The sequence below is a fragment of the Parvularcula dongshanensis genome, assembly GCF_014199615.1.
Lineage (GTDB): Bacteria > Pseudomonadota > Alphaproteobacteria > Caulobacterales > Parvularculaceae > Parvularcula > Parvularcula dongshanensis.
Genome location: NZ_JACHOB010000004.1, coordinates 1 through 112,285, shown reverse-complemented (window position 1 = coordinate 112,285; position 112,285 = coordinate 1). Strand labels below are relative to the sequence as shown.

General features: G+C 68.8%; 102 protein-coding genes and 1 tRNA gene (1 of these 103 cut by a window edge). 61 read left to right on the top strand and 42 right to left on the bottom strand.

Translation table 11 applies throughout. The features are described 5' to 3' along the window. A protein-coding gene (locus GGQ59_RS10095; RefSeq protein ID WP_183818165.1) for a pyridoxamine 5'-phosphate oxidase family protein crosses the window boundary here: on the bottom strand, positions 1-270 show its 5' portion. Its footprint begins 165 nt before the window's first position; 270 of the gene's 435 nt are visible here — the first part of the coding sequence; the start codon lies at positions 268-270; its stop codon lies off the left edge, out of view. Positions 271-435: 165 nt separating this feature from the next. Between GGQ59_RS10095 and GGQ59_RS10090 the strand changes: the two genes are divergently transcribed. After that, positions 436-717 (top strand): hypothetical protein, encoded by a 282-nt coding sequence (locus tag GGQ59_RS10090; protein ID WP_183818163.1) that lies wholly within the window; start codon positions 436-438, stop codon positions 715-717. Here the strand turns inward: GGQ59_RS10090 and pyrG are convergent. From pyrG to lon, 4 genes are all read right to left on the bottom strand, one after another. Next, positions 714-2,360 carry a CTP synthase gene (pyrG, locus tag GGQ59_RS10085; RefSeq protein WP_183818161.1) on the bottom strand — a complete coding sequence of 549 codons (1,647 nt, stop codon included), beginning with the start codon at positions 2,358-2,360 and terminating at the stop codon, positions 714-716. The genes GGQ59_RS10090 and pyrG overlap by 4 nt on opposite strands. 118 nt (positions 2,361-2,478) lie before the next feature. Continuing rightward, positions 2,479-2,751: an HU family DNA-binding protein gene (locus tag GGQ59_RS10080; protein WP_183818159.1), complete on the bottom strand. Its 273-nt coding sequence runs from the start codon at positions 2,749-2,751 to the stop codon at positions 2,479-2,481. Positions 2,752-2,879: 128 nt separating this feature from the next. Then, a complete protein-coding gene (locus GGQ59_RS10075; protein WP_183818157.1) occupies positions 2,880-3,221 on the bottom strand; it encodes a chorismate mutase in 342 nt (113 codons plus the stop codon). Positions 3,222-3,334: 113 nt separating this feature from the next. Next, positions 3,335-5,782 (bottom strand): endopeptidase La, encoded by a 2,448-nt coding sequence (lon, locus tag GGQ59_RS10070; protein ID WP_183818155.1) that lies wholly within the window; start codon positions 5,780-5,782, stop codon positions 3,335-3,337. Between the two features lie 384 nt (positions 5,783-6,166). Between lon and GGQ59_RS10065 the strand changes: the two genes are divergently transcribed. From GGQ59_RS10065 to GGQ59_RS10055, 3 genes are all read left to right on the top strand, one after another. Continuing rightward, positions 6,167-7,216: an SGNH/GDSL hydrolase family protein gene (locus tag GGQ59_RS10065; protein ID WP_183818153.1), complete on the top strand. Its 1,050-nt coding sequence runs from the start codon at positions 6,167-6,169 to the stop codon at positions 7,214-7,216. Positions 7,217-7,345: 129 nt separating this feature from the next. After that, a complete protein-coding gene (locus GGQ59_RS10060; RefSeq protein ID WP_281373817.1) occupies positions 7,346-8,545 on the top strand; it encodes an AAA family ATPase in 1,200 nt (399 codons plus the stop codon). 229 nt (positions 8,546-8,774) lie between these two features. Continuing rightward, positions 8,775-9,671 (top strand): ParB/RepB/Spo0J family partition protein, encoded by an 897-nt coding sequence (locus GGQ59_RS10055; RefSeq protein WP_183818151.1) that lies wholly within the window; start codon positions 8,775-8,777, stop codon positions 9,669-9,671. Between the two features lie 236 nt (positions 9,672-9,907). Here the strand turns inward: GGQ59_RS10055 and GGQ59_RS10050 are convergent, their stop codons facing one another. After that, complete coding sequence (locus GGQ59_RS10050) at positions 9,908-10,966, bottom strand: acyltransferase family protein (protein WP_343074319.1); 1,059 nt, start codon at positions 10,964-10,966, stop codon at positions 9,908-9,910. Positions 10,967-11,283: 317 nt separating this feature from the next. On the opposite strand from GGQ59_RS10050, the gene GGQ59_RS10045 reads away from it, so the two are divergent. The 8 genes from GGQ59_RS10045 (at position 11,284) to GGQ59_RS10010 (ending at position 16,966) form a co-directional block, all read left to right on the top strand. Further along, positions 11,284-11,679: an NADH-quinone oxidoreductase subunit A gene (locus GGQ59_RS10045; RefSeq protein ID WP_183818147.1), complete on the top strand. Its 396-nt coding sequence runs from the start codon at positions 11,284-11,286 to the stop codon at positions 11,677-11,679. Next, the gene (locus tag GGQ59_RS10040; protein ID WP_425511357.1) at positions 11,649-12,344 is read left to right on the top strand and encodes a NuoB/complex I 20 kDa subunit family protein; all 696 of its coding nucleotides are present in this window, start codon (positions 11,649-11,651) and stop codon (positions 12,342-12,344) included. Before GGQ59_RS10045 ends, GGQ59_RS10040 begins: the two co-directional genes overlap by 31 nt. 65 nt (positions 12,345-12,409) lie before the next feature. Further along, positions 12,410-12,712: a hypothetical protein gene (locus GGQ59_RS10035; protein ID WP_183818143.1), complete on the top strand. Its 303-nt coding sequence runs from the start codon at positions 12,410-12,412 to the stop codon at positions 12,710-12,712. An 88-nt stretch (positions 12,713-12,800) separates the two neighbouring features. Continuing rightward, positions 12,801-13,442 carry an NADH-quinone oxidoreductase subunit C gene (locus GGQ59_RS10030; RefSeq protein ID WP_183818141.1) on the top strand — a complete coding sequence of 214 codons (642 nt, stop codon included), beginning with the start codon at positions 12,801-12,803 and terminating at the stop codon, positions 13,440-13,442. Between the two features lie 119 nt (positions 13,443-13,561). Beyond that, positions 13,562-13,783, top strand: coding sequence for a hypothetical protein (locus GGQ59_RS10025; RefSeq protein ID WP_183818139.1), 222 nt, complete (start codon positions 13,562-13,564; stop codon positions 13,781-13,783). Positions 13,784-13,881: 98 nt separating this feature from the next. After that, the gene (locus GGQ59_RS10020; RefSeq protein ID WP_183818137.1) at positions 13,882-15,105 is read left to right on the top strand and encodes an NADH-quinone oxidoreductase subunit D; all 1,224 of its coding nucleotides are present in this window, start codon (positions 13,882-13,884) and stop codon (positions 15,103-15,105) included. A gap of 85 nt (positions 15,106-15,190) precedes the next feature. Next, a complete protein-coding gene (locus tag GGQ59_RS10015) occupies positions 15,191-16,315 on the top strand; it encodes an endo-1,4-beta-xylanase (protein ID WP_183818135.1) in 1,125 nt (374 codons plus the stop codon). 261 nt (positions 16,316-16,576) lie between these two features. After that, positions 16,577-16,966: a DUF2141 domain-containing protein gene (locus GGQ59_RS10010; RefSeq protein WP_183818133.1), complete on the top strand. Its 390-nt coding sequence runs from the start codon at positions 16,577-16,579 to the stop codon at positions 16,964-16,966. 24 nt (positions 16,967-16,990) lie between these two features. Here the strand turns inward: GGQ59_RS10010 and GGQ59_RS10005 are convergent, their stop codons facing one another. After that, the gene (locus tag GGQ59_RS10005) at positions 16,991-18,259 is read right to left on the bottom strand and encodes a glycosyltransferase family protein (protein ID WP_183818131.1); all 1,269 of its coding nucleotides are present in this window, start codon (positions 18,257-18,259) and stop codon (positions 16,991-16,993) included. 303 nt (positions 18,260-18,562) lie between these two features. Here GGQ59_RS10005 and GGQ59_RS10000 point away from each other — a divergent pair, with 303 nt between their 5' ends. The 14 genes from GGQ59_RS10000 (at position 18,563) to GGQ59_RS09935 (ending at position 34,565) form a co-directional block, all read left to right on the top strand. Further along, complete coding sequence (locus GGQ59_RS10000) at positions 18,563-18,829, top strand: hypothetical protein (RefSeq protein WP_183818129.1); 267 nt, start codon at positions 18,563-18,565, stop codon at positions 18,827-18,829. Positions 18,830-18,983: 154 nt separating this feature from the next. Continuing rightward, entirely contained in the window at positions 18,984-20,045 is a 1,062-nt protein-coding gene (locus GGQ59_RS15220; protein WP_183818127.1) for a septal ring lytic transglycosylase RlpA family protein, read from the top strand. Continuing rightward, complete coding sequence (locus GGQ59_RS09990) at positions 20,042-21,178, top strand: serine hydrolase (protein ID WP_183818125.1); 1,137 nt, start codon at positions 20,042-20,044, stop codon at positions 21,176-21,178. Before GGQ59_RS15220 ends, GGQ59_RS09990 begins: the two co-directional genes overlap by 4 nt. After that, a complete protein-coding gene (tmk, locus tag GGQ59_RS09985; protein WP_183818123.1) occupies positions 21,175-21,801 on the top strand; it encodes a dTMP kinase in 627 nt (208 codons plus the stop codon). Before GGQ59_RS09990 ends, tmk begins: the two co-directional genes overlap by 4 nt. After that, a complete protein-coding gene (locus GGQ59_RS09980) occupies positions 21,798-22,760 on the top strand; it encodes a DNA polymerase III subunit delta' (RefSeq protein ID WP_183818121.1) in 963 nt (320 codons plus the stop codon). The genes tmk and GGQ59_RS09980 overlap by 4 nt, the downstream gene beginning before the upstream one ends. After that, positions 22,747-23,529: a TatD family hydrolase gene (locus GGQ59_RS09975; RefSeq protein WP_183818119.1), complete on the top strand. Its 783-nt coding sequence runs from the start codon at positions 22,747-22,749 to the stop codon at positions 23,527-23,529. The genes GGQ59_RS09980 and GGQ59_RS09975 overlap by 14 nt, the downstream gene beginning before the upstream one ends. Continuing rightward, complete coding sequence (locus tag GGQ59_RS09970; protein WP_183818117.1) at positions 23,526-24,368, top strand: MBL fold metallo-hydrolase; 843 nt, start codon at positions 23,526-23,528, stop codon at positions 24,366-24,368. Before GGQ59_RS09975 ends, GGQ59_RS09970 begins: the two co-directional genes overlap by 4 nt. Next, a complete protein-coding gene (locus tag GGQ59_RS09965; RefSeq protein ID WP_183818115.1) occupies positions 24,365-27,088 on the top strand; it encodes an intermembrane phospholipid transport protein YdbH family protein in 2,724 nt (907 codons plus the stop codon). Before GGQ59_RS09970 ends, GGQ59_RS09965 begins: the two co-directional genes overlap by 4 nt. Before the next feature lie 45 nt (positions 27,089-27,133). Further along, the gene (locus tag GGQ59_RS09960; RefSeq protein ID WP_183818113.1) at positions 27,134-27,313 is read left to right on the top strand and encodes a YnbE family lipoprotein; all 180 of its coding nucleotides are present in this window, start codon (positions 27,134-27,136) and stop codon (positions 27,311-27,313) included. Positions 27,314-27,326: 13 nt separating this feature from the next. Beyond that, positions 27,327-27,668, top strand: coding sequence for a YdbL family probable chaperone protein (locus tag GGQ59_RS09955; protein WP_183818111.1), 342 nt, complete (start codon positions 27,327-27,329; stop codon positions 27,666-27,668). 192 nt (positions 27,669-27,860) lie between these two features. Continuing rightward, complete coding sequence (locus tag GGQ59_RS09950) at positions 27,861-28,382, top strand: YfiR family protein (protein WP_183818109.1); 522 nt, start codon at positions 27,861-27,863, stop codon at positions 28,380-28,382. Between the two features lie 32 nt (positions 28,383-28,414). Then, complete coding sequence (locus tag GGQ59_RS09945; protein WP_183818107.1) at positions 28,415-31,693, top strand: TonB-dependent receptor; 3,279 nt, start codon at positions 28,415-28,417, stop codon at positions 31,691-31,693. An 86-nt stretch (positions 31,694-31,779) separates the two neighbouring features. Then, entirely contained in the window at positions 31,780-32,550 is a 771-nt protein-coding gene (locus GGQ59_RS09940; protein WP_183818105.1) for a hypothetical protein, read from the top strand. After that, positions 32,550-34,565, top strand: a complete 2,016-nt coding sequence (locus GGQ59_RS09935; protein WP_183818103.1) for an Hsp70 family protein — start codon at positions 32,550-32,552, stop codon at positions 34,563-34,565. Before GGQ59_RS09940 ends, GGQ59_RS09935 begins: the two co-directional genes overlap by 1 nt. Here GGQ59_RS09935 and GGQ59_RS09930 read toward each other — a convergent pair. Next, positions 34,562-35,458 carry an NmrA family NAD(P)-binding protein gene (locus GGQ59_RS09930; RefSeq protein WP_183818101.1) on the bottom strand — a complete coding sequence of 299 codons (897 nt, stop codon included), beginning with the start codon at positions 35,456-35,458 and terminating at the stop codon, positions 34,562-34,564. The genes GGQ59_RS09935 and GGQ59_RS09930 overlap by 4 nt on opposite strands. Positions 35,459-35,681: 223 nt before the next feature. Here GGQ59_RS09930 and GGQ59_RS09925 point away from each other — a divergent pair, with 223 nt between their 5' ends. After that, a complete protein-coding gene (locus GGQ59_RS09925; protein ID WP_183818099.1) occupies positions 35,682-36,830 on the top strand; it encodes a PepSY-associated TM helix domain-containing protein in 1,149 nt (382 codons plus the stop codon). Between the two features lie 66 nt (positions 36,831-36,896). After that, positions 36,897-38,240 carry an Nramp family divalent metal transporter gene (locus GGQ59_RS09920; RefSeq protein WP_183818097.1) on the top strand — a complete coding sequence of 448 codons (1,344 nt, stop codon included), beginning with the start codon at positions 36,897-36,899 and terminating at the stop codon, positions 38,238-38,240. Between the two features lie 54 nt (positions 38,241-38,294). Here the strand turns inward: GGQ59_RS09920 and GGQ59_RS09915 are convergent, their stop codons facing one another. Beyond that, positions 38,295-40,142, bottom strand: a complete 1,848-nt coding sequence (locus tag GGQ59_RS09915) for a sialate O-acetylesterase (RefSeq protein WP_183818095.1) — start codon at positions 40,140-40,142, stop codon at positions 38,295-38,297. 217 nt (positions 40,143-40,359) lie between these two features. Between GGQ59_RS09915 and GGQ59_RS09910 the strand changes: the two genes are divergently transcribed. Further along, positions 40,360-41,973, top strand: a complete 1,614-nt coding sequence (locus GGQ59_RS09910) for a GH35 family beta-galactosidase (RefSeq protein WP_183818093.1) — start codon at positions 40,360-40,362, stop codon at positions 41,971-41,973. A gap of 107 nt (positions 41,974-42,080) precedes the next feature. Here the strand turns inward: GGQ59_RS09910 and yghU are convergent, their stop codons facing one another. Beyond that, complete coding sequence (gene yghU, locus GGQ59_RS09905) at positions 42,081-42,947, bottom strand: glutathione-dependent disulfide-bond oxidoreductase (protein ID WP_183818091.1); 867 nt, start codon at positions 42,945-42,947, stop codon at positions 42,081-42,083. Between the two features lie 556 nt (positions 42,948-43,503). Here yghU and GGQ59_RS09900 point away from each other — a divergent pair. From GGQ59_RS09900 to GGQ59_RS09880, 5 genes are all read left to right on the top strand, one after another. Then, positions 43,504-46,647, top strand: a complete 3,144-nt coding sequence (locus GGQ59_RS09900) for a TonB-dependent receptor (protein WP_221400986.1) — start codon at positions 43,504-43,506, stop codon at positions 46,645-46,647. A gap of 168 nt (positions 46,648-46,815) precedes the next feature. Continuing rightward, positions 46,816-47,538, top strand: coding sequence for a SapC family protein (locus tag GGQ59_RS09895; protein ID WP_183818087.1), 723 nt, complete (start codon positions 46,816-46,818; stop codon positions 47,536-47,538). Between the two features lies 1 nt (position 47,539). Further along, the gene (locus GGQ59_RS09890) at positions 47,540-48,592 is read left to right on the top strand and encodes a cupin-like domain-containing protein (RefSeq protein ID WP_183818085.1); all 1,053 of its coding nucleotides are present in this window, start codon (positions 47,540-47,542) and stop codon (positions 48,590-48,592) included. A 10-nt stretch (positions 48,593-48,602) separates the two neighbouring features. After that, positions 48,603-50,087: a tryptophan halogenase family protein gene (locus tag GGQ59_RS09885; protein WP_183818082.1), complete on the top strand. Its 1,485-nt coding sequence runs from the start codon at positions 48,603-48,605 to the stop codon at positions 50,085-50,087. 106 nt (positions 50,088-50,193) lie between these two features. Next, positions 50,194-52,740: a glycoside hydrolase family 9 protein gene (locus GGQ59_RS09880; RefSeq protein ID WP_183818080.1), complete on the top strand. Its 2,547-nt coding sequence runs from the start codon at positions 50,194-50,196 to the stop codon at positions 52,738-52,740. Between the two features lie 6 nt (positions 52,741-52,746). On the opposite strand, the gene GGQ59_RS09875 is transcribed toward GGQ59_RS09880, so the two are convergent. The 9 genes from GGQ59_RS09875 to uxaC all read right to left on the bottom strand — a co-directional run bounded on the left by GGQ59_RS09875 (position 52,747) and on the right by uxaC (position 64,149). Further along, positions 52,747-53,793 (bottom strand): histidine kinase dimerization/phosphoacceptor domain -containing protein, encoded by a 1,047-nt coding sequence (locus GGQ59_RS09875; protein ID WP_221400985.1) that lies wholly within the window; start codon positions 53,791-53,793, stop codon positions 52,747-52,749. A 1-nt stretch (position 53,794) separates the two neighbouring features. Next, complete coding sequence (locus GGQ59_RS09870) at positions 53,795-54,229, bottom strand: response regulator (protein ID WP_221400984.1); 435 nt, start codon at positions 54,227-54,229, stop codon at positions 53,795-53,797. Positions 54,230-54,238: 9 nt separating this feature from the next. Next, complete coding sequence (locus GGQ59_RS09865; protein ID WP_183818076.1) at positions 54,239-57,082, bottom strand: CHASE domain-containing protein; 2,844 nt, start codon at positions 57,080-57,082, stop codon at positions 54,239-54,241. 108 nt (positions 57,083-57,190) lie between these two features. Then, positions 57,191-58,366, bottom strand: coding sequence for an FAD-dependent monooxygenase (locus GGQ59_RS15460; RefSeq protein ID WP_183818074.1), 1,176 nt, complete (start codon positions 58,364-58,366; stop codon positions 57,191-57,193). 4 nt (positions 58,367-58,370) lie between these two features. Then, positions 58,371-59,834, bottom strand: a complete 1,464-nt coding sequence (locus tag GGQ59_RS09855; protein ID WP_183818072.1) for a mannitol dehydrogenase family protein — start codon at positions 59,832-59,834, stop codon at positions 58,371-58,373. Then, the gene (locus tag GGQ59_RS09850) at positions 59,831-61,111 is read right to left on the bottom strand and encodes a TRAP transporter large permease (RefSeq protein ID WP_183818070.1); all 1,281 of its coding nucleotides are present in this window, start codon (positions 61,109-61,111) and stop codon (positions 59,831-59,833) included. Before GGQ59_RS09850 ends, GGQ59_RS09855 begins: the two co-directional genes overlap by 4 nt. Beyond that, positions 61,102-61,638: a TRAP transporter small permease gene (locus GGQ59_RS09845; RefSeq protein ID WP_221400983.1), complete on the bottom strand. Its 537-nt coding sequence runs from the start codon at positions 61,636-61,638 to the stop codon at positions 61,102-61,104. Before GGQ59_RS09845 ends, GGQ59_RS09850 begins: the two co-directional genes overlap by 10 nt. A 106-nt stretch (positions 61,639-61,744) precedes the next feature. Further along, positions 61,745-62,734 carry a TRAP transporter substrate-binding protein gene (locus GGQ59_RS09840; RefSeq protein ID WP_221400982.1) on the bottom strand — a complete coding sequence of 330 codons (990 nt, stop codon included), beginning with the start codon at positions 62,732-62,734 and terminating at the stop codon, positions 61,745-61,747. Next, positions 62,731-64,149, bottom strand: a complete 1,419-nt coding sequence (gene uxaC, locus GGQ59_RS09835; RefSeq protein ID WP_183818068.1) for a glucuronate isomerase — start codon at positions 64,147-64,149, stop codon at positions 62,731-62,733. Before uxaC ends, GGQ59_RS09840 begins: the two co-directional genes overlap by 4 nt. Positions 64,150-64,262: 113 nt before the next feature. On the opposite strand from uxaC, the gene manD reads away from it, so the two are divergent. Next, entirely contained in the window at positions 64,263-65,510 is a 1,248-nt protein-coding gene (gene manD / locus GGQ59_RS09830) for a D-mannonate dehydratase ManD (RefSeq protein ID WP_183818066.1), read from the top strand. Next, positions 65,498-66,424, top strand: coding sequence for a sugar kinase (locus GGQ59_RS09825; RefSeq protein ID WP_183818064.1), 927 nt, complete (start codon positions 65,498-65,500; stop codon positions 66,422-66,424). Before manD ends, GGQ59_RS09825 begins: the two co-directional genes overlap by 13 nt. 16 nt (positions 66,425-66,440) lie before the next feature. Here the strand turns inward: GGQ59_RS09825 and GGQ59_RS09820 are convergent, their stop codons facing one another. After that, positions 66,441-69,401: a TonB-dependent receptor gene (locus GGQ59_RS09820; RefSeq protein ID WP_183818062.1), complete on the bottom strand. Its 2,961-nt coding sequence runs from the start codon at positions 69,399-69,401 to the stop codon at positions 66,441-66,443. Positions 69,402-69,720: 319 nt separating this feature from the next. On the opposite strand from GGQ59_RS09820, the gene GGQ59_RS09815 reads away from it, so the two are divergent. After that, positions 69,721-70,167 carry a DNA polymerase III subunit chi gene (locus GGQ59_RS09815; protein WP_183818059.1) on the top strand — a complete coding sequence of 149 codons (447 nt, stop codon included), beginning with the start codon at positions 69,721-69,723 and terminating at the stop codon, positions 70,165-70,167. 4 nt (positions 70,168-70,171) lie between these two features. Here the strand turns inward: GGQ59_RS09815 and GGQ59_RS09810 are convergent, their stop codons facing one another. Further along, complete coding sequence (locus GGQ59_RS09810; RefSeq protein WP_183818057.1) at positions 70,172-72,340, bottom strand: lytic transglycosylase domain-containing protein; 2,169 nt, start codon at positions 72,338-72,340, stop codon at positions 70,172-70,174. A gap of 104 nt (positions 72,341-72,444) precedes the next feature. Between GGQ59_RS09810 and dapA the strand changes: the two genes are divergently transcribed. Beyond that, complete coding sequence (gene dapA / locus GGQ59_RS09805; RefSeq protein WP_183818055.1) at positions 72,445-73,329, top strand: 4-hydroxy-tetrahydrodipicolinate synthase; 885 nt, start codon at positions 72,445-72,447, stop codon at positions 73,327-73,329. Next, positions 73,329-73,814, top strand: coding sequence for an SsrA-binding protein SmpB (gene smpB, locus GGQ59_RS09800; protein WP_183818053.1), 486 nt, complete (start codon positions 73,329-73,331; stop codon positions 73,812-73,814). Before dapA ends, smpB begins: the two co-directional genes overlap by 1 nt. Positions 73,815-73,817: 3 nt before the next feature. On the opposite strand, the gene GGQ59_RS09795 is transcribed toward smpB, so the two are convergent. Then, complete coding sequence (locus tag GGQ59_RS09795; protein WP_183818051.1) at positions 73,818-74,792, bottom strand: lipid A deacylase LpxR family protein; 975 nt, start codon at positions 74,790-74,792, stop codon at positions 73,818-73,820. A 72-nt stretch (positions 74,793-74,864) separates the two neighbouring features. Continuing rightward, positions 74,865-76,241, bottom strand: coding sequence for an NAD-dependent succinate-semialdehyde dehydrogenase (locus GGQ59_RS09790; RefSeq protein WP_183818049.1), 1,377 nt, complete (start codon positions 76,239-76,241; stop codon positions 74,865-74,867). Positions 76,242-76,289: 48 nt separating this feature from the next. Between GGQ59_RS09790 and GGQ59_RS09785 the strand changes: the two genes are divergently transcribed. Beyond that, positions 76,290-76,970 carry a TerB family tellurite resistance protein gene (locus GGQ59_RS09785; RefSeq protein ID WP_183818047.1) on the top strand — a complete coding sequence of 227 codons (681 nt, stop codon included), beginning with the start codon at positions 76,290-76,292 and terminating at the stop codon, positions 76,968-76,970. Positions 76,971-77,003: 33 nt separating this feature from the next. Here the strand turns inward: GGQ59_RS09785 and GGQ59_RS09780 are convergent, their stop codons facing one another. Further along, positions 77,004-78,299 (bottom strand): glycosyltransferase, encoded by a 1,296-nt coding sequence (locus GGQ59_RS09780; protein ID WP_183818045.1) that lies wholly within the window; start codon positions 78,297-78,299, stop codon positions 77,004-77,006. A gap of 216 nt (positions 78,300-78,515) precedes the next feature. Here GGQ59_RS09780 and GGQ59_RS09775 point away from each other — a divergent pair, with 216 nt between their 5' ends. Beyond that, a complete protein-coding gene (locus GGQ59_RS09775) occupies positions 78,516-79,349 on the top strand; it encodes a PhzF family phenazine biosynthesis protein (RefSeq protein ID WP_183818043.1) in 834 nt (277 codons plus the stop codon). Here the strand turns inward: GGQ59_RS09775 and GGQ59_RS09770 are convergent. Then, complete coding sequence (locus GGQ59_RS09770; RefSeq protein WP_183818041.1) at positions 79,318-80,343, bottom strand: DMT family transporter; 1,026 nt, start codon at positions 80,341-80,343, stop codon at positions 79,318-79,320. The two genes, GGQ59_RS09775 and GGQ59_RS09770, sit on opposite strands and share 32 nt — an antisense overlap. A gap of 40 nt (positions 80,344-80,383) precedes the next feature. Then, positions 80,384-81,181: an outer membrane protein gene (locus GGQ59_RS09765; protein WP_183818039.1), complete on the bottom strand. Its 798-nt coding sequence runs from the start codon at positions 81,179-81,181 to the stop codon at positions 80,384-80,386. Between the two features lie 146 nt (positions 81,182-81,327). Between GGQ59_RS09765 and GGQ59_RS09760 the strand changes: the two genes are divergently transcribed. Then, entirely contained in the window at positions 81,328-82,620 is a 1,293-nt protein-coding gene (locus GGQ59_RS09760) for an adenylosuccinate synthase (protein WP_183818037.1), read from the top strand. 96 nt (positions 82,621-82,716) lie between these two features. Then, complete coding sequence (locus tag GGQ59_RS09755; protein WP_183818035.1) at positions 82,717-83,346, top strand: outer membrane beta-barrel protein; 630 nt, start codon at positions 82,717-82,719, stop codon at positions 83,344-83,346. Here GGQ59_RS09755 and GGQ59_RS09750 read toward each other — a convergent pair. The 7 genes from GGQ59_RS09750 to GGQ59_RS09720 form a co-directional block, all read right to left on the bottom strand. Continuing rightward, positions 83,343-84,509, bottom strand: a complete 1,167-nt coding sequence (locus GGQ59_RS09750) for a patatin-like phospholipase family protein (protein WP_183818033.1) — start codon at positions 84,507-84,509, stop codon at positions 83,343-83,345. The genes GGQ59_RS09755 and GGQ59_RS09750 overlap by 4 nt on opposite strands. Positions 84,510-84,543: 34 nt before the next feature. Beyond that, positions 84,544-85,200 (bottom strand): hypothetical protein, encoded by a 657-nt coding sequence (locus GGQ59_RS09745; protein ID WP_183818031.1) that lies wholly within the window; start codon positions 85,198-85,200, stop codon positions 84,544-84,546. A 4-nt stretch (positions 85,201-85,204) separates the two neighbouring features. Continuing rightward, the gene (locus GGQ59_RS09740) at positions 85,205-85,891 is read right to left on the bottom strand and encodes a DUF799 domain-containing protein (RefSeq protein ID WP_183818029.1); all 687 of its coding nucleotides are present in this window, start codon (positions 85,889-85,891) and stop codon (positions 85,205-85,207) included. Position 85,892: 1 nt separating this feature from the next. Continuing rightward, positions 85,893-86,249 carry a DUF4810 domain-containing protein gene (locus GGQ59_RS09735; protein ID WP_183818027.1) on the bottom strand — a complete coding sequence of 119 codons (357 nt, stop codon included), beginning with the start codon at positions 86,247-86,249 and terminating at the stop codon, positions 85,893-85,895. A 10-nt stretch (positions 86,250-86,259) separates the two neighbouring features. After that, positions 86,260-86,556: a hypothetical protein gene (locus GGQ59_RS09730; protein ID WP_183818025.1), complete on the bottom strand. Its 297-nt coding sequence runs from the start codon at positions 86,554-86,556 to the stop codon at positions 86,260-86,262. Beyond that, positions 86,553-87,455 carry a CsgG/HfaB family protein gene (locus GGQ59_RS09725; RefSeq protein WP_221400981.1) on the bottom strand — a complete coding sequence of 301 codons (903 nt, stop codon included), beginning with the start codon at positions 87,453-87,455 and terminating at the stop codon, positions 86,553-86,555. Before GGQ59_RS09725 ends, GGQ59_RS09730 begins: the two co-directional genes overlap by 4 nt. Positions 87,456-87,584: 129 nt before the next feature. After that, complete coding sequence (locus GGQ59_RS09720; protein WP_183818021.1) at positions 87,585-89,021, bottom strand: protein adenylyltransferase SelO family protein; 1,437 nt, start codon at positions 89,019-89,021, stop codon at positions 87,585-87,587. 100 nt (positions 89,022-89,121) lie between these two features. On the opposite strand from GGQ59_RS09720, the gene infA reads away from it, so the two are divergent. The 4 genes from infA to yacG are packed head-to-tail and all read left to right on the top strand — an operon-like array spanning position 89,122 to position 91,334. Further along, positions 89,122-89,340, top strand: coding sequence for a translation initiation factor IF-1 (gene infA / locus GGQ59_RS09715; RefSeq protein WP_031550659.1), 219 nt, complete (start codon positions 89,122-89,124; stop codon positions 89,338-89,340). Further along, positions 89,337-89,918 carry a Maf family nucleotide pyrophosphatase gene (locus tag GGQ59_RS09710; protein WP_183818019.1) on the top strand — a complete coding sequence of 194 codons (582 nt, stop codon included), beginning with the start codon at positions 89,337-89,339 and terminating at the stop codon, positions 89,916-89,918. Before infA ends, GGQ59_RS09710 begins: the two co-directional genes overlap by 4 nt. Further along, a complete protein-coding gene (locus tag GGQ59_RS09705) occupies positions 89,915-91,159 on the top strand; it encodes a ribonuclease E/G (RefSeq protein ID WP_183818017.1) in 1,245 nt (414 codons plus the stop codon). Before GGQ59_RS09710 ends, GGQ59_RS09705 begins: the two co-directional genes overlap by 4 nt. After that, positions 91,149-91,334 carry a DNA gyrase inhibitor YacG gene (gene yacG, locus GGQ59_RS09700; protein WP_183818015.1) on the top strand — a complete coding sequence of 62 codons (186 nt, stop codon included), beginning with the start codon at positions 91,149-91,151 and terminating at the stop codon, positions 91,332-91,334. Before GGQ59_RS09705 ends, yacG begins: the two co-directional genes overlap by 11 nt. 1 nt (position 91,335) lies before the next feature. On the opposite strand, the gene ppk2 is transcribed toward yacG, so the two are convergent. The 4 genes from ppk2 to GGQ59_RS09680 are packed head-to-tail and all read right to left on the bottom strand — an operon-like array spanning position 91,336 to position 93,723. Continuing rightward, positions 91,336-92,214, bottom strand: coding sequence for a polyphosphate kinase 2 (ppk2, locus tag GGQ59_RS09695; RefSeq protein WP_183818013.1), 879 nt, complete (start codon positions 92,212-92,214; stop codon positions 91,336-91,338). Continuing rightward, positions 92,211-92,801 (bottom strand): peptidylprolyl isomerase, encoded by a 591-nt coding sequence (locus GGQ59_RS09690; RefSeq protein ID WP_343074316.1) that lies wholly within the window; start codon positions 92,799-92,801, stop codon positions 92,211-92,213. The genes ppk2 and GGQ59_RS09690 overlap by 4 nt, the downstream gene beginning before the upstream one ends. After that, positions 92,798-93,094: a YdcH family protein gene (locus tag GGQ59_RS14790; RefSeq protein WP_221400980.1), complete on the bottom strand. Its 297-nt coding sequence runs from the start codon at positions 93,092-93,094 to the stop codon at positions 92,798-92,800. Before GGQ59_RS14790 ends, GGQ59_RS09690 begins: the two co-directional genes overlap by 4 nt. Next, positions 93,091-93,723: a TIGR02444 family protein gene (locus tag GGQ59_RS09680; RefSeq protein WP_183818011.1), complete on the bottom strand. Its 633-nt coding sequence runs from the start codon at positions 93,721-93,723 to the stop codon at positions 93,091-93,093. Before GGQ59_RS09680 ends, GGQ59_RS14790 begins: the two co-directional genes overlap by 4 nt. Before the next feature lie 113 nt (positions 93,724-93,836). On the opposite strand from GGQ59_RS09680, the gene GGQ59_RS09675 reads away from it, so the two are divergent. The 3 genes from GGQ59_RS09675 (at position 93,837) to GGQ59_RS09665 (ending at position 95,926) form a co-directional block, all read left to right on the top strand. Then, entirely contained in the window at positions 93,837-94,019 is a 183-nt protein-coding gene (locus tag GGQ59_RS09675) for a YdcH family protein (RefSeq protein ID WP_183818009.1), read from the top strand. An 83-nt stretch (positions 94,020-94,102) separates the two neighbouring features. Further along, a complete protein-coding gene (locus GGQ59_RS09670) occupies positions 94,103-94,918 on the top strand; it encodes an SDR family NAD(P)-dependent oxidoreductase (protein WP_183818007.1) in 816 nt (271 codons plus the stop codon). A 51-nt stretch (positions 94,919-94,969) separates the two neighbouring features. Further along, positions 94,970-95,926: a YihY/virulence factor BrkB family protein gene (locus GGQ59_RS09665; RefSeq protein ID WP_183818004.1), complete on the top strand. Its 957-nt coding sequence runs from the start codon at positions 94,970-94,972 to the stop codon at positions 95,924-95,926. A 5-nt stretch (positions 95,927-95,931) separates the two neighbouring features. Here GGQ59_RS09665 and GGQ59_RS09660 read toward each other — a convergent pair whose 3' ends face one another. Together GGQ59_RS09660 and GGQ59_RS09655 are read right to left on the bottom strand one after the other, a co-directional pair. After that, entirely contained in the window at positions 95,932-96,948 is a 1,017-nt protein-coding gene (locus tag GGQ59_RS09660) for a DNA topoisomerase IB (protein WP_183818002.1), read from the bottom strand. Next, entirely contained in the window at positions 96,945-98,309 is a 1,365-nt protein-coding gene (locus tag GGQ59_RS09655; protein ID WP_183818000.1) for a DUF2254 domain-containing protein, read from the bottom strand. Before GGQ59_RS09655 ends, GGQ59_RS09660 begins: the two co-directional genes overlap by 4 nt. A 170-nt stretch (positions 98,310-98,479) precedes the next feature. Between GGQ59_RS09655 and GGQ59_RS09650 the strand changes: the two genes are divergently transcribed. The 7 genes from GGQ59_RS09650 to GGQ59_RS15455 all read left to right on the top strand — a co-directional run bounded on the left by GGQ59_RS09650 (position 98,480) and on the right by GGQ59_RS15455 (position 103,849). Continuing rightward, positions 98,480-98,914: a ferritin-like domain-containing protein gene (locus GGQ59_RS09650; RefSeq protein ID WP_183817998.1), complete on the top strand. Its 435-nt coding sequence runs from the start codon at positions 98,480-98,482 to the stop codon at positions 98,912-98,914. A gap of 100 nt (positions 98,915-99,014) precedes the next feature. Continuing rightward, positions 99,015-99,935, top strand: coding sequence for a M48 family metallopeptidase (locus tag GGQ59_RS09645; RefSeq protein WP_183817996.1), 921 nt, complete (start codon positions 99,015-99,017; stop codon positions 99,933-99,935). A gap of 51 nt (positions 99,936-99,986) precedes the next feature. Next, positions 99,987-100,063: transfer RNA gene (locus GGQ59_RS09640), tRNA-His, on the top strand. 49 nt (positions 100,064-100,112) lie between these two features. After that, on the top strand, positions 100,113-101,096 hold the full coding sequence (locus GGQ59_RS09635) for an agmatine deiminase family protein (RefSeq protein WP_183817994.1): 984 nt from the start codon (positions 100,113-100,115) through the stop codon (positions 101,094-101,096). Beyond that, the gene (aguB, locus tag GGQ59_RS09630) at positions 101,086-101,940 is read left to right on the top strand and encodes an N-carbamoylputrescine amidase (RefSeq protein ID WP_183817991.1); all 855 of its coding nucleotides are present in this window, start codon (positions 101,086-101,088) and stop codon (positions 101,938-101,940) included. Before GGQ59_RS09635 ends, aguB begins: the two co-directional genes overlap by 11 nt. 53 nt (positions 101,941-101,993) lie before the next feature. Next, positions 101,994-102,992, top strand: coding sequence for an SDR family oxidoreductase (locus GGQ59_RS09625; protein ID WP_183817989.1), 999 nt, complete (start codon positions 101,994-101,996; stop codon positions 102,990-102,992). Further along, on the top strand, positions 102,989-103,849 hold the full coding sequence (locus GGQ59_RS15455; protein WP_183817987.1) for an NAD(P)-binding domain-containing protein: 861 nt from the start codon (positions 102,989-102,991) through the stop codon (positions 103,847-103,849). Before GGQ59_RS09625 ends, GGQ59_RS15455 begins: the two co-directional genes overlap by 4 nt. Positions 103,850-103,865: 16 nt before the next feature. On the opposite strand, the gene GGQ59_RS09615 is transcribed toward GGQ59_RS15455, so the two are convergent. Next, entirely contained in the window at positions 103,866-105,452 is a 1,587-nt protein-coding gene (locus GGQ59_RS09615; protein WP_343074315.1) for an ABC transporter permease, read from the bottom strand. A 150-nt stretch (positions 105,453-105,602) separates the two neighbouring features. Between GGQ59_RS09615 and GGQ59_RS09610 the strand changes: the two genes are divergently transcribed. Both GGQ59_RS09610 and GGQ59_RS09605 read left to right on the top strand, forming a co-directional pair. After that, the gene (locus GGQ59_RS09610) at positions 105,603-106,748 is read left to right on the top strand and encodes an ABC transporter ATP-binding protein (protein ID WP_183817983.1); all 1,146 of its coding nucleotides are present in this window, start codon (positions 105,603-105,605) and stop codon (positions 106,746-106,748) included. 76 nt (positions 106,749-106,824) lie between these two features. Continuing rightward, a complete protein-coding gene (locus tag GGQ59_RS09605) occupies positions 106,825-107,874 on the top strand; it encodes a Fe(3+) ABC transporter substrate-binding protein (protein ID WP_183817981.1) in 1,050 nt (349 codons plus the stop codon). A 3-nt stretch (positions 107,875-107,877) separates the two neighbouring features. Here the strand turns inward: GGQ59_RS09605 and GGQ59_RS09600 are convergent, their stop codons facing one another. Further along, positions 107,878-108,555 (bottom strand): Fe2+-dependent dioxygenase, encoded by a 678-nt coding sequence (locus tag GGQ59_RS09600; protein WP_183817979.1) that lies wholly within the window; start codon positions 108,553-108,555, stop codon positions 107,878-107,880. 78 nt (positions 108,556-108,633) lie between these two features. Here GGQ59_RS09600 and GGQ59_RS09595 point away from each other — a divergent pair, with 78 nt between their 5' ends. Beyond that, positions 108,634-109,470, top strand: coding sequence for a hypothetical protein (locus GGQ59_RS09595; RefSeq protein WP_183817977.1), 837 nt, complete (start codon positions 108,634-108,636; stop codon positions 109,468-109,470). A gap of 8 nt (positions 109,471-109,478) precedes the next feature. On the opposite strand, the gene GGQ59_RS09590 is transcribed toward GGQ59_RS09595, so the two are convergent. Next, positions 109,479-110,972: an ArnT family glycosyltransferase gene (locus GGQ59_RS09590; RefSeq protein WP_183817975.1), complete on the bottom strand. Its 1,494-nt coding sequence runs from the start codon at positions 110,970-110,972 to the stop codon at positions 109,479-109,481. 162 nt (positions 110,973-111,134) lie between these two features. Here GGQ59_RS09590 and GGQ59_RS09585 point away from each other — a divergent pair, with 162 nt between their 5' ends. Next, the gene (locus tag GGQ59_RS09585) at positions 111,135-112,220 is read left to right on the top strand and encodes a glycosyltransferase family 2 protein (RefSeq protein ID WP_183817973.1); all 1,086 of its coding nucleotides are present in this window, start codon (positions 111,135-111,137) and stop codon (positions 112,218-112,220) included. Positions 112,221-112,285 lie beyond the last annotated feature (65 nt).

Sequence of the window (112,285 nt, the reverse complement as noted above, 5' to 3'; positions counted from 1 at the left end):
CTTCCCCTCGATCGTGATGAAGATCGGCGGCTTGCCGAGCAGGCCCTCATTGCCGCGGAACGACATCGCGACGTTCTCGTCCCGCTCGATGTCGGAGACGGTTCGTGCCTCCTCGTAGGTGAAGAAGTAGCTGTCTCCTTCGTACTCGACGTCGCCATTATTGCTCATCGGACGGCCCGCGAGCGCGCCGCCCTCGGTGCGGGTGAACAGGGTGCAGAAGTCAATCTTCCGCATCGTCTCCGACAACTCGTGCAGGGTCTTCGTCGCCATGATGGGTCTCCTTCTTACGGCACGAAGGTTGCAGGCCTCGCTCGGGTTCCGTCTGCGCTGTCCCGTTAACCTTACCGCCGCAGCTAAACTTCGCGCAGGTCCTGCGACCGGGCCGTAACGTGAACGGGGTAAGCCTAACGGACAGCGGTCTAGGGAGTTCATCCGTTGCGTCGTTCGATCCCGTTCCTCGTCGGCCTCTTCGCCGGCGCCGTCCTCGCCGCGGCCTCGGCGAGAGCCGACGGCTCCGCCGTCCCCGACCTCGACTTCGCGACTGCGGCTTGGCCGATCCTCAGCGCCGACCAGCGCGAGATCGTCGACCTCGTCGCGCAGGGCGAGACCGAGGAGCGCTTCGCGGCCCTGCCCGAGGCGCGCAAGCAGGCGCTCAGGGGCGCGGCGTTGCGGCAACTAGGCTTCAACCGGAAGGCGCTCGAGCGCACCGCGATCTAGACGAGGCGGCTCCGCGTCAGCGCCGCGCCGACGAAGCTCGCGAAGAGCGGGTGCGGCGCGAAGGGGCGGGACTTGAGCTCGGGGTGGAACTGCACCGCGAGGAACCAGGGGTGCCCCTCGATCTCCAGGATCTCCGGCAGCCGCCCGTCGGGGCTTCTTCCCGAGAACCTGACGCCGTGCTCGGACAGCGCCTTCTCGAGCCCCATCTGGACCTCGTAGCGGTGGCGATGGCGTTCGAAGATGCGGTCCTGACCGTAGATCCGGTGCGCGAGGCTGCCCTCGGCGAGCACCGCCTCGTAGGCGCCCAGGCGCATGGTCCCGCCCAGATCCGCGTCCTCGCTCCGCGTCTCCGTTCCTGCTTCGGACGCCCACTCCGTCATCAGGCCCACGACGTGCTCGCCGTCCTTGCCGAACTCGGAACTCGTCGCGGTCGAGGCGCCAAGAAGGCTCCGCGCGGTCTCGACGACCGCCATCTGCATGCCGAAGCAGATGCCGAAATAGGGCACGTCGTTCTCTCGCGCGAAGCGGGCGGCGCGGATCTTTCCTTCCGACCCCCGCTCGCCGAACCCGCCGGGCACCAATATTCCGTGAACGTCGGATAGACGGCTCCTCGCCGACGCCTCGTCCTCGAAGACGCCTGCGTCGATCCACTCGATGCAGACACGGACGTTCTGGGCGATGCCGCCGTGAGCGAGCGCCTCGATCAGCGACTTGTAGGCGTCCTTGAGCACCGTGTACTTGCCCACGACCGCGATCGTGACGTCGCCGTCCGGCGCGGTGACGCGGTCGACCACGTGGCGCCAGCGCTTGAGGTCGGGCTCGGGCGCGTCCTCGATCCCGAAGGCGGCGAGGACCTCCGTGTCGAAACCTTCGGCGTGGTAGGAGAGCGGCACCTCGTAGATCGTCCGCGCGTTCATCGCCTGGACGACGGCCGTGGGACGCACATTGCAGAAGAGCGCGACCTTCCGGCGTTCGGACGGCGGAATGGGCCTGTCGGCGCGGACGAGAAGGACGTCGGGCTGGATGCCGATCGAGCGCAGTTCCTTGACCGAGTGCTGCGTCGGCTTCGTCTTCATCTCCCCGGCGACCTCGATGTAGGGCATCAAGGTCAGGTGCACGAAGACCGCGTGTCCGCGCGGCAAGTCGTTCTTCAGCTGACGGATGGCTTCGAAGAACGGCAGGCCCTCGATGTCGCCGACCGTGCCGCCGATCTCGCACAGGCAGAAGTCCACGGGCTTGCCATCGTCGTCGAGGGCGGGGTTGAGGACGAAGGCCTTGATCGCGTCGGTGACGTGCGGGATCACCTGAACGGTGGCGCCGAGGAAGTCCCCGCGCCGCTCCTTCTCGATGATGTGGGAGTAGATCTGCCCCGTCGTGACGTTGTCGCCCTTGGTCGCGGAGACGCCCGTGAAGCGCTCGTAGTGGCCGAGGTCGAGGTCGGTCTCCGCGCCGTCGTCGGTCACGAAGACCTCGCCGTGCTGATAGGGGCTCATCGTGCCCGGATCGACGTTGAGATAGGGGTCGAGCTTGCGCAGGCGGACCGTGTATCCCCGCGCTTGTAAGAGCGCGCCCAGCGCCGCCGATGCGACGCCCTTGCCGAGCGAGGAGACCACGCCGCCGGTGATGAAGATGTACCGCGTCATGGAAGTCCCGCTTAGGCCGGATGGGGCTCGAACGGCAAGCGCTCAGGCCCCTCGAAACGAAGAAGCCCCGGCAGGGCCGGGGCTTCGTCGACTGAGGAATGCGAATTGCGGTCGGCGCTTAGTTGAGCGCGTCCTTCAGGCCCTTGCCGGCCGAGAACTTCGGCTGGTTCGACGCAGCGATCTGGATCGTCTCGCCGGTGCGGGGGTTGCGGCCCTCGCGCGCGGCACGCTTGGAGGCGGAGAAGGTGCCGAAGCCGACGATGCGCACGTCGTCGCCCTTCTTGAGGGCTTCGGTGATCGCGTCGAAGACGGCGTCGACGGCCTTGCCTGCGTCGGCCTTGGTCATGCCGGCCATGTCGGCGACGCGGTCGACGAACTCGTTCTTGTTCATGGGGTTCCCTTCCTCGGGCGTGATTGTTGCGGCGTTGAGGCTAGAAGCCTGGAATCACCGCCGTCAAACGGCCTTCGCGGTGGAATGAACGAAAAAGGGGGCCTTTTCCGCCTAACCCACTGTATAGGCTATTCTTTTATGGTTTCCACGGCGCTGCGCCCGGCGAAGGCTTCCGCCTCGTGGGCGATCGACCGTTCGATCAGTTCTCGCCAAACGGGCTCCGCGATTCGAGGGCTGAGGCCGCTCTTGCGCGCTTCGCGCAGGACGTTCGTGACGACCTCCTCGATGCGCCACGGCACACGGACGTCTTCGGGCGCCTCTTTGATCCGCGCCGCCGCCTCCATGTAGGCCTGGCGCCGGGCGAGCAACGATACGAGGTGACGGTCGAGCGCATCGACCCCGGCACGGACCTCGGCCATGGTCGCGCAGTCCTCGGGGTCTCTCACATGAGGTAGTCGGTGCGTGGTCATGCCCTCCTCTAACCATAGCCGGGCTGGTTGGGGAGTGCGGCAGCCTCGCCGAACGAAGAAAGCCCGCCCCGTCTCCGGAGCGGGCCCTTCTCAGTGCTAAGAGCCGTCGACGATCAGTGCGTGACGACCGCCGCCGTGTCGTCGGGCTCGGGATCGCCCGAACCCTTGGACTTCAGGGCCTCCTCTTCGGGATCCCACTCGATCGGCGTCAGGGGCCGCGTCAGCGCGTGCTTGAGCACCTCGTCGACATGGGTCACCGGGATGATCTCCAGCGCCTCTTTGACGTTGTCCGGAATGTCCGCGAGGTCCTTCTCGTTCTCCTCGGGGATCAGCACCGTCGTCACGCCGGCCCTGAGCGCCGCGAGCAGCTTCTCCTTGAGGCCACCGATCGCGAGCACCCGGCCCCGCAGGGAGATCTCGCCGGTCATGGCGATGTCCTTGCGGATCGGGTTGCCTGTGAGCGCCGAGACGATCGCCGTCGCCATCGCCACGCCGGCGGACGGGCCGTCCTTGGGCGTCGCGCCCTCGGGCACGTGGATGTGGATGTCGGTCGTCTCGAAGATCGGCGGCTTGATACCGAACTCCACCGCGCGGCTGCGGACGTAGCTCGCCGCCGCCGACACGCTCTCCTTCATCACGTCCTTCAGGTTGCCGGTCGGGGTCATGCGGCCCTTGCCCGGCATGGTGACGGCCTCGATCTTGAGGATGTCGCCGCCGGCCTGAGTCCAGGCGAGGCCGGTGACCACACCCACGATGTCGTCGCCCTCGACCTCACCGTAGCGGAAGCGCGTGACGCCGGAGAAGTCCGACAGGTTCTCGGGCGTGACCGTCACGCTCTCCACCTTCTTGCCGTCCTCGCCCGTCCGCTCGAGGCGCGTCACCGCCTTGCGGGCGATGTTCGCGAGCTCGCGGTCTAGGTTCCGGACCCCGGCTTCCCGCGTGTAGAGCCGGATGAGGGACAGAAGGCCTTCGTCCGTGATCCTGAGCTCGCTCTCCTTCAGGCCGTGGCCCTCCAGCTGCTTGGGGATTAGGTGGCGGCGGGCGATCTCGACCTTCTCGTCCTCGGTGTAACCCGGGATGCGGATGATCTCCATCCGGTCGAGGAGCGGCCCCGGCATGTCGAGCGAGTTGGCCGTGGTGACGAACATCACGTCCGACAGGTCGTAATCGACCTCGAGGTAGTGGTCCGAGAAGGTGTCGTTCTGCGCCGGGTCCAGGACCTCGAGCAGGGCCGAGGCCGGGTCACCGCGGAAGTCCTGGCCCATCTTCTCGATCTCGTCGAGCAGGAAGAGGGGGTTGGACTTCTTCACCTTCTTCATCGACTGGATGATCTTGCCGGGCATCGAGCCGATATAGGTCCGCCGGTGGCCACGGATCTCGGATTCGTCGCGCACGCCGCCAAGCGACACGCGAACGAACTCGCGCCCCGTCGCCTCGGCGATCGACTTGCCGAGCGAGGTCTTACCGACGCCGGGGGGGCCTACGAGGCAGAGGATCGGCCCACGCAGCTTGCCGGTGCGCTTCTGCACGGCGAGGTACTCGATGATCCGCTCCTTGACCTTGTCGAGGCCGTAGTGGTCCCGGTCGAGGACTTCCTGCGCGGCGTCGAGGTCCTGCTTGACCTTGCCCTTGTTGTTCCACGGGATCGACAGCAGCCAGTCGAGGTAGTTGCGCACGACGGTGCTTTCGGCCGACATCGGGCTCATCTGGCGCAGCTTCTTCAGCTCCGCCTGCGCCTTGGTCTTGGCCTCCTTGGAGAGCTTGGTCTTCTCGATCTTCTCCTCGAGTTCTCCGAGCTCGTCCTTGCCGTCCTCGCCCTCGCCGAGTTCCTTCTGAATGGCCTTCATCTGCTCGTTCAGATAGTACTCGCGCTGGGTCTTCTCCATCTGGCGCTTGACCCGGCCGCGGATCTTCTTCTCGACCTGCAAAACGCTCATCTCGCCTTCCATGTAGCCGTAGACGGCTTCGAGGCGGGCGGGCACGGGCGCGATCTCGAGAAGCTCCTGCTTCTCGGCGACCTTCAGGTTGAGGTGCGACGCGACGGTGTCGGCGAGCTTGGAAGCGTCGTCGATCTGGCCGATCGAGACGATGACCTCGGGGCTGACGCGCTTGTTCAGCTTCACGTAGTTCTCGAACTGCGCGTTGACCGAGCGCACGAGCGCTTCGACCTCTGCCGGTTCGCCCTCTTCCTCGTCGATCAGGACGGCCTCAGCCTCGAAGTACTCTTCACGGTCAGTGAAGTTCGTGACTTCCGCCCGCTCGCCGCCCTCGACCAACACCTTCACCGTGCCGTCGGGCAGCTTGAGGAGCTGGAGCACCTTCGCGACCACGCCGAGGCGGTAGATGTCGTCGATGGTCGGATCGTCGTTGCCGGCGTCCTTCTGCGCGATCAACAGGATCTCGCGGTCGGACTGCATGACGGTCTCGAGCGCGGCGACCGACTTCTCGCGGCCGACGAAGAGCGGGACCACCATGTGGGGGAACACCACGATGTCGCGGAGGGGAAGGACCGGATAGACCTTCGTGCCTTCGACCTCGGGGCGTTGGGTGTCTTCTGACATGAAAACTCCTGTTCAGGCAGTTTGGCCGCACTCGCCCGCTTACGGCACGGAGCGCGGCTGCCAAGCGCTTGGACCGCAAGGAATGCGAGACGGCGGTCGGCGGTTCGGCAGCGAATGTCGGGTGCGAAGGCGTGACGCGCAAGAAGGGTTCTCCCGCAGCGTCGTTACGATACGGCTAGGGGGATACCCGCAGCGGTCTGCATCGCCGCGCCGATGGTGCACGGTCGATGTGCAAAACTGTTCCACGTGAAGCGCCGCTGCGCCAACGCGTTGAAAAAGCGAAGAATGTAGGAACGCTTCGACGCCCCCCGGCGCGCCTCCCCTACTTCAGCGATACTGATCGTGCCGCTCGACGCCGACGCGGAATTCCGGGCATGACGCGGCATGCCTCTCTTCTCCTCTCTCCTCGCAACCGGCCTCCTCGCCATGGTTCAACCCGGAACCCCCACCCTGCCCGAGGCGTTGACGCCGCTCGGCCGGACCGTCGGCGGTCATGACAGCCCCTTGCAGGTCGGCTGGCCCGCAAGCGGCTTCGCGTTCGAGACGAGGGCACGGCGGGTCGTCATGACCGTTCAGGACAGCGGCGCGAACATGTTCGACGTGATGGTGGACGGTACCTGGTCCGAGGTCGCCCTGCGCCCCGGTGTCCACGACTACACGCTGTTCGAGGCGAGCGAGCCGCGCGACGTGAGGATCGAGGTTCGGCGAAAGACCGAGAGCTTCGAGGGCGGCTTGACGACGATCCTCGGCGTCGAGAGCGATGGCGAGGTCCGCCCCGCCGCCCTGCCCGACCGGCGCATCCTGTTCGTCGGCGACTCCATCACGGCCGGTTATGGCACCCTCGGCGCGGATGCGAGCTGCGGCTACTCGAAGGAGACGAGCGCGCCTCAGCTCGCCTTCTCCGGGCGCACCGCGAAGGCGCTCGAAGCGGACTACCACCTCGTCGCGATCTCGGGCCGGGGCGCGGTCTTCAACTACGGGGACGATCCCCGGCCGAACATGCCAGCGCACCTGACGCTCGCCCTGCCCGATACACCCGTCTATTGGGACCCGAAGCGGTGGACCCCACAGGTCGTGGTCGTGAACCTCGGCACTAACGACCATTCCACCTGGGACCCGGAGGCGTCGTTCGTCGGCAACTATACGGGCCTGCTCGTCGATCTCAGGGCGCAGTACCCTGACGCGAAGATCGTCACCGTAACGGGCCCGTTCGCTTCCGAAGACGCGGTCGAGCGGATCGTCGCAGGCGTCGCCGAAGCCCGGGCGCGGGCCGAAGCGCTCGGCGTCAAGACGGCGACCGTCCACCTCTCCCTCGCGGACGAAGGCCGGGTCTATGGCTGCGACGGCCACCCGGGAACGGACAGTACCCGAGTGATGGCGGATGGCCTCGTCCCCGTCATCGAAGCGGAGACCGGCTGGTCCGCCGGGCCGTAAGGGCCGATGTGAGACTTTTCGCGGAAAGGTCTCGTCAGAGCTAACATCGGCGGTTAACGACCGATTAACGCCTGCCGCGTCAAGCAGGCGTTAACGAGGCCTGAACGTGCCTCGCGAGGAGAGCCGCCAATGCCCGCCAACGCCCCCTCCCCCGAAGTGCAGCGTAGCGAGGGCATCGCCCGGATCGCGCGCCTGCAGGACCGTTCCGCCCGTCTTCTCGACGCGATGCGCGACCAGATGATCGATGGTCGGTCAGCGAAGACGCTCGACCTGCGCTTTACCATTCGCCAGGCGGCCGAGATGGTCGGCCGGTCCGACATGACCATCCGCCGGGCCGAAGAGGCAGGCGACCTCCCCTCTCCGGAGAAGCGGGAGAGCGGACACCGGGTCGGCTTCACCCTCGAAGAGATCAACCGCATGCGGGACCATTTCGGCACGCGGCCGGGACGTTCGCCAGAGGATCCGCCGCTCGTCCTCGGCGTGCAGAACTTCAAGGGCGGCGTCGGCAAGTCCACGATCGCCGTTCATGCCGCGCAGTACCTCGCCTTGAAGGGCTACCGCGTCCTCCTCGTCGATGCCGACCCTCAGGCCTCTTCCACCGGTCTGTTCGGCTACAACCCGGAGGCGGAGATCGACGAGGAGGAGACCCTCCTCCCCTTCCTCGAACCCGGCGGCCGGACGGACCTCGGCTATGCGGTCCGCGGCACCTACTTCGATGGACTGGACCTGATCCCGGCCTGCCTCGGTCTCTACAATGCGGAGTACCACCTCGCCTCCACCGGCGCGGGGGCGGACCGGTTCGAACGCTTGCGCTACGGCCTCGGCGCCGTCGCGCAAGCCTACGACGTGGTCGTCCTCGACCCGCCCCCTGCCCTCGGCATGATCAGCCTGAACGCGGTACGAGCAGCGAACGCCCTTCTCATTCCCACGCCCCCCTCCTCCATCGACTACGCTTCGACGGTTTCCTTCCTGCGCATGCTGACCTCGGTCTGCGAAGCGCTCGAAGCGCATGGCGCCGAGATGGACCACGCCTTCGTTCAGCTCCTCGCGACGAAGGTGGACGAAGGGAAGTCGGCGCACCAGGAGATGCGGGACGCCATGCAGGACGTGTTTGCCGGCGACATTCTGACGACCGCCCTCCTCGACAGCTCCGAGTTCGACAATGCGTCGATCGAGATGCGCACCGTCTACGAGTATGCTGGCCCCTCCAATAAGACCTACCGCCGCTGCCGCGCGAACTTGGACCGGGTATTGGGCGATCTCGAACTGGCGATCCGTCGAACTTGGCCCAGCCATCATCAACGTTTGCGCACTGAAGGATTCGCTTGAGCTCGACGTTCAACGCGTTGAACATATCGGACTCGAAACGTTCAACGCGTTGAACACGAGGTTGCCGCGCGTTGAACGAAGCTAACGCCGCAGCTTGAGAACCGCCGAGGGAGGAGTAGAAATGGCCCGGAAACGCCTATTGCAGAACGCAGTCGCCGCTACGCGCGAAGCGCCAACCGCCTCATCATCGGAAGAGGCCCCGACCGCGCGGCCTCGGCGCCTGGACCCGATGGCGGCCCGTGAAGGGGCACTCTCCGAAGTCGCCTCGGGTCGGGTACGCGACGTCCGCCTCCGCCTCGTAGACCCCGCCACCTGCCGGATGTGGTCGAAGCACAATCGGCTCTACGACCTGCTTACGAAAGAAAGCTGCGCGGAGCTCATCGGCTCGATTCGCGCTCAGGGGAAACAGGAGGTCCCGGCAGTCGTCCGGCGCCTTCGCGACGATCCGGAAGGCTACGAGTACGAGGTCGTCGCTGGCGCAAGGCGGCACTTCGCAGTCAGCTATCTGCGCCAGGAAGAGAACCGGAAAGAGGTCTACTTCCTCATCGAGGTGCGCGACCTCGAGGATGAAGAGGCCTTCCGCTTCTCGGATCTCGAGAACCGAAACCGTAAGGACATTTCGGATTACGAAAGAGGGCGGGAGTACCTCGCGGCGTTGCATGACTACTACGGCAACAACGCGACCCGAATGGCCGAGCGTATGGAGGTCTCAAAGTCCCTCCTATCCTCCTACCTCTCCGTCGCGACGCTGCCGCAAGAGGTCATCGACGCCTACGCGGACCCACGGGACATCGCCGTCCGCCATGGCCAACAACTCCGACCGCTCCTCAACGGAGAGGGCGCGACGGCGCTTCTAGACCGTGCGAGGGAGGTCGCAGCCATGCAGCGTACCTTGCGGGAGAAGGGACAAGCCGGTGGTCTCGAGCCCGCCGAGGTCTTCCGCCGCCTGAAAGGAAGCGGACCGCGAGCGAAGGCGACCGCCCATACTGTCACGAACCCGACAGGGCGGCCGGTGCTAACCGCGAAGCGGGCAGGGGGGCGGCTCAAACTCGACATCGACGTGTCGATGCCCCGCCAACAAATCCTGGACGCCGTTCGCGCGGCACTGGATTCCAGGCAAGACTGATCGCCGGTATGGCCGGTTCGCAATGCTACGCAGTGCGTCCTCATCGGTATGGCTAAGCGCGGCAAGCTTCGGCTCAGAGGCCAAGATCTCCTCGCTAAATGAACCGGATGGTTCGAGATTTGGACTGGTAGTGCTTGCCGTGCGCTCCCTCGTTCCCGCGCGAACCAGGAGGTGAATGAGACCTCTCGTTCTCCAAGCCGCCGCCTGCATGTATCAACCGGTAGTGCCGCCTTCGCCTAAGCCGGGCGCTTACCGACCCGTCGGAACGCTCCCGTCACGCGTTTGAACGGATCTCGCCCGGCTATGTAGAGCAAACCGATATCCTGCACTTCCAACGACCCAGTCGCGAACGAGATCGCAGCACCGAACTCCGCGAGCCCCCAGAGAGCTGAGGGATGCGCTTCGATCGGCAGGATCTTCCCTACCACCGCGAAGACGACCCAGTGAGAGCAGAAGAGACGGAATGCGAGGCGCTGATCTATCAGACCTTCGGGAACGTCGACCCGTGCGACGATGGCCAGTGCCAGGATGGCGCCTGAAAGCCGCTGTAGCAGAATGATCGGCAGTCTGCCGTCGCTCAGATAAACCGTCGTGACGAAGAGCAGGGCAGAGACGCCGCCGATCAGAAACGGCCGCCCCCTCACCTCCGCGAGGCAGCGCAACAGCCACTGGCAGCGAAAGCCGAGCAGGAAACCAAGGGAGAAGAAGAGAACGAGGTCCGGCCGTGGCCACCACGTCTCGCCGCCCCTCGCGGCAGCGTCGAACGCACAGAAGACGCCCAAGATCGCGACGATGCCCATGAGCGGCAGCCGTCGGCGGAACAGATGAAAGGTGCAAACGGCGACCGAGACGCATTGGAAGAGGTCGATGAGGTAGTGAAGCGGCAGGTTGTTCGGCATCGCGTAGATGCCGAGCACTGCGCTAAGGGCGAACGGGTTCCCCGAGGAACCGAACCCAAACGCGCCCGCTGCCGCCATGAGAAGCGTCATCGCGCCGTTCCAGACGATGAACGCACCGAGGAGGGTCCTCGCTCGCCGCCACAACAGCTGCGTTGGCCGTGTTCGCTGAACGGCGAAGGCGAGGAGCAGGCCGGACGAGAAGCCCAACAGCGGCGCGGCGATGCGGCCCAACGCCTTCGTCCACGGCAAGACCTGCTCGAGCTCGAACCCGGTCAACGCACTGGCAAGCACGGGGTCCGTGAACTTCAGGTGTCCGAGCGTCATAAGGACGACGCATCCGAGGCGAAGGGCATCGCTTTGGGGCCTGCTCAACCCCTTGAGTTCATTAGGCGGCATCGAACGCACTCGCAGCTTCCGTGCCGTAATTGCTGCGCCGCACATAAAACGCAAACCCTATCGTCGAAGGGCGTTGCGAATGCATGGGAAGCCGCTGCATTTAGCGGTTTGGCGAAGGCCTAGCCCGGCCGGACGCCACAAGGGTCCGGATCCTGGAAGCCAGACCGTTCGCTGCGCCGGTTTGGCCTCCCTGCCGGGGAGGGGGTTTCCCATTGCCCACAGAAGCCCGTAGAGGGCGCATAACGCTGCGGCGCTTCGCCTCCCTTCCGGTGAGGCGCCGTCACGACTAGCTCGGAACGAACGGACGATCAGAAGCGATGGCCACGCCCGAATTCCTACTCAACTACCTGCCGATCCTCATCTTCATCGGCCTCGCGGGGGTCCTCGGGCTCGCCTTCATGATCCTGCCGATGGTGCTCGCGCCGTCGAACCCGGATCCCGAGAAGACCTCGACCTATGAATGCGGCTTCGAGGCTTTCGAGGACGCGCGGATGAAGTTCGACGTGCAGTTCTACATCGTCGCGATCCTGTTCATCATCGTGGACCTCGACGTCGCCTTCCTGTTTCCCTGGGCGGTGACGCTGTTCAACCCCGAGTTGGGGCTCGATCGCGACTTCCAGCTCTTCTCCTTCTGGTCGATGTTCGTGTTCCTGGCCGTGTTCTTCATCGGCTTCGCCTACGAATGGAAGAAAGGGGCGCTCGAATGGCGCTAGACGACGAGAAGTCCGTCCTGGCTTCGCCGAACCTCGGCAAGACCGGCGGCCCCCTCACCACCGATCCCGGCCGAGTCCAGCCTGGCCTCGCCCCTCAGGTCGTGACGGCCCGCGACGTCGGCTACGGCACGCAAGGCCGGGCAGGGGAGGTCGGTTACAACCCGACCGACGAAGATCCCTTCTTCCGCCACGTCTCGGCGGAGCTCGCGGACCAAGGCTTCATGACGGCGCCCGCCGACGCCGTCATCAACTGGGCGCGCACGGGCTCGCTCATGTGGATGACCTTCGGGCTCGCTTGTTGCGCCGTCGAGATGATGCAGGCCTCGATGCCGCGTTACGACATGGAACGCTTCGGCATGGCGCCGCGCGCTTCCCCGCGTCAGTCCGACCTCATGATCGTGGCGGGTACCCTGACCAACAAGATGGCGCCGGCTCTGCGCAAGGTCTACGACCAGATGCCCGAGCCTCGCTACGTGGTCTCGATGGGTTCCTGCGCGAACGGCGGCGGCTACTACCACTACTCCTACTCGGTGGTGCGCGGCTGCGACCGCATCGTGCCGGTCGACGTCTACGTCCCCGGCTGCCCGCCGACGGCCGAAGCGCTCGTCTACGGACTTCTGCAGCTTCAGAAGAAGATCCGTCGCGAAGGCACGATCAAACGCTGACGCGTGCGGGGAACCGCGAAGGGGGGCGTTCCGTTGGGCTAGCAACGCTCTAACGGAGGTCCCCCATGACCAAGCACGCCGCCTTCTACCACTGGAAGGTCAAGTCCGGCCGCGAGGAAGAGTTCGAGGCCGCCTGGGCCAAGGTGACCGAGGACGGCAAGTCCCGCTGCGGAAGCCTCGGCGCCACCTTGTCGCGCTGCGACGACGGCACCTACGCCGCCTACGCCCTCTGGCCCGACAAGGAGAGCCGCGAGAAGTGCTGGCTCGGCGATCAGAGCCAGACCGAAGAGGCGAAGGCGCTCGTCGACTGCACCGAGGAGAAGCTCTCCGAGGTGTTGATGGACGTGAAGACGGACATGATGGGGTAGGGGCGGCCTTAAGGCGCACGCATTTGCGGGATGACGGCAGCAGCCGTCTCCCCTACAGCCGCTCGCAGCGTACCGACGGAGTGCCCCGATGTCCCTGACCACCGCCCTCGCCAACGATCTCGCCGAGCTCAAGGACCACGTCGAAGCCACGCTCGGCGACGCGCTGGTGCATGCGCAGATCGCCTATGACGAGCTGACGGTGACGGTGGACCGCAGCAAGATCATCGAGACGCTGCGCTTCTTGCGCGACGACCCGCTGTGCCGCTTCATCCAGCTCGTGGACCTCGCCGGCGTCGACTATCCGGGCCGCGCCCAGCGCTTCGACGTCGTCTACCACCTCCTCAGCCTGCAGGACAACGCGCGCATCCGCGTGAAGTGCGCCGTCGGCGAGGAGGACACGATCCCGACCGCGACCCCCGTCTACCCTTGCGCGGACTGGTACGAACGCGAGGCCTTCGACCTTTATGGCATCGTCTTCGAGGATCACCCCGACATGCGCCGCCTCCTCACCGACTACGGCTTCGAGGGGCACCCGCTGCGAAAGGACTTCCCCCTGACGGGCTTCACCGAAGTCCGTTGGGACGACGAGCAGTCGAGGGTCGTCTACGAGCCGGTGCAGCTGACGCAGGAGTACCGGAACTTCGATTACCTGAGCCCCTGGGAAGGGCCGCTCTACGTCCTGCCGGGCGATGAGAAGGGAACGGACGACGTCGCCAAGCCGCGCAAGTAGCCAGCGTTAAGGCTTCGCTCACCACGTCCCAAAGATTCCTCGAAGCTCGCGAACATACGCCTCAAATCGTCGTCATAAGGGTCTTGTCCGAGGGGGCACCTCGAAAGGGAAGACCGACGATGACGACGCTGATGAGCCACAACAACAGCCAGTCCCGTAAGCAAGGCGGCTTCGTCCGCAACGCCCGCCTGGAAATGACCCCGAAACGCCGCTCCGAGGTGCAGCTCGAGCGCATCGTCTTCGGCATGGTGGTCTGCCTGACGGCGATGGCGTGCTGGACCACGATCGACACGCTGCCTCAGCTGATGATGGCCGGCGAGGTCCTTCACGGCGCGGGCTGATCCCGACCGACGCGCGCCGCGACACCGGAACCCCTTGCGCGCCGAGGTCCTTTGGGGGCAGACCCCCAGGGACGAACGACACGCCCCCAAGGACCCCGATGGCCGACGGCAGCACCCGCACGATCACGGTCGAGGACAGCTTCTCAGACGCGTCCTCCGACCGCCCCTTCACGATCAACTTCGGCCCGCAGCACCCGGCCGCGCACGGCGTCTTGCGCCTCGTGCTCGAACTCGACGGCGAGGTCGTGGAGCGGGTGGACCCGCATATCGGGCTCCTGCACCGCGGCACCGAGAAGCTGATCGAGCAGAAGACCTACCTTCAATCGATTCCCTACTTCGACAGGCTCGACTACGTCGCGCCGATGAACCAGGAGCACGCCTTCTGCCTCGCGGCGGAGAAGCTGCTCGGGCTCGAAGTGCCCCGGCGCGCCCAGGTCCTCCGGACCCTCTGGTGCGAGATCGGCCGGATTCTCAGCCACCTCCTCAACGTGACGACCCAGGCCATGGACGTCGGCGCGCTGACCCCGCCTCTGTGGGGTTTCGAGGAGCGCGAGAAGCTGATGACCTTCTACGAGCGCGCCTCGGGCGCGCGGCTGCACGCGGCCTACTTCCGTGTCGGCGGCGTACACCAGGACTGTCCGCAGGACCTGATCGACGACATCCGTGAGTGGTGCGGCACCTTCCCGGCCGTCCTCGACGACATCGAGGGCCTGATCACCGACAACCGCATCTTCAAGCAGCGCAACGCCGACATCGGCGTCGTCACCAAGGAAGAGGCCTTCGCCTGGGGCTTCTCGGGCGTGATGCTGCGCGGCTCGGGCGTACCTTGGGACCTTCGCAAGTCGCAGCCCTACGAGATCTACGACGAGCTCGAGTTCGACATCCCGCTCGGCAAGAACGGCGACTGCTACGATCGCTACCTTTGCCGGATCGAGGAGATGAAGGAGTCTCTGAAGATCATCCTTCAGTGCATCGACCGCCTCGAGCCCGGCCCCGTCATGGCGCGCGACGCCAAGGTCACGCCGCCGCTCAGAGCCGAGATGAAGCACTCGATGGAAGCCTTGATCCATCACTTCAAGCTCTACACCGAGGGGCCGCGCATTCCTTCGGGCGAGGTCTACACCTGCGTCGAAGCCCCCAAGGGCGAATTCGGCGTGTACCTGGTCTCGGACGGCACCAACCGGCCTTATCGCTGCAAGATCCGGGCGCCTGGCTACGCGCATCTGCAGGCCATGGACTGGATGTGCAAAGGGCACATGCTTGCGGACGTCTCGGCGATCATCGGCACGCTCGACGTCGTGTTCGGCGAGATCGACCGCTGAGGCGGCCTCGCCGGCGCGCAGGCGGCGGGGCCTGAAGACGTATTCATACTGGCCTGTCTTCATGGCACCGCTTACGGTCGGCGTCATGAAGACTGCTCTCGCCGCGCTCGGCCTCGCTCTCCTTCCTTCACCCGCCGCGGCCCAAACGCCCGATACGTTGCGGGACGCCTTCGATCAGTGCTTCCTCGTCGGCACCGCGCTCAATCGCTGGTTCATCGCGGACGAGGTGCCGGGCCTCCTGGACTTCGTCGGCGATCAGTTCAGCGCCGTGACGGCCGAGAACGCGATGAAGTGGGGACGCATCCACCCCGAAGAGGGACAGTACGCGGTCGCCATTCCGGACCGCTTGGTGAGCTTCGCGCAGGCGAACGACATGGCGGTGGTCGGGCACACGCTGGTCTGGCATTCTCAAACGCCCGACTGGGTGTTCGAAGGGGAAGGCGGGCAGCCCGCGTCCCGTGAGCTGCTCCTTGGCCGGATGAAGGACCACATCGACACGGTGGTCGGCCGTTACCGCGGCCGGGTTCATGGATGGGACGTCGTCAACGAAGCGATCCTCGACGACGGCAGCTGGCGGCCGTCGAAGTGGCGCGAGCAGATCGGGCCCGACTTCGTCGAGCAGGCCTTCCGCTTCGCCCATGAAGCCGATCCGAAAGCCGAGCTCTACTACAACGACTACAACATGACCGCACCGGGCAAGCGCGACGCGGTCGTCGCCATGGTCAAGGATCTTCAGGCGAAGGGGGTCCCCATCTCCGGCATCGGCATGCAAGGCCATTTCGGGATCGGGCGTCCGAGCATGGAGGACTTCACCGCCGCGCTCGACGCCTATGGCAGCCTGGGCCTCAAGGTGATGATCACTGAGCTCGACGTGACGGTCCTGCCCTGGCCCGAGAACCTCGCGGTCGGCGCGGACATCTCGTCGGCGGCGGAGAACCGGGAGGAGCTCGACCCCTACACGGACGGCCTGCCCGAAGAGGTCGCGAGGGCGCAAGCCGACCAGTACGCGGCCTTGTTCCGCGAGCTCGTCGCGCGGAAGGACTTCGTCAGCCGCGTGACCTTCTGGGGCGTGAGCGACGCGGACAATTGGAAGAACAACTTCCCCGTCCGCGGACGTACGGACCACCCCATGCTGTTCGACCGTGACCTGCAGCCGAAACCTGCCTTCGACGCCGTGATGGCCGAGGCGAAGGGATGTTCGGGCGGCTGAGGCCTCAACGCGCCGAGGGGCGCTCGCCCCGGGCAGGACCGACGCCGAGCGCCTTCAGCCCCGCCATCCTGTGCTGCGCGATCGCGCCCCTACCGCCGGTCTTGGGGCCAGTCGCCGCCGAACGCAGCAGGCCTGCCGAAGGTCCTTGATGTCTGTATGAGGTCTACCACACTCGTTTGATTATTAAACATCGTGGGGTCGATCGTCATGACGTCGAGAATGATCAGGCGAGCTTCGGCGAAGCCGTTAGCGTTCGGCCTCATGGGGCCGCTTCTCCTAGGCGCGACGCAGGCCGCCCCGCTCTCGGTTACGCTCGAGGGCGTCGAGGCGCGGGGCGGGACCGTCTACGTCTCGGTCCAGACGGAGGATCAGTTCATGGGGGAGGCGTCGATCGCCAGCGAAGAGATCCCCTCACCCAGAGCGGGGGCGCACGTCGTCAGCTTCGACCTGCCGCAGGGACGCTACGCGGTGTCGGTCTGGCACGATGACGACGCAAACGGGTCGTTCGACATGGGGCCGGGGGGCATGCCGCTCGATGGCTGGGCGATCTCCGGCCCGCCCCTGATGGGCATGCCGACCTTCGAGGGCACCGCCATCGAAACGGGTGAGGGCGGGATCGAGACGACGCTCCGCATGACCTACGGGCGTTGAAACGCGTCGGTCCCGCCAAGCGTTCTAGCGGGCTAGGGGCGCCTCTTCATCGCGGCCGCCGAGCATGCTGACCTCGGCCCAAGGAACGAGCGTTTCGTTGCGATCGTCGAAGAGAGTCGCTGCGAAGTTGTCGGGTTCCAGGAACCTCTTCAGCGACTGGGTCCTGACCCCCGGGACGTAGCGCCCAGAGAGGTCGCGCGCGGCGCGGAACGCCGCCGGCGCGCCTTCCGGTGCGTCGAGCGGAAGGCCCACTCCGATGCCGAACTCGTCGACCATGTAGCCGCCGAATCCCGACGCGGACGCGATCACGGGCTTATCGGCCCGCACCGCCTTGAGAAGGTTCGCCGAGAGGTTCTGCGACTGGCGGTAGATCGGCGCGAGCACCGAGCAGGCCGAGAGCGCCGCCGCCATCTCGTCCGCGTCCAGGAACCGGTCGATCAGGACGATCCTGTCCCGCGCCGCCGCGACGCGCGGGTCGGATTTGAGGAAGTTCTTGTGCTCCGGCCACTCGACGCGGCCCGCCACGAGCAGGCGCCAGTCGGGGCCGAGATCGGCGTCGAGGAAGCCGTGGACGAGCTCGCGGAACGCCGCCCGTTCCCTGACGGCGCCGACGAAGCCGATATAGGACTTGGACGCGTCGAGACCGAGAACGGCGCAGGCCTCGTCGCGCTCGGGCATCGCCATCAGCGGGACGGGGTCGGGGCAAACCTCGACCGAGAGCCCCGGCATGTGGGTTCGCGCCCAGCCGACCTGCATCGGGTTGACCATGAAGAGGCGCGACCAAGGCGCGCGGCGCCAGGACTGCCGGTAGATCTGGTCCTTCACGAGCTCGGCGACGCCGTGGGCCCCGGCGGCGAAGCCGTAATGGAGGACGCCCGTGCTCTTTAGCCCCGCGATCCGGGCGCGGCTGCGCTCCCCGGCGACGAAGCGGGCCGCCAGGGTGATATGGTCGGCGCTCGGCAGGATCAGGTGGTCCGGCTGGTGCCGCTCGATCGCCGCACCGAGCGCGCGCCACAGCGTCGTCAGCGCGCGGCGATAGGTGCGGATCCCGTCCGGCGTGGGGCGGAGCGCGATGCTGTGCGGGACCGGCGGGATGCTCGGATCGACGCTCGCCGCCCCAAGGCGCGGCGCGACCTGCGCGGCGAAGGCAGAGGACGCGGCGCCCTCGGACGTCAGAGAGAGCACGAGCTCGTCCCCGCGCGCCTCGTGCACGCGCCGATGATAGTCGACGAGCGCTTCGACGTAGTTTGTGTAATGACCACCCTGAAAGGGTTCGAAGAGAAGGGTTTTCACCCGGGTCTCCACTGAATGCGACGCGACAGGAGGCTGTGATGTTGCACAGCAACATGTCGATACAAGGACGGTGGTGCCGCCTGACCGCCTTGTGATGCGCAGGGGCACGGTCCGGTTTCGCGCCATGAGCGACGCCGACACAGTGACATGGATCACCGGGCGGTGGCGCACCGCACGACGCGCCTTGCGGCACCGAGCTCGGTTCGCAACCGGCATGATCCTCGACACCGCCGCCGTACCCTTGGCGTTCGGCGAAGAGCCCCCGACACATCGGCTGCGGCGATGGTGGCGGCGGCCGAAGCTATGAAGGCGATCGGCGGCCACCCCGCGCTCTGGCACACGACCCGATTCGCCCTGGCGCCGCTCCTGCGCGACGCGATGACGAGACCAGACGCGTTCGCCGCACGGCTCGGTGTCGGCAAGGCCGCCTGGCGTGCCGCGAAGCTTCGCCGGACCGAGCCCTATGCCGACCTCGGCGTCGTCATCCTCACCCTTCTGGAACGCGAGGCGGAAGACAGAGTCATCGCCGAGGCGCGGGCAGAGTACGGCGAGGCCGTTCGAGCGGCGTAGTGGACGACCGGCCCGGCGATCCTGCCGATCCTTGCCCTCGTCGCGGCGGGGGCGGGCGGCTGATTCGAACGTCGCTTGAGCGAGGCTTTAAGCGCCGGTTAAGCTCGAAGGCTGCAAGGGTTCATCGCCTCTTAAGCTTGCCCCGGGTTCGCCCATGCGCCGCTGCGTGCTCTTCGCCGCCCTGCTCGTCCTCGCTGCCTGCGCTTCGGGGGGCGTGAAGCCCTCGCCGCACGCGCGCCACGAGGCGCCGAACCCGCACGAGAAGCTCGGCAAGCCCTACAAGGTGGGCGGCGTCTGGTACACGCCGAAGAACGACCCTTCCTACGACGCGCGCGGCGTCGCCTCCTGGTACGGACCGAAGTTCCACGGAAGGCTGACCGCCAATGGCGAGGTCTTCGACATGAACCGCCTGACGGCGGCGCACCCGACGCTGCCGCTGCCCTCGCTCGTCCGCGTGACGAACCTCGATAACGGCCGCCAGGTCGTCGTGCGCGTCAACGACCGTGGGCCCTTCGCCAGCGACCGCGTCCTCGACCTCAGCCGCGCCGCCGCCGAGCGCCTCGGCAGCCGGGAGGCGGGCCTTGCCAACGTCCGGGTGCAGTATCTCGGCCCCGCCTCGATGCGCGAAGCGATCACGCGGCTCGGCGAGCCCGAAGCCTATGAGAACGGACGCTACGCCGCCGTCGCGGACCCCGAGCCGGGGCGGGTCGCGGAGACCGTCGCGGTGCGCGTCAGCGAAGGCGAAGAGATCCCCGAGGGCACGGTGAGGGGCGCCCCCGCCGAAGCGGCCGTCCGCGTCGCCGAGGCCAAGGTGATCGAGGTCGCGGCCGTCCCGCCCGCCCCCGCCCTGAAGGCGGAGCCGGTCCTCGAAGCGAGCGCCCTGCCGCCCGCGCCGCCCTCGCCGATCAAGGTCGTGCGGAGCGGTTCTGCGCGCGACGCTTCGCCGATCCCGCCGGACGCGCCGATCCTGACCGACACCTCGCCTGCGCGCTGGTACGTGCAGGTCGGCGCCTTCGCCTCGGCCGAGAACGCCGCGAAGGCGAGCGCGCGCCTGCCGAGCGCCGTGCCGATCTCTCTGACGACGGAGGAACGCGCGGCCGCGCCGCTCCACCGCCTTCGGATCGGACCCTACGACTACGAGTTTCCCGCCGAGGAAGCCTTGCGCGTCGCGCGCGAGGCGGGCTTCGGGGACGCGCGGATCGTGAGGGCGCAGTGAGGGCGCTCCTGGCGGCACTCGTCCTCCTCGCCGGGACGGCGCAGGCGGCGGACGCCGTGTCGACCCGTGCGCGCGAGGCGATCATCGTCGACTACGACACAGGCAACGTCCTCTACGGCAAGGCTGCAGACGAGCCCATGCAGCCTGCCTCCATGTCGAAGCTGATGACGGTGGCGATCGTCCTCGACCTGATCGAGCAGGGCACGATCACCAAGGACACGCCCTTCGAGGTGTCGGAGAACGCCTGGCGGCGGGGCGGCTCGAAGATGTTCGTGCTCGTCGACACCACGATCACGGTCGAGAACCTCCTCAAGGGGATCATCGTCGATTCAGGCAACGACGCCTGCGTCGTCGTCGCGGAGAACATCGCGGGGTCCGAGGACGCCTTCGCCAAGCTGATGAACGTCAAGGCGAAGGAGTGGGGCCTCGAGCAGAGCCACTTCTCGAACCCGACCGGCCTGCCGGACCCCGAGCAGCTGATGAGCCCGCACGACCTCGCCAAGCTGACGAGGAGGATCTGGGAGCGGTACCCGGATTATCACTACATCTTCGGGCTGCAGGAGTTCACCTGGTCGAAGATCAAGCAGACGAACCGGAACCCGCTGCTCGGCATGTTCGACGGCGCGCTCGGAATGAAGACAGGGCACACGGAGGAGACGGGCTACGGCGTCGTCGGCCTCGCCGAGCGGGACGGCAAGAAGCGCATCCTGGTCCTCCACGGCCTCGAAAGCGAGGCGGCGCGGCGGCGCGAGGCGGACCGCATGATGACCATCGCCTTCACCGAGTACGACACGCGCACCTTCTTCGAGCCGGGCGACGTCGTCGGCGAGGCGGAGGTCTTCGCGGGCCGCGAAGAGACGGTGCCCCTCATGCTCGAGGCGGAGGCGCGCTTCACGCTTCACAGACACTCGCTCGACGGAGCCGAGGCGACGCTCGTCTATCAAGGGCCGATCCCCGCGCCGGTGAAGAAGGGCGAGGAGGTCGGTGTCCTGAAGCTCTCAATGCCCGACGAGCCCGAACGCGAGTACCCCGTCTACGCGGCGAAGAGCGTGAAGGCGCTGTCCGCCTGGTCGAAGGTCGGCCTCGGGCTCCAGGCGCTGCTGACGCCGCCGGAACCGGACGCGTTCGAATGACGCGGCACCCTCGCTTCGTCGTCTTCGAAGGCCCCGAGGGTGCGGGCAAGACGACGCAGATCGCGCGCCTGGCCGCGCGGATCGCAGGCGAGGCCCTGCTGACGCGCGAGCCCGGCGGAACGAGGGGCGGCGAGGCGGTGCGCGCCGCCTTGTTGAACCCCGACGCGGCGTGGTCGCCGCTGGCCGAGGCGCTGCTGATGAACGCGGCGCGCGACGCGCACCTGCGCGAGGTGGTGATGCCCGCGCTCGACGCCGGCAAGACCGTTCTTTGTGACCGCTTCGCCGATTCGACCGAAGCCTATCAGGGCGGGGGCGGGGGCCTGCCGACCGAGACGGTGAACGCGCTACGGCGCTGGGTCTGTCCGGTCGAGCCCGGCCTGACCCTCATCTTCGACCTTCCAGTGAAAGAAGGCCTCGCTCGGGCCTCGGCACGGGGCGCCGCCGACCGGTTCGAAGCGAAGGGCAGGGCCTATCACGAGGCGGTGCGGGGGCGCTTCCTCGCGATCGCGCAGCGGCCCGCCCGCGTGCTGATCGACGCCCGGGGGACGGTAGAGGCGGTGGAAAGCCGCATCCAAGAGGCGGTTTCCGCGCACGCACCGAGGCTGCTAACGCCCCTTCCATGAGTTCCGACCTCCTGCTCGGCCCGCGCGCGTGGGAACGCCTGGACGCCGCCCTGGCGTCGGGCGCGCTCACCGGCGGCTGGCTGCTGACGGGCCCGGAAGGCATCGGCAAGGGCACGCTCGCGGACGCGCTCGCCGCGGCGCACCTGTCGAATGCGAACAGCCTTGGCCGTGCGGACGAACGGACGGCGGGCCTGGTCGCGGCGCGCGGGCACCCCGACCTCGTCGTCCTGCGCCGGACCGAGAACGAGAAGACAGGGCGGATGCGGCCCGAGATCCTGGTCGACGAGGTGCGCGCCGCGACCTCCCGGCTTCACACGACCTCCGCGACGGGGCGGCGGGCGGTGATCGTCGACATGGCCGACGACCTCGGACGGTCCGGGGCGAACGCGCTTCTGAAGTCGCTGGAAGAGCCGCCCGCAGGGACGGCCTTCCTGCTTCTGTCCCGAGCGCCGGGCAAGCTGCTGCCCACGATCCGCTCGCGCTGCCGCGTCGCAGCGCTCAACCCCCTCGAGGAGGGCGTGCTGGTCCCCTGGCTTCGACGGCGGACGGATGCCGACGGGGAAGCCGCCGCCGAAGCCGCACGGCTGTCCGGCGGCGCGCCCGGGCGAGCGCTGTCTCTCCTCGAAGGCGAGGGGGAAGCCGCGCGGGCGCTGGCCGATCGGCTCTTGCGGGTCGCCGCGGGGCAGGGGGACGTACTCGCGCTCGCCGAGGCGGCGGGCGCAAGGGCGAACGATGCCGTCTGGCCCGAGGCTTGGGCGATCGTGCAGAACCGGCTGTCCGCCGCGCTGCGCGGACAGAGCGACCCGATCGTTTCGAAGTCGGTAGGGCCTCCGCTTCTGCAAGCGCTCGACGAGGCGAAGCGGCTGGCAGAGAAGGCGGGCGCGCTCAACGCGGACCGGGCGCACACGGCGCTCGTCCTCACGCGGACGCTGGCGAGGGGCATGAATGCTGGTCGATAGCCATGTGAACCTCCACGGCGAACGTTACGCCGAGGATCTGGAAGACGTGCTCGCGCGCGCCGCCGAGGCGGGGGTGGGCGCGATGCTCGCCATCTCGGACCATTTGGGCTCGACCGACGAGATCGCGGGGATCGTGGCGGGGCGGCGGAACCTGTGGCGGACGGTCGGGGTGCACCCGCACTGGGCCAAGGACGCAGCGGACCTGACGCCAGAGCGCCTCGTCGCGCTCGCGGAGGCCGACGACGTCGTCGCGATCGGGGAGTGCGGGCTCGACCGGCACTACGAGTACTCGGGGTTCGAGGATCAGGAGCGGGTGTTCCGGGCGCATGTCCGCGCGGCGCAGAGGACCGGCCTGCCGCTCGTCATCCACGCGCGCGAGGCGGATGCGGAGATGGAGGCGATCCTAACCGAGATGCACGAAGAGGCGCCGTTCACGCCGCTCCTTCACTGCTACACGGGCGGGCCCGGATTGATGCAGGCGGCGCTGAAGAGAGGCGGCTACGTCTCCGTCTCGGGCATCGTGACCTTCAAGACCGCGGACGCCGTGCGCGAGACCGCGCGGCGCGTGCCGCTTGACCGGCTCCTCCTCGAGACGGACTGCCCCTTCCTTTCGCCCGTGCCGCATCGGGGCCGGCGGAACGAGCCGGCCTACCTTCCCCTCGTGGCGCAGAAGGTGGCCGAGGTTCGAGGCGTGAGCGTGGGCGAGATCGAGGCGGCGACGACCGAGAACTTCTTCCGCCTGTTCTCGAAGGCGAAGCTGTCCGCGTGAGGGTCCGCGCGATCATCCTCGGCTGCGGCTCTTCCGGCGGCGTGCCCCGGATCGGCGGGGCGGACGGCCACGGGAAGTGGGGCGACTGCGACTCCGGCGAGCCGAGGAACCGGCGAACGCGCTGCTCGGCCGTCTTCCAGCGGGCCTGCGACGAGCGGGGCTGGGACGCGCCCGAACTCACCACGGTGCTGATCGACACGGCACCCGAGCTGCGCCTTCAGTTGACGAGCGCGGGGGTGGGGCGGCTCGACGCCGTCTTCTACACCCACGACCACGCCGATCAGAGCCACGGCATCGACGACCTGCGTGCGCTGTCGCTGAACTCAGGCGGCGAGCGTACCCCCGTCTACGTGGACGAACGGGTGTGCCCCGACCTCCTCGATCGCTTCGCCTACTGCTTCCGCCAGGCCGAAGGCTCACCCTACCCCGCGATCCTCGACGCGCGGACGCCGCCGCCCCCGGGCGAGGCGTTGGTGGTCGACGGGCCGAGCGGGCCGCTGCCGGTCACGAGCTTCCTCGTCGAGCACGGCACGGTCGACGCCCTCGGCTTCCGCATCGGGCCCTTTGCCTACTCGCCGGATCTCAACGAGCCCATGCCGGACAGCTGGGGGGTAATCGAGGGCGCCGAGACCTGGATCGTCGATGCGCTGCGACGGCGGCCGCACCCGAGCCACGCGCATCTGGGGCGGGCCCTCGAATGGATCGGCCGTGTCGGGGCGAAGGGCGTGCTGACGAACCTTCACATCGACATGGACTACAGGACCTTGTGCGCGGAGCTGCCGAGCGGCGTGATCCCAGCGCATGACGGCCTGGTCCTCGAAGCCGAAGAGGCCGGATGAGGACCGCGGGGCGCCTACTCCTCGCGCTCGCCGTTCTCCTCATCCTCGGCGCCTGCGCGGTCCTCCTGTTCCGAAAGCCGATCGCCGAGGCGGTCATCGAGCGGGCGGCGGCGGGGGCGGGGGTCGAGGCGCCGGCGGTCCAGGTGGCCGCGCTGACGACGCGCGGCATCACGCTCCGCCTCGACAGCGCAGGCCCCTCCGCGCGGGTCGAGGTCGATTACGATCTCGGCACGCTGATCACCGAGCGCCGTGTCGAGGCGGTGACCGTCAAGGATGCGCGAGCGAGCGTGCGGGTCGGGCCGGACGGGGTGCATATCCAGGGGGTGACGCCGCAGGGCGGAAGCGGCGGGGGCGAGTTACCGTTCGATCGGTTGATCATCGAGGACGCGTCGATCGCGCTCATGACGCCCGAAGGGCCCGCGGAGGGTGCCGTATCGGGTCGCTTCGTGCCCGGCGAGGGCGGGGAGGGCCGTCTGCGCTTCGAGGCGGCGCGCGCGGGCACCGCCGACTTCGCGCTGGAGGACGGCGTGCTCGAAGGAACGGTTTCGCTGTCTAAGAGCGGCGAGGCGCGGACCGAGATGCGCCTTGCCGGCGACCTCTTCACGCCGCTCGGCGTTGCGCGCGGCGCGCGGCTGCGGGCTGAAGGGTCGGCGTCTGAGTGGCAAAGCTGGCCCAACGCTACGCGAGGGCAGGGGCGTGTGGTGATCGAGCAGGTCGCCGCGGCGGCAGCCGAGAACGCGGTCGTCTCGCGGATGAGCGAAGGGCTCGCGCAAATCGGGACCGAGGCGGAGCGCCTGTCGCTCGAAGGCGCGATCGAAGGCGTGGTCGAGAACGGGCAGGTTCGTCTCTTCACTTCCGAAACGGGCTTTCTCGCGCAGACACCAAACGGAGAGCGCCTCCGCATCGCCTCGCCTGGGGACGCGCCCCTCTTGGTTTGGTCCGAGGGAACGGGTCGGCTCGTAGCCGATTGGGATGCGACCCTGTCGGCCGGCGCGGGAGCGGGCCATGTGCGGATCGCTCTCGAAGAAGGCGGGATCGGCGCCGTTGAGGCCGATGCGGCCCTACCGCGCCTGTCTCTCTACGGCGTTGAAACGGTCGATCTCTCCGCCAAGGCCAGCGGCGTATGGCCGAGGCTCGACTTGGCGCTGACCGCCGCGCGTGCACGGGCCGAGGTGGCGGGCACGGACCTTCGGACGCAAAGCCTGACCGTTCCCTTGACGCTCGATGCGTCGGCAGGCGTCGTTCTACGCCTTGAGGACGGCGAGTGTGCAAGCGCGCCGAGCCTGACCGCGAGCCTGCCGGGCGAGACGATGGTGACGCTCGACGCGGTGCGCCTCTGCGCCGGCGAGGCGCCGCTCTGGGCGGACGGGGCGGCGGCCGGCGTGATCACGGCGAAGACGGCACGCACGACGCTCGGCGCGCTGGACGTCGCGGTGCGCGAGCCCTCGGCGACGGCCAGGATGCAGGTAGGAGAGGTCCTTCGTTTCGTAGCGCAGGTGACCGCCCCGCGCGCCGCGCTCGGCGACGCGATGGCGCTGAACGAGGTCCGGCTGACGGCGGACGGCACGGCGGCCGACGCGGGGCCGGACGTGAGGATCACGCTCGAACGGGCCGTCCTCGCTCAGACGGCGGCGGCCCCGGCGGTGGCGCCCGTCACTCTTGCCGGGGCGGGACGCGTCACCGGCGAGACGGCGCAGGGGTCCCTGACGGCGAAGAGCAAGAGCGGCGTCCTCCTGGGCGACGCTTCGCTGCGTCATGACTTAGAGACCTCCTCCGGGATGGCCCGGTTCGAAACCGAAACATTGTCCTTCACGCCTGATGGCTTGCAGCCCCAGCAGCTCGCGCCCGCCCTGCGCGGCCTCGTCTCGGCCGCGACGGGCAGCCTGTCGGCGACGACCGAAGCGAGTTGGTCCGAAGCGGGCGCCAAGACGGCGGGCACGGCGTCGCTCGACGGGCTCAGCTTCCGGGGGCCCGGCGTCGCGGTCGCACGGACGGCGGGGCTGTCCGGCGAGTGGCGATTCGACAGCCTGATGCCGCTGCGCACGGCGGGGGCGCAGCCGATCCGCGTGGACCTCCTCGACTTGAGGGCCCTCAAGCTCGCGGACGGACGCGGCCGCTTCGTCCTGCCGGGCGACGGGTCGCTCGTGGTGGAGGAAGCGTCCTTCCCCTGGTTCGGCGGTACGCTGCGCACCACGAATGCCACGGCCGACGTCTCCGGCGATCTCGATGCGGTCCTGACGGCGGAGGGCGTCGAGATCGGCGAGGCGCTCGCCTACCTCGACGTCGACGGGCTCTCGGGCGAGGGGAAGATCGGCGGCACGTTGCCCCTGAAGGCGAACGGCTTCGCGGTCCGGATCGAGGACGGGCACCTCGCGGCGACGACGCCCGGGGTCATCCGCTACGAAGGCGCGAAGGAACTCGCGCAGACGAACCAGCAGACCAAGCTCGCCTTCGGCGCCCTCGAGGACCTGCGCTTCTCGTCGCTTTCGGCCACGGTGCAAGGCCCGCTCGACGGCGAGCTCGACTTCGGGCTCCGCTTCGAGGGCACGAGCGAACTCGACCTCGGCGACAAGCGCGTACCGGGGCGCGTGAAGACGCCGATCATCTACCGCCTCAACATAGAGGCGCCGGTCCTGAGCCTGATCGAGCAGGCGCGGCTGTCGACCGACGTGCAGCGCCAGATCGAGCAGGCGATCGGGGAGCGTTCCGCGCAGCCTTGATGCCGGTGGCGGCAGGGGCCAAGTTCAAGGGAAAAGGGGCAGGCGATGCTTAGAGGTTTGGGCGTTCTGATGGTGCCGTCGCTTTGCGCCTGCGCGACCGTGAAGGTGCAGGCGCCCGACGAGCCGATCGAGATCAACCTCAACGTCAAGATCGAGCAGGAGGTGCGCGTTCGCCTCGACCGCGACATCGAGAACGTCATCGCCGACAACCCCGACATCTTCTGAGGGAGCTGACATCATGACCCGTACCCTCCTCGCCGCGCTTCTTCTCGCCGCTTCGGCGCTGCCCGCCGCGGCGGCCGTCACCCCTGCGACCGACGCTGCTAAGGCGCAATGCATCATCGGCGAGCGGATCGACGGCTATCTCGGCTTCGTCGACGAGGCCCGAGCCGACGAAGCCCTGCGCCGCGAGGTCCGCGAGGTGAATCAGAAGCGGTCCGCCGCCTATGAGGACCTCGCGCGCCGCAACGGCGTCACGCCGCGCGTCGCCGCGCAGGCGACCGCCGAGCGGCTGATCAACGATGCGCCGTCCGGCACGTGCGTTCAGGACGAGAGCGGCGCATGGAACGAGGTTCCCTGAGAGACTTTCCGCTTTGCTTCGGTATGCCCAAGCATTTACCGCTTAGATACAGTCGTATAAGGTTTTGTTTACCTTAAGCGCGCGCGACAGTTCACGATAAATTTAACAAGACTCGTCACTGTCCCTCTCGTGGCAGGTCGGGGCGTCTTCGTGGGCAGCGAAGACGCCCCGAAAAATTGAGAGCATCGAGGGATGAGAAGACGTCTTGCGGGCGGGCTCGCCGCCTGCGCGCTGCTGAGCGGCGCGCCGGGGGCCGTGGCAATGACGCAGGTGGCGAAGCAGGACCTCCTGCTCGCGGCGCTGATCTACAACTTCACGCGGTTCAGCGAGGTCGAGCCGGACGCGCTCGAAGCGCCGCATGTGATCACGTTGTGCGTTCAAGAGGTGGTGCAGAGCGCCGCAGCGCTGACGACGCTGACCGGCAAGCCGGTCGGAAGCCTCTCGATCGAAGTCGAACTCGATCCGGCTGACGACTACCGCGGCTGCGACATCGTCCTGCTCGATCCGGCCGAAGCCGGCATGGCGACGGCGCTGAGCGAACAGGGCGTGCTGACGGTCGGCATGGCCGATAGCTTCATCGACGAAGGAGGTGCGCTCGGCGTCGTCGACGCCGCAGGCCGCCTTCGCTTCGAGGTGAACCTCGCCGCGGTCGAACGCACCGCCTTCCGTCCAAGCTCCAAGCTCCTTCGATTGGCCAACCGCGTCGCGCGCTGAGCGCCGCTGACCGGATCCACGAGGAAATCAGCGTGATCACGAAACCGAACAAGATCGCTCTCGCAGCGCTCGCCGGCACGTCCCTCGCCGTCATGGGCGTCGCGTCGGCCGCCGAAGTCGAACTGTACCGTCCGTCCGCCAACGAAGGCGAGGTGACGGGCATCGTCACCAGCGCCCAATCGGGCGTCGGCCTGTCCGGCGCCCTGGTGCGCATCGTCGAGACGGGCGCCACGACGACCACGGACAATGACGGCTACTACCGCTTCGCGGGCGTACCCTTCGGCACCTACACGGTAGAGGTCAAGTTCATCGGCAGCGTGCCGGCGGAGGAGGTGGTCACCGTCGACGCCGGCATGGACGGTCTGAGCCTGTTCCTGCTCGGGTCGAACGCCCACGCGGACGAGGACATCCTGATCGTCGAGGGAACGCGGAGCGCGCGTGCGCTGGCGCTGAACATTCAGCGTGCCGCCGACAACGTCTCGACCGTCGTCTCTGCCGACACGATGGGCCGCTTCCCCGATACGACGGCGGCCGAATCGCTGCGCCGCCTGCCGGGCGTCTCCTTCCAGCGCCAGAAGCGCTCGGGCGATGGCGAGTTCATCACCATCCGCGGCATCGACGCCAGCCTCGTCAACGTGCAGGTCAACGGCACCAACCTCGGCAACGCGAACGCCGATGGCGACCGCCGCGTGCCGCTCAACGCGTTTCAGGCGGAGACCTTCTTCGACATCGTCGTGCACAAGGCGCTGCTGCCCGAGCATGAAAGCGACGGCATCGGCGGCTCGGTCAACCTTCAGACCGCGACGCCCTTCGAGCTGCGCAAGGACGTCCTGCGCGTATCGGCCGAGGGTCGCTTTCAGGACGTGCACGACGAGGCAGGCTTCCGCGTCACCGGCACGGCGTCCAAGCTGATGGCCGACGGCGACTTCGGCGTGCTCCTCTCGGGCGCGTTCCGCAGGCGCGAGCGCCGGACGCTCGAGGTCGAGGGAGTGGGGCTTCCGGCGCCCGCGGTGGTGCCGGTCGCGCTTACGGGCACGGACGGCATCGGTGATCCCGCGCTGCGCGCGCTCGCCACGACGCCGGGCGCGGTCGAAGACCTCGTCGGCAGTGCGGGGCTCGGCCCCGACGACCTTCTGGCGGCGCAGCGCGGCCTCGCCTACAACCACTTCGACGACACGCGCGACGACTGGACCGTGACCGGCGCGTTCGACGCGCGCCTGACCGACGGCACGACCCTCGGCGTGGTCGCCAGCATCAACCACACGAGCAACGACAACACGCAGTCCTCGGCCATCTTCCGCTCGCGCGGCGGCTACCTCATCGCTGGGACCGAGGCGGACGTAGAAGCCGGGAACGCCGACTTCGTCGCCAGTGGCGAACTGAACCCGGGCGACCTCTACTTCAGCACGGAGAACGCCGGGCTCTCCTACGGCCGGGCGGGCGAGGACCAACAGACGGTCAACGACAACGTCGTCGCCAAGCTGACGACGCTCGCGGGCCGCTGGTCGTTCGAGTACGGCGCAAGCTACACATACGCCAAGGACGGCTTCGACCGAGCCCGCCCGATCACGGCGGCCGGCTCGCCCGACCTGACGGGAGAACGCATCGGCATCGGCCCCCTCGTCACCCCGCATCCGGTCACCGGCCGCTACGCCTACGACTTCGACCTTTCCGCGGTCGACAGGCCGCAGGTCGAAAACCTGACCGAGACGGCGCGCAACCTCCTGATCGGGCCCGACCCGCTTCTCGTCGAGACGTGGGACTACGGCATCCACCAGGTCGAGAACGAGCGTTGGGGCGGCTTCGCCGACGCCGACTACGAAGTCGGCTACGGTGTCCTGCGTTCATTGAGTTTCGGTGCGAAGTACGAGGACTCTCGCCGCGAGGTCGACGACGACCAGCTACTCGCCCTGGACCTCTCCGCCCTCTCCGAGCGCCCGGAAGGCATCAATGTCGAGACGTGGACTCCTTACGAACGTCCGACGATGCGCGACAGCTTCGCCAGGGGCGACGCGCTCGGCGACGGGGTGGCGGATCTGGACGAGATCTCTTCGAGCTTCGACCTCCGTATCCGCGAGACCGACCCCGAGGCCCTGTTCCGCGTCCGAGATGCGCAGGATACCGAGTTCGGTTTCGTCCCATTGCCCCCGATCCTGAACCAGACGCACGAGAAGATAGCTTCCGCCTACGCCTCGGCGGAACTCGAGTTCGGCAAGCTGGACGCGGTTGGCGGCGTTCGGCTCGAGCACGGCTGGCTCGACGTCGACACGGAGAGCACGTTCGACTTCGCGCCGGCGAACCCCTTCATTCCGCCATCGGAACGGATCGCGAAGACGGCGAGCTCGGAGTATACGGTCGTGCTGCCGCGCGTTCACTTCAACTACCGCTCGAACGACAACACGGTCTTCCGGGCCGCGGCGTGGAGCGCGATCGGCAAGCCGGCCTATTACGACCTTATCCGTCCGCTCGAGGTGATCGCGAAGTGGGACCCGCTGGTCTACGACCCGCTCGATCCGGTCTTCGACCTCGAGGTCCGGGCGGGGAACCCCGATCTGAAGAACGCCCATGCGTGGAACTTCGACCTCGGGGCGGAACGCTACTTCGACAGTGTCGGCGTCGCCAGCCTCAACGTCTTCTACAAGAAGATCGAAGACCTGACCTTCACCCAGCAGTTCGCCGTGCCCTACGAGTTGGTCGCCACGACCGATCTCTGGGGCGGGCTCGACTCGGTCGACTTGTCCGGCCTCGCCATGACCGGCGCGGCGATCGGCAGGGTCGAGGCGGTCTACCCGACGGACGAGGCCGACGGCGAAGTCTACGGCGTCGAAGCGGCGATCCTGGCGCAGCTCGGCAGCCTGATCTCTCCGGCCTTCCAAGGCTTCAGCGTCTTCGTCAACGGCGCCTACAGCGAGAGCGACCTGACCGTCCCGCAGATCGCGGGCGGCGAGATCAAGAGCGACCTCGTCAACGCCCCCGCCTTCACCGGCACGGCGGCGCTGACCTATGAACGCTACGGCATCGACACGACGCTGTCCTACTCGCTGCAGACCAAGCAGCTGGAGCGCGTCGGGAGCGGCTACGCCGGCAACCAGTACGAGCAGCGCTACGACCAGCTCGACCTGAACTTCAACTACACGCTGCCCTGGTCGAAGGGGACGGAGATCACGACCTTCTACTTCGACGTCGCCGACATCCTCGACGGCGGCAGTCATCCGACCGCGCTCTTCACCTACGGCGAGGACGGCGGCGCGCTGCGCGCCGCAGAGTTCAACGGCCGGACGTTCCGGGCCGGCATCCGGGTCGACTTCTGATCCGAAGAGGAGGCCGGTCCGGGCCAGGGTTGGCAGGATCGGCTTCCCCACCGCATATGAGGGGAGAGGCCAGGGACCGAACCTTCATGCGAACGCCGCTACACGACGTGCTGGGTCACGAGCCGCAGCTCTCCTCGGAAGGGACGGACGCAGGGCGGCAGCTCGCCGTCCTGTTCGAAACGGCGGAGGCGCGCGAGAACGCCTTCGCGGCGGAGCGCCTGCGTGAGATCTACGAGGTCGCGGAGCGGTCCTTGGCGCTCGGCGCGGAGCTCGCCGCGAGGGAACGCGCCGCACCGCCTGCGCGACTGTCTTGGCCGATAAGGATCGCGAGCGTGTCGGCGGGGTTGCTGCTGGCGGCCTGTGCCCCGATCGTGGCCGAAACGAGCGTGCTCCTGGCGGCACTTTCGGGAGTTGCGGCCTTGGGGGCCCTGGTGATGCCGTTCCGGGGCGGGGTGCATCAGGCGGCGCTGCCCGCGCCGCGCGCCGACAGGACGCCCGCCAAGCTCGAAGCGGTCGCCGCCGCCGCCGACCGCGCGCTCCAGGCCATGGTCGAGCCGCGCAGCCTGCCCGCGCCGCACAGCTCGGGTGCGAAGCCCGACGAGGACGTGCTCGGCCTGTTGCAGGACGCGCTGCAGCTCGGCCGGGACGCAAAGGACGAGGCCGCGCGCGAGGTGGCGGAGAACGCCGAACGCCTGGCGCGGCGCCTCGGCTACAAGCCGGTCTTCGAGGGGCGCGACGCGCTCTTCGAGGTGATGATCGATCCGAGCGTGGGGGCGCCGGTCGTTCTTCGCCCCGCCCTCGTCCATGAGAGCGAGCCGGGCCGTAGCGTCTTCGGCGTGAAGGTTAAGGGGCGCTGATGGCCAACCACCACCTAGGGTTCGACCTCGGCCACGCCGACACCGCCATCGCCTTGGCCAGTGGGCGGGAGTCCGAGCGCTTCGCCTCGCCCGCCAACCTCGAGGTCCAGGGCCAGTCGATCCAGCCGACGGCGCTCGCGCGGGTGAAGCGCGACGGGACCGAGCAGCTGGTCGTCGGCGGCCGGGCGATCAGAGAGGCGAGCAAGGCGCAGGCGTCGGGCGACGCGACCTTGCGCGCCGCCTTCAAGACGCGGCCCCGCGACTTGGGCGAGGCGAGCCGGGACGTCGCGGACTTCTTCCGCACCATGTTGGAGGAGGTCGCGTTCACGCCCGCGCCGCCCGAAGGCTGGGCGGGGTGTTCGGTCGCGGTCGGGTGCCCCTCGAGCTGGTCGGCGGAGGACGACGCCCGCGCCTACGCCGAACTTCTGCGCAAGAGCCTCGCGGGCACGCCCATGGGGCAGGCGGAGGTCTCGGTGGTTCCTGAGAGCCGCGCGGCGCTCTTGCAGGCGATCGAGAACCCGAACTCGCCGCTGACCTTGGAGGCGCGGCGCGAGAACATCCTCGTCATCGACATCGGCTCCTCGACCCTCGACATGTCGCTGATCGCGCCGGAGCTGAAGGCTTCGCCGCTCTTCGATGCGGGCCTCGACCTCGGCGCGAGCTTCTTCGACCGGCAGGTGCTCGAAGGCGCCCTTGCGGACCGGAGCGACGCGCGGCGGTTCCTGGAGCTCAATCCGCACTACCGCGATCTCTGGCTCTACTACGCGCGGCGCACGAAGGAGCAGTACTTCATCGACGCGCCCACGGACGACCAAGAGGCGGTCAGCGGGGCGCCGCTTCAGACCTTCTTCGAGGGCGGCAAGCGGCGCAGCCTGACCCTGGATGTGACCGGCGAGCGGTTCGCCCGGTACAGGCACGCGGCCTATGACCGGCCGCTGAACCCGACGCCCGAGCTCGGCCTCGACCCACAGGCGCTCTCGGGGCTTTCCTGGGAAGGCATCTACACCGCCGCCCTGACCGCGCTCAAAGAGGCGATCGCGCGGCGGGGGAGCGGCTATGGCCGCGTGCTCCTCGCCGGGGGCGCCTCGCGCATGCCGTTCACCGAGGAGATCGCGCAGCGCGTCTTCGCCCACGGCCCGGGCGACACGCCGGTCTTACGCGACCCCGAGCCCTCGCACATGGTCAGCCGCGGCCTCGCCCGGTGGAGCCGCAGGCGCGAGGGCGTCGAGCGCTTCGCCAAGGCCGTGCGCGAGCTGACGCGGGAGCGGCTGCCCGCGCTGATGGACGAGCGGTTCGATCCGCTGCGGGATCGCCTGGCCGCCGCGCTGGCCGTCGTCATCTTCGACCGCTTCGTCGAGCCGGTGCTGGGGCGCTGGAAGGACGGCGCGTTCAGGACGGGCCGCGAGGTCCGGCGCGAGATCGAGCTTCGCACGGCGGAGTGGCTGGCGTCCAAGGAGGGCACGGACTTCTTCGTCGACGAGATCAACGGCTGGTGGCGCGACGAGGTGAAGCCCGACCTCGACCGCGAGCTCGACCGGCTGCACGCGGCCTTCGACATCTCTCGCGACATCCAGCTCAGCCTCGGCGAGGCGATCGACCCCGCGGTCTTCCGCTTCTCCGCGTCGAGCCTCGATCTGCCCTTCGAGCAGGTGATCGGCGCGGCGCTCCTGGCCCTCGCCTTCGCGGTCACGATCGCGATCGACGCGCATTTCGGGTTCATCCCGATCACGACCGGGGCGCTCGCGGCGGCCGTGGCGGTGGGGGGCAAACCCCTGAGGGCCTGGCTGTCGCGCATCGATGTGCCCGCCTTCGCGCGGCGCCTGCCGGACCGTTTGCCGGGGCGGGAGCAGCTCTTCGACGCGCGCGTACGCGCCCGGGTCGAGAAGGAGCTTTCGGGCTCGATCGACAAGGCGCGCGACAGCATCCTGACCCAGGTGCAGGCCGCCGTGTCGGCCTCCGTCGCGCAGCAGACGCGGCGGGCGCGCGTCCTGCTTCACGGCGAGGACGGCGTCTAAGAAACGGTGCCTGCGAGGACGTCCGTGACCGGCGTCCAGCCGATGCCTTGGTAGCGGTCGTTGTCGAGGGGCGAGAGCTTTCCGTGCCCCGAGAACATGTTCGCCATGTACTGCATGCCCTGCCAGGCGGGGAAGACGGCGTCCTCGTCCGGAGAGACCGCCTTTGCGATCCGGATCATGCCGCGCAGCATGCCGAGGGAACCCGCCCAGAGCGTGCCGTACTCTTCGCCGGTCAGCTCGGTCATGGTCCGGGCAAGGTCGCGGGCCGAGACTTCAGAGCCGGCTATGCGCAAGATGCGAGGCGCCTCCGGGTCGAGCGCGGCGGCGGCCGTGAAGTCCGCAGTGTCGTCCATCGTCGTGAAGTCGAGCTTCTGCTCGGGGCTGCCCCAGTAGAGGACGCGGCGGATCTTGTGTTGGATGAGGGGCGCTTGCCCAGCGAGGAGGCTCGCGAAGCCGCCGTTCAGGATCGAGGTCGCGCGGACCTCTCGGGCGTCGAGGATGCTCATGAACTCGCGCCGAAGGTCGAGGTTGCGGTTCGTCCCCGGCGCGGTCTTCGTGAAGTCGAGCGAGAAGTCCGACGGGACGAAGCGCGGCACGCCCGCTGCGACGGCGGCGTCGAGCAGCGCCGTCTGCGCGCCGATGACGACGGGGCGCAGGCCGTTGAGCGCGGAGACGACGCAGTCCGCGCCCTCGCAGGCCGTGCGCACGGCGGCCACGTCCTCGAACGCCGCTTCGACGGGCTCGGCGCCCATCGAGCGCAGCGCTTCGACCTTCGCGGCGTCCGTCGCAGGACGGACCAACGCCTTGACCCTGGCACCACGTCTGGCGAGCGCCTTTGCGATGCGGCCGCCCAGATCGCCGCTGCCGCCGGCCAGGAGGACTGTGTCGGTCATGCTTTCTCTCCCGCGGTGCCCTGCCCGAAACGGCACTGGCAGCATCGTGCTTCCCTTGCGACGCGCCGTCTTGCCGGTCGAGATAGAATGGTGAGTATGAGAATGAGTTGCAGAAAAGGTGAGGCTGGGGCATAGCGGTGACTAGCTTCGCTTGCTCAGGGGGAACCATGCTGCGTCCCGGCCTTACCGCCGACTGCCCGAACCAGCCGACGGGGGGCGGCCGATGAAGCCCCTGATCGGCAAGAACGCCGCGACGCCGCTGCGCCGGATCTTGTTCTGGCTGCACCTCGCCGCCGGCGTCCTCTGCGGCGTAATCGTCCTCTTCATGTCGGCGACGGGCGTGCTTCTCACCTACGAGCACGCGATGCTGCGCGCGGCCGCCGACGCGGTGAGGGTGGAGGCGCCGACGGGGGCGGAGCGCGTTCCGCTCGACGCGGTCGCGCAAGGCGTGGCGGGCGAGAGGCCCGTGGGCTTGCGCCTGCCGACACGGGCGGAGGGCGCGTTCCTGGTGCAGGGCCGAGGCGTGGAGCCGCGGCTGATCGATCCTTACACGGGCGAGACGATCGAGAGTTCGTTGAGCGGTATGGAGAGCTTCTTCTCTCAGGTCGCGCGGCTTCACCGCTGGTTCGGCCTCGAAGGGGAAGGGCGCGACGTCGGCCGGGCGCTCACGGGGGCGGCGAACCTCGCCTTCTTGTTCCTGATCGTCAGCGGCCTCGTCCTCTGGCTGCCCCGCACGCTGCGCTGGCCGCTGATCCGGCGGCAGGTCGCGTTCCAGAAGGGCGCGCCGGACGGTCGGGCGCGGGACTACAACTGGCACCACGTCTTCGGCTTCTGGAGCCTCGTGCCCCTCTTCGTCATCGTCACGACCGGCGTCGTCATGTCCTACCCCTGGGCGAACAACGCGCTCTACGCCGCGTTCGGGGAGACGCCCCCGCAGCGGGGCGGGCCGCCGCGGGCGGGCGGCGGGGGCGAGACTTCGCTGCCTCAGGCGGGTCCGCTGGTCAGCCTCGAGGAGGCGGCCGAGGTCGTTCGCGCGGCGTCGAGCCGCTGGACGGCGATCGATCTGTCCGTCCCGCCCGCCGGCGCGCAGACCCGCATCGCGGAGTTCACCGTCCATACCGGAGACCGGACGCTACCGCAGCAGCGCCGGACGGTTCGCGTGGACCGGGCGGACGGCACCATCGTTTCGGAGGAGGGCTACGACCCGACCCCTGCCGGCCGGGCCCGGACCTTCGTCCGCTTCGGACATACGGGCGAGGCCTTCGGCCTCATCGGATCGACGGTCGCCGGGCTCTCTTCGATCGGCGCCTGCTTCCTGGTTTGGACGGGTTTCGCGCTCGCTTGGCGACGGTTGGTGCCCGCCAAGCGATGACAGCGGGGAACCGCCCTGCTTAGGAGGGCGTTGATTCCCATCGGGGGACGCAGCACCGAGGTGAGAATGAGCGAGGAGGGCGGCAGCACGCTGCCGAACCGGTTGGGCTGGCGTCTGCCGGGGCAGGAGAGCCTGCCCGAGGTGGCGCGCAGCGTCCGGGTGCCGGCCGGGGCCTCGTTCTGGCGACGGCTCTTCGCCTTCGCAGGCCCCGGCTACCTCGTCGCGGTCGGCTATATGGACCCCGGCAACTGGGCCACCGACCTCGCGGGCGGCTCGGCCTTCGGCTACACGCTGCTTTCGGTCATCCTTTTGTCGAACCTGATGGCGATCGTGCTTCAGGCGCTGGCCGCCAAGCTCGGCATCGTCGCGGGGCGGGACCTCGCGAGCGCCTGCCGCGACGCCTACCCCCGGCCGGTGTCGTTCTCGCTTTGGGTGCTTTGCGAGCTTGCCATCGTGGCTTGCGACCTCGCCGAGGTGATCGGGACGGCGATCGCGCTGAACCTTCTCTTCGGCCTGCCTTTAGTCTGGGGCGTGCTCCTGACGGGCTTCGACGTCTTCTTGATCCTGGCCCTGCAGCGCTACGGCTTCCGGCGGATCGAAGCCTTCGTGGTCTCTCTCCTAGTCATCATCAGCCTGTGCTTCTTGTTCGAGCTGGCCGTGGCCCGGCCGGACCTAGGCGCGGTCGCCGCGGGCTTCGTGCCGCGGCCGGAGATCGTGACCAACCCGGCCATGCTCTACATCGCGATCGGCATCCTCGGGGCGACGGTCATGCCCCACAACCTCTACCTTCACTCCGCCGTAGTGCAGACCCGGGACTATGCGCGGACCGACGAAGGGCGCCGCGAGGCGGTCCGCTTCGCGACGATAGACAGCACCATCGCGCTGAGCCTCGCACTCTTCGTCAACGCGGCGATCCTGATCCTATCGGCTTCGGCCTTCCACACGACCGGCCAGACGGAAGTCGCGGAGATTCAGGACGCCTATCAACTGCTCGCGCCGACGCTCGGGGTCGCGGCGGCGAGTACCTTCTTCGCCGTCGCGCTCCTCGCCTCGGGCCAGAACTCGACGGTGACCGCGACGCTGGCAGGGCAGATCGTGATGGAGGGGTTCTTGAACCTGCGGCTCAAGCCCTGGCTGCGCCGCCTCATCACGCGCGGGATCGCCATCGTTCCGGCGGTGATCGTCGCGGCGCTGTACGGGGAGAGCGGGACGGCGAAGCTCCTCGTCCTGAGCCAGGTCGTCCTCAGCCTACAGCTGCCCTTCGCGGTGATCCCGCTGGTCCAGTTCACCTCGGACAGAGCGAAGATGGGCGCCTTCGCGAACCCCCGCTGGCTGCAAGGGCTCGCCTGGCTCGTCGCCGCGGTGATCGTAGTCCTGAACCTCAAGCTGCTCGTCGACTTCGTCCTCTAGCCGTTCGTCGTCGCGGCGAACGGAGCACCGGTTTCCGTTCGCCGCGACGGCGGCTCACTCGACCTTAAGCCGGAAGGGCGCCACGGGCGTGTCGTCGCCGGTGTAGAGGTTGCAGATCGGCGCGTCGCCCTGGCAGTAGCGGACCTCGACCGGGTTCTGGACGCCGCTGGCGACGACCGCGATCCGGTCGCCGTCGAGCACCGCGTCGGCGAAGGTGCACGCGCCGTCCTCGCCGCAAAGCTCGAAGGCGATGGGGCCGGGCGCGCTGATCGCCTTGAGGTCGTCCGTCGGCATGGCGACGAGCACGACGTCACCCTGGCGCGTGGCGTCTTCCGGCGGGAAGCCGTCGGCGGCCGCTTCGTCGCCCGCTGCGAGCGCGGTGAGCACGGCGGCGGTACGCTCGGCGACGAGCTGCTTGATGGGCGGATGAATGTCCGTGCGTGTGCCCGCGTCGATCGCGACGACGAGGCCGACGTCCTCATCGTCCAGCGCGACCTGCCGCTCGGCCTCTCGGACCACGGACCAGCCGGACTCGGTCGGGCTGGCGGGCAGCGCGCCGTAGCCCGGCAGCTGGATGACGGCGACCGGCAGGTCCTGCGTGAACTGCGCGCGCCAGGTGGCGACGAGCTGCTCGAGCAGCGCCTCGTAGGTCTCGGCGTGGTCGGCGTTGCTCTCGCCCTGATACCAGAGCGCACCGGCGAGCTCGATGTTCCCGAGCGGCGCCACCATGCCGTTGTGAATCGTGCTGTAGCCGGAGACCGACTCCCACGGTGCGGACGGCCCGCCCGGCACCCGTTTCTCGACGATGTCGTAGCGCCATCCGTCGCCGAGCGGCACGGTCTCGCCATCCGACAGGGTCAGCTCGACGTCCTCTCTCGGCCCGAGCATGCCGCCCTGGCCGTAGGTGTTGACGACGTTGATGACGAGGGTGTTCTCGCCCGCCCGAAGGCGGCCTTCGGGCAGCATGTAGGTGCGGGGGTCCGACCAGCTGAAGGTCGAGCCGACGAACTCGCCGTTGAGCCAGGTCGCGTCGATGTCGTCGAACATGCCGAGCGCGAGCTCCGCGCCCTGCTGCGCCTGCTCCTCGGTCAGCTCGAAGGTCTTGGCGTACCAGGCACGGCCGAGATGGCCCTTCGCGGCGGGGTCGTCATAGGTCTTCCAGTCGCGGAACTCGCCTTCGGGCACGTCCTTGTAGCCCTCGTCCTGCGGGCCGCCTTCCCAAGGCTCGGTGCCGTCGTAGTTCTCTCGCCACCACTCTTCCCAGGGACCGCCGAAGGCGAGCTTCGCTGCGTCCGGGTCCTCGGCGTATTGGGCGAGGAGCTCGAGCTCGCGGTCGAAGCCGCCCACCTCTTCGAGCCCTTCGGTCGGGATCCAAGCCTCGATCTGCGAGCCGCCCCAGGAGGCGTCGATCAGGCCCATCGGCACCGGCGACTCAGACGCCTCGCGCAGGTTCCGGGCGGTGAAGTAGCAGACCGCCGAGAAGTCGGGCACGGTCTCGGCGGAAGCCGCCTGCCAGGCCGTGCCGTCGGGCAGCGCCTCTTGCGGCGCCGCATCGTGGACGTGCGGGATCGAGAGGAGGCGGACCTGGTCGGAGTGGTCGCGGCCGATCTCGAAGTCGGGGTTGAGGGCCCGGCTGACCGGGAACTCCATGTTGGACTGCCCCGAGCAGAGGTAGACGTCGCCGATCAGCACGTCCTCGACCGTGAGCGTGCCGTCCTCGCTCTGCACCGTCAGGGTGTAGGGCCCGCCCGCCTCCATCGCAGGCAGTTCGACCTCGAAGGTCCCCTCGCCGCCCGTCTCCGCCTCCGCGGTCTCGTCTCCGAGCGTAACGGTCACTGCGCCTTCGGCCTGGCCGGTGAGCACGATCGGTGCGCCGCGCTGCAGGACGGCGTGGTCGGTCATGGGACCGTCAAGGGCCGGCTGCGCGAGGGCGGCTGCGGGAAGGAGCGAGGCGGTGGCGAGGAGCGAAAGAGCGTGACGAATGGAGTCCTCCCTGCGGCCCTGACGGGCTCAACTGACTGATGCGGCGGGCCTACGCCCTGCAAAGCCAAAACCAAAGCCGGGGGTGCTGCTGTTACCGAAGGGTAGGCGCTTCGCCACGATAGGGTAGGCTCGCGAAATGCGACTCCTCCTTCTCACCGCCTTCCTTCTCGGCAGCCTGACCGCCGCCCGTGCCCCGCTGCCCGAGCTCGTGCCCAAGGGCGACGCGGTGCAGCTGCACGTCGATGGCGAGCCGTTCCTGATCCTCGGCGGAGAGCTCGGCAACTCGACCGCTTCGGACCTTTCCTACCTGGCGCCGCATTGGGAAAGCTTCCGGGCGCTCGGAATGAACACGGTCCTGGCACCCGTCTCGTGGGAGATGATCGAGCCGGAGGAAGGCGAGTTCGACTTCGCGGCCGTGGACGGCCTGATCGAGGCGGCACGCGAGGCCGAGATACGGCTCGTCCTCCTCTGGTTCGGCACGTGGAAGAACTCGATGTCGACCTACGTGCCCGCCTGGGTGAAGCGCGACCAAGCGCGCTTCGTAAGGGCCAGGCAGGCGGACGGCGCGCCGCTCGACATCCTGAGCCCGCACGTCGAGGCGTCGTGGGAGGCCGACGCGCGCGCCTTCCGCGCCTTGATGGCCCACCTCGCACGGACGGACCGCGATCGGACGGTCCTCATGGTGCAGGTCGAGAACGAGGTCGGGATGATTCCCGAGGCGCGCGACCGCTCGGCCGCCGCCGAGGCGGACTGGCAGGCATCCGTGCCCGACGCGCTGACAGCGAAGCTGCGCGAAGGCGCTGCCGGCGAGGCGTTGACGGCGTTGTGGGAGAAGACCGGGCGGGCCTCATCGGGATCGTGGCGCGAGGTGTTCGGCGAGAGCGCCGAGGCCGAGGAGGTCTTCACCGCCTGGCACCTCGCCTCTTACGTCGAGCACGTCGCTGCGGCAGGGCTTCAGGCCTACGACCTGCCGCTCTACGTCAACGCGGCGCTTCAGCGGCCTGGCGCGGCCCCGGGCGGCTACCCCGCCGGCGGACCGCTGCCGCATCTCTTCGCGGTTTGGCAGGCGGCGGCGCCGTCGATCGACATGCTGTCGCCCGACATCTACTTCGAGGACTTCGTCTCGCGCGTCTCGGCTTACGACGTGCCCGGCAACGCGGTCTTCGTTCCGGAGGCGAACAGGACGGACAGGGCCGAGGCGGCGGCGGACGCCTTCTTCGCCGTCGGGGCGCTCGGCGCCATCGGCTTCAGCCCGTTCTCGATCGAGAACGTGACGGACGAACCGAACGAAAGCCTCGCTGAGGCCTACCGCGTGCTTGGCTCTCTCGCGCCGATGATCTTGGAGCATCAAGGCGACGGCAGCATGGTCGGGCTCAAGGCACCAGTCGCCTATGACGGCACGGTGGCCGAAGCGCCGCAGGCGTTCGCGCTGGGCGGCTACGACTTCACCGCGACGATGGTCGATCCTTGGATGCCAAAAGACACGCAGGACATCGCCGCGCATGGCGGGCTCGTGATCTCGCTCGGCGAGGGCGAGTTCCTTGCGGCGGGCAGGGGCGTCACCTTGACCTTCGTGCCGTCCGAGGGCGGGCACGGCGGGATCGAAGTCGCGCGCGAAGGGGAGGTGATCGACGGCGAGTGGCGACCCGGCCGGTGGATGAACGGCGATCAGACCCACCAGGGGCGGCATGTCCGCCTGCCGCCGGACAGCTTCTCGGTCCAGCGCTTCACGCTGTACTCTTACGAGTAGAGGGGGCACGGCGTGCGGCGAACTCGGGCGGGAGAGGCAACACGCGAGCGGTAGGGCACCCGCCTTCCTTGCCTCTCCCCGCGATCCTGTGATCGATGCCTCGCCCGTCAGGACGTCGGCGAGAGCTTCGAGTCGATGTCAGCCGCACTGTGTCGTTCGGCGAGCTGCCCGTCTTCGGGTCCGGTCAGCCGGTTGACGAGGCGGCCGCGCTCCACCGCGGGTCGTTCTGCGATCTTGTCGGCCCAGGCGCGAAGATGCTCGTAGCTTTGCACGTCCAGAAACTCGGCCGCGCCTTCGTAAGTCTCGTCCCGGACGAGCTGGCCGTACCAGGGCCAGATCGCGATGTCGGCGATCGTGTAGTCGTCGCCCGCGATGAAGGGCCGCTTCGCGAGCTCCTTGTCGAGGAGGTCGAGTTGCCGCTTCGCCTCCATGGTGAAGCGGTCGATCGCGTACTCGATCTTCTCGGGCGCGTAGGCGAAGAAGTGCCCGAAGCCGCCGCCAATGTAGGGGCCGGCCCCCATCTGCCAGAAGAGCCACGACAGGCAGTCCGTGCGCGCCCGGTGTTCGGTCGGCAGCAAGGCACCGAACTTCTCGGCGAGGTAGAGGAGGATCGCGCCCGATTCGAAGACGGGCGTAGGGGGCGTCGTCGAGTGATCCATCAGCGCGGGGATCTTCGAGTTCGGGTTGATCGCGACGAAGCCGCTGCCGAACTGGTCGCCGTCGCCGATGCGGATCGGCCAGGCGTCGTACTCCGCGTCCTCGTGGCCTGCCGCCAACAGTTCCTCCAGCATGACCGTGACCTTCACGCCGTTCGGGGTCGCGAGCGAGTAAAGCTGCAGTCCGTGCTCGCCGACGGGCAGCTCGGCCTCTCGGCGCGCTCCGGCCTCGGGCCGGTTGATCGCGGCGAAGGCGCCGCCGTTCGGTGTCACTGGCCGCCAAACGCGAGGCGGCTGATAGGAGGGGCTGTCGCTCATCGGGTCCCTTTCGTCGTCAACATGAAGAGAGTTATGACGCTTGGCAGAACGACGCATAGGGATGGGCCGTTTCCCCCTCACGCCAAGTCTAACTTCACAGTTTCGAGTGTTCGTCCAAACCAACGCTTGTATCGCACCGCAACAATAGATGCGCGATCGATTTCACCAAGTCGTTATTCCGCTCACGAACCCGTGTTATTGGAGCGTAAACTTCTGAAAAGGCCTGCGAACTTTCGAAAAGCGATGCCCGTTGCGGTTTGGCCATAGTCGGCACTTTGAAACTCTGCTAGCGGTCCCACTCTAGGCCGGAAGGTAAGCGATCGGGCGGCGTGCCGTTTAGAGAATCGTTCACCCTTTCTCCTAGGGAGGTAAGCGGGCGAGGGTTTTCCCTGCGTTTTCGGAATTGCCCGTAGCCCGCGCGCCCTCATGCGTGGAGGCGAGGGGCTGGTTTTACGCCGCGCGTGCGGGCAGGGCCCCGTGCCGCAAGGAGCAGGCAAGGGTCGGGCGAAGTCGCCAGGACATCTTCAGGACCATGAGTAATTGGAGGAAACACCACGTGCAGAACGTGAACCAAAAAACCAAACTGACCGCCGGTCGCGCGCTCCTGCTCGCAGGGGCCTCCGGCATGATCATGGCTGCGGCCGCGACGGCCTATGCGCAGGACCAGAACGACGTCGATCCCAACGTGACGGGCGAGACGACGGCGGCCCCGCAGACGGCGAACCAGCCTGGCGACGACGTCATCGTCGTCACCGGCGTCCGGGCCTCGCTGCAGAACGCGATGGACACCAAGCGGAACGCGAACGGCGTCGTCGACGCGATCTCGGCCGAGGACATCGGCGACTTCCCCGACACCAACCTCGCCGAATCGCTGCAGCGGATCACGGGCGTCTCGATCGACCGTCAGAACGGTGAAGGCTCCGGCATTACCGTCCGCGGCTTCGGCCCCGGCTACAACCTCATCACGCTGAACGGCCGTACGCTGCCGACCGCCGAGGTCGGCGTCATCGGTGCGCGCGGCAACTTCCCGCCGGGCGCGAGCCGGACCTTCGACTTCTCGAACCTCGCTTCGGAAGGCGTCTCGGGCCTTACGGTCTACAAGACCGGCCAAGCGATCATCCCGTCGGGCGGCATCGGCGCGACGGTCGACATCGCGACGGTCAAGCCGCTCGACGGCTCGGGCCGGACCCTGACGCTGCAGGCGAAGGCGCTGCACGATTCGAGCGTGGAAGACGGGTCCGACATCACGCCCGAAATCTCCGGCATCGGCAGCTGGACCGATCCTTCCGAACGCTTCGGCATCAGCCTTTACGGTTCGTACTCGAAACGCGATTCGGGCGCGCCGACGCAGCAGGTCAACGACTGGCTCGTCTTCGACCCCCGCGAGCGCGAAGACGGTAGCGCCCCGGATCCGGCATTCCTGGACAACGGCAGCTACGTCACCGCCGACACGACGGTCACGAACCCGCCCGCCGCGGATCAGCTCTACGGCATCCCCCAGGACAGCCGCTACGACTTCTCCGACATCGAGCGTGAGCGGATCAACGGTCAGGTCGTCCTTCAGTTCCGTCCGATGGAAAATCTGACGCTGACCGGCGACTACCTCTACGTCCAGAACAAGTCGTCCGAGCTCCGCTACGAGCAGACGAACTGGTTCGCCACGCCGATGGACGAGTTCATCTTCGACACCTCCGGCCCCGTCGCGACGCCGCTCTACATCTACGAGTTCAACGGCGGCACGAAGGACATCGGTTTCGAGCAGACCAACCGTGCGACCAAGGACGAGCTCGGTTCGTTTGGCTTCAACGCCGAGTGGGAAGCGACCGATAGCCTGACGGTCGTTCTGGACGCGCACTCCTCGGAGGCGAAGTCCGGCGGCGACAACCCGAACGGCCACGTGGCTGACTTCTTCTCCATGGGTGCGCCCGTCATCCTGGAGCACTCGGCCGACCACTCGAGCGGCTACCCGATCCAACAGTACTCGATCGACGACACCGAGAAGGGCAACGGCAACGGCGTCCTCGACGTCGGCGACCTCGCCTCGCAGGTTCAGCGCAGCACCTCTGCCGAGATGCAGACCCAGCTCGACGAGATCGACCTCCGGGCCGTGTTCGAGACCGGCGACGGGAGCCTCCTGACGATCGGTACGAACTACCGCGACACGAAGATGCTGCGCGGCAACCTCAACACGCAGCAGGACCTCGGCAGCTGGGGCCTCGCCAACCCGGGCGACGTCCAAGAGATCGCGCCGGGCCTCATCGACACCTACTGTCTGGAATGCCTCTTCGACGACATTCCGGTCGGTCAGGCGGACATCGCGTTCAAGGCCGACGCTTCGGAACTGTTCCCGATCTTCCAACAGGCCTACTCGGAGAACCTGGTCGCTGTGACGCCGTCACTGGACAGGGTTCAGGAGAAGATCTGGGCTGCCTACGCCCAGTTCTCGACCGAGATGGAGTTCTTCGGACGCGACGCCCGCTTCAACGCAGGCATCCGTTACGAGGACACGAAAGTCGACTCGTCTGCCGCCCAAGCGACACCGACGACCGTGCTCTGGCAGTCGGATAACGACTTCCAGATCCTGTCCGGCGGCGAGGGAAGCGACGTGTCGGGCACAGGCAGCTACACGAACCTGCTGCCCAACGCCGACTTCCAAGTCGACGTGACCGACAACGTCTTGGCGCGCGCGTCCTACAGCAAGACGATCTCGCGGGTTCCGTACTCGAACCTCTTCGCCTCGGTGAACGTCGGGGCGCCGAACCGTCCGACCGCGCTCGGCGGCACGACGGCGTCGAACACGCAAGATCCGACGCTGGAACCCCTCGAGTCGGACAACTACGACGCCTCGATCGAGTGGTACTACGGCGACACGAGCTACATCTCGGCCGGCTACTTCTACAAGAACGTCCGAAACTTCCTCGGCAACGCGGTCGTCAACGGGCCTCTGTTCGGCCTGCGTGACCCGGCCTCGGGTGCGGACGGGACGCGTTCGGGCGACGCGCTCGGGATCATCAACGATCTCGGCATTGAGCAGTCCGAGGCGAACCTGTTCTCGATCGTCGCGCTCATCGACGCGAACGGCGGCGACGTCGCGGCGGGCCGCGCGGCCTTCGAGGGTTACCTCGCCGGCGGCATCACCCAGGCGGAGTACGACGAGATCCTTGGCGCCTACGACGTCGTGCCGAACGGGGACGATCCGCTCCTCAACTTCGCGATCAACCGTCCCGTCAACGACTTCGACGGCGTGATCCACGGTTGGGAACTCGCCTGGCAGCACTTCTTCGGCGATAGCGGGTTCGGCTTCGCGGCCAACTACACCATCGTCGACGGCAACACGGACGCGGACCCGGCGGCCAGCACGACGGTGAACCAGTTCGCGCTGGTCGGCCTGTCCGACACGGCGAACTTCACGGCCATCTACGAGAACTACGGCGTGTCGGCCCGTCTCGCCTACAACTGGCGCGACACGTTCCTGTCCGAGACGAACTCGGGCGGTGACCGTTCGCCGATCTACGTAGAGGACTACGGCCAGCTCGACCTGAACGTCTCCTACGACTTGACGGACAACCTCGCGCTCTCGTTCGAGGCCATCAACCTGACCGGCGAGGACCAGCGGACCTATCACCGCGTTCCAGAACAGTTCTACTTCGGCTACGAGCTGTCGCCGCGCTACTACTTCGGTGCGCGTTACTCGTTCTAAGCTCTCGCTTCACCGAGACTTATGGAAAAGGCCGCTGCTCGCAGCGGCCTTTTCTCTTTGGGGGCGTTGAGGTCGGCTCGGCTCTCGTTCAAAACCGAAGGAGAGGCCGGTCTCCCCGGCCCGCCCCGGCCGCCCGGAAGCGAGCGGCGACGCCTAGGACCGACCGTCATGCCAAACCCCGTCCCGCTGAACGACGCCCAGCACCAGAACCTCAAGGTTCTCACAGGGCACAGCGCGGCGTTCGGCGATGCGGTGAACCACGTCCCCGTCTTTACGCCCGAGTTCGCCGAGGTTCAGCGCGAGTACCCCATCCTCTTCCGCAAGGAGGAGAAGGGCTACTCGGCGGTCGCCCTTCTGGGCTTCGACCGAGGCGAGAACCTGTTCCTGGACGAGAAGGGATGGCAGGCCCGCTACGTTCCGGCGGCGCAGCGCCGCGGCCCCTTCATGATCGGCTTCGCGGGCGGACACGGGGCGGCGGGCGAGCCCGTCATCTACATCGACCAGGATCATCCGCGCATCAGCACGCAAGACGGGCTGCCGCTCTTCCTCCCCCATGGCGGCAACGCCCCTTACCTCGAAGCCTCGATCCGCACGCTGCAGATCTTACACAACGGCGCGGCGCAGACCGCTTCGTTCTTCGAGGCGCTCGAGGCGCACGGCCTTCTGGAGCCGGTCGAGATCGACATCGAGCTGAGCGAGACGGCCCGCTGCAAGGTGCCGGGCTTCCACACCGTCAGCACGGAGCGCCTCGCCGCCCTGCCGGGCGACGCGCTGAGGACGCTCAACGAGAAGGGCATGCTGCTCCTGGTCTTCGCAGCCGTGTCGTCCTTGGGGAACATCCACCATCTCATCGAGCGCAAGCGGCGCAAGGAGGAGGGCGGTGCTGGCTGAGATGAGCGAAAACGCCCCGGTCGCCGACCGGGCGACGCGGCGGGCCCGGACGCTCACCCCCGACAGGACGGAGCCTGGTTGGCTCTCGCCCTTCCTCGCGGCGGACGGGCCTGTCGTCCTTCGGGGCGCGGCGTCGGACTGGGCGCTCGTGCAGGCGGGTCTTCGCAGTACGCAGGACGCGATGGCCTTGATCCGGCGCTTCGACGCCGGGCGGCCTTTGGTCTGCTACCGCGCGGCGCCGGCGCTTAAGGGCCGCTTCTTCTACGACGATACCGTCACGGCGATGAACTTCGAAGCCGGACGGATCCCGGTCGCGGACTTCCTCGAGGAAGTCTCGTCCTACCTCGGCCGGACGGACGTGCCTTCGCTCTACGTCGGTTCGACGGACATCGAGACGTTCTTTCCGGGCTTTCGGGCGGAGAACGACCTTCCGGTCGGCGAGGACCCGAAGGTCGCCGCGCCGCCCCTCGTATCGATGTGGATCGGCAACCGCACGACCGCGACGGCGCATCACGACATGTCGAACAACGTCGCGGTCTGCGCCGTCGGCCGGCGGCGCTTCACGCTCTTCCCGCCCGATCAGATCGCGAACCTCTACCCCGGCCCTCTCGAGCCGACGCCGGGCGGGCAGGTCATCAGCATGGTCGACTTCAAGGCCCCGGACCTCGAACGGTTCCCGCGCTTCGAAGCGGCGCTCCGGACCGCGCAAGTGGCCGAGCTCGAGCCCGGCGACGTCCTTCTCTACCCCGCCATGTGGTGGCACCACGTCGAGGCGCTCGACGACTTCAACGTGCTCGTGAACTACTGGTGGAACGCCGTGCCCGCCTACATGGACACGCCGATGAACACGCTGCTGCACGGCCTTCTCAGCCTGCGCGACCGTCCGGAAGCGGAGAAGAGGGCGTGGCAGGCGCTGTTCGACTACTACGTGTTCGGACCGGCCGAGCGCGCGGGCGCGCACCTACCCGAAGGCGCCAGGGGGCCGTTGGGGCCGATGGACGAAGGAACGGCGCGCCGCCTGCGGCGGGCGCTCCTCGCCAAGCTGAACCGCTAGGGGCCGAGGAATGGAACAACCGAAGGTCAAAGTCGTCATCGCCGGCGGCGGCACGGCGGGTTGGGTCGCCGCGGCCGCGCTCGCGAAGCAACTCGGGCCGCTCCTCGACATCACCCTCGTCGAGTCCGATCAGATCGGCACGATCGGCGTAGGCGAGGCGACGATCCCGACGCAGCGGACCTTCCACACCATGATCGGTCTCGACGAGCGCGCGTTCATGCGCGCCACACAGGCCACGTTCAAGCTGGGCATTGCGTTCGAGAACTGGGCACGCGAAGGCGACCGCTACGTCCACTCCTTCGGCACGATCGGCAAGTCGCCCTGGATGACCCACTTCTTCTCGGTCTGGGCCGAGGCGAGAGCGCGCGGGCTCGGAAAGGATCTCGGTGCCTACTGCCTCGAGCTTCGGGCCGCCGAAGAGAGCAAAATGTATACGGACGAGAAGGGAGGGCTCAACTACGCCTTCCACCTCGACGCGACGGCCTACGCGAAGCTGCTCAGGACGCTCTCGGAAGGGGCGGGCGTGGCCCGCGTCGAAGGGAAGATCGACCGTGTCGAGCAGAACGCCGAGAGCGGCGATCTGACCGCCCTCGTGCTCGAAGGCGGCGAGCGGGTCGAAGGAGACCTGTTCCTCGACTGCACGGGCTTCCGTGGCCTCCTGATCGAAGAGACGCTGAAGACCGGCTACGACGACTGGCGGCACTGGCTGCCCATGGACCGGGCGATCGCGGTGCAGACGAGTGCGACCGAGCCGCCCGTGCCCTACACGCGGTCGATCGCGCATGACGCTGGTTGGCGCTGGCGCATTCCGCTTCAGAAACGGGTTGGCAACGGCATCGTCTACTGCTCGAGCTTCCTCAAGGACGAGGCGGCCGAGGCGCGTCTTCTCGGCGCCGTGACCGGGGAACGGCTGACCGAGCCGCGCCCGATCCGCTTCGTCACGGGGCGGCGGCGCAAGGCCTGGAACAAGAACTGCGTCACGCTGGGCCTTTCGAGCGGCTTCATCGAGCCCCTCGAGTCGACCAGCATCCACCTCATCCAGATCGCGGTGACGCGCCTCATCAAGCTCTTTCCGTTCTCGGGCGACGCCTCGGCCCTGCGGACCCGCTTCAACGAGATGGCGGCGGTCGAGATGGAGCGCATCCGTGACTTCATCATCCTTCACTATAGGGCGACGGAGCGCGACGACTCGCCCTTCTGGCGGCACTGCCGGAACATGGAGATCCCAGGCAGCCTCGCCGAGCGGATCGCCCTCTTCGAGGAGAGCGGCTACGCCTATCAGGGGCCCGAAGACCTGTTCCAGGTCGACTCTTGGGTGCAGGTCATGCTCGGACAACGCCTCGTGCCAGGCGGACACCACCGCATGGCCGGAATGATGACGGACGAGCAGCTCGCGGGCGCCCTCTCCGGCATCGAGCGGAGCGTCGAACGCGCCCTTGGCCAGCTGCCCTCGCATGAGGACTTCATCGCCCGGTACTGCCCCGCGCAGGGGTGAGCCGAACCTCTGCGGGTTTTTATGGCCGGTGCCCCGGCCATCTCCTAGGCTACGGACTGAATTGAAAGAGTCGCGCCGAGCGGCCGCAAAGCTCCCGGAGGAACCGATGCCGAAACGATCCCTGCTTACCGCTGTTAGCGCTCTCACGATCGCCCTCGCCGCCGCGCCGAGCCTCACGTTCGCGCAGGAGGACGCAGCGCTCACCCTATCCGATCAGGGCTACTTCGAGACCGACGGCGTCAACGTCCTCGTCTTCTCCAACTGGTATGACGGCCTGTTCGCCGACGCGAAGATCAGCGGCGTCGAGGTGATCCATCACGGCCAGCGCGTGGTCACGAACGGCGACGTCCGCCTGAGCGCGACGCCGGGGCAGTGGGAGCCGATCGGAAGGTTCGGCGAGCGCACGGTCGACGAGGAGGCGGGCGTCATCGAGGCGCACTTGTCCTACCCGGACGAAGGCTTCGAGTACACGATCAGGGCCGAAGCGACCGGCGACGGCGCGGTGACGATCAGCGTCCTCTCAGACGAGGCGGTGCCGGACAGCCTCGCGGGGCGGGCCGGCTTCAACCTCGAGTTCCAGCCCTCCGCCTTCTGGGGCAAGGGCTACATCGCGGACGGCGAGGCCGGGATGCTGCCGCGCTATCCCGCCGGCGACATGACCCTGCGCGAGGACGGCGCGCGGCCCGACGGCGCGATGGCCGAGCCGGAGGCGATCGCGACGGCCCAGTCCTTCACGATGGCGCCCGCCTCGCCCGAGGACCGTATCTCCATCACCTCGGACGGCGCGCCGATCTTGCTCTATGACGGGCGGAACCAGGCGAGCAACGGCTGGTACGTGCTCAGGAGCGTGCTGCCGGAAGGCAAGTCGGGCACGCTGCTGACCTGGACGATCGACGCGAGCTCGATCCCCGGCTGGACGCGCGATCCCGTCATCAGCCACAGCCAGGTCGGCTACACGCCGAACCGCGATAAGGTCGCCGTGGTCGAGCTCGACCGGAACGACACGCCCGAGGAGAGCGCGCGCGTCCTGAAGATCGGCGCGGACGGTTCGGAAACCGAGGCGATGGTCGCACCGGTCGAGCCTTGGGGCGAGTACCTGCGCTATACCTACGCGACCATCGACTTCTCGGACGTGACCGAGCCCGGCCTCTACGTCCTCGCCTATGGCGATCACCGCACGGCACCGATCACGATCGCCGACGACGTCTATGACGACGCCTGGAAGCCGACCATGGACGTCTTCTTCCCCGTCCAGATGGACCACATGTTCGTCAACGAGGCCTACCGGGTCTGGCACGGCACGGCGCACATGGACGACGCGCTGCAAGCGCCGGTGAACCACGAGCACCACGACCTCTACGCGCAAGGGCCGACCACGGACACGAAGTTCGAGCCGATGGAGCACATCCCCGGCCTCGATGTCGGCGGCTGGTTCGACGCGGGCGACTTCGACATCCGCACGCAGAGCCAGTACGGTACGGTCCGCTCGCTCGTCGCAGGGTGGGAGGCCTTCGCGCCGGATCGCGACGAGACCAAGGTCGACTGGCCGCGCCACCGCGTCGACCTCCACACGCCGGACGGCGAGCCCGACATGCTGCAGCAGATCAAGCACGGCACGCTGCAGCTCGTCGCCCAGTTCGACGCGGTCGGCCACGCCATCCACGGCATCGTCGAGCCCGACCTCGATCAGTACACCCACCTCGGCGACGCGGTGACGAAGACGGACGGCCTCGTCTACAACGCGAAGCTGTCGCCGGACGAGGAGAAGCGCGGCCGCAGCGGCAAGAAGGACGACCGCTGGGCGTTCACGAGCAAGGCGAGCGCACTCAACTACGGCTCCTCGGCCGGCCTCGCGGCGGCCTCTCGCGCGCTGCGCGGCTATGACGACGAGCTTGCGGACAAGGCGCTCAAGATCGCAGAGGACACTTGGGCGGAGGAGCAGGGCAAGGAGCCCGATACCTACCGCCACGGCAACACGACGGGCGGCCCGCTCGAGGCGGAACGCTTCCTCGCCGCCGCCGAACTCTTCGCGACGACCGGCAAGGACGAGTACGAAGAGGCCGTAATACGCCTCTGGCCGGAGGCAGAGGCGTATTACGGCTTTACCGCCGACGCGGCCTTCCGCGTGCTGCCGGACATGCCCGACACCTTCCGTCAGACGCTGCGCGAGGCGTCGGAAGCTTGGCTCGTCGAGATGGAGGAAGCGAAGACCGAGAACCCGTTCGGTGTACGGATCACCCGCGGCGGCTGGGCGGGCTCGGGCACCGTCGTCAACGAGTCCCTCGTCCAGTACCAGATCCACAAGGCCTTCCCGGAACTCGTCAGCGCCGAGGAAGTCCTCGCGGGCCTCGACTACGTCCTCGGGCGGCATCCGGGTCACGACCTCTCCCTCGTCTCCGCCGTCGGCGCGAAGTCGAAGGAGGTCGCCTATGGCAACAACCGCGCCGACTTCTCCTTCATCGCGGGGGGCGTGGTGCCGGGTGTCCTGATCCTCAAACCCGACTTCCCCGAGAACAAGGAGGACTGGCCGTTCTTCTGGGGCGAGAACGAGTACGTCATTCCGCTCGGCGCATCCTACGTCGAGCTGGTCGCGGCGGCGCGCGACCTGACGAGCGCGACGGGCGAAGGGGCGGACGCGGCGGGCGCACCCTGACGAGGCTCAACCGGCGTGGCGGAACCTGACCGTCACGCTGGTGCCCGCGACGGGGTTGTGGACGATGCGTCCCTTGAGCGACCCCGCCATGGCGCCGATGATCTTGGTGCCGAGGCCCGTGCCCTTGGCCCCGCCTTCCGCTTCCGAAGCGCTGCCCACACCGTCGTCGGCGACGGTCAGAGCAATCTCGTCCCGCTCGCGAGAGAGGTTGATGCGCACCCCGCCGGTGCCGCTCGGATAGGCGTACTTGATCGCGTTGGTGACGAGCTCGGTCAGGATGACGCCCAAGGAGACCGCCTCGTTGGCGGACACGTAGAGCTCGGAGACCGCAGCGTAGCTCAGCGTCACGCCGCCCTCGGGACAGGACGTGTCCTGAAGCTGCTCGATCAGCTCGCGCAGGTAGACGTCGAGGTCGATCCTGGTGACGTCCTCGGAGGTGTAGAGGTGCCGGTGCACGCGGGAGATGGCCTCGATCCGCGCGACCGTCTCACCGAGGGCGGCCCGCGCGACGAGGGCGTCCTCCGGCAGCGCGCGTTCTTGAAGCAGGATGAGCGAGGAGACGAGTTGAAGGCTGTTGGCGACGCGGTGGTTGACCTCGACGAGCAAGGCCTCCGCCCTGTCGCGCGCAACGCGGACCTCGGCCTCGGCGGCGACCTTGGCGCGGCGCAGGCGTTCCTGCTCGAACACCGCGAGGATGGATTCCGCGAGAAGCTCCCGGTACTCTCCGTTCACGTCTTTCCAGACGTAGTCGGCGGCCCCCGCCTTGAGCGCTGCGACCGCCACCCGGCTGTCGTCCGATCCCGTCACGTAGACGACCGGAGGAGCGTCGGGCAGCGAGCGGATCTTCGGCAGCACGTCGAGCCCGGTCTCGTCCGGCATGAAGTGGTCGAGCGCGACCACGTCCACGCCCCCTGCGCCGAGGCGCGCCAATCCGTCCGCTCCGCTCTCCGCGTGCGCGAAGCCGAAGCCTCGGCGCTGCAACGCGCGGCCCGCGAGGCTGGCAAGCCCGGGGTCGTCGTCGATGTAGAGAACGAAGGGAAGGCTGTCCGGCACGCTAGACGGTCTCCGGCACCTGGATGATCGAGAAGAACATGCCGAGGTTGCGGATCGTGTCCGCGAAGCCTTCGTAGTTGACGGGCTTGGTGATGTAGGCGTTCGCCCCCGCATCGTAGCAGCGCTGGATCTCGACCTCGTCGTCCGTCGTCGTCAGGACCACGACCGGCGCGAGCTTGGTGTGGTCGTTCGCCTTGATCTTCTCGAGGATGTCGATCCCCGTCATGTCGGGCAGGTTGAGGTCCAGAAGCACCAGGAGCTGCCGCCCGGCGTTGACCGAGCCGCTGCCATCCGGCCCGAGCAGGAAGTCGAGCGCGCTCTGCCCGTCCGTGAAGCCCTGGATGTCGTTGGTAACGCCAGCACGGCGGATGTTTCGTTCGATGAGGCGAGCGTGGCCCTCATCGTCTTCGACCATGACGATGCTTACAGGCATCATGGACTTCTCCTACTGACTGGTGGCGCCCGCGAATTCGAGAGGCAAGCGGACGGTGAACGTCGTGCCTACCCCCGGCTCGGAAGACAAGCTGATACGGCCACCGAGCGCACGGACCAGCATCCGGACGTAAGCAAGACCGATGCCCTCGCCCGGCTTCTCCGGACGCCCGGAGCGGCGGAAAAGGTCGAAGACCCGGGCGTGATCCTTGGGATCGATGCCGCGCCCGTTATCCGTGACCTCGAAGACGGCGAAGGACCCGTCGATCCGGCCCGAGACGTCGATCTTCCCGCGCCGGTCCGCGTCGAGGTACTTCAGGGCGTTGTCGAGGAGGTTCGCGAAGATCTGCTCGACGGCGAGGCGGTCGGAGGTGATGTCGGGCAGCGCCTCGACGCTCATCTCCGCGCCGACCTCGCCTGCCTGGTGGTGGAGGGTCGCGATCGCGGTGCGGACGAGCGTCGTCATGTCGAGCGGCACCGGGGTGTAACGGCGCTGCCCCTCGCGCGAGAGCTTCAGGATGGCGTTGATCAGCCCGTCCATCTTCGAGATGGCCGCACGGATGAAGTCGAGCGATTCCTTCACGTCCGCGCCGAAACTGTCGGCGTCGGCCTTCGGCAAGGTGTCCTGGACTTCTGCGAAGCTGGTCTCGAGCTCACCGGCGAAGCCCATGATGTTGACGAGCGGCGCGCGCAGGTCGTGGCTGACGATGTAGGCGAAGCGTTGGACCTCCTCGTTCGCCGACTTCACGTCCGCGACGCGTGCCTCAACGATCGCCTCGAGGTCGCGGTTGATCATCTCGAGGCTGTCCCTCGCCCGCTCGAGCTCCGCGGTGCGCGCCTTGACCCGTTCCTCCAGGCGCTCACTCCACGCCCGAAGGCTCTCCTCGGCCGCGTGGCGCTCGGTATCGTCCCGTAGGGTCAGCACGGCGCCGATGCGTTGACCCGAAGCGGCGGTGATCGGTTGGGCGGAGCCGATGGCGAGCACCTCCGTGCCGTTCGGCTGGCGGATGCGCCAGCGTGCGTCGGCGATGCTCTCGCCGTAGCGGGCCGCACGCGTCAGCGGCATCTCTTCCGACGAGTAGGGGCGCCCATCGAGCGTCAGGATGCCGTAGGTCGACACGTAGCCTTCGGGCCCGACGTTCAGTTCGCTGACGCCGTGAAGCCTCGCGGCCGCGTCGTTGACGAAGGTGATCCGTCCGCTCGCGTCGGTGACGATCACTCCCTCGCCGAGCTGGCCGAGGATCGCCGCGCGTTCCGCCGCCTCGATCTCCGCGGCGCGGCGTTCGTCCTGAAGCTCGATCTCGGCCCGCTTGCGGCGCGCGATCTCTTCCTGCGCATCACGGAAGAGCTGAGCGTTGTCGAGGGCGGTCGCCGCCTGAGCCGCGAAGGCGGTGATCAGTTCCTCTTCCCGATGCCCGAACCGGGCGGGCTCTGGGTGTCCGAAGAGAAGCGCGCCGAAGACTTGGCCCGAGCTCGAGACGACCGGCGTCGAGAGGTAGCTTCGCACCGGCAGGTGGCCTTTGGGCATGCCGCCCATCCGGCCGTAGCGGGCGTCGGTGAGGACATCGTCCGACCGGACGGTCTCACCGCGCTCGAAGCTCGGCGCGAGGAGGTCGGTCACGCGCGGCGTGCCGAAGCGAACGAAGTCTTCGCGCTTCGCACCGGAAAGGCTGTAGAGGCGCCAGATCGGCTCACCGTCCTGGCTCACTGCCCGCTCGAAGAAGGCGCCGTAGGCCGCACGGGTCAGGGTCTGCGCCTCGTCGACCACGAGCTCGACGAGGCGTCGAAGGTCGAGCTCCGCGGCGAGCGCGGCCGACGCCCGGCGCAGCGCGTCGAGACGGACGGTCTCCTCTTCGAGCGCCTCTCGCGCCGTGACGGCCTCGCGGGCAGCGCGAACCTGCGCATCGGCCGCACGGGCGAGCAGCACGGTGACGGTGAAGCCGATGAGGGCGATCGTCGCGAGGAACGGACGGCCTGCCTTGCGCTGAAAGTCGCGCGTCGCGGCGAAGGCGACGAGCCACTCACGCCCGCCGACTTCGAGCCGGCGAACCGTGGTTGCGGCCCAAGGAGCACGGGCACCGTAAGCGAAGATCGGGACCTCTTGTTGAGAGGCGTCATAGACTGCGAAGGCGACCTCGCGCGGCGGACGGCCACGCAGCACGCCTTCGCCGAAGAAGGCGTTCGCGCGCAGCGCGCTGTAGACCCAGCCGCGGATCGTCGCGCGACGGGCGTCGAGGCTGCTCGGCACGCCGGGCGTGGTGTAGACCGGCACGTAGATGATGAAGCCGGCCCGCAAGGTGCCGGCGTCGGTCTGGACCTGGTTGAGCGGACCCGTCATGGACGCGACGCCGAGGTCGCGAGCGCGCTGCATCGCCCCTCGCCGCACCGGCTCGGAAAGCATGTCGTAGCCGATCGCGGACTCGTTTCGCCCTTCCTTGGGCTCCAGGAAGACGATCTCGGAGGTCAGTCGGCCGCTCGGTTGGACGCCGGTCACGCGCGCGTAGCCGAGGCCCTGCGCACCCGGATAGGTGTCCTCGAAGCGCAGGCGGTTCACATAGGCCGCGAATTCGTCCTCGGTGATCTCCCCGTCGGTGGCCGCGAAGTAGCCGGCCCCGCCCCGCAACAGCGCGATCTGAGCGTTGAGGCGGTCACGGATCGCCTCGACCTGCACGTCGATCAGCCGCGCGAGGCGCTCGCGGTCGCCGACCTCGCCGAAGCGGGAGACCTGCCAGGTGACGAAGGCGGTCGTGACGAGGCCGACCGCGAGGACGGTAAGGGATAGCCCGAAGCGCCGGAACAACGCCCGGCGCCAAGCCGCGCGCCCGAAGCGGGCGGAGGGTAGAGCTGATCGTGACACTGCGACTCGCGAAACAGCCCCTGCGCCCGGGCCCGTATCCCGGTTTAGTGTCGGGTCCGCATTCCGGCAAGTCGGCGGCAAGCCGGCCTCGCGCCGACAGCGCGACCATCAGTCGGTGACGTCGTGCCCGTAGACCGCTGCGAGGCGCCGCCCGGCGAGGCCCGGCGCCAGCCGGGCCGCCCCGCGCGCCAGGCGTGCCGGCAGATGGGCCGGGCCCTTGCCTGCATGGAAGATCGCCCTGTTGGCAGCGGACATGCGCTGGACCCGCGTGGTCCGGGGCCGCCTGATCGCCCCGTAACGGCGCAGAGCGCTCGGCACGTCGTCCGCGCCGCTCAGCATCGCGGCAAGGACCCAGGCGTCCTCCAACGCCATCGCCGCTCCCTGGGCGAGGAAGGGCAGCATGGGGTGGGCAGCGTCGCCGAGCAGGGCGACGGCGCCGTCGGTCCAGCTCGCCAACGGAGGGTGATCGAAGAGGCCCCAGAGGAACGGCGTCTCGACCGCATCGAGAAGCGCTAGGAGCCGCGGGTCCCATCCCGCGAAGGCGGCTTTGAGCGCGGCTGGGTCGCCCGCCTGGCGCCAGTCCTCGGCGGCGAAGCCCGCGCGCTCCTCGACCGCGACGACGTTGATGAACGCCCCGCCGCGAAGATAGTAGGTGACGAGGTGACGCCCCGGCCCCGTCCAGCTCGTCGCATCGGGCGGGATCGTTCCGGCGGCGAGAGCGTGCGCCGGCACGACCGCGCGCCACGCGACCTGTCCGGTGAAGCGGGGCGCAGGGCCGCGCGTCATCTGCGCGCGGATCGCGGAGCGCAGGCCGTCCGCGCCGATCACCGCGTCGGCTTCGAAACGCTCCCTCGCGGTTAGGAGGGCAGCGCGCGGCCCGGTCTCGTAGCGAAGCACGTCTCTGCCGAGCGCGATCTCGACGCCAGCCGCCTCGCACGCGCGGCGCAGGACCGCATGCAGATCGGCACGGTGCGTCTGAAGATAGGGCGCGCCGTGGCGCCGCTCGCAGGCGCCCTTGAGCGGAACCCGGAGCTGCACGCGGCCCGTCCGGCCGTCGCGGACGACAGCGTCTTCAGGCTCGAACGCGGTGGAGCGCACCTCGTCCTCCAGCCCCAAGGCGCGAAGGACGCGCACCGCGTTGGGGCTGAGCTGGAGGCCCGCTCCGACCTCTTCCAGGCGCTCCGCGCGCTCCAGGATCCGGACGCGGATTCTTCTTCGGGCAAGGGCGAGGCCAGCTGCGAGGCCGCCGATGCCGGCACCGCAGACGAGGACGTCGCGCGGCACGCCGTCAGCCGCGAAGCGCCGCCGTAACGCCGCCCGCCAGGAGGGCTTCGAGCTTGCCCGTCACTGCCGTCCTGAACGCTTCGTCGCGCGGCAGGTCGTCACCGAAGACGTCTTTGAGCGCGAGGTAGCCCGAGACGAGGTCCGCCGCGCTTCCCGCCCCGCCGATCTCGGCGAGGCGGTCCTTCATCGGATCGCGCACGTCGATGGGTTCGCCGTTCAGGTCCCGCCCGCGGGCGTAGGCCATCCAGGCAGCGACGGCCGTGGCGAGCTTTTCGATGGGCGCGCCCGCCGCCCGGCGGTCGCGGATCGTGTTCAGAAGGCGCTGGGGCAGCTTCTGGCTGCCGTCCATCGCGATCTGCCAGGTGCGGTGGTTGAGGGCGGGATTGCGGAAGCGGTCGCGCAGGTCCTGCGTGTAAGAAGCAAGGTCGAAACCGTCCGGCGCCTTCACCGTGGGCGCGATCTCTTCCTCCATCAAAGCCGTCACGAAGGCGCAGAGGTCCTCGTCGGCCATCACTTGGTGCACGTAAGTGTGCCCTGCGAGGTAGCCGAGGTAGGCGATCGCGCTGTGCGGGCCGTTGAGGAGGCGGAGCTTCGCGGCCTCGTATGGGGCGACCTCGGACACGAAGAGCGCGCCGCCTGCTTCCCATGAAGGGCGCGGCCCGCAGAAGCTGTCCTCGATCGCCCATTGGAAGAAGGGTTCGGTCGCGATGTGGCCCTCGTCGCGAAGGCCCATCTGCGCCTCGGCGCGGGCGAGGTCCTCCTCGGTCACGGCGGGGACGATGCGGTCGACCATCGTCTCGGGGAAGGCGGCCTCGGCCTCGATCCAGGAGGCGAGGTCCTTGTCCACCGCGCCCGCGAACTGAAGGACCGCGCTGCGGAGGCGTTCACCGTTGGAAGGGAGGTTGTCGCAGGAGACGGTGGTGAAGGGCGCGAGGCTCGCCTCGCGCCGGTTGCGGAAGGCCTCGACCAGGTATCCGATCGCAGAGGCGGGTTCGCGCGGCGAGCGAAGGTCCGCCGCGATCTCGGGCGCGTCGGTCCTGAGGTTCCCCGTCGCGGGGTCTAGCGCGTAGCCTTTCTCGGTGATCGTCAGGGTGACGACGCTGAGGTCCGGCGCGGCGAGGGCGGCGCGCACGGCCTGCGGCGCCTTGGGTGCGGTCAGGACGCGGGTCAGGTTGCCTATAAGGCGCAGGGACTGATCCTGTCCCTCGCGCGTGCCGACGGTGAAGAGGCCGTCCTGGGGGGCGAGCTGGGTCTCGGCGGTGTCGCTCCTCAACGAGATGCCGGTGACGCCCCAATCGCCGCCCTTGGCCTCGATCGCGTCTTCCGTGCAGACCGCCTGGTGCGCGCGGTGGAACGCGCCCACGCCGAGGTGGACCATGCGCGGGCGGAGGGTCGCGCGGTCGTAGCCGGGGCGGCGGGCCTCCTGCGAGAGCTGATCGAGGGTTTTCTCGGAAAGGCGGTCGGTCATTGGAGCATCGCGGGCAACGTCAGAGAGAGGGCGGGCACGTAGGCGGTGATCAGGAGCGCGAGGATCAGCGCGAGGTAGAAGGGCCAGATCGTCTTCACCGCGCTCTCGATGCGAAGCTTGCCGATCGCCGCGCCGACGAAGAGCACGGCGCCGACGGGAGGCGTGACGAGCCCGATGCCGAGCGCCAGCATCAAGACGATGCCGAAGTGGACGGGGTCCATGCCGAGGCCCATCATCATCGGCAGGAAGATCGGCGTCGTGATGATGATGAGCGGCGCCATGTCCATGAAGGTGCCGAGGATCAGGAGCACGACGAGGACCAGGAGGAGGACGAAGGCCGGCTCGTCGGTGATCGTGGTGACGAGGCTCGCGAGCCGGGTCGGCCCTTCGAGAAGGGCGAGGAGCCAGCCGAAGGCGGCCGCCGAGCCGATGATCAGCATGATCATGGACGTCGTGCGCACGGCGCCCGTGACGGCGAGGCCGAAGCCTTCGCGCCCGAGGCTCTTGTAGCCGAGCGTGGCGACGATCACGGTGTAGCCGACGGCGACCGCCGCGCTCTCGGTCGGGGTGAAGACCCCGGCGAGGATGCCGACGACGATGATGAGGGCGGTGAGAAGCCCGGGGATCGCGGCGACTGCTGCGCGCCCGAAGACGGCCCAGCCGGGGAAGGTGCCGCGCGGGTAGCCGCGCTTCTTCGCGACGAGCCAAGCGGCGAGCCCGAGGAGGATGCCCGAGAGAAGCCCCGGCACGATGCCCGCCACGAAGAGGTCGCCGATCGACACACCGATGCCGGAGGCGGCCGCGTAGATGATCATGTTGTGGCTCGGCGGGATGATCAGCCCCAGGATCGCCGCCGTCGAGGTGACGTTGACCGCGTAGTCGCGGTCGTAGCCCTTCTCCTCCATCATCGGCATCAAGGTCGAGCCGAGCGCCGAGACGGACGCCACGGCCGAGCCCGAGATCGCGCCGAACAGCATGGAGGCGCCAACGTCGACCTGGCCGAGCCCGCCCTGCGTCCGCCCGAGGCCTGCGTCCGCGAGGCGCACCAGGCGCTCCGCGATGCCGGCACGGTACATGAGGTCGCCTGCGAAGACGAAGAAGGGGATCGCCATCAGCGTGAAGACGTTGATGCCCGAAGCAAGCTGCTGCACCGCGATCACGGGCGCGACGTCGAGAAAGAAGAAGGTCAGGACCGACGCGCCGAGGAGCGAGAAGGCGACCGGCACGCCGAGGGCCAGGAAGAGCCCGAGCGAGACGAGGAGAACGCTCAGCGCCATACCGGTTCGACCTCCAACCCTTTGCGAATGGCGAGAACGTGCTCGGCCGAGAAGGCCGCGATCAAGAAGCCGCCTAGGGGGAGCGGCAGGAAGGCGGACCCGCGCGGCAGGCCGAGCGTCGGGATGTCGTAAGCCCAGAGCGCGGTGACGAGCTGCGTGCCGTAGACGGCGAGGAAGACGCCGATAAGTCCGGTGACCGCGTGCGCCGCGATGATCGCGACGCGGCGACGCTTCGGTGAGAGCGCATCCTGCGCCGCTTGGATGCGGATGTGGAACTGCTCTCGCACACCGGCGGCGGCGGCGATGAGGACCGTCCAGACGAGGATGTAAAGAGCGGCCTGCTCGGACCAGGAGGGGCTCGCCGAGAGGACGTAGCGCATGAAGACCTGGTAGAGGATGATCAGCGTGATGACGCAAAGACCTACGCCAGAAAGCCACAAGCAGCCTAGCGAGGCGAGGCGGGACGCGCGGGCGGCAGCCCCCGTCGTATAGGGACCGAGATGGCGGTCATCGTGTCCTAGCGGCACGGAGTGGCTCGCGCTTTCGGTTGCCGGCGAGGACTGCCCCGGCAGCGAGGCGGCGTCGTGAGACCTCGGCGCGCGGGGCGCCGAGCGTGCCTGGTCTGTGTCTGCGTCAGGCAACGGGCACCTCCGTTGCTTGGATCGCCTCGACCAGCGGGCGCAGCTTCGGGGTCACGAAGCGTTCGTATACCGGTTCCATCTGTGCACGGAAGGGCGCCTTGTCCTCGATGGTGACGACTTCATTTCCCGCCGCGGCGATCGCGGCCTTCGCCTCGGCAACGCGGGCGTCCCAGAGGTTCCGCATGAAGGGCACGCTATCGAGCGCGGCCTGTTGGACGAGCGCTTGGTCTTCGTCCGAAAGCTTCCGCCAGCGGCGCATCGACATGACCAGCACCTCGGGCGCCATCACGTGCTCGGTCAGTGTGTAGTAGGGGGCGACCTCGAAATGGCGCGTCGTGTAGTAGGACGGCCAGTTGTTCTCCGCCCCGTCGACCACCCGCTTGGCGATGGCCCCATATACCTCGGAGAAGCTCATCGGGGTCGCGTTGGCGCCGAACGCTTCGACCATGGAGACGTAGAGGTCGGAGTTCTGAACCCGGATCTTCAAGCCGCGAAGGTCGTCCGGCTCACGGATGGGACGGCGTGCGTTGTAGAAGCTTCGCGCGCCTGAATCGTAGTAGCAGAGACCCTTCAGTCCGTGCGGCTCGAGGCTTTCGAGGATCGCTCGGCCAACCTCGCCGTCCATCGCGGCCCGCATGTGGGGCACGGACTGAAAGACGAAGGGTAGGGCGGGGACGAGCGTCTCGGGCGCGATCGGGTTCAGAGGCGCGGTGTTGATCCGGTTGAGGTCGAGTCCGCCGAAGATCGTCATCTCGAGCGTGTCGCGCTCGGGGCCGAGCTGACCGCCGCCGAAGACCTTGAAGCGGAGACGTCCGCCCGTGCGCTCGTCGAGGAGCCGTCCCATCTCCTCGACGGCCTTGGTCGTCGGGTAGTCGATGGCCTGGGCATCGGCCGCGTAGAGCGGCCGGTCGGCCTGCCCGCACGCAGCGAGCCCGGCGCAGGCCACGCCGGTCGCAAGAGCTACCCTGCGGGTAAGGATCAAAGCCTGTAGGCCTTCTTCGCGAGGCCGTAGGCGAGCTCGTGCGCCACCTCGGCCGCCTCGTCCTCGGGCAGGTGGTGCTCGGCGACGAGCTGGGCGAGCCAGACGCAGTCCATGCGCCGCGCGACGTCGTGCCGGGCGGGGATGGACAGGAAGGCGCGCGTGTCGTCGTTGAAACCTGCGGTGTTGTAGAAGCCCGCCGTCTCGGTCGTCCGTTCCCGGAACCTTCGCATCCCCTCGGGGCTGTCGTGGAACCACCAGGGCGGGCCGAGCGTGAGGGCGGGGTAGTGCCCGGCCAAGGGTGCGAGCTCGCGGCTGTAGCTGTCCTCGTCCAGCGTGAAGACGATGACGTTGAGGTTCGGCTCGTTGCCGACCGCGTTCAGGAGCGGCTTGAGGGCGGTCACGTACTCGGTCGGCGCGGGGATGTCCCCGCCCTTGTCCCGGCCGAAGCGGGTGAGGACGCCTTCATTGTGATTGCGGTGCGCGCCGGGATGGATCTGCATGGTCATGCCGTCCTCGACGGACATGCGCGCCATCTCAGTCAGCATCTGCGCACGGAAGGCCTCGGCGTCGCCGGGCCGCGCGTCGCCCGACAGGACGCGGCCGAACAGCGCCTCCGCCTCGGCGCGCGGAAGGTCGAGGGTCTTCGCCGTGGCGTGGCCGTGGTCGGTCGCCGTCGCGCCGCCGACCTCGCGGAAGTATGCGCGGCGGGTCCTGTGCGCGGCGAGGTAGCCGTCCCAATTCTCGACGTTCTCGCCCGTCAGCTCGCCGAGTTTGCGCACGTTGTCCGCGAAGCCGGGCATTTCGGGGTCGACGACCGCGTCCGGGCGGTAGGTCGTGATGACCTGGCCGCCCCAACCCGACGCGGCGATCGTCTTGTGGTGCGCAAGGTCGTCTAGCGCCCCCTCGGTCGTCGCGAGCGCTTCCATCTTGTAGCGGTCGAAGAGGGCGCGGGGCCGGAACTCGTCCGTGCGCAGCGCCGCGTCGATCGTGTCGTAGTAGAGGTCCGCCGTCTCAGGTGACAGAAGGACGTCGAGCCCGAAGACCTCGGCGAAGACCCAGTCGAGCCACATGCGCGAAGGCGTGCCGCGGAAGAGGAAGTAGTTCTCGGCGAAGCGGTGCCAGATCTTGCGCCCATCGGTCTCGACCGGCGTGCCGTCCACACTCGGCACGCCCAGCGCTTCGAGCGGTATGCCCTGGCTGTAGAGCATGCGGAACACGTAGTGGTCGGGCACGATCAGAAGCTGCGCTGGGTCCGGGAAGGGCTCGTTCAGCGCGAACCAGGACGGATCCGTGTGCCCGTGCGGCGAGATGATCGGCAGGTCCTTCACCTCGGCGTAGAGGCGGCGCGCGATCCCGCGCTGCGTCTCGTCGGAGGAAAAGAGCCTGTCGGGATGCAGCTGAAGCGGTGCGGCCATGACGGTCCTCCCGAACCTTGTTCCTGCGGTGCTTGACCGGCATCCGGCCGCCCGCGACATGGGGGCACTTAAGTGAGCGCGCCCGCGCGCTGTCAACCGAAGGGAACGTCAGCATGGCCGAAGCGGAGCGGACGGACGGGAGCGCGAGGGAGCGCACCATCACCGGTGCGAGGGTGGTCGTCTGCTCGCCGGGGCGCAACTTCGTCACCCTCGTCATCGAGACGCAAGCCGGGGTCGTAGGCATCGGCGATGCGACCTTGAACGGGCGCGAGCTGTCCGTCGCGAGCTACCTGACGGACCACGTGATCCCGAACCTGATCGGGCGCGACGCGAGCCGGATCGAGGACGTCTGGCAGTTCCTCTACCGAGGCGCCTACTGGCGGCGGGGGCCCGTCACAATGTCCGCGATCGCCGCCGTCGACACGGCGCTTTGGGACATCAAGGCGAAGATGGCGGGCATGCCGCTCTACCAGCTCTTGGGCGGCAAGAGCCGGGAGCGCGTGCTCGTCTACGGTCACGCCAACGGCAAGGACCTAGAGCACACGGTCGACGAGGTCCTGCGCTACAAGGAGATGGGCTACGAGGCGATTCGCGCACAGTCGGGCGTGCCCGGTCTCGCCACCGCCTACGGCATCGGCAAGGGCGACATGTACTACGAGCCCGCGGGCGAGGAGCTGCCCGAGGTGCAGGAGTGGGACACGCGCGCCTACATGACCTTCGTGCCGAAGCTCTTCGAGCGATTGCGCGAGAAGGTGGGGCCCGAGACCAAGCTCCTTCACGACGCGCACCACCGGATGACGCCGCAGGAAGCCGCGCGCCTCGGCAAGTCCCTCGAGCCCTACGACCTGTTCTGGCTCGAGGACCTCACCCCGGCGGAGAACCAGGAGGCCTTCCGCCTCATCCGGCAGCACACGACGACGCCGCTCGCGGTGGGAGAGGTCTTCAACACGATCCACGACTGCCGGACGCTGATCGAAGAGCAGCTGATCGACTACATCCGCGCGACGGTCGTGCATGCGGGCGGCATCACGCACCTTCGGCGGATCGCCGACCTCGCGGGGCTCTATCAGGTGCGCACGGGGAGCCACGGCGCGACCGACCTCTCGCCGGTCTGCATGGGCGCGGCGCTGCACTTCGACAGCTGGGTGCCGAACTTCGGCATTCAGGAGTACATGATGCACACGGAGCTGACCGACGAGGTCTTCCCGCACGACTACCGCTTCGAGCGCGGCTTCATGCATTGCGGCGAGACGCCCGGCCACGGCGTCACGCTGGACGAGAAGCTCGCCGCGAAGCATCCCTACAAGCCAAGGCAGCTACCGGTCGCCCGGCTGCGGGACGGCACGCTTTGGAACTGGTAGCCCCGACGCCCGACTGCCCCGCCGTCGTGTTCGGCGAGGCGATGATCGAGCTGTCCGACGTCACCGACGAGGCCTGCCGCCTCGGCGTCGCGGGCGACAGCTTCAACACGGCCGTCTATCTCAGCCGACAGGGTCTCAGCGTCGCCTACATGACGGCGCTCGGCGACGAAGCGTTCTCGGACCGCATTGCGGGGGCGCTGACCGAGGAGGGCATCGACACCCGCTACGTCCTGCGGCGCGACGGGGGCACGGCCGGCCTCTACGCGGTGACGGTGGACGAGGTCGGTGAGCGCAGCTTCACCTACTGGCGCTCGGCGAGCGCGGCGCGCGCCTTCTTCCGTACGCAAGGGGCGGACGACGTGCTTCGGAAAGCGGAGCGGACGCCGCTCCTCTACCTCTCCGGGATCACGCTCTCCTTGTTCGACGAGAGCGAACGGCGGCAGGTCATCAGCTTCGCGCGCGCCGTGCGCGAGGTGGGCGGAGCCGTCGTCTTCGACACCAACTACCGTCCTCGCGGGTGGGAAAGTTCAGGCGAAGCGGCCCGGACGATCGACGCCCTGGCGCCGCACGTGTCGATCGCGCTGCCGACCTTCGACGACGAGGCGATCCTGTTCGGCTTCTCAGAGCCCATCGACAGCGCGGACCGTTGGCTCGCCGCCGGCGCGCGCGAGGTGGTGGTGAAGCACGGCCCCGCAGGCGCGCTCATCGCCGGCAAGGGTTGGGTTCCGCCGCCCGAAACCGTTCTGCCGCTCGACACGACGGGGGCGGGCGACAGCTTCAACGCGGGCTACCTCGCCGCGCGGCTCGGAGGCGCACCGCCCAAGGAGGCGGCAATGGCCGGTCACGTGCTGGCGGCCAAGGTGCTGCGCACGCCGGGCGCGATCCTGCCGCGGGGCGGGACCGGCCCGGCCTGAAGCCGAACGCGCGCGTCTAGAAGCTGCCCCGGAGGCCGACCGTGTAGGTCGCGCCAGGGTAGAAGACGTCGTAGCTCAAATCGTCGTACTCGAAGAGGTTCCTCACCGGCTCGTTGGTGATGTTGTAACCGTCGAAGGTCAGCGCGACGTTCTGGTTCTCGAGGAAGGGCAGGTTGACGATCGCCGAGAAGTCGACCTGCGTGCGGTGGTCCGACCGTATCCGCCGGGCCGGGAGGCCGTCCGAGCCGTCATAGCCTTGGAAGCCCGAGGCGACCGCGCCGTCCTGATGATAGTAGGTCAGGCGGAACTGGAAGAGTTCGTTCTCGTAGTAGCCGGTGGCGTTGTAGGTCCAGTCGGAGATCCCCGTGATGATCGCCGCGGGGTCGTCCGCATCCTGCTCGATCTTCGTCGCGCTGGCGTTGAAACCCAAGCCTTCGAGCAGGAAGTCGAGCGGCTGCACCCAGATGCCCTCGAACCCCTTGAGCGTCGCCGTGCCCTGAACGTTGGTCCGGGTGCTGACCTGCACATTGCAGCTCTGCGGTCCGCCGCAGGCCACGAGCGCTTCTGCCTGCGTCTCCGAGAGGTCGTTCGGGTCGAGGCCGTAATCGGCGATGTTCGCGAAGAGGACGTCGACCGTGTCGTCCCTGGTGAAGCCGCGGACCTCCTTGTCGAAGTAGTAGAGCCCGACATAGCCGAGCTCTCCGAAGTAGTACTCGCCGCCGACATCGAAGTTGACCGATTCGAAGGGTGAGAGGTTCGGGTTGCCCGCCCGCGCCGTGTCGATGCCGGAAGAGGTCCAGACCGAGTTCGGGTACATCTCGCCCGGGTTCGCCCGCGTCATGGTCCGCGAGGCGCTGGCACGAAGTTTGAGCGCGTCGGTGACGTCGTAGACGGCGCTGAACGAGGGCAGGAACTTCGCGTAGCTCGCTTGCGTCTCGGTCTCGCCTTCATCCGCCAGGCTCGTCAGCGTCTGATCGGTGTCGACCCAACGCACGCCCGCATTGATCCGCAGGGGCTGGTCGAGAAGGTCCGCCTCGACGTTCGCCATCAGGTAGAGGCCGAGATACTTCTCCTCGATCCCGCCGACGCCCTGGCCGAACTGGTCGCCCGTCGCCGCAGCGGTCGGCTCGAACTCGTCGTAGCGGATCGCCTCGTAGAACCGGTCGATGTCGAGGTAGGCGATGCCCGAATAGCCGATGTCCTCGTCGAAGACGTCGCCCAGGTCCGAGATCGGCGAGGGCAGGAGGTAGTCCTCGATGTTCGCGTAGGCGTCGGAAGGGAAGAAGTACTCGTTCTTGAGGACGTCGTTGTTCCCGCCGCCGAAGAACTCGAGGTCCCGCGTCGCCTCGTCGTAGTGGATGCCGAACTGCACACCCGTCCGCTCGGGCTCGGCGCCGAGATCGAAGTCGGCGTGGAAGCCCAATGTGTCGACGTCGCGGAAGTTCCGGTTGAAGCGGAGCTGGTCGCCCTGAACGTCGTTCCACACCCAGCCGACGTTCGGCTGCGAGATGTCGAGCGAGTAGTCGAAGGTGGCGACGTCGCCCGAGTTCGCGAAGTCGACCGTCATGCCAGGAGTCAGGAAGTTGAAGTAGGGCTCGTCCCGGCGGAAGTCCGACTCCGAGTAGCTCGCGGACAAGTCCATGCGGAAGACTTCCGAGACGTCCCACGACAGGCTCGGCATGACGGTGAAGAACTCGAAGTCCTCCTCATACGCACGGTGGCCGACCCAGGCGCGCGTGTTGTAGAGCGTGCCCGACCGGATCACCTGATCGCCGTCGATCGTCAGGTCCTCGGGGATCCACGCCGCGCCCAAGCTGAGGAAGTTGCGGCGTCCCCAGTTCATCGCCTCGACCCGGTCGAAGTCGCGCTTCGTCTCCGCGTAAAGAACGTCGATCGCGATGTCGATCGCCTCGGAGGGACGGAACTGGACCGAACCGAGCGCGCTCGTCGCGTCGCGATCGCCGATCGTGTACATGCCCCGGCCGAGATAGGGCAGGATGCCCCGGTCGAGTTCGTCCTGCGTCAGGCCCGACGTCGCGACGGGATCGATCCGGTCCCCGACGGCTAGGCTCAGCTCCGGATGCGCCGCGACGTAGTCCGCCGTGGCGTAAGGCGAGTAGCGGAAGTGGTTCCGCCCGATGTAGCCGTCCAAGCAGTTCGACGTCGTGTTGGCCGGCGGATCGGTGAAGTCGGCGACGCAGCCATCGGAGAAGCCGACGGTCTCGTAGCCGTCGACGCGCGACTCGCGCCGCGAGGCGACGACGCCCGCCAGGATGCCGAACTTGTCGTTCCAGGTGTTCGAGTAGATGGCCGAGACGATCGGGCTCACCTCCTCGTTGATGGTGGTGTAGGCGCCCTCGACCGAGAAGCGGAAGCGCTGGCCCTCGGCGTCGAAGGGCCTGCTCGTGCGCAGGTTGACGTAGCCGGAGGTTCCGCCTTCGAGCTGATCGGCCATCGGCGTCTTGTTGACGACGAGGGAAGAGAAGAGCTCCGCCGGGAAGACGTCGAGGTCGACCTCGCGGTTCGAGTTCGTACCCGTCAGGTTGCCGTCCGAGGCAGTGAAGATGTTGTTCCCGTTGAGGACGATCTTGGTGAAGCTCGGCCCGAGGCCGCGCACGGAGATCTGCTGGCCCTCGCCGGTCACGTCACGGTTGATCTTCACGCCGGGAATGCGGTTCAGCGATTCAGCGAGGTTCTGGCTCGGCAGCTTGCCGATGTCGTCGGCGAAGATCGTGTCGGTGAAACCGTTGGCGTCGCGCTTGGCGTTGGTGGAGTCCTGAAGCGCGGCACGGTAGCCTTGGACGACGATGACGTCGCCGTCCTCGTCTTCGGGCACCGGCTGGTCGTCGATCACCGTCGGCTCCGCGTCCTGCGCGGCGGCCGTCCAGCCGAGAGGCAGGCCGCTCAGAAGGGTGGCGGTCAAAAGTCCGCGGCGCAACGCGTGCGGGCGGGTACGCGTTTCATCCTTGATCGGCATGCCGTTCCTCCCTGTTCCGGGCTCACTTCCGAAGAGTGCGCCTCGTTTTTCCAGCCCCCCGGCCCTCTGGGATCAGGCGACCATTCTTAATGTGTGTCAATCTGGGAGGCTGATAGTGTGATCGGGTTTTTCAAATGATGAGAGAGTTGTTGCAAGAATTACAACGAACGTTGTCGATCTACGCTGCGCTGCAGCAAGATATGGCAATGAGAGTTGGCGCATGACGCTGCCTTCCCTGCCGCTATGACTTGAAGAGGGTTTCTTCGCAGCGGAAGGCACCGGAGGGGACGCGGCCGCCCGAAGAGGCTAGAAGTGCCTCGTGACCGAAGTCCTCTTCTACCACCTCGAGCGATCGACCCTGGCCCAGGTGCTGCCGGCCCTCCTCGTCCGGACGATCGAGCGGGGCCAACGGGCGCTCGTCCGCTGCGGCACGCCCGAGGGGCTCGAGGAGATCGACGGTCACCTATGGACCTTCCGCGACGAGAGCTTCCTACCGCACGGGCGGGCGGGGGAGGACCACGAGGCGGCGCAGCCCGTCCTCCTGACGCTCGGCGAAGCGGCCCCCAACGAGGCGAAGGTCCTTTTCCTCGTCGAAGGCGCGCCGGTCTCGGCGGAGGCGATGGCGTCCTTCGCACGAGCAGTCGTGATGTTCGACGCGGAGGGGGCGCCCGACGCGCGCGAGGCCTGGCGCGCGGTCAAAGGGGCGGGCCTCGACGCGACCTACTGGAAGCAGACGCCCCAGGGCCGCTGGGAGAAGGCGGGGTAAGGCCTCAATTAGTCGCCCCTTCGGCCGCGGCGCCGTAGGCCGTCACGGCGTAGGGCGGGACTGCGGGCAGGCTGAGGACGTTCGTCATGCCTTCCGCCTCCGCATAGCGGACGAGGGCGGGGGCCGGCGACGCCTTGCCGATCGCACCGGGCGCGGAGCCGCCCCGCACGAGATCGCCCGTGAGCCTGCCCGCGATGACCCCGCCATCGAGCCGGGCGCGGTAGATCTGCACGTTCTCGAGCACGCGCTGAACGTAGTTCCGCGTCTCGGAGAAGGGGATCAACTCGACCCAGTCGACGGGGTCCACGGACGGCTCGCGCGGATCGCCGAAGCGCTCGGTCCAGCCGTCGACCCGGTGCGGGCCCGCGTTGTAGCCCGCGATCGTCATCACGTAGGAGCCGCCGAAGCGCTCGATCAGATGGGAGAGGTGCGCCGCGCCGAGCGTCATGTTGTAGGCCGGGTCGTCGAGCAGTCGGCTCGCCTCGTAGGGCAGGCCTTCCTTGCGGGCGGTGATCTTCGCCGTCCCGGTCAGAAGCTGCATCACGCCCTGGGCCCGTGCGGAGGAGACGATGCGCGGGTTGAACTCGGACTCCTGCCGGCTGAGCCCCAGGATCAGCGGCGTCTCGACGAAGCCGGCGGCGGCTTCAGGCACGGGCAGGAGCGGGTAGGTCGCCTGCGGCGTGGCCGCGCCGTTCGAACGCGCGACCTTGCCCGCACGAACGGCGAGGTGCGTCTTGCGTTCGCCCGTCACGAGGTCCGCGAAGGCCAGCACCTCGCCGGGCGTCTCAAGCGAGTCGTCGAGCGCCCGCGCGAAGCGGTCGAAGGCCCAATCCTCGCCGACCTCGGCGAGGATGCGCATGGCGCCAGCCATCGGCCGCGCCTCGAAGCTCGCGAGGTCCTCGGCGTTCGGCGCCTCGGCCTCCGGGAAAGCGATGCGGGGCGCGCTGTCGCCGAGGCGCTCAGCGGCGAGCTGACCGTAATAGGTGAAGGGACGCGATGCGGCCTGACGGAAGGCCTCCACTGCGCCGATCTCGTCGCCGCCCGCCTCTTTCGCCCTGGCGAGCCAATACTCGCCGCGGGACAGGCTGATCGGGCTCGAGACGTTCGACGCGAGGAGCGCGAAGTGGGTCTCGGCCCGCTGCGGATCGCCCAGGAAGCGAAGCGCGATCCAGCCCGCCAGGAACTCCGCCTCGGCGAAGTCCGCCCCGCGGGTGAGGCCGCTATAGGCTGAGAGGACGTAGGCGTCCTCGAATCGCCCCTCCGACAGGGCGGTCCGGGCGAGGAGGCTCCGCTCCGTGTACCAGGCGTCCGGGTCGCGAAGCGCCTCGGCGCCTTGCGGTGCGAGCCCGGCGAGTTCGGTCGCCCGCAGATCCTTGTCCGAACGGCGCCAGTAGCGAACGGCGGCGTGCAGGACGCCGGCGTCGAGGCGCTTCTCCTCGGGCAGGGCCTCGTAGAGCCCGGGGCCGTTGCGGTCGCGCTTGAGGAGCGCGATCCGCGCCTCGGCCGCGCGGCGCTCGTCCTTCGGCAGGAGGGGCAGGAGGCGCTCGGTCGCGGTCGCCTCGATGTCGAAGAGCTGCCGGTCGGCTTTTGCGACGTGGTCCGCCTCGCGCAGGCGCGCGCCGTGCCGGGATAGGATCTGCCGCTCGGACGCGGCCGTCCAGTCGCGCTCGATCCAGGCCCGGCGGATCATGTCCTCGCCGGCCTCGACGCTGCCGCTCTCGATCAGGGCGCGGCCGAGCTGGACCATACCCTCGCCGCGGACGGGGTCGCGGGTATCGAAGAAGAGAAGAAGGTCGGCGGCGGGCGTCTCGTCGTCGAAACGGTCCTCGGCCTGCGCCTGGATACGCGTCGCGTCGGGCCAGTCCGGATGAGCGGAGAGGAAGGCGGCGACCTCCGCCGCGCGTATTCCCGGCCCGCCCGAGCGCAGGTAGGCCCAGTCCGCGACCGCACGGGCGAGCGGGTCTTCGAGGTCGCGGCGGCGGCGTTCGGCCTCGGCGTAGCGCCGGTCGGTCAGGGCGGTGAAGACCGCGCGCAGCACCGCCTCGTCCGTCGGCGTGACGTAGGGCGAGACCGGCGCAGGCGGCTTCAGGCTCGGGCTCGGCGCCGCCGCCGTCAGCACCACTCCGCAAAGCCCCGCCAGCAGCAGGGCACCCCAGCTTCGATGTCTCGCCATGGGACGAGGGCGTAGCACGAGAAGGTTAACCATCAACGCGTCCTGCGAGCGCCGTGCCGAACCGTAACCTTGCCCGAAACGGACCCCGCGCGTAGCTCCGGGGCATGACCCAACTGATCCTTCGCGGCTCCATCACGGCGCTCGTCACGCCCTTTTCGGGCGGGGCGGTGGACGAGGACGCCTACCGCGCGCTCATCGAACGCCAGATCGAGGCGGGCACGCACGGCCTCGTCCCCGTCGGCACGACCGGCGAGAGCCCGACCTTGTCGATCGAGGAGCACATCGGCGTCGTGCGGCTCTGCGTCGAGGCCGCTTCGGGCCGGGTTCCGGTGATCGCGGGCGCAGGCTCGAACAACACCGCCGAGGCGATCCGCCTCGCCGCCGGCGCGGAGGAGGCGGGCGCCGACGCGATCCTGACCACGACCGGCTACTACAACAAGCCGCCCCAGGACGGGCTCTATGCCCACTTCGAGGCGCTGCACGAGGCGTGCGCCCTGCCCATGGTGATCTACAACGTGCCGGGCCGTACGGCGTCCGACGTCTCTGTTTCGACCCTCGCTCGGCTCTCCCGCCTCGAGCGCGTCGTCGGCGTGAAGGATGCGACCGGCGACCTCGCCCGCGTCGCGCGGCAGCGCGTCGCCTGCACGAAGGGCTTCGTCCAGCTTTCGGGCGAGGACGCGACCGCCGTTGGCTTCAACGCCATGGGCGGACAGGGCTGCATCTCGGTGATGTCGAACGTGGCCCCGCGGATGTGCGCCGCGATGCAGACCGCCTGCCTCGAGGGGCGCTGGGACGAGGCGTTGATGCTTCAGGACCGGCTCACGCCGCTCGCCGAGGCGCTCTTCGCCGATACGAACCCCTGTCCGGTCAAGTACGCGCTCGCCAAGCTCGGCCTCTGCCGCGAAGAGTTCCGCCTGCCCCTCGTCCCGGCGTCGGACGCTGCGCGCGCCAAGGTCGACGCCGCCATGGCCGGGCTGGAGCTGTCCTGATGGCGAAGAAGGCGCCCCCCGGCACCGCGACCGTCGCCGCCAACAGGCGCGCGCGCTACGAGTACAAGGTCGGCGAGGTGATCGAGGCGGGCCTCGTCCTGCAGGGCACCGAGGTGAAGGCCCTGCGCGAGGGCAAGGCGAACATCGCCGAGAGCTACTGCGCGCCCGAGAGCGGACCCAACGGCACCGAGTTCTACCTCGTGAACGCCAACATCCCCGAATACACGGCGGGCAATCGCGAGAACCACCAACCGAAGAGAAGCCGCAAGCTGCTCCTGTCGAAGCGCCAGATCGCCTCGCTGACGGGCGCGGTCGAACGCAAGGGTTACACGGTCGTGCCGCTCCGGCTCTTCTTCAACAAGCGCGGCCTCGTGAAGCTCGATATCGCCCTCGCCGAAGGCAAGAAGCTCCACGACAAGCGCGCGACCGAGAAGACTCGCGATTGGAACCGCCAGAAGCAGCGCCTGATGCGGAACCTCGGCTAGGCCTCAGAACCTCCGCGCGAGGCCGATCGCCGCGAACTGCTCGGCGCGCGCCTGATCTGCGAATTCCTCCGAGCGGCGGACATAGGTCAAAGATACCTGCGTCTCCCACACCGTGACGACGCCGCCCGCCTGGATGTCGTAGACCCAGGTCTCCGCGTCTTGCGTGACGACGTCTCCCGAGAAGGCGCGACCCTCGATGAAGGCGTTGCGGGCGACCGCGCGGCCTTCGGTGCCCACGAAGAGGTAGGCGCCGCCGGCGCCCCCTTCGGGCCACCACGGCGTCCCCGCGAGGGCGGGCTTCACCCGCTGCGGCATCAGATGGTCCGGCAGGTTGAGGCCGAAGCGGGCGGTGAGGCCGAGGCTCGCCTGCGTCAGGATCGTGCCTGCCGCCACGCCCGCCGTCGGGACGATGTCCGCCGAAACGGCCCCGTCCCATAGCCTACGCGGGGGGAACTGCCGCTCGAAGCTCACGGTGAAGCCCGGCTCGTTGCCGATCTGGTTGTCCCAGCCCTCGACCTTCGGCGCGCCGACGACGTCGTGTACGAAGTTCTGCGTCTCCTCGGCGAGGGAGGCGGGGCCGATCACGCCGACCTGCAGTCCCAGGCGGTCCCTGGCGCCGGAGGTCCGCGCGACGAGGAGGTCGCCCTTCAGATAGAGCCAGCCCGCATAGGGATGCTGGTCCGGAAGCGGTTCGGTCGCGCGTTTGTCCTGCGGGGTGAAGATGCTCTGACCGATGCCGAGGCCGTAGACGACCTGGCCGCCATCGGCGCCCATCAGCGCTTCTGCGAGGCCGTGCACCGCGCCGCCCCGCTCTGCGAGCGCGGCGCGCGTGATCTCCGCGCCCGAGGTGTAGTTGCGGTCCGTGCTCGAGACGAGGTCGTTCTCGAACACGCCGGACCAGACGGCCCTCTCTTGCGCGGCGGCAGGCGTGACGAAGAGGCCCGCCGCCAGGGCGGCGAGCGGGAGTAGGCGGTGCATGGCGGACCCCGAAGGCTTGACGGGGGGAGAACGCTTTCGCGCCGCAACAGTTCGCGCGAAATCGGATGCGGCCTAGAGCCGTGTCACCGTCTTGCGGTTGACGAAGGCCATCATGCCGTCCCGCGCAAGTTCCCGTCCGTAGCCTGACGTCTTGACGCCCCCGAAGGGAAGGCGGGGGTCGGACGCCACGATGCGATTGATCGCGGTCGCTCCGGCCTCAAGGCCGCGCACGGCGGTCTGCATCTCGCCCTCGTCCTGCGTGAAGATCGCGGAGCCGAGGCCGAAATCGGTCGCGTTGGCGAGTTCGATCCCGGCATCGAGCGAGGGGACGCGGAAGAGGAGCGCGACGGGGCCGAACAGTTCCTCCTTGTAAGCGCGCGCGTCGGGCGTCACGCCCTCGAGGATGCCTGGGCGATACCAATAGCCCTTGCCGCCGCAGGGCCCCTCGATGATCTCAGCGCCGGTCAGGCGTTTCGCGCCCGCCCGGATCGCGTCCTGGACGAGGTCGTCCGCGTCGTCCCGCGTGCCCGGCAGCGACAGAGGCCCGATGTCTGTCCCCTCGGCCTTGGGATCGCCGACCTCGAGCGCCGCCATGGCGGCGACGAAGCGCTGCTTGAACGCATCGTAGACGTCCGCGTGCACCAAGAACCGCTTGGCCGCGATGCAGGACTGGCCGTTGTTCTGCGTCCGGCCTTGAACGGCGGCCGCCACCGCGACGTCCAGATCCGCCGAGGGCATGACGAGGTAGGCGTCCGAGCCGCCGAGCTCCATCACGCTCGGCTTGATCTCGTCGCCGGCGGTGCGCGCGACCGCCGATCCTGCCGGTCCGGAGCCCGTCAGCGTCGCGCCCTTCACCCGGTCGTCGCGTAGGACGCCCTCGACCCGCTTCGAGCCGATGAGAAGGGCTTGGAACGCGCCCTCGGGGAAGCCCGCCTCCTCGAAGACGCTCTCGAGCGCGAGCGCGCAGCGCGGCACGTTGGAGGCGTGCTTCAGGAGGCCCGTATTCCCGGCGACAAGTGCGGGGGCGGCGAAGCGCACGACCTGCCAGAAGGGAAAGTTCCACGGCATGACCGCGAGGATCGGGCCGAGCGGCAGGTGGGCGACGTAGGCGCTGCCCTCGTCGATCGTGACCGGCTCGTCCGCGAGGAACGCTTCGCCGTGCTCGGCGTAGTAGCGGCAGGCGAGGGCGCACTTGTCGGCCTCAGCCTTCGCCGAGGCGAGCGTCTTGCCCATCTCCTCGGTCATGATCGCGGCGAGCTCGTCGCGGCGCCGCTCGATGACGCGCGCGGCCTCGCCCATGCTGGCCACCCGGGCGCGAACCCCCGCCGCACGAAGGGCGTGATGGGCATCGACGCTGCGATCCAGGGCGGCGTCCAACTCGGCGTCGCTCGGCGCCTCATAGGTTCCGTGGACGGTCTCGTCCGCTGGGTTGACGCTTCTCATCGTCATGTCGCACTCCTTTCGGATAGAGGACACTCGGGGGACCGAAACGGCACCATGACGCTTTGGGAACGCATTCAGGCCATCCTGACCGAAGCGCGCGAGCGCACGCTCGGCGCGGTGATGGAGGCGATGGAAGCCCGCCGGCGCAGGCGGGACGCGGCCATCTTCTCGATCGCGCTGATCGCGCTGTCGGCCAAGATGGCGAAGGCCGACGGCATCGTCACCGCGGACGAGGTCCGCGCCTTCGGCACCTTCTTCGCCTATCCCCCCGAAGAGGAGGCCAAGGTCCGCCTCGTCTTCCAGATGGCGCAGCAGGACACGGCGGGCTTCGAGACCTATGCGCGCCAGGTCGGCCGCCTGTTCGCCGGCGAGGACGCGGTCTTGGAAGACGTTCTCGACTGTCTCTTCTACGTCGCCCTCGCCGACGGCGTGGCGCACCCGGAAGAGATGCGCCTCCTCGAGGTCGCGGCCGAAGCCTTCGCGCTGCAAGGCGGGGTCTGGCGGCGCGTGAAGGCCGCGCATGTCGGCGCGGACAAGGAGGATCCCTTCGTCATCCTCGGGCTGGAGCCGGATGCGGACGAGCCCGCGATCAAGGCCGCCTACCGCAAGCTCGCGCGGGCCAACCATCCCGACGCGCTCATCGCCCGCGGCGTGCCGCCGGAGCTCTTCAGGATCGCCGAGCACCGCATGGCCGCGATCAATACGGCCTATGAGCGGGCGCTGGCCGGGGCCTAGCCCGCAGCGACCGACGGCCCCGCCGCCGGTGCCTCACGCGGCCGGGCGGCGAGCCAAGCGCGCTAGGATCTCCTCCGCCGCCGTGCCCGCGCCGTCTTCACGGCCGACGATCGAAGCCTGCTCCCGTGCCGCCTCGGCGTAGCGCAGGTCCTTGGTGAGTGTGGCAAGGCGACCGGCGGCGGCCTCCACCTTGTAGTCTTCGTGGTCGAGGCTCAGGGCGAGGCCGAGCCGTTCGAGGCGCGCAGCGTTGTCCCACTGGTCGCCGAGGTGCGGGACGACGAGCTGCGGAACGCCGGCGGCGAGCGCGCGGGCGCTGGTGCCGACGCCGCCATGGTGGATCACAGCGGCCGCGCGCGGGAAGACGTCCTCGTGCGGCGCGTAGTCCGCGACGTAGACGTCGTCGCCTGCAACGGGACGCACCGGCCGCTCCATCCCCGTCAGCAGAACGGCCCGCCGACCGAGGCGCCGCGCCGCTTCGACGCTGCGCTCGTAGAAGCCGCGCTCGGCGAACACCGCGAAGCTGCCTAGCGAGAAGACGAGGGGGGGCGGGCCGTCGTCGAGGAAGCGCGACAGCCCTTCGGGCATGGGCTCGCGGGACTGCCGCCAGCAGTAGCCCGTCACGTTCATCTCGGCCGGCAGCCGCGCGTCCGCCGCGAGAAGCTGCGGCGAGAAGAGACCGAGGCGTGCGGGGCCGGACCGGCCGAAGGCGAAGAGCGGGACCGCGCCCGAACCTTCGAGGCCGAGGTCGCGGCGCGTGCGCTTGAGGTCGCGGCCGAAGCGGCGGCGCATCTCCAGGGCCACGATCGTGCGGATGAGGTCGTTCCAGCGCCGGTGCAGCGGCGTCCGGGGCTTGCGGGCGAGCGGCGGAAGGCCCGGCAGAGTGGGCGGATCGTTGGTCAGGAACAGGAGCATGGGCGACAGCACGGCGGCGACGAAGGGCAGGCCGCGCCGCTCGGCCACCATGGGCGCGGCGAAGGCGAGCGAAGAGCCGACGACACCGTCCGCACCCTCCGCGATCCGGTCGAGCGCCGCCGCGCTTTGCGGCAAGAAGCGAAGCGCCCCCTCGCGCAGGAGGAAGTCGGGATCGCCCGCCGCCCGCTCGGTCCAGCTCTCGAAGTCCTCGTAGCCGGCGGCCTGAACGTAGGTCTCGATGTCGGGATAGATCGGCGCCCCTTCGAGCCCAGCCGCCTCGACGAAGCGCATGTGGCTTTCGGCGCCCGCGATCACGGGCCGGGCGCCTCTCTCGGCCAGAGCCCGGCCGATGGCGAGGAAAGGGTACAAGTCGCCCAACGACCCGATGGTCGCGAGCACGATGCGTTCGCCCGGCATGCGCGGCCACCTCGGTTCTACGATGCAGAGACGTAAGGTGCCGGGCGCGTTATCCAAACTCGATGGAGGAGATGTGTCTCGCTCTACCTCGACGCTTGCCCCGCGGCGTCACCGGGCAAGCTGCCTCGGAGCGCAACCGCCCGCTCGGCAGCGCCGCCTTCTGGTCGAACCCGTCTCGGCATGCTTGATCGCCGTTCGAACCGCAGGAGGACCGCCATGACCGAGCACACCCTCTACCAGGTCGATGCCTTCGCGGATCGGCTCTTCGCCGGGAACCCGGCGGGCGTGATGATCCTCGACGAGTTCTTCCCGGACGAGACGCTCCAGGCGATCGCCATGGAGAACAACCTGGCCGAGACTGCCTTCGCGGTACGCAAGGGGGCGGGGGCCTACGACCTGCGCTGGTTCACCCCGGGGGCGGAGGTGCCGCTCTGCGGCCACGCGACGCTCGCGACGGCGCACGTTCTTTGGGCGGAGGAGGGAGAGGACGCCGAGCGGTTCAGCTTCGACACGCTGTCAGGCCCCCTTCACGTCGAACGGACGGGCGAAGGCTACACCCTCGACTTTCCCGCCGACCCGCCCGTACCCGTCGAGGCGCCGGACGGCCTTGCCGAAGCGCTCGGGACCGAGCCCGAGTCGGTGCTCGCAGGGCAGTACCTGCTCGCAGTGCTGAAGGACGAGGCGGCGGTGCGCGCCCTGCGCCCGAACCTCCTCGCACTCGAGGCGGTGGGCCTGCCCCGCGGCCGGGGGACGGCCGAGAACTGCGTCTGCGTCACCGCGCCCGGTGAGGTCTGCGTCACGGCCGAGGGCGAGGCCTACGACTTCGTCAGCCGCTTCTTCGCGCCGACGGTCGGCATCACGGAGGACCCGGTGACCGGTTCGGCGCACTGCATGCTGACGCCCTACTGGGCGGAGCGCCTGGGCAAGACCACGCTCTTCGCCTTTCAGGCGAGCGCGCGGGGCGGGGCGGTCGCCTGCGAACTCGCGGGCGACCGGGTGCGCCTGACGGGCTCGGCGTTCACCTACCTGCGCGGGACGATAAGGCTCTGAACCTGGAAGCGAGGGCGCGCGTGCTGTCGGGCTCGGCCAGGGCCATGCCGCCGAGGATCGCCGCGAGGCCGAGGAGGTAGCGCGGCTCGAGCGCTTCGCCGAACAGAGCGACCCCGAGGAGGATCGCGACGAGCGGCGCCAGGTAGGACGAGAGCGACAAGAAGCCCGCGCCGACCCGCCGGACCGTCAGGATGATGAAGACCGCGTTGAGGCCGGTGGGCAGCAGCCCGAGGAAGACGATCGCGGCCCAAGACCGCGCCGAGATGCCTTCGGTTCCCGCGGCGATGGCGCCTGGCGTCGCGAGGAGCGCGCCGCAAAGAAGGAAGGCGGCCGCGAAGCTGCGGGCTGGCACGTCCGGCGCGCGTCGCATCACGACGCTGGCGACCGCGTAGCCCGTGACCGAGAGGAGGAGGACGAGCTGCGCCCGAACGTCCTCGCTGAAGATGTGCGCGAGCGCGTCGGGACCGATCAGGACGAGGACGCCCGCCGTGCCGCCGAGAAAGCCGGCGGCCTTCCGCGCCGTCAGCCGCTCGTCGGCGAAGAGGGCCGCGAGGAGAACGGTCATCACCGGCATGAAGGCGATGTAGATGCCCGCGAGGAGGGAGCTGACGGTCCGCTGCGCCCAGGGGATCGCGGTCAGCGGCGCCGCGTAGCCGATGACGCCGATAGCCAGCGCGAAGAGCCAGGCGGGGTTGAAACGCCCTTGGCGGCTCAGCGGCAGGAAGGGCCGTCCGGTCATCCGGCAGTAGGCGAGCATGAAGCCGAAGGCGATCCAGAGGCGCCCGGCCGCCACGACCGGCGGCGGGGCGGTCTCGACGCCGATGCGGATCGCGGCGAAGCTCGACCCGCCGAGTACGGCCACGCCGAGCATCATCAGCCAATCGGTGCGCGTCGGCGTACGGCTCGTCGCGAGGCCGTCGCCGGTCGCCGCGCCGTGGTCGAGCGGGGCAGCGGCGGGCGGACTCTCGCCGGTCTTGTCAGGGGCCTGAAGCATGGGGCCCGCTAGGCGCGGCCTCGGCTTCGGGCAAGCGGTGTCAGAACCGCAGGCCGAGTCCGGTCACGACCTGCTGACGCTTCTCGTCCTCGTCGTAGACCGAGTAGCGGTACTCGGCCTTCGCGTAGAGGTCCCCGACCAAGCGAAGCTCCGCCCCGCCGCCGACGCGCCAGCCCTCGGCGATCCGCGTCACGTCGACCACGGTGTCGGGCTCGCTCTCGGTCACGACGGGGTTGCGCGGATCGTCGGGGTTGTCCGTGGTCGTCGTGACGGTGGTCACGACGGTGTCGGTGCGCATCTGATCGGAGAGCGCGGCGAGGGCGTAGAGCGTCACGCGGGATGTCATCCAGCCCGCCCGGACGCCGACTTCGAGGTCACGGCCGAAGCCGGAGGTCGCCTCGACGTGCGTCACGCCGCCCGCGCCGTTGTCGAGGTCCTGCGCGAAGACGGCGTCGTCACCGGCCGCCTGATCGTAGGAAGCGAACCCGCCCAGGAAGAGGCCGCCATAAGCGGTGCGGAAGAGCAGGTGGTCGTAGCCGATCGAGCCGCCATAGGTCGGCCCTTCGGCCTTCGCGCCGGATTCCGTCTCGAAGCTGTCGAGGCCGACGCGCGCCTCGATGCGGGCGCCGCCGAGGCGGCGAAGAGCGCTGCCCTCCCGCTTCCGAAGAGCGCGCGTATGGCGGCGCTGGCCGAGCTGCGCGACTTCCATGCGGGACGCAGAGGCGGATGGCGGCATCGGCACGCGGGGCATGACCTCCTGCTGCGCCATCGCGGCGGGCGCGGCGCCGCCGATCAGGGTTGCCGCCGCCAGGGCGGCCGAAAGAACGGCTCTCCGCATCGCTTCGTCTCCTGCCTCTCGCCCCCGTGAACAGGAAACCACAGCTGGCTTAAGCCGTGCTTAAGCTTGTCCGAGAAAGGCGACCGGTCGTCTTGCCAGTCCCGTAACCGCCCCTATGGTCGCGCCGCGCGAAGCGAAGGGTCGTCATGGCGAACGTGGCAGTGGTCGGTGCTCAGTGGGGCGACGAGGGCAAGGGCAAGATCGTGGACTGGCTGTCCGCCCGGGCCGACGTGGTCGTGCGGTTCCAGGGGGGGCACAATGCCGGGCACACGCTCGTCGTGGACGGCGTCGTCTACAAGCTGTCCCTTCTGCCTTCGGGCGTCGTCCGCGGCGGCAAGGTCTCGGTGATCGGTTCGGGCGTCGTCATCGACCCCTTCGCCTTCAAGGACGAGGTCGAGCGGATCCGAGGGCAGGGGGTGAAGATCGACCCCGTCAGCCTGGCCGTGGCCGAGAACGCCTGCCTCATCCTGCCCCTGCACGGCGAACTCGACCGCCTGCGCGAGGGCGCGGCGGGCAAGGGCGCGATCGGCACGACGGGGCGCGGCATCGGGCCCGCCTATGAGGACAAGGCCGGCCGGCGTGCGATCCGGGTCGTCGATCTGCGCTATCCCGATACGCTCCGCGGCAAGGTCGAACGGCTCCTGACGCATCACAACGCCCTTCGCGCGGGCTTCGGCGCCGATCCGATCGATACGGACGGTCTGATCGCGCAGCTCGAGGAGATCGCGACGTTCCTCGCGCCCTACGCGGCTCCCGTTTGGCGCTTGCTCGAGGACGCCCGCAGGGCCGGAAAGCGCATCCTCTACGAGGGGGCGCAGGGCGTTCTCCTCGACGTGGACCACGGCACCTATCCTTACGTGACCTCGTCCAACACGGTGGCGGGGCAGGCCGCGGCGGGGTCGGGCTCCGGTCCCGGCGCGGTCGGCTACACGCTCGGCATCGTCAAGGCGTACACGACGCGGGTCGGGGCGGGGCCGTTCCCGACCGAACTCGAGGACGAGACGGGCCAACGCCTCGGCGAACGCGGGCACGAGTTCGGCACGGTGACGGGCCGCAAGCGTCGCTGCGGCTGGTTCGACGCGGCCCTCGTGCGCCAGTCCCTCACGCTGTCCGGCGTCGACGGGATCGCGTTGACCAAACTCGACGTCCTCGACGGCTTCGAGACGCTCAAGGTCTGCACGGGCTACGAGATCGGGGGCGAGACGCTCGACTACCTGCCCGCCGGCGAGGACGCGCAGGCGCAGGCGCGGCCCGTCTACGAGGAGATGGCGGGCTGGTCCGGCTCGACCGCAGGCGCCCGGTCCTGGGCGGACCTGCCGGCCGAGGCCGTGAAGTACGTCCGTCGGATCGAGGAGCTGATCGGCCACCCCGTCGCGCTCGTCTCGACGAGCCCCGAGCGGGAAGACGTCATCTTGATGCGTGATCCGTTCGAAGGCTGAGGACAGGCTTCGATCGTCGCTTGGCCGAAACGGCCCTAACCTACTCTTCACCGTATTCTGGGACGGTGCGCGCCGGTCTTGGAAGGTGAGGGTCCGATGAAGACGTGCCTCCTGGCGCTCAGCGCAGCGCTTCTACTCACCCCGAGCGGCGTTCGGGCCCAGGATGCCGTTCCTTCCAACGCCTACCTGCAGGTCCACATCGGCGCGTCGCTCGTCACCGAAGAAGAGGTCCGCTTCGAAGGGGCGGGCGCCAAGGGCGTGCCCGGCGTGGTCCTGCGGGAAGTGGACTACGACACCGGCGTCGCCTTCGGGGGTGCCTTCGGCTACCAGCTCTCACCCATGTTCGCGGCGGAGGCCGAGCTGACGGCGCGCGTGAACGACTTCGACGGGAACCTCGGCGACGACGCGCTGACGGTGACGAGCCTGATGGCGAACGGCGTGCTGACCGCGCCGTTGAAGAGTTCCGTTCGTCCATACCTCGGGGCGGGCGTCGGCTTCGCCTACTCGAACCTCGACGGCTCGAACCTAGCCCTTGCCTGGGGGGCGAAGGCAGGCCTTCTCTACCTCTACGCCCCGGGCCGGATGGTGGGCTTCGAGGCGAGCTACATCGGCACGGACGGGTTCGGTACGGAGTCGATCGACGCCGCGGACAGGATCGTGGACGTCCACGCCGAGTATGGCGGGGCGGCGCTCCTCGTCAGCTGGCGGACGAATCTCGGCTTCTAGTCGTCGACGACGAGATCCGGGGCGGCCAGCTTCGGCTGCGCCTCGCCCAGTCCCAAGAAGGCGCGGGTGCGGCCGGCGCGGGCCCGGCCATCGGCGTAGCCGAGGTCGATCAGCGCCGCGATCAGGCCCGGCTCGAAGGTCAGGTAGCTCGGCAGCACCCAAGGCGGCCGGTACGCGCCTACGGCACGCAGAAGCAGCTTCACCGTCGGCGGCAGGGCCGAGACGTGTTCGCCGGCCAGGAGGCGGACATCCCGTGAAGGGTTGATCCGTTCGATCGCGATCGGACGAAGCTGCGTGGCGGCGCGCCGCTCCGGCAGCATGGCGTCGAGCGTCCGGTTGATCCGCGCGGACCGCTCGATGTCGGCATCCATCTGATCGTTGAAGACGATGTCGAGAAGCTGTCCGCCGATCACGCCGAGGCTTGGGGAGGGGGCGGGCGCGACGTCCGGCCCCGTGTCCTTGTCCCGCGCACCGATCAGGAAGAGCCTGTCGCAGCCGAGATGGATCGCGGGGGAGAGCGGTGCGACCTGGCGCAGAGCGCCATCGCCGAACCACTCGCCTTCGATCTGAACCGCTGGGAAGACGACCGGCAACGCCGCGGAAGCGAGGACGTGCTCGGGGCCGATCCGGCAGCGCCGCCCGGTGCGGCGCGCCCGGCGCCAGTCCTCGGCGAAGGCGCCGGCGAAGAAGGTGACCGCCTTTCCGCTTGAGTAGGAGGACGCGGTGAGCGCGAGGGCGTCGAAGGCGCCGCCCTCGGCCATGGCGTTGACGCGGCCAAAATCGACCCGCCGGGCGAGGAGCCGCGCGAGCGGCTCCGCGTCGAGGAGGGAAGGCGGCGGCTTCGCGCCGGCCCAGCCGAGCGTCAGCGCCCCTGCCCACCGCGCGAGCCGGCCGACGAGGGAGCCCCAATCCGTCCTGTAGACCGAGGCGCAGTGAAGGCTCCGCCACAAGGCTTCGAGCTTGCGCACCGCGCCGGGAAAGTCGTCCGCGCCTTCGGCCAGCACGGCGGCGTTGATTGCGCCGACCGACAAGCCCGTCAGGACACGGAACGGGTTGGTGCCCGACGGCACGTCTTCGGCCACCGCCTTGAGGACACCGACCTGATAGGCGCCGCGCGCGCCGCCGCCCGAGAGGACCAGCGCGGCCTTGTGCTCTGCCGACATCAGCGCGCCCTAGCACACGCGAGAGTCGAAGCGGTTAATCCGCAGGCAGGGTCTCTTCGTGGACGACCAGGCGCCCGGACAGGCCCGTCTGGGTCGCACCGCCCGTCAGGGCCTCCGCGACCACGTCCGCCGACGCTTCGGCCAGCGATGCGATCGCCTCGGCCCGCAAGGCATCGGTCCGGCCGATGCGCTTCCACGCCGAGCCGCCGAAGCGGCTACGCTGGAAGTCGGAGAGCACGGTGAAGGGCCGGGTCGTCTCGGCGACGACGCGCCCCTGCCCGTCCGTCAGGGTGAGGTCGACGGCGAAGCTCTTCATGCCCGACAGCGGCGTGAAGCGCGTGCCGTCGGGCAGGATGACGTTGACGATCTCGACCCTCACGGCGGCGGGCTCGGTGCCCGTATAGGCGGGCGGCAGGCGCTCGGAGAGGAGCGCTGCGAGCGTCTCTTCGACGTAAGAGACGGCGAGGCCCGTCGTGGGACCCCCCGTGTCGCCGAGGACACCGCGCATCGCGACGTCGTAGGATCGCGGCAGGCCGTCCGGGTCCGTGAAGGCGACCGTGACGGCAGGCGGCGCGAAGCGCGACGTGACCCGATCATCGACCGGGCTGCGCCCGGTGGTGACGCAGGCGGCGAGGAAGAAGGCCAGCAGAGCCAACTCGCCAAGAAGGATGGTCGCCCGGCCGGCGCTCACCCGGCTACTCGACCGTGGTCGCCAACGCGCTCGGATAGGCGTTCTCGTCCTGCCCGTACTGATCCGGCAGGTACGGACCGGCTGGCACGCCGCGTCCGGGCGAAGCGGCAGCCATGGCGTTCGCTTGCTGCGCCAGCGGGATGTAGTTCGGACGGGCCTTCTCGATCGCCGAGACCACCGCTTGCGCGACGAGGTCGCCCAGCAGGTTTCCGGTGCTGCTGGCTTGCGGCGAGTAGGTCAGCTGCTGCTGGTTCGCCCAAAGCGTCTCGCCGGTCTTGCAGCTGCGTAGCTCATATTCGAACGCGACGGTCGTGTTCGTCTGGATGAGGACGTACTTCGACTCCCACTGTTGAATGTCGATGTACATCGCGGCGTCGCAACCGAAGATGGGGCTGAGGCGGCGGGTATCGGCCTCGTGAACGAGCGCGGCGTCGCCGAGACCCGAATCCTCGAGAGTCCTCTTAACCATCCAGGCGGGGTAGACGTAGTAGCCGCGCTCGCCGAAGGGACGGGACACGGTCGATACGAACCACTCATGGGCCTCGACGTTGGTCGTATTGTTCAGCGCGGGGAGGATCACGATCGACCGCGGCGCTTCCGACCGGAAGGCGCTGTAATCGTAGGGCGCGGGGGCAGTCGCGCAGGCGGTCATGGCGAGCAGGCCGAGCGCGAGGACGAGAGGTTTCATCATTTCAGCGGTCCGTTTCTGCGTTGTCCGCGAGCGTTGTCCGCCCCATCACGCGCTCGATGAAAGCGCGAGACTCCGGAAAGAGCTCCATCTCCCGCTCGAAGGCTTCGGCTGCGCCGCGCTCGTCTCCTTCTTCGAGAAGGAGGTAGCCGAGTTCGGCGTAGATGCCGGGCGCGACGCGGTTCGTCTTCTCGCCGACGTCGATCGCGTCCCGAAGCGACTGCTCGTACTGGTCACGCAGCTCGGGCGAACGGGCATAACCGTATAGCGACCGCTCGTAGTCGCCCCACTCGTAGCGGCTCGGCGTCGCACAGGCCGCGAGCGCGGCGACGCATACGAGGCATCCAACAGTCTTCCGCATGATGCTTTCCTTAGTAGGCTACGGTTGCTTGGGCCGCCTGTCCGACGAAGACGTCGCGGGACATGACCTGCCGGCCGTCCACGAAGAGCTCGACGACGTGCTTACCGGGCGTCACGGCTAGGGACGACGCGCCTGAGAACTGGCGAGCCGGGCCGTAGTCGATGCCGTCCACGCTCAAGGTGGCTCGTCCGGGCGCGTTGCTTACGACGAGCGAGCTCAAAGAGGCGCCCTGCTCCGAAACGGTCTCCGGGTAGCTCATGCAACCAGCCAGCGACGCCGCCACGAGGGTGAGGATCAACCGCTTCACGACCGGACCTCCTCGACCAGATGACCCTCACCGGAGGTGGGAAGCCGACCTGAGAGCAGGGTGACGACGGCGCCTTCGGCGAGTTCCGTGTCACCGAAGAAGCCGGTCACGCGGACACGCGCGACTTCTTCTCCTGGCAACCGGATCACCATGCCGGACCGCTCGCTCCTCACCGCCTCGCCCTCGCGCATCACCGCTAGTTCGTCGCCGACCTTCAACCCCTGCGACCGGCCGCCCGAGATGAAGGCGCGCTCGCTCTCCACCTTGAGGATGTCGGCCTGCCAGGGCCGGGCGGTGACGTTCTGCATCACCGCGGTCATCAGATCGGCGATGGCCGAGCTCAGCGCCTTGTCTGTCAGGGTCGCGTCGAACGCGGCCCTTGTGCCGAAGCCCATCGTCTCTCCGGCCTCGGTCGAAGCGCTGCCTGTTCCTGTCGCCGTGGCGAAGACCACGCCTGTCTTGGCGTCGATCATGCGCACCTCGACGACGGCCTCGGCGGCCTGCTTCTTGGTCGACGACAAGAAGCCCGCCTTGCCTTCCGTCTTCCGACCAAATTCGGTGACCGATCCAACGAGCAGCGTATCGACGCCGATGAGATCCATCTGTTTGCCGGTGAGGTCCGCTTCGTCTTCAAGCAGTTCGAGGTCGCGGCGCTCGACGACGATGAAGGCATCGGTCTCGGCCAGGCGATTGGAAACGATGTCCGAGGCTTGCTCGGCGAGCGGATCGCGTTCGTCATCGTAGAGGAGGGCCCGCCCGTAGCGGGTAGCATTCGTGAAGCGCCCTACGGCGACCTTGCGCTTGAGCGAGGGCGCCGCCGGCAGCGCCTCCGCCGCCAGGCGTTGCGCTTCTTCCGCCTGCGTCTGAGAGACGGGCTGCTGAACGGGCGTCGTCTCCACGCTCGCGCATGCGGACGTGGCGCAGAGAACCGCGCCAAGCCAGAGTCTATTCACGGTTCGTCCCCTCGGATATCCCTACCGCAAGTTGTGCTTGCTACATGACTAAAGTGTCAAGTTCTGAAGAAGGGGTTACCGGCCAAAGGGTTGATGGGCGTCGCCCGCGGACAGCGGGTTCAGCGCACAGACGGTACCGAACCTTCGCAAGTCGTCGACCTTCTCTTCGAATGCTGACCAGTCATCTGATGTGTCGATTCGGTCCCAGAGCCGCTCGACCTCCTCGATGGTGAGATCCACTGGGTTCGGCCGGGCGAAGAGGGGGTCACCCAGACGGTCGGGACGAGAGGCATCGTAGGCATCGAGCCGGGCCGCAAGCGGGGCGAAGGAGGCCTCCGCATAGGCGGCCGCTCGCGGGCTCGTCCGCCGCCGAGCCTCGCTTTCCCGGCCGCAGAAGAGGTCGAAGATCGCGCCTTCGAAGGGCACGCCGCTCGCCCGCATCCATCGGAGGAGGTCCTGGACGAAGGCGGTGTCGTCCGGACCCGTCCGCTTCAGTCCGAGCCTTGCGAAGAAGGCGTCCGCAAGCGCGTCCTCGAAGGCGTCGGGGAAACCGCGCAGGGCTTCGGTCAGGGTCTCCTCGTCCGAGAGCGGCAGGAGGGCGCCGCCGAGCTGGCTCAGGTTCCAAAGAACCGCCTCGGCCTGACGTCCGTAGGCGTAGAGACCGGTATGGTCGAAGTAGGCGGCCGTGAACTGCGGATCGACGCGCGGCAGGAAGCGCCAGGGGCCGTAGTCGAAGCTCTCGGCGGTGACCGACAAGTTGTCCGTGTTGAGGACGCCGTGAACGAAGCCCGCCGCCATCCAAGACGCGGCGAGGCGGGCGGAGCGCTCCGAGACGGCACGCAGGAAGGCGGGCGCCTGCTCGGCCGGGGGCAAGGGGCTGAGGTCCGGATAGAACTGCGTGCAAGCGTAGGCGAGCAGGCGCGCCGTTCCCTCTTCGTCCCCGAAGTAGGCGAGGCGTTGGAAGGTGCCGAAGCGGATATGGCCGTGAGAGAGGCGGACGAGGACGCAGGCGCGCGTCGGGGAGGGCTCGTCGTGGCGGGCGAGGCTCTCACCGGTCTCGATCAGGCTGAAGGCCTTGGATGTGTAGACGCCCCGCGCCTCCAGCGCCTCGGCCGCCAGGACCTCGCGCACGCCCCCTTTGAGCGTCAGCCGCCCGTCGCCGCCGCGGCTGTAGGGCGTCGTCCCGGACCCCTTGGTGCCGAGGTCGAGGAGGCGGGCGTCCGCCCGGTCGCGGACCTGCGCGTAGAGAAAGCCTCGGCCGTCGCCGAGGTCCGGATTGTAGCTGCGGAACTGATGGCCGTGATAGCGCAGCGCCAATGGGCGGGGGAGGTTCCCCGGCAGCGGCTCGAAGCGGCCCATGTGGCGGACCCAGTCCTCGTCCGAGAGGGCGCCGAGGTCCACGCGCTCGGCCCAGCGCTGATTGCGGAAGCGAAGGACGTGCTCGGGGAAGGCGGCAGGCTCGACCTCGTCGTAGAAGGCCGGGCCGAGGGCGAGGATTGGCAGGTCGGTCATGAGCTTGAGCTAGGGCAAACGAGCGAAGCGGCCTTCTCTCGCCTTGACCTTCTGCCGAACTCCCCCCAGATGCCGCAGTCCCGCGTCACCAAGGACCCGCATGGCCAAGGAAGAATTGCTCGAGTTCTCCGGCACAGTCGAAGAACTGTTGCCCAACGCGACCTTCCGCGTGAAGCTCGAGAACGACCACGAAATCATCGCCCACACCGCAGGCAAGATGCGCAAGAACCGCATCCGCGTGCTGGCGGGGGACAAGGTGCTCGTGGAGATGACGCCCTACGACCTGACCAAGGGCCGGATCACCTACCGGTTCAAGTGACGCCGCGCCTGGTGCTCGCGAGCGCAAGCCCGCGCCGCCGCGAGCTTCTGGCCCGTATCGGCGTCACGCCCGACGCCATCGACCCTGCCGACATCGACGAGACCGAGGCGCCCGGCGAGCTGCCGCGAGACCTCGCGCTGCGCCTCGCGCTCGAGAAGGGACGCACGGTCGCCGCGCGGCACGAAGGCGCGGTCGTCCTCGCCGCCGATACCGTGGTCGGCGTCGGTCGGCGCATCCTGCCCAAGACCGAGACCGAGGAGGAAGCGCGGGCCTGCCTCGCGCTGCTCTCCGGCCGGTCGCATCGCGTCTTCACGGGCTTCGCCGTCCTCGGCCCCGGTGGCGAAGAGCGTTCTCGGGTCGTGGAGACCCGCGTGAAGGTTCGCCACTTGAGCGCGGAAGCGGTGGACGCCTACCTCGCCTCGGGCGAATGGCGCGGCAAGGCGGGCGGCTACGGCATCCAAGGCGCCTTCGAGGCGCATGTCGTCAGCCTGATCGGCTCCTACGCGAACGTCGTCGGCCTGCCGCTCTACGAGGCGGCGAACCTCCTCTCCGCTGCGCTGGGACGGCGCCTGCCATGAGCGTGCTCCTCGTCGACCGGACGCCGATCGAGCTTCGGATCGGGCGCGTCGAGGACGGAGCGGTCACCCGCCTGCACCACGAATACCCCTCGCGCGGCGAGTTGCGGCTCGGCGCGCTGGTCCGCGCCCGCGTCGAACGGTTCGAGCCCCGCCTGGGCGGCGCCTTCTGCACGGTGGCAGGGCGCGACGCCTTCCTCCCGGTGCCGAAGGGCAAGCCGCCGGCCCGGGGCAGCATGATGCTCGCCAGCGTCCGCCGCGAAGCGATCGGGGAGAAGGCGGCGCAGATCGGGCTCAATGCCGCCCTGCACCTGCCCGGCATCACCGTCTTCGAGGGCGAGGACGGCTTCGTCTTCAAGCCCGGCCCCCTGACCGTGCCCGAGACCGAGAAGGCGAGCCGGCGGGAGGCGGCGGAGCGGATGGCGAAGGCCGTCTTCGCCGAGGGGGAGGAGGGCGTGCTCGGTTCGCCCGACCCGCTGATCCGCTCTCTGATGAACGTCCTCGATGCCGGGACCCGCGAGGTCCACGTGACCGATCCCGACCTGGTCCCGCTACTGAACGAGACCCTCGCTCCGCTGGGGATCGAGGTCGTCGCGGGGAACCCACGGCCTTTGCGTTCCGCCCTCGACGAGGCGGAAGAAGGAGCGCTCGCGCGCACGGCGCCGCTGCCCGGCGGCGGACGGATCGTCTTCGACGAGACCGAGGCGCTGACCGCGATCGATGTCGACCTCGGCCGGCAGGACGGGCGTTCGAAGAAGGGGGCCGCGGCGCGCGCGACGGAAGACGTCTTCGCCAGCCTCGACCGGCAGAGCGCGCTGCGGAGCCTGGGCGGCCAGATCGTCCTCGACCTGCCCCGCGCCGCGATCCGCAGCCCGAAGATCGTTCGGGAGCGGCTCTCCAAGGCGCTGTCGCATGGCGGGCGGCCGAGCGTGCCTGCGGTGACGGGCGAAGGAATCTGCGTCGCCATCGCGCCGAGAAGCGTGCCGAGCCTGCTCGAACGCCTGACGGAGGCTTCCGGTGGGGACGTGCGGCCCGGACGGCGCCTGCGCAGCGATGTCCTCGCGGCCCGCGCCTACCGTGCGCTCGAAGCCGCGCTCCTCGCCGATAGGAGCGCGCAGATCCGCCTCACTTGCGCCGAGCGTGCCGCCCCTTACCTCGAAGCCTCGGCGCCCGCGCTCGCTGGCCGTTACGGCCCGCGCTTCCGCGTCGAGCCCGCGCCGATGGAGAGCTTCGATGTCCGTTGAGACCCCGCGCCGCGCCGCGCCCTGCCCGATATGCGCCAAGCCGAGCGTGCCCGAGTATCGCCCCTTCTGCTCTAAGCGCTGCGCCGACGTGGACCTCAACCGCTGGCTCTCCGACGGCTACGCCATTCCGGGCGCCGAGGACGAGAGCGGCCGAGAGGGCACTGACGAGGCGTAGGCTAGTCGCCCTGGACGAGGCTGGGGCCGCCGACGATCTTCGGGTCGGGGTCGCCGATCGCGCCTTCGTCCTTGTCGTCGTAGTCGGCATTCGAGAGAATGGTGCGGATCACTTCGATCCGGGCCCGGCGCTTGTCGTTGGCGCGGACCACCGTCCAGGGCGCGCAGTCCGTATGCGTCGCCTCGAACATCGCGTCGCGGGCCTGCGTGTAGGCGTCCCACTTCGTCATCGCGGCGACGTCCATGCTCGACAGCTTCCAGGTCTTGAGGGGGTCGTGCCTACGGTCGTGGAAGCGCTCGATCTGCTCTTCTTGGGCAATGGCGAGCCAGAACTTGTGAAGGCGGATGCCTGAGCGGACGAGCGCCGCCTCGAAGCGGGGCGCCTCGTCCATGAAGCGCTCGACGGCAGCGTCGTCCGTGAACCCCATGACCCGCTCGACCCCGGCGCGGTTGTACCAAGACCGATCGAACAGGACCATCTCGCCGGTCGTCGGAAGGTGCGCGGCGTAGCGCTGGAAGTACCATTGCCCCCGTTCGGCGTCGGACGGCTTGGGCAGCGCGACGATGCGGGCACGGCGGGGGTTCAGATACTCCCGGACCCGCGCGATCGAGCCGCCCTTTCCCGCCGCATCGCGGCCTTCGAAGAGGCAGACGATCCGCTCGCCGGTACGCTCTTGCCAATATTGCAGCTTGACGAGCTCGACCTGCAGCGCCTCGAGCGTCCGCTTGTATCGCTTCTTGGACAGCTTCTCGTCGTAGGGGTAGCCCCCCGCCGAGAGGCCCGGTTCCGTCACCCAGTCCGGCAGCGTCGGCGCGTCGAGGTCCAGGCGGCGACGTTCGTCGCGGATACGGAGTTCGACCTCGGGAACGTCCTCTCTCACTCCGCGCCGACCTCCGCCTTCTCGATCGGGTCGATACGGAGGATCGTGACGGGCTCGGTCGGAACCTCCGCGGCGAGGCCGGATTCGGGCGTCCCCGGGCCCGTCTCGACCGCGCCGATGGCGTCGGCGACGTCCATCCCGGCGACGACGCGGCCGAAGACGGCGTAGCCCGCGTCCTTCTTCCACTCGTCACCCGTCCGGTCGAGATCGGGATTGTCCTTGAGGTTGATGAAGAACTGGCTCGTGGCGCTGTCGGGCTCGTCGTAGCGCGCCATGGCGATGGTGCCGCGCAGGTTCTTGCGGTCCTGCGCCGCCTCGTTCGGTATGGCCTCCCGGCTCGCCGCGCGCGGATAGAGCGCCGGGGTCATCCCGCCGCCCTGGATCAGCGTGCCGGGAACGACGCGGTGGAAGATCAGCCGGTCGTAGTAGCCGGACGTCGCGTAGGCGAGGAAGTTCTCGACCGTCACGGGCGCCGCTTCGTCATCGAGGGCGAGATCGATGTTTCCCATCGAGGTCTGAACGCGAGCGTAGGTCTCCGCCGCCGCGGGCGAAGCGAACAGAAGGAGGAGGGCGAGCAGGGCCCTCACGCGATGATGTCCGGCAGGATCTGCTCGTGCAGCTCAGAGATCTGGTCCTTGAGCGCGAGCTTCCGCTTCTTCAGGCGCTGTATGGTCAGGCGGTCGTAGGGCATCCGCTCCTCCATGGTGGCGATCGCCTGGTCGAGGTCGCGGTGTTCCTCCTCCAGGCGCCGGATGCGCATGCGGATGGCCTCGTCGTTCGCCGCCTTCGTGCCTTCTTCGACGTCCTCTACCGGCAGGCCTTCTTCGTCCTTGCGGTCGCCGTCGATGGCGGTGAGGTGAGGGGGCTTGTCTCTCGTCATGCGTCGTCCCGCTCGCGCTTTCCTTCGGCGCCGGCGAACCCGCGTGGGTCCGGGGCGAGGTCGAGGACGGTGGCGAACAGCGCGCCGGGGCCCTCGGGGCCAAGCTCATCGGCCAGAACGACCGGATTTTCAAGCTGACGCTGGCACAGGGTGAACAGGCGCCGCGCGTGATGACGACCGCCCTCCTCGCTGCGGGTTTCATCGATCGCGAAGGGCAGGGTGGCCGCTTCGAGCCGAAGCTGGACGAGGCGCTCGCCCGCGAGTTCCGCCTCGTAGGTCTCGGTCCGAAGCCGGGCCAGGTCCGAAAGAGGATAACCCGGCTTCGGCGCCGCGAGGTAGCGGCGCACCTCGCGCAGGCGCCGGACGACGTAGCGGTCCATCGCCTGGACCCCTTCGACGATCTCGACCACCTCCTCGTCGCGCAGGACGTAGCCGAGGCGGGCCGCCCAGACGGACCAGAGCGCGAGGTTGACGTTGAAGGCGTAGCCGTCCTGAAGCGCGACCGCCGCCCGGCGCAGCCCGTCATCTTCCAGCGCGGAGACCGACCACGCCCAGAGCCGGCCGGACTCGGCGAGGCGGTGGAGGTCGGGAGCTGCCATGGTGTCGGTGTAGAGCGCCAAGCGACGCACAGGAAGCACTCCGCCGCATCGATCACACTTGCAGCGCGCGCCGTGACCGTCCCGTGACAGAAGAGGGCCGGACGTGGTTCGCTGTGCGGGTCAACCGCGAAGGAGACTCTTGCATGTCCATCGAAGCACGCCTCGATACGCTCGGCCGGAAGCATGCCGCGCTTGAGACCGCCCTCTCGCAGGAGATGCGGTCGCCTGCCTTCAACGAGGACCGCGTGCACGACATCAAGCGACGGAAGCTCGCGATCAAGGACGAGATACGAAGCCTTGAGACCAGGCGGGGCTTGCCGAGCTGAGGAACCAAGAGCACAGGGCGGCCCCCGGGCCGCCCTTCTTCTCGGTCGCCCGGGCGGGGTCGCAAGGATGAGGACTTAAGGGCATGGCGGGCAGATCGGTCATCGTAACGGGCGCGGGCGGCGGGATCGGCCGGGCGACGGCTCTGCGCTTCGCGCGGTCGGGGGACCGCCTCGTGCTGGCCGACACGGACGCGACCTCGGGCATCGCCTTGCGCGACGAGATTCGCGCGGGCGGCGGCGAGGCATCCTTCATCGAGGCGGAACTGTACAAGAAGCTCGACGTGCACAACGTCATCGCGGACGCGCTCGACGCCTACGGCTCGGTCAACGTGCTCGCCCATTGCGACAACCTCTTCTTCTCCGCTCCGTTCCTCGAGACCTCGGAAGAGGACCTCGACCTCGTTCTCGACCGGAACGTCCGAGCCTGCTTCTTGCTGAACCGGGCGGTCGCGAAGCAGATCATCAAGCAGGCGAGCGCACCGAGCGACGGCGGGGTCGACACCGCGCGCTCCGGCGCCATCGTCAACGTCGTCTCGAACGAAGCGGTCACCGCCAGCGCCGACCATGCGATCTTCGCGGCTAGCCAGGGCGCCGTCGTGCAGCTGACCAAAGCGGTGGCGATGACGCTCTCTCCTTACGGCGCGCGGGCGAACGCGGTCGGTGCCGCCGCCATCAAGGAGGAGCTCGACGACGTCGAGTCGACGACGACCGCCGACCGCAAGCGAATCATCGCGGCGACCCCGCTCGCCCGCCGCGGCGAGCCCGAGGAGGCGGCGAGCGCCGTGCACTTCCTCGCCTCGGAAGACGCTTCCTTCATCACCGGGCAGACGCTGTTCGTCGATGGCGGGCGCCTCGCCCTCCACACCGTGCCGGACAAGGAGGGCGCCTTCCGAACCTGAACGCCCTCAGCGTGTTCGCGCAGCGAAAGCGCGAGGAACGAGGTTCAGAAGATGGCGACCGAGGACGCGACACGCGGCCGGCAAGCGAGCAAGCCATGGCACATCCCGCCCAAGGGCTGGTTCGACGTGCTGATGCGGGTCAAGGGCGAGATGGGCAAGGACCACATCAGCCTGATCGCGGCGGGCTGCGCGTTCTACGGCCTCCTCGCTGTCTTTCCGGGCATCGCCGCAGCGATCTCTCTTTGGGGTCTTCTCGCCGATCCGAACCAGATCGTCAGCCAGATCGATGGCTTCACCAACACCATGCCGCCCGAGGCCGCCGACCTCATCCATGAGCAAGCCGTCTCCGCCGCGAGCGCGGACACGGGCGCCCTCCTGACCGCCCTCATCGGCATCGCGATCGGGGTGTTCAGTGCGTCCAAGGGCATCAAGTCGCTGACCGAAGGCCTCAACGTCGCCTATGACGAGGACGACGAGCGCTCCTTCATCAAGAAGACGCTGTTGAACGTGGCGCTGACCTTCGGCGCGGTGATCGGCCTGATCGTGGCGGCCGTCCTCGTCATCGCCGTGCCGGCCACCTTCGAGGTCCTCGGCCTGGGCGGCATCGGGAAGGTGCTGGCGACCATCGCCCAGTGGATCGTCCTTCTCGGCGGCGCGCTCTTCGCCTTCGGTGTCCTCTACCGCCTCGCGCCGGACCGCGACGACGCGCGGTGGGAGTGGCTGACGGGGGGCGCCGTCTTCGCGGTGGTGCTCTGGATCTTCGGCTCCTGGGCGTTCTCGATCTACGTCGGCAACTTCGCCAGCTACAACGCGACCTACGGGACGCTCGGCGGCGTCGTGATCCTTCTGATGTGGCTCTACCTGACCGCCTTCGTCGTCCTCTTGGGCGCCGAGGTGAACGCGGAGCTCGAACGCCAAACGAAGCGCGACACGACGACCGGCACGCACGAGCCGATCGGGGAGCGCGGCGCTTACGCGGCGGACACAGTGGGCGCGCCCGCCCACTGAGCGGGTCAGCCCGCCTCGTCCAGCCACCGCAGGAACAGGGCCTCGGTCCGCGTGAGATTCTTCCGCTTGCCGACCTTGGGCCGCAGCGCGCGGACCGCCTCCGGCAGGCTCCCCTCGCGCACCGCCTCGATGATGGCGGGATGCACATAGGCCTTGCGCGCCACCGCCTTGGTGTTCTGAAGCCGCGCCGCCGCGGCCTCGACCGCGTCGCCGATGCCCGCCCCGTCTTGGGCGCCGCGCTCGAAGGCGGCGAGGCTGCCCGCCCAGGTGCGGAACTGCTTGGCGGTCACCGGCGTGCCGAAGACCTCTTCGAGGTAGTCGTTGACGTCGTGGCTGTGCAGGCGGTGCAGCGTGCCGCCCTCGTCCTGGTACTGAAACAAGGCTTGGCCGGGCAGGTCCGAGAGCTTGCGGACCAGGCGCGCGAAGCGAGCGTCGTCGATCTCCACCTCGACCTCGCGGCCGTGCTTGGCGGGGAAGTGGACGACGTCGCCCGCGACGTGCTCGTGCCGCAGCGTCGTCGCGCCGAAGCTCTCATTCTCCTGCGCGTAGGCCTCGTTGCCGACCCTGAGCGCGTGATGATCGAGAAGGTGGAAGACCGCGCCCAGGAGGCGCTCCTTCTTGAGGCCGCGCTTTCGCCTCGCCGCCTCGGCCTGCTCGCGCGCCCGGCCCAAACGGCCGCCGAAGGCGGACAGCCCCTCGAACTTCACCGTGTCGCGGAAGCTGCGCCAGTCGTCGTGGTAGCGGTAGGTCTTGCGGGACCGTGCGTCGCGCCCCGTCGCTTGCAGGTGCCCGCGCGCATCGACGCAGATCCACACGTCCTCATAGGCGGGCGGGATCGCCAGCGCTTCGCACCGCTCTCGGTCCGGCCCCGTCGTCAGCAGGCTCTCGTCCGGCCCGTAGTAGGAGAAGCCGCGCCCCCGCCGGACGCGCTTGATGCCGGGCTCGCCGTCCGAGGAGTAGCGCAGCCCCGCGGCCCTCGCATGGGCACGGGCCTCGGCCTCCGCGTCCGCGGTCTCGCTCATGACGGGCGCCCCGCTTTCAGCCGCGCGACCTGCGCCGCGGCGGGCGCGGTGTGACCCCGGGCGAGGATGCGGTCGAGCGCCGACAGAGCCTCCTCCCGGGCGGCGCGGATCGGAAGCTTCTCCTCGCAGAGCGCACGGAAGGCTCTCGCGGAGCGGCGCAGGCGGTCGGCTTCCGCCCCCTCGGGGATCTCCGAGAGGAGGCCGTCATAGACCGCGATGAGTTCCGGCGTGACGGTGACGTTGCCGGCCGCGTCGGGGCCGATCCTTTCGAGGGTAAGGCGAACGACGTCGCCGAAGGTAAGGACCGGTCGGCGCAGCCGCGGCGTGCCGTCCTCGTCGCGGTGGACCGCACCGACCTGGCGTCCGCGCGCCGCGCGCTCGACGAGGCGCATCATCTGGTGAACGACGTCGGTCGCCGTGAACGGGTCGTTCACGCCGGGTGAGAGGGCGCGCAGGCCGATCGCGCAGAGCTCGTCGAGCGTGAAGGCGGTGTCTTCGTCCGGCGTGCGGCGGCGACCATAGGCGAAGGCGCCTCGAAACTCGTCCGCCACGCCTTCCTCGAGCGTCGGCGCGACGCGGAGCAGCGGCGTGCGAGGCGTTACGTAGTCGCCGGGCCGGACGAGGAGGTCGGCGCGAAGGTCCTGCCTGGTCGCGACTGCGACGAGCCGGTCCGTGCCGACGGTGAGGACGTAGCCCGCGCCTTCGGCCCGAACGAGAGGGTCACCGTCCTTCGTCAGGAAGTCGGCCTCGTGTCCCGGCCTAGGCTCGTGGCGGGCGTCCGCATCGTCACAGGGAAGGTCCTGCGCGAGGAGCGCGGCGGCTTGGTTGCCGATGCGCCCGACGACGTTCGAGACGTGCAGCATCACGAGCATGTGGCTGATGAAGGCGATCAGCATGCTAAGGCCCACGGCGGAGAGGACGAGAGCGCCGAAGACCGCGAGCCGCGGCACGAAGGCGTCCTCGCCGGCCTGAACCGAGTAAAGCGCCGTCATGCAGTAGGCGAAGACGCCCAGCATCACCCCGAGCGTCGCCTGGGCGAGCTTGTCGCGCCGGTACTGCGGCAGGACGTGGGGGCCGTACTGACCCGAAGCGAAGACGATGGCCGCGAGCGTCACGGAGAAGACGATGCCGGCGACCGACAGCATCGAGCCGCCCACGGTCGAAAGCAGGCTCCGCGCACCTTCCGCCGTGGTGGGACCGAAGACGGCGCTCAGCGGCCCCATCCAGTCCGGCTCGTAGAAGGTGTCGACGGCGGTCAACGCCGCAGCCAGCAGCGTGCCCGCTCCGATCAGCAATCCCGGAAGGAACGCGTAGCTGGCGACCAGGTTTCTATAGCCCGCCAGCAGGCGTCCCGAGAGCATACTTCTTCCTTCCTTGGCGTCCCGTTTCGGCGGCGGCCTGACGCTCATGACGGAACAGAAACAACTCCATGGTCGTTCCGTGACCGCCTGTCCCAGTCTGGAACGTTCGCCTGCGTCGCTTGTTGCTCCTGCGTGGACCCTCCGAGGTCCGACGAGAAAGGATTCGAACGATGGCCAAAGAGATCAAGGACGAACTCAAGGACGTGCTGACCCGCGTCGTGGACAGCGCCGATGGCTACGAGAACGCGGCGGAAGACGCCAAGGCCGGCCGCTTCGCGGTCATGTTCCGCGAGAAGGCGCAGGAGCGCCGCGGCTTCGCGAGCGAGATCCGCAATCACCTGACGGGCCTCGGCGAGGACGTGAAGGAGGACGGCTCGCTTCTGGCGGGTGCGCACCGGACCTTCACCGAGCTCAAGAACGCCGTCACGGGCGGCTCCGACGATGCGATCCTGAAGGAGATCGAGCGCGGCGAGTCGACCCTCCTCAAGGAGTATGACGACGCGCTGGAGGACATCCCGTCGACCGACATGGCCTACGGCGTGCTGCAGCGGCAGCGCGAGAGCGTCAGCCGCTCGCTCTCCGAAGTGAAGACCTACGAGTCGTAAGACTTCGCGCATGTCGGGGGCCGGTTCGTCCGGCCCCTGCTTGCCGGAGGGGGCGCGCTGCCCCACCTTGAACCCTAAAGAGGTTCAGGAAGGCACGCCCATGAGACGTCCCCGTCGGCACTTCAAGGCTCTTCTCGCGGCGAGCGCCCTGTCGCTCGGCGCGACGGGCTGCACCTACAATGAAGAGCTTGGACGGAACCAGTTCCTGCTCGGCGGCGGCGACATGTCCCAAGCGGGACAAGCCGCCTGGAACGACATCAAGGCCGAGCAGAAGGTCTCGACCGACCCGCGCTACACCGAACGCCTGAACCGCGTCGCCCCGCGCATCATCCGCGCGGCGGGCGGCAACCCGGCGGAGTGGGAGTACCTCGTCTTCGAGGACCCGACGCTCAACGCCTTCGCGCTGCCGGGCGGCAAGGTCGGCATCCATACCGGCATCATGGACATCATGCAGAATGACGCGCAGCTGGCCGCCGTGGTCGGCCACGAGATCGCGCATGTGAACTACAACCACTCCGCCGAGCGCTCGAGCCAAGGCCTGCTCGCGCAGCTCGGCCTGATCGGCGCGCAGATCGGCCTCGGCTCGCGCTGCAGCGGTACGGCCGCGCAGCAGCAGGCCTGCCAGCAGAACTCCGGGCAACTGGCGCAAGCCTTGGGCGTCGGCGCGATGTACGGCCTGATCCTGCCCTATAGCCGCAAGCACGAGCTCGAGGCCGATGCGGGCGGCGTGCGCTACATGGCGGCGGCGGGTTACGACGCGCACGAAGCCCTGCGCTTCTGGCAGAACATGGCGAGCGCGAGCGAGGGGCAGGAGCGTCCGCCTGAGTTCGCGAGTACTCACCCTGCGACCGAAACGCGGATCGCCGCGCTTCAGGAGGAGGTCGCGCAGATCTACGGCGAGGGCGGGGCCCCCGCCCGAAGCTCGGCCGCGCCGCAGGCGCCGGCCGGCCCGGTCCCGACGAACGCTCAGCCCTCGGGCCGGGTCCAGGGAACGTCCGCGCTGCCGCAGGGCCGCGACTGATCCTACGCCCCCCTTGTTGCGGGGAGCCGCCGGGGCTATGCCGCCCCCGCTGCCGCCTTAGCTCAGTTGGTTAGAGCGCTTGATTGTGGATCAAGAGGTCTCTGGTTCGATTCCAGAAGGCGGTACCACCCTCCCCGCCGATTGTGTCCGCGCCGCCCGTTCCCTATCTGGCGCCGCATGACGAACCCTTCTTCTCTTCCGCCCGAATGGGCGCCGCAACGCGCGCTCTGGGTCGGCTGGCCCCGCCTCGATCACGAGTGGTCCGGCGGCATGGAGGCTGCGCGCGACGAGATCGCAGCCTTCGTCCGTGCCGCGTCGCGCTTCGTGCCGGTGAGGCTCGCCGCGGGCGACGAAGCGGCCGCGGCGGCTGCGCACAAGCGAGGCCTGGACACGGTGTGCGAGGTCGTCCGCATTCCAACGGGCGATATCTGGCTGCGGGACACGGGTCCGCTTCTCACAGAGGACGGCCGCGCCCTCTGCTTCGCCTTCAACGGATGGGGCGGAAAGTACGACATGGAGGGGGACGCCGAGACCGCCTCGGCGATCGCCCGGGCGGAGGGCAGCCTAGCCGAGGCGTTCGGCTTCGTCCTCGAAGGCGGATCGCTCGACTTCGACGGGGAGGGGCGGCTTCTGACGACGCGGCAGTGTCTCTTGAACCCGAACCGCAATGGCGAGGTGACGGAAGGAGAGGTCGAGACCCTGCTCAAGGACGCGCTGGGCGGCACCGAGGTGATCTGGCTCGGACGGGGTTTGCACGGCGATCACACGGACGGGCACGTCGACAACCTCGCGCGCTTCACGGGGCCGGGGCGGGCGGTGTGCCAAGCGCCCTACGGCGACGACGATCCTCATGCGGACGTGCTGGCCGAGGCCGAGCGCGATCTGCGCGCGGCAGGCCTCGACGTGGCGACGATCCCGTCGCCGGGCCGGATCCTCGATGCGGACGGCGAGGTCCTTCCCGCGAGCCACATGAACTTCACGATCACGAACGGTGCCGTCCTCCTGCCGATCTACGACGAGGCCTCGGGTGCGGCCGCGCGCGAGGCTCTGGCGCCGCTCTTTCCCGGCCGCGAAGTGGTCGCGCTGCCCGCCCGCGCGATCCTCGAAGGGGGCGGCGGCGCGTTTCACTGCATGACGCGGGAGGTGCCGGGTGCCGCGTGAGCTGACCGTCGCCGCGATCCAGTTCGCGCCGGGACTATCGGACGATCCCGTCGCCGAGGCCGAGGCGCTCGTCCGCGAAGCGGCGGGGCGGGGCGCGAAGGTCGTCCTCCTGCCGGAACTCTTCGCAGGTTCCTACTTCTGCAAGAGCCAGGAAGAGCCCTTCTTCCGCGAGGCGGGGCCCTGGCGGGAGCACAAGGTGGTGACGCGCCTCGCGCCCGTCGCCGCCGAGCTCGGCGTCGTTTTGCCGCTTTCGGTCTTCGAGCGCGACGGCCCGCACTACTACAACACGCTCGTCATGGTGGACGCGGACGGAACGCTCCTCGGCCGCTACCGCAAGAGCCACATTCCGGACGGTCCCGGCTATCAGGAGAAGTACTACTTCCGTCCCGGCAACACGCCCTTCAAGGTGTGGCAGACGAAGCACGGCCGGATCGGCGCCGGCATCTGCTGGGACCAATGGTTCCCCGAAGTCGCCCGCGCGCTCGCTCTTCAGGGGGCGGACGTCCTTCTCTATCCGACCGCGATCGGAGCGGAGCCTCAGGACCAGAGCCTCGACACCGCCGCGCGCTGGCGCCGCGCCATGCTGGGGCACGCGGTCTCGAACACGACGCCCGTCGTCGCCGCCAACAGGGTCGGCGACGAGGACGGACAAGTCTTCTACGGGACGAGCTTCATCGCGGATCAGGCGGGGGACGTCGTCGCCGAGCTCGGCAGGACCGAGACCGGCGTGATCACCGCCGCGTTCGACCTCGATGCGGTCGAGCGGGAACGCGCGGCCTGGGGTTTCTTCCGTGATCGGCGTCCTGACCTCTACGGCGCTCTGTCGCAGACCACGGTGGACTGACGCGGCGAACCTTCTTCGGTGCCGCCCCGTTCGCGGGGCGAAGGAGAAGGCTCATGGTTCGTCTCAAACCCCTCAAGGAGCAGGTGATCGTCGTCACCGGCGCGTCCTCCGGAATCGGCCTCGCCACCGCGCAGATGGCCGCAGAGAAAGGCGCGCGGGTCGTCATGGCTGCGCGCAGCGGCGACGACCTCGAACGGTTCGCAAGCGAGATCGAGGCGGCCGGTGGCCAGGCCCTCGCCGTGCCGACGGACGTGTCGGACGCGGCTGCCGTGGAGGCGCTGGCGCGCGCCGCGATCGCGCGCTTCGGGGGTATCGACACCTGGGTCAACGATGCGGGCGTCTCGATCTTCGGCAAGATCGAGGAGACCGGAGAGGACGAGGCCCGCCGCCTCTTCGACGTCGACTTCTGGGGCATGGTCCACGGCTGCCGCGCGGCGTTGCCAACGCTCAAAGAGCATGGCGGCGCGCTGATCAATGTCGGCAGCATGGCGGGCGACGTCGCCACGCCGCTCATGGGCTACTACTCGGCCGCCAAGCACGCCGTGCGCGGCTTCACGGACGCGCTTCGGATCGAGCTCGAGCACGACGGGGCGCCGGTCTCGGTCACGCTCATCAAACCGGGGCCCATCGCGACCCCGATCATGGACAACCAGAGGAACCTGACGGGCGAAGAGATGGCGATGCCCCCGCCGCTCTACCCGGCGGAAGACGTAGCCCGCGTGATCCTGCACGCGGCCGAGCATCCGACCCGAGACCGCTACGTCGGCGGCTCGGCGGTCCTGGGCGCGATGGGGGCGGCGCACTTCCCAAGGCTCGCCGATCGGATGAGCGCGGCGGGAATGGAGGCGATGACGACGGACGAGCCTGCGCACGGCCATCCCGACAACCTCTTCGCGCCGAGCGAGGCGACGGCCAAGCGCGGCGATACCCGCGGGCGGCATGTCCGGCCGAGCCTGTCCGCCAACGCGGCCAACCACCCGGTCGCCTCCGGCCTCGCGCTGCTCGCGCTCGGTGTCGGTCTCGGCGGTCTGATGGCGCGGGGCCGGCCGTGAGCCGCGTCGCCTTTCTCGGCCTCGGCGCCATGGGCAGCCGCATGGCCGTCCGCCTGATGGAGGCCGGACACGACCTGACGGTCTGGAACCGCAGCCCCGAGCGCGCGGCGCCGCTCGAGGAGAAGGGCGCGAAGGCCGCCGCCACCCCGCGAGAAGCGGCGGGCGGCGCCGAGTTCGTGATCGCGATGGTCCGCGACGACGATGCCTCCCGCGAGGTCTGGGAAGGCGCGGACGGCGCCCTCGGGTCGATGGGCGAGGGCGCCATTGCCCTCGAGATGAGCACGGTCACGGCAGGACGCGCCAGGGCCTTCGCCTCGGCGGCGAAGGCGGCGGGCGCCGTTCCGATCGACGCGCCGGTCTCGGGCTCCCGTCCGCAGGCCGAAGCGGGCGAGCTCGTCATCCTCGCGGGCGGCAGGCAGGCCGACGTCGAGCGCGCGAAGCCGCTCCTGCTGGCCATGGGCAAGTCGGTCGAGCATGCCGGCCCGATCGGGGCGGGCGCCACGGCGAAGCTCCTCGTGAACGCGGCGCTCGGCACGCAGGTCGCGATGATGGCCGAACTCTTGAGCCTCGGCGCGAAGTTGGGGCTCGAGCCGGAGAAGACGCTGGACCTCCTCAGCGCCACGCCTTGGGCAAGCCCCGCAGCGAAGACCGCGGGCGGCCTGATGGTGAAGCGTAGCTTCGACCCCCTCTTTCCGGTGGAACTCGTCGCGAAGGACCTCGGCTACGCCGCGGGCGCGAGCGAGGAGGCGAAGACGCCGATCATCGATGCGGCGCGGGCTCTCTTCGAGGACGCCGAGGCGAACGGCCTCGCGGCGGAGAACATGAGCGCCGTCGTCAAACGCTACGAAGCGGGGTGACGCCCCCGCCGACGCGTCAACGGCGAACCCGGTTCAAGAGCATGACGGGCGGGATGCCGACCAGGATGATGAGAAGGGCGGCCGTCGACGCCTCGGCGAGCCGCTCGTCGCTGGCAAGGCGGTAGACCCGCGTCGCCAGCGTCTCGAAGTCGAAGGGCCGCAGCATCAAGGTCGCCGGCAGCTCTCGCATGACGTCGACGAAGACGAGGCTCGCGCTCGCCAGAAGGCTCGACGCGAGGAGAGGGACGTGAACGCGCCGGACGACGACCTGCGGTCCGGCCCCCAGGGACCGCGCAGCTTCGTCGAGCGAGGGCGGAATCTTGTCGAGGCCGCCGCCGACCGCGTTGAACGACACCGTCAGGAAGCGGACCGTCAGCGCGTAGGTCAGAAGCGCGACCGAACCGGTCAGCAAGAGGCCGTGATCGATGCCCGTCACCTCGCGCGAGAGGCGCGTCAGCCAGCGGTCGAAGCCCCCGAGCGGCGCGAGGAGCCCGACGGCGAGCAGCGTCCCCGGAAGCGCGTAGCCGAGCGTCGCGAGCCGCAGGCCGCCCCGGACGGCGCCGCCGACGACCCCGCGACGGGGCGCCCGCCGCCGCGCGTAGCCCAAGAGCAAGGCGAGCAGCGTCGCTATCCCCGCCGTCAGGAGCGCGACCCCGACGCTGTTCTTCGCGTAGCCGCGCAACGCCTCGGCCGACATGTCGTCGCCCCCCCCGATCGCCAAGACGGTCAGGACGCCGACGGGGACGGCGAAGCCCAGCACGATGGGCAGGCTGCAGGCGAGGACGGCGAGCACGCCTTGGCCCCGCGACAACGAAAACGGGGGCACGCCCTCCGACAGGCGGTCGCCGCTGGCGACGAGGCCTCGGCGGCTCGACGCCTCGACCGCGACCAGCAGGAAGACGAAGAGGAGGAGGACGCCCGCGAGCTGCAGCGCCGTCTGACGGTCGCCGAGCGCGAGCCACGTCCTGAAGATACCGGTGCTGAAGGTCGGGATGGCGAAGTAGTCCGCAACGCCGAAGTCGGCGAGCGTCTCCATCAGAACGAGGGCGAGGCCGCCGGCGATGGCCGGACGCGCCGCGGGCAGCACCACGCGGCGGAAAGCCGTCATCGGGCGCGCGCCGAGGCTCCTCGCGGCGAGGAGCTGGCTTCGGCTTTGCGCCGCGAAGGCCGCTCGGGAGAGAAGGTAGACGTACGGGTAGAGGACGAGCGCCAGCATCAAGCCCGCGCCCGGCAGGCTCCGGACAGGCGGGACCCAGTCCGAGCCGGCGGGGCCGAAGACCGCCCGAAGCGCGCCCTGCACCGGACCGGCATAGGCCAGAAGGTCCGTATACACATAGGCGACGAGGTAAGCCGGCGCCGCGAGCGGCAGCACGAGGAGCCAGGACAGCGTTCTTCGGCCGCGAAACTCGGTCGCGGTGACGAGCCAGGCGGTGCCGACGCCGATCAAGGTCGTGAGCGCGCCGACGATGAGCGCGAGGCCCAGGGTGTTGGCGAGGTAGGGGGGCAGGGTCGTGACGATCAGCGAGACGAGGTCGCCGGGCCGGGCGACGCTTCCCCACAGGACGGCGATGAGCGGAAGACCTGCGAGGAGCGCGACCGCCACGACCGCAAACATCCCCCATGGCGGGGGGCGGAGACCGGACGATCTGAGAATGCTTTGCATGTGCCAGCGCTAACACGGTATGGGGACGTCGCCCAGAAGGGCGAGCCACCGTCCGGGCGCATGCTGCGCCGGGACAGCCGAAAGGTCCGAATGAGCCTGGAGATCGCCGATCTGAGCCATAGCTACGGTGAAGGCACGGTCCTGCGCTCTTTGAGCCTCGGCGCCGCCCCCGGTGAGATCACCTGCCTGCTCGGGGCGTCGGGTTGCGGCAAGACGACCCTGCTTCGCCTGATCGCCGGGCTTCTTCCCGTCCAGGCGGGCGAGCTCCGCCTCGACGGGAAGGTCCTTGCCGGGCCTGGACGCAACCCGCCGCCCGAGAAGCGGCCCGTTGGGCTCGTCTTTCAGGAAGGCGCGCTCTTTCCGCATCTCAGCGTCGCGGGAAATGTCGGCTTCGGCCTCGTCGGCGGGGTGCGGCGGAACCGCGCGCGAATCGAAGCGCTGCTCGACCAGATCGGGCTGCGCGAGAAGGCGGACGCCTATCCGAACGACCTGTCCGGCGGACAGCAGCAGCGGGTCGCGCTCGCACGGGCGCTCGCCCCCTCGCCGAGCGTCGTCCTCCTCGACGAGCCCTTCGCCAGCGTCGATGTCGTCCGGCGGCATGCGCTGCGCGAGGAGATGCGATCGGCGCTGCGGGCCCGGGGCGCGATCTCGATCCTCGTCACCCACGACCCCGACGAGGCGATGGCGATCGGCGACAAGATCGCCGTGATGGAGGCGGGCCGCATCGTTCAGGCCGACACGCCGGCCACCCTATACGACGCCCCGGCGACCGCGGCGGTCGGCACTCTGTTCGGCGACGGCCAGCTCGTCCGCGCCCGCCGCGCGGGAGACAGCCTCGTCACGCCCTTCGGCGTTTGGCCGACGGCGGGCATGATGGCCCTGCCGGAAGAGGCCGTCCTGGATGTCCTCGTCCGGCCGGAGGCCCTGCTGCTCGAGCCGAACCCAGTAGCGCCGGCCCGTATCGAGGATGTGCGCGTCCTCGGGCGTTGCCTCCGGATCACGGTTCGAGCCGAAACCGGAGAGGCGCTGGCGGTCGAAGCGCCGCGCAGCGAGGCGGCGACCTTGGACGAGCGGGTCAGCATTCGTCCCAAGCTCGGCGCGGGCCGCGCCTTCGGCGTTCCGGCCGCGGAGACGCCGAGCCCGCCGCCATCAGGGCCGAGCGAAGCCAGCTCGCCGGGTGCGACCGGCTGGGTCGGCGCCACGCCCAAGGTCGGGCCGCTGCGCAGCAGGGGCTGAGGGTTACGAAGCGCGCATTTGCGTTCCCGACATCCTAGATGATATCGCGTCGCAAGAACAAGAATGGACGCCTGTCATGCCGAACCCAACGCTCCTTCCGCAAAGACCCAGGATCCTACTCGGAAGCCTCCTCGCCGCCTCGGCGACCCTTTTCACGGGGCCAGCCGCTGCCCAGGGCGAGGTCAACGTCTACTCCGCGCGGCACTACGACACCGACCTCGCCCTCTACGACGAGTTCACCGCGGCCACCGGGATAGAGGTGAACCTCCTTGAAGCGGAGGCCGACGTGCTGATCGAGCGGGTCCGGGCCGAAGGCGAGTTCAGTCCCGGCGACGTGCTGATCACGGTGGACGCCGGGCGCCTCTGGCGTGCGGAGGAGGCGGGCATCTTGGCGCCGATCCAATCGGACCTCCTCGACGAACGGCTTCCCGACCACCTCCGCGATCCCGAGGGACGCTGGTTCGGCCTTTCGACCCGGGCGCGGATCATCATCTACGACAAGTCGAAGGGCCTGCCCGAGAGCCTTTCGACCTACGAAGACCTAGCAGATCCCATTCACCGCGGCGAAGTCTGCGTCAGGTCTTCGTCCAACATCTACAACATCTCGCTGCTCGCTTCGATCGTCGAGAACGACGGGGCAGCGGCGGCGGAAGACTGGGCGAAGGGGGTGGTCGCGAACCTCGCCCGCCGACCGCAGGGGAACGATACGACGCAGATCACCTCGGTCGCCTCGGGGGAGTGCCGGATCTCGATCGTGAACACCTACTACCTCGCCCGCTTCGCGGCCTCGGACGATCCGCGGGCGAAGGAAGTCTTCGACAGCATCGGCGTCGTCTTCCCGAACCAGGACGACCGCGGCACGCACGTCAACATCAGCGGCGCGGGCGTCCTGAAGTACGCGCCGCACCGCGAGAACGCGATCCGCTTCATCGAGTACCTGACCGAGAACCGCGCGCAGGGCTACTTCGCGAACGGCAACAACGAGTACCCGGCGGCCAAGGGCGTCGAGGCGTCCTCCGCCGTCGAGTCGCTCGGCACCTTCAAGGCGGACGAGATCAACGTCACCGCGCTCGGCGAGAACCAGGCGGAGGCCGTCCGGATCTTCGACCGAGCCGGCTGGCGGTAGGGTTCAGGTCCGCACCCACATCCGCAGGAGGTTCGCGATCGCCTTGTCGAGGACGAGGCGTTCGCCCGCCCCCTGGGGCAGCGAGGTCGCCATGGAAGCCCGAAGGTTGGTGAGGTCGAACAGGATCGCCCGCTGAGCGCCGTCCGGCACGAGGCTCTCGATCCACCCGGCGCAGACCATGCGGACGCCGCGGGTCACAGGGGCGACCTCGTGAAGCTCAGTAGAAGGATAGAGGACGAGGTCGCCCGCGCCGGGCTTGAAGCTCTGAGTGCCGTCCGTACCGTACACGGTCAGCTCGCCGCCGTCATAGGCGTCCGGCGGAGACAGGAAGAGGGTGAAGGAGAGGTCCGTGCGGATCCGGGCTTCGCCGCGACCCATCAGCGCATTGTCGACATGAGCGCCGTAGCCGCCGCCGACCCCGGTACGGCTCAGGAGAAGGCGGGCGAAACGTCGCGGGCGCGCCGCCGCCGCGACGACCGGGTGAGACGATACCGCAGCGAGAAGCGCGTCTCTGACCCGCCGGCCCTCGGGCGTAGAGAGGTCCGCCTGCTCGTTTCTCTTCACCGCGCGCGCTTCCTTGCCCGCGGTCTCGCGGCCGTCGCGCCATGACAGCCGCTCGGCATCGCGCCTGAACGCGGCGAGGGCATCGGCTTCGAGCACGTCTGCGACGGTAAGGATCATGGCTTCGCGACTGAGAACTGTTTGCAATCGAGGGTGACCCTACTAGTGTCCGCCCAACGCGGACAAGCAGGCAAGAAAATGACGAAGACGACGAAGCGCTGGACGACGCTCGGTCTCGGGACGGCCCTTCTGGGAACGGGCCTCGCGGCCTGCGGTCAGGCGCCGGATACGGCACCGCCGGCGTCGACCGAGCAGGCGGCCTCGCACGATGGTCACGACGTCGGGGCCGCTGCGGCGACCGACGGGTCCGACCCCGCTCCCGCTACGGCCTTCGCCGGCATGGGCGAAGGAGAAGGCGAGGGTGAAGGCGAAGGGGGCGGTGCGGGTCACGAGATCGGCGCCCTGCCGCTGCCAGACCGCCTTGCCTTCATGAGCGGCCACGTCGCGGCCGGCCTGGCCCTTTACCGTGCCGACGAGCCTCAGATGGCGGCACGCCACCTGCTCCACCCGATCTCGGAGACGCACGCCGCCGAGCGGGCGGGCCTCGACGCGCTGGGGTTCGAACCTGCGCTCTTCGAGGAGGTCTCCGCCTCGCTCGAGGCGGGCCGTCCGGCTGCCGAGGTGGAAGCCGAGCTCGCGGCGGCAGAGGAGAACCTCGCCATGGTGGCGGGCAAGGCGGGCGGCGAGCCGACAGAGATCATCCGCTTCCTCATGGAGACCCTCGCCGAGGAGTATCAGGTGGCCATCACGGACGGCGTCGTGTCCGACCCCGGCGAGTATCAGGACGCCTACGGGTTCGCCGTCGTCGCGCGCGAGCGCGCCAGGAGCCTGGCTCAGGCCTCGCCGGAGCTGATCGAGGCGCTCGACGCGCTGATCGCGATGTGGCCGGAAGGGCCGGTGCCGGTCGACGAGCCGACCCCCATCGGGCGGGTGCTGGCGCAGGCCTCGACCGTCGCCTTCGCCCTGCCGGGTTGAGGGAGACGTCAGCCGTCCTCGGCACCGTCGGTTCGGGCGGGGCACTCAGCCGCCGACGGGCCGACGACGTAGAGGCGCAGGGGCTCTGACGCGGCGAGCCGCTCGTTCAGGCTCGGCACCTTCTCGACCCCCGGCACGGCCCGAAGGAGCGCACGCGTCGGGGAGGGGCGGCGCGTTTCGACCTCCTGCACGAGCTGCCAATCCCGCGCCGGGACGAGCCCGCCCCTGAAGCCCTTGGCGCGCGTCACGGCGGCTTCGTCCCCGGCGCAGGGCGCGGCGCCGTAGGTCAGACGGGCGGGCGACGTGCCGTCGAGCGCCTGCATGACCCTTATGCGGTGGGCGGTGATCGGATCGGTGTAGAGGGCGCGGCCATCCGTGAAGGTCCGCGCCAGCCAGCGGGCGTCCGCGTACTCGCTATAGTCGCGGAAGTCCGCTGCGGCGGCGTTCGCGACGATCCACGACGCAGCGCCTGCGACGACGCCGATCCTGCCGATCGCCCCCCGCAACCGCCAGAGCGACCAGCCCGCCGCGACGCCGCAGGCATAGGGCAGGATGGGCGAGTAGAGGGGGGACTCGAGGCGCAGCACGTAGCCGGAGATCACGAAGGACAGCACAGCGCCGCCGCCGAACACCACCGCAGCCCAACGCTCGGCGGTCGTGAAGGGCCGCCCGCGGCCGGCGAGGAGGGCCGCGACGAGAAGCAGGAGCCCGCCGAGCAGGAACGGCGTGACGTTCGGCGTCGCCAGCAGCACGGCGAGCGGCGACTCGGTCAGGTCGGCGGTGACCGCGCTCACCACGCTGACGGGGGCTTCGGGAACGTGCCCCGCATTGCGCGCTTCGTGGCCCGCGCCGATCATCACCCTGTAGAAGGGATTGCCCGTCAGCGCCCAGTAGGTCGCCAGCTCCGCTCCCAGCACGGCGAGGAAGCCGGCGCTGGAGGCGAGGAGGGGGGCGAGCCGGAGCCTGAAGGCGACAAGGCTCGACAAGCCGAAGAGGATGGGAAGGAAGACGGCGGTCTCCCGGCAGAGCCAAGCGCCGCCTGCGAGCGCACCCGCCGCGAAGAGCGCGGTCAGGCGCCCGGACCTCAGCCCCGCGATCATGCACCAGCACGCAGCGGCGGCGAACACCGTTTCCGGAGTGTTGACCCGGACCTCGAAGGCCTCCGCGGCGCTAAAGGCCGACCCGGCCGTGAACAGGGCGGCAAGGGTGCCTGCCTCCGCGCCGAGGAGACGTCTCGCCCCGACGAAGGTGATGCCGACGAGCAGCGCGACCCAGACCGCGCAGACGAGGGAGGCGGTGAGTTCGGACGGACCCAAGAGGCGGAAGCCGAGGGCGAGGCTCGCGATCAGCGGCGTGCGCAGCTGCCAGTGATCCTGTCCCAGGCTGGGACCGTTCGCGGCCCAATCCGCGGCGAACTGTGCATAGCGCTCCGCGTCGCGTGGCCCGAACCCGTCCAGGAAGACGGCCGCGAAGAGGAGGAACATCGCAGCCGTTACCAGCATTGAGGGCATCGCGCCCCTCAGCCAATCGATCTCTGGAGCCGGTTTCCGCAGGTTCATCGTATCTCTCACGAGGGCGTCAGCGCCCAGTGCTTTGCGCACCGCACACATTGTGCAAGGGCAACTTTTCTTTAACGATGATCGAGTTGCCAGAGGGAAGTTTCGATGCGCCGCGACGCGTTTAGCGTGGTCATCCCCGCCTATCAGGCGGCGTCCACCCTGCAAGCCTGCCTCGAAGCGATCAACGCGGCGCGGCCGGCGCCCGACGAGGTAATCGTCTACGACGACGGTTCCACCGACCAGACGCCCGAGATCGCGCGCGCCCACGGGGCCCGCGTCATCGCCGGTACCGTCGCGCGGCGCGGCCCCGCCTATGGCCGCAACCGAGGCGCGCAAGCGGCGCGATGCCCTACCGTCCTCTTCGTCGACGCCGACGTCGCGGTTGCGCCGGACGCGCTTGGCCGCCTCTCGCGTCTCGTCAGCAGCGACGAGAACGTCTCGGCAGCCTTCGGCGCGTACGGTGACCGCGTCAGCGCGGTCGTGCGGAACGTCGCGGGCCGCTACGCGAACCTGCGCCACCACCACACCCACGTCACGGCGGCCCCGAGCGGGGTCGCGGAGGCCCAGACCTTCTGGTCGGGCCTCGGCGCCGTCGATCGGGCCGCGTTCCTCGCGGTCGGCGGGTTCGACGAGGGCTACGGCCGTCCCTGCATCGAGGACGTGGAGCTTGGGCTCCGCCTGAAGGCGCGAGGGGGCCGACTGCTACTCGTTCCCGACGCGCGCGGAGACCACATGAAGGACTGGACCCTCGTGCAGCTCTGGCGAACGGACCTGCTTCAGCGCGCGGTGCCCTGGTCGCAACTCGTCGCCGAGGGCCGGATCGCGCCGACGCTCAACACCGGCGGCGCCGAGCAGACCAAGAGCGTCCTCGCCCACCTCGTCTGGCTGTTCGCGCTCGTCGCTATGGGCACCGCGCTCGTCGGCGAGAGCGCGATCTGGCTCGCCTTCGTCGCGCTGTCCGCCGGCGCGTTGCTCGCCTACCTCGTTTCCAACCGGCGCTTCCTCCGCGTCCTGCGGCGGCAGTCCCGCGGAACCGCAATTGCAGGGGCTGGCCTTCATTGGCTGTATCACTGCTATGCTAGCCTGACCTTCGCCATCGTGGTGGTCTGGACAGGGTTCATGACGAGGATGCGCACCCGGCGTAGCCATAAGCGAGCCCTCGCAGCGCGGTTACGCACGCCGTCGGCGTGAGGGGGTTGGGAGGGCGTGATGTATGACGGGGCGGGGTGTGGTTTGACGACGGCGATCATCGGGGC

Bases quoted from the DNA above. Each gene is read 5' to 3' on its own strand.
- pyrG (WP_183818161.1), bottom strand. From the start codon at position 2,360: ATGACGCGGTACATCTTCATCACCGGCGGCGTGGTCTCCTCGCTCGGC.
- GGQ59_RS10080 (WP_183818159.1), bottom strand. From the start codon at position 2,751: ATGAACAAGAACGAGTTCGTCGACCGCGTCGCCGACATGGCCGGCATG.
- GGQ59_RS10075 (WP_183818157.1), bottom strand. From the start codon at position 3,221: ATGACCACGCACCGACTACCTCATGTGAGAGACCCCGAGGACTGCGCG.
- lon (WP_183818155.1), bottom strand. From the start codon at position 5,782: ATGTCAGAAGACACCCAACGCCCCGAGGTCGAAGGCACGAAGGTCTAT.
- GGQ59_RS10065 (WP_183818153.1), top strand. From the start codon at position 6,167: ATGCCTCTCTTCTCCTCTCTCCTCGCAACCGGCCTCCTCGCCATGGTT.
- GGQ59_RS10060 (WP_281373817.1), top strand. From the start codon at position 7,346: ATGCCCGCCAACGCCCCCTCCCCCGAAGTGCAGCGTAGCGAGGGCATC.
- GGQ59_RS10055 (WP_183818151.1), top strand. From the start codon at position 8,775: ATGGCGGCCCGTGAAGGGGCACTCTCCGAAGTCGCCTCGGGTCGGGTA.
- GGQ59_RS10050 (WP_343074319.1), bottom strand. From the start codon at position 10,966: ATGCCGCCTAATGAACTCAAGGGGTTGAGCAGGCCCCAAAGCGATGCC.
- GGQ59_RS10045 (WP_183818147.1), top strand. From the start codon at position 11,284: ATGGCCACGCCCGAATTCCTACTCAACTACCTGCCGATCCTCATCTTC.
- GGQ59_RS10040 (WP_425511357.1), top strand. From the start codon at position 11,649: ATGGAAGAAAGGGGCGCTCGAATGGCGCTAGACGACGAGAAGTCCGTC.
- GGQ59_RS10035 (WP_183818143.1), top strand. From the start codon at position 12,410: ATGACCAAGCACGCCGCCTTCTACCACTGGAAGGTCAAGTCCGGCCGC.
- GGQ59_RS10030 (WP_183818141.1), top strand. From the start codon at position 12,801: ATGTCCCTGACCACCGCCCTCGCCAACGATCTCGCCGAGCTCAAGGAC.
- GGQ59_RS10025 (WP_183818139.1), top strand. From the start codon at position 13,562: ATGACGACGCTGATGAGCCACAACAACAGCCAGTCCCGTAAGCAAGGC.
- GGQ59_RS10020 (WP_183818137.1), top strand. From the start codon at position 13,882: ATGGCCGACGGCAGCACCCGCACGATCACGGTCGAGGACAGCTTCTCA.
- GGQ59_RS10015 (WP_183818135.1), top strand. From the start codon at position 15,191: ATGAAGACTGCTCTCGCCGCGCTCGGCCTCGCTCTCCTTCCTTCACCC.
- GGQ59_RS10010 (WP_183818133.1), top strand. From the start codon at position 16,577: ATGGGGCCGCTTCTCCTAGGCGCGACGCAGGCCGCCCCGCTCTCGGTT.
- GGQ59_RS10000 (WP_183818129.1), top strand. From the start codon at position 18,563: ATGAAGGCGATCGGCGGCCACCCCGCGCTCTGGCACACGACCCGATTC.
- GGQ59_RS15220 (WP_183818127.1), top strand. From the start codon at position 18,984: ATGCGCCGCTGCGTGCTCTTCGCCGCCCTGCTCGTCCTCGCTGCCTGC.
- tmk (WP_183818123.1), top strand. From the start codon at position 21,175: ATGACGCGGCACCCTCGCTTCGTCGTCTTCGAAGGCCCCGAGGGTGCG.
- GGQ59_RS09980 (WP_183818121.1), top strand. From the start codon at position 21,798: ATGAGTTCCGACCTCCTGCTCGGCCCGCGCGCGTGGGAACGCCTGGAC.
- GGQ59_RS09975 (WP_183818119.1), top strand. From the start codon at position 22,747: ATGCTGGTCGATAGCCATGTGAACCTCCACGGCGAACGTTACGCCGAG.
- GGQ59_RS09965 (WP_183818115.1), top strand. From the start codon at position 24,365: ATGAGGACCGCGGGGCGCCTACTCCTCGCGCTCGCCGTTCTCCTCATC.
- GGQ59_RS09960 (WP_183818113.1), top strand. From the start codon at position 27,134: ATGCTTAGAGGTTTGGGCGTTCTGATGGTGCCGTCGCTTTGCGCCTGC.
- GGQ59_RS09955 (WP_183818111.1), top strand. From the start codon at position 27,327: ATGACCCGTACCCTCCTCGCCGCGCTTCTTCTCGCCGCTTCGGCGCTG.
- GGQ59_RS09950 (WP_183818109.1), top strand. From the start codon at position 27,861: ATGAGAAGACGTCTTGCGGGCGGGCTCGCCGCCTGCGCGCTGCTGAGC.
- GGQ59_RS09940 (WP_183818105.1), top strand. From the start codon at position 31,780: ATGCGAACGCCGCTACACGACGTGCTGGGTCACGAGCCGCAGCTCTCC.
- GGQ59_RS09935 (WP_183818103.1), top strand. From the start codon at position 32,550: ATGGCCAACCACCACCTAGGGTTCGACCTCGGCCACGCCGACACCGCC.
- GGQ59_RS09930 (WP_183818101.1), bottom strand. From the start codon at position 35,458: ATGACCGACACAGTCCTCCTGGCCGGCGGCAGCGGCGATCTGGGCGGC.
- GGQ59_RS09925 (WP_183818099.1), top strand. From the start codon at position 35,682: ATGAAGCCCCTGATCGGCAAGAACGCCGCGACGCCGCTGCGCCGGATC.
- GGQ59_RS09920 (WP_183818097.1), top strand. From the start codon at position 36,897: ATGAGCGAGGAGGGCGGCAGCACGCTGCCGAACCGGTTGGGCTGGCGT.
- GGQ59_RS09915 (WP_183818095.1), bottom strand. From the start codon at position 40,142: ATGACCGACCACGCCGTCCTGCAGCGCGGCGCACCGATCGTGCTCACC.
- GGQ59_RS09910 (WP_183818093.1), top strand. From the start codon at position 40,360: ATGCGACTCCTCCTTCTCACCGCCTTCCTTCTCGGCAGCCTGACCGCC.
- yghU (WP_183818091.1), bottom strand. From the start codon at position 42,947: ATGAGCGACAGCCCCTCCTATCAGCCGCCTCGCGTTTGGCGGCCAGTG.
- GGQ59_RS09895 (WP_183818087.1), top strand. From the start codon at position 46,816: ATGCCAAACCCCGTCCCGCTGAACGACGCCCAGCACCAGAACCTCAAG.
- GGQ59_RS09890 (WP_183818085.1), top strand. From the start codon at position 47,540: ATGAGCGAAAACGCCCCGGTCGCCGACCGGGCGACGCGGCGGGCCCGG.
- GGQ59_RS09885 (WP_183818082.1), top strand. From the start codon at position 48,603: ATGGAACAACCGAAGGTCAAAGTCGTCATCGCCGGCGGCGGCACGGCG.
- GGQ59_RS09880 (WP_183818080.1), top strand. From the start codon at position 50,194: ATGCCGAAACGATCCCTGCTTACCGCTGTTAGCGCTCTCACGATCGCC.
- GGQ59_RS09870 (WP_221400984.1), bottom strand. From the start codon at position 54,229: ATGATGCCTGTAAGCATCGTCATGGTCGAAGACGATGAGGGCCACGCT.
- GGQ59_RS09855 (WP_183818072.1), bottom strand. From the start codon at position 59,834: ATGACCGACCGCCTTTCCGAGAAAACCCTCGATCAGCTCTCGCAGGAG.
- GGQ59_RS09850 (WP_183818070.1), bottom strand. From the start codon at position 61,111: ATGGCGCTGAGCGTTCTCCTCGTCTCGCTCGGGCTCTTCCTGGCCCTC.
- uxaC (WP_183818068.1), bottom strand. From the start codon at position 64,149: ATGGCCGCACCGCTTCAGCTGCATCCCGACAGGCTCTTTTCCTCCGAC.
- manD (WP_183818066.1), top strand. From the start codon at position 64,263: ATGGCCGAAGCGGAGCGGACGGACGGGAGCGCGAGGGAGCGCACCATC.
- GGQ59_RS09820 (WP_183818062.1), bottom strand. From the start codon at position 69,401: ATGCCGATCAAGGATGAAACGCGTACCCGCCCGCACGCGTTGCGCCGC.
- GGQ59_RS09810 (WP_183818057.1), bottom strand. From the start codon at position 72,340: ATGGCGAGACATCGAAGCTGGGGTGCCCTGCTGCTGGCGGGGCTTTGC.
- dapA (WP_183818055.1), top strand. From the start codon at position 72,445: ATGACCCAACTGATCCTTCGCGGCTCCATCACGGCGCTCGTCACGCCC.
- smpB (WP_183818053.1), top strand. From the start codon at position 73,329: ATGGCGAAGAAGGCGCCCCCCGGCACCGCGACCGTCGCCGCCAACAGG.
- GGQ59_RS09795 (WP_183818051.1), bottom strand. From the start codon at position 74,792: ATGCACCGCCTACTCCCGCTCGCCGCCCTGGCGGCGGGCCTCTTCGTC.
- GGQ59_RS09790 (WP_183818049.1), bottom strand. From the start codon at position 76,241: ATGACGATGAGAAGCGTCAACCCAGCGGACGAGACCGTCCACGGAACC.
- GGQ59_RS09785 (WP_183818047.1), top strand. From the start codon at position 76,290: ATGACGCTTTGGGAACGCATTCAGGCCATCCTGACCGAAGCGCGCGAG.
- GGQ59_RS09780 (WP_183818045.1), bottom strand. From the start codon at position 78,299: ATGCCGGGCGAACGCATCGTGCTCGCGACCATCGGGTCGTTGGGCGAC.
- GGQ59_RS09775 (WP_183818043.1), top strand. From the start codon at position 78,516: ATGACCGAGCACACCCTCTACCAGGTCGATGCCTTCGCGGATCGGCTC.
- GGQ59_RS09770 (WP_183818041.1), bottom strand. From the start codon at position 80,343: ATGCTTCAGGCCCCTGACAAGACCGGCGAGAGTCCGCCCGCCGCTGCC.
- GGQ59_RS09765 (WP_183818039.1), bottom strand. From the start codon at position 81,181: ATGCGGAGAGCCGTTCTTTCGGCCGCCCTGGCGGCGGCAACCCTGATC.
- GGQ59_RS09760 (WP_183818037.1), top strand. From the start codon at position 81,328: ATGGCGAACGTGGCAGTGGTCGGTGCTCAGTGGGGCGACGAGGGCAAG.
- GGQ59_RS09755 (WP_183818035.1), top strand. From the start codon at position 82,717: ATGAAGACGTGCCTCCTGGCGCTCAGCGCAGCGCTTCTACTCACCCCG.
- GGQ59_RS09750 (WP_183818033.1), bottom strand. From the start codon at position 84,509: ATGTCGGCAGAGCACAAGGCCGCGCTGGTCCTCTCGGGCGGCGGCGCG.
- GGQ59_RS09740 (WP_183818029.1), bottom strand. From the start codon at position 85,891: ATGATGAAACCTCTCGTCCTCGCGCTCGGCCTGCTCGCCATGACCGCC.
- GGQ59_RS09735 (WP_183818027.1), bottom strand. From the start codon at position 86,249: ATGCGGAAGACTGTTGGATGCCTCGTATGCGTCGCCGCGCTCGCGGCC.
- GGQ59_RS09720 (WP_183818021.1), bottom strand. From the start codon at position 89,021: ATGACCGACCTGCCAATCCTCGCCCTCGGCCCGGCCTTCTACGACGAG.
- infA (WP_031550659.1), top strand. From the start codon at position 89,122: ATGGCCAAGGAAGAATTGCTCGAGTTCTCCGGCACAGTCGAAGAACTG.
- GGQ59_RS09705 (WP_183818017.1), top strand. From the start codon at position 89,915: ATGAGCGTGCTCCTCGTCGACCGGACGCCGATCGAGCTTCGGATCGGG.
- yacG (WP_183818015.1), top strand. From the start codon at position 91,149: ATGTCCGTTGAGACCCCGCGCCGCGCCGCGCCCTGCCCGATATGCGCC.
- GGQ59_RS14790 (WP_221400980.1), bottom strand. From the start codon at position 93,094: ATGACGAGAGACAAGCCCCCTCACCTCACCGCCATCGACGGCGACCGC.
- GGQ59_RS09675 (WP_183818009.1), top strand. From the start codon at position 93,837: ATGTCCATCGAAGCACGCCTCGATACGCTCGGCCGGAAGCATGCCGCG.
- GGQ59_RS09670 (WP_183818007.1), top strand. From the start codon at position 94,103: ATGGCGGGCAGATCGGTCATCGTAACGGGCGCGGGCGGCGGGATCGGC.
- GGQ59_RS09665 (WP_183818004.1), top strand. From the start codon at position 94,970: ATGGCGACCGAGGACGCGACACGCGGCCGGCAAGCGAGCAAGCCATGG.
- GGQ59_RS09660 (WP_183818002.1), bottom strand. From the start codon at position 96,948: ATGAGCGAGACCGCGGACGCGGAGGCCGAGGCCCGTGCCCATGCGAGG.
- GGQ59_RS09655 (WP_183818000.1), bottom strand. From the start codon at position 98,309: ATGCTCTCGGGACGCCTGCTGGCGGGCTATAGAAACCTGGTCGCCAGC.
- GGQ59_RS09650 (WP_183817998.1), top strand. From the start codon at position 98,480: ATGGCCAAAGAGATCAAGGACGAACTCAAGGACGTGCTGACCCGCGTC.
- GGQ59_RS09645 (WP_183817996.1), top strand. From the start codon at position 99,015: ATGAGACGTCCCCGTCGGCACTTCAAGGCTCTTCTCGCGGCGAGCGCC.
- GGQ59_RS09635 (WP_183817994.1), top strand. From the start codon at position 100,113: ATGACGAACCCTTCTTCTCTTCCGCCCGAATGGGCGCCGCAACGCGCG.
- GGQ59_RS09625 (WP_183817989.1), top strand. From the start codon at position 101,994: ATGGTTCGTCTCAAACCCCTCAAGGAGCAGGTGATCGTCGTCACCGGC.
- GGQ59_RS09610 (WP_183817983.1), top strand. From the start codon at position 105,603: ATGAGCCTGGAGATCGCCGATCTGAGCCATAGCTACGGTGAAGGCACG.
- GGQ59_RS09605 (WP_183817981.1), top strand. From the start codon at position 106,825: ATGCCGAACCCAACGCTCCTTCCGCAAAGACCCAGGATCCTACTCGGA.
- GGQ59_RS09600 (WP_183817979.1), bottom strand. From the start codon at position 108,555: ATGATCCTTACCGTCGCAGACGTGCTCGAAGCCGATGCCCTCGCCGCG.
- GGQ59_RS09595 (WP_183817977.1), top strand. From the start codon at position 108,634: ATGACGAAGACGACGAAGCGCTGGACGACGCTCGGTCTCGGGACGGCC.
- GGQ59_RS09590 (WP_183817975.1), bottom strand. From the start codon at position 110,972: ATGCTGGTAACGGCTGCGATGTTCCTCCTCTTCGCGGCCGTCTTCCTG.
- GGQ59_RS09585 (WP_183817973.1), top strand. From the start codon at position 111,135: ATGCGCCGCGACGCGTTTAGCGTGGTCATCCCCGCCTATCAGGCGGCG.